The following is a 113,902-nucleotide window of genomic DNA, read 5'->3' as shown; positions in this document are numbered from 1 at the left end:
CAGCCGGAGCGCGGCTCGAACACGGTCCACGCGCCGTACTTGGGCTCCCGCCCGTCGCCGGACGACGTGCCGGTCAGCCGCCTCCGCACCCACGGACCGACGTGCTCGCGGTAGTACGCCGCTCCGCGTGCCGCTGCGGGCGGCAGCGGCGGGAGCGACCACCACGCGGGCGGCGGCTCGAGGCCGAGGGCCGTCAGCACGCGCGCCGCCACGCGGTGGTGGCCGCGGGAATTCATGTGGAGCCGGTCCTCCGACCAGTAGGGCGGGCTCGACAGCTCACGGTCCGGCCAGTTGAAGGCACGGACGATGTCGGTCCGCTCCGCGAAGCGCGAGGAGACCGCTGCCGAGAGCAGGTCGCCACGCCGCTGGATCACCCGGCTCAGCGGGAGCTGTCCGGACGGGTTGGCACCCGACAGCAGGATGAGCCTCACCCCTTCCTCGTCGCAGCGCTCGAGCACATGCTCGAAGGCCCCGACGACCCGCGACACGCTCGTGCGAGGACGCAGCATGTCGTTGCCTCCGCCGTTGAACGACAGGTGCGTCGGCTTCAGGGCGAGAGCCGGTTCGAGCTGCTCCTCGACGATCGGCGCGACGAGCCTGCCGCGGATCGCGAAGTTGGCGTACTCGACGGGCTGGCCGGAGGCATCGGCCCAGCCCTGCGCCACGAGATCGGCCCACCCGCGCACATGGCCGTCGGGCAGTTCGTCTCCGACGCCCTCGGTGAACGAGTCGCCGATCGCGACGTAACGCACGGATGACATCGTCCCAGCCTAGGACCGCTCAGCGCTCGTCGAGTGCCATCCCCCGTCGGTCCACCAGACCCCAGGCGGCCAACGCGGCGACGACGAAGAAGGCCGCGAACACCGTGAACAGGGCGGGGGCTCCGCCGGCCACGAGCAGCACCGGCACCATCAGCGGAGCGATGATCGACGCGATGCGCCCCGCACCCGCCGCCCAGCCCGACCCCGTGGCGCGCAGCGAGGTCGGATACATCTCCGGGGTCACGGCATACAGCGCGCCCCACGCCCCGAGGTTGAAGAAGGACAGCGCCATCCCCGCCGCGATGACCGCGCCGGGACTGCCCGCCGTGCCGAAGACGACGGCGGATGCCGCGGACCCGACGAGGAACACCGAGAGCGTGGCGCGCCGGCCCCAGACCTCGATGAGCCAGGCGGCCATCGCGTACCCCGGAAGCTGCGCGAGCGTGATGATGAGCGTGAAGCCGAACGAGCGCACGAGGTCGTACCCCTGTGCCACGAGGATCGAGGGGATCCAGATGAAGGCCCCGTAATACGAGAAGTTCACGCAGAACCACACGAGCCAGAGGCACGCGGTGCGGACGCGGAACTCCGACGACCACAGCGCTCCGAGGCGCGCGCCGACGGTGGCGGCAGCGGCCGGTGCCGGTGCAGTCCCGTCGGTCGGCGCTGTCGAGGTGACACTCGCCCCTGCGGAAGCCTCGAATGACTGGACGACCGCCTCGGCCTCGGCGTGCCGTCCGCGTCGGTCGAGCCAGCGCGGTGATTCCGGGAGCCCCCAGCGCACGATGAGGGCGTACGCGGCGGGGATCATCCCGAGCGCGAAGGCCCAGCGCCAGCCGTTCTCCGAGCTGGGGATCACGAGGAACCCGATGAGGGCGGCGGCCGTCCACCCGATCGCCCAGAAGGCCTCGAGGATGACGATGAGGCGACCGCGGATGCGGGCCGGAGCGAACTCGCTCACGTACGTCGAGGCGACCGGCAGCTCGGCGCCGAGTCCGAGACCCACGACGAACCGCAGCACCAGGAGGGCGACGAGGCCGCCGACCAAGGCGCTCGCACCCGTGGCCAGGCCGTAGACCAGCAGCGTCAGCGCGAACACCGAGCGCCGCCCGAACCGGTCGGCCAGCAGGCCGCCGACGCTCGCACCGATGGCCATGCCGATGAACCCGACGGAGGCGATCCACGCGGTCTCGGACGGCTGAAGGCCCCACTGCGCCGCGAGCGCCGCGATCACGAACGAGATCAGCCCGACGTCCATCGCGTCCAGCGCCCATCCGAGCCCCGAGCCGGTCAGGACCCTCAGATGCCTTCGGGTGAACGGCAGCCGGTCGAGGCGCTCCGAGAGCGTGCCGGCCGTGCGGGTTTCGGCATCCGTCATAGCGTCATGCTACGGATGCCGCGACCCTGGCGTCACTCACGAGAGCATGTCCCGGACGAGCGGGGCCACCTTCGTGCCGTAGAGCTCGATGGACCGCATCATGTGCGCGTGCGACAGGGTGCCCGTCGAGAACTTCATGTCGAACCTCTCGATGCCGAGCGCCCGGACCGTCTCGGCGATCTTGCGCGCGACAGTCTCGGGTGAGCCGACGTACAGCGCACCCTCCGGTCCGACATCGCGCTGGAAGCGCATCCGGCTGTAGGGCGGCCACCCGCGCTCGCGGCCGATGGTGTTGTTCATCGCCTCGAACCCCGCGTAGGCCTCGTCCCAGGCCTGCTGGTCGGTGTCGGCGACGTGTCCGGGCGAGTGCACGCCGATGGGCAGCGGCTCGCGCTCGAACGTGACGAGCGAACGGCGATAGAGATCGGCGAAGGGCCGGAACCGGTCGGCCGGTCCGCCGATGATCGCGAGCATCAAGCCGAATCCGTAGCGCGCCGCGCGCACGACGGACTCGGGTGTGCCGCCGACGCCGACCCACGCCCGCAGGCCGTTCTCCGTCTTCGGGAAGACGTCGGCGTCCGTGAGAGGTGCGCGCAGCGATCCCTGCCACGTGACCGGCTTCTCCTCGAGCAGGCGCGAGAAGAGGTCGAGCTTCTCCTCGAACAGCGTCTCGTAGTCGCGGAGGTCGTAGCCGAAGAGCGGGAACGACTCGATGAACGACCCGCGACCGAGGATGACCTCGGCTCGACCGCTCGAGATGGCGTCGAGGGTCGCGAAGCGCTCGTACACGCGCACCGGATCGTCGCTGGAGAGTACGGTCACGGCGGTGCCGAGGTGGATACGCTCGGTGCGCGCGGCGGCCGCAGCGAGCACGATCTCGGGGCTCGACACGGCGAACTCCGGCCGGTGATGCTCCCCCACTCCGAAGAACGACAGGCCCACCTCGTCGGCGAGCACGGCCTGGTCGACGACATCCCGAATCGTCTGGGCCTCGCTGATCAGTTCGCCGGACTCATCGCGGGTGACATCTCCGAACGTGTCCAGTCCGAGTTCGATCGCGGCGAGGTCGGTCATGAGAGCCCTTTCCATTCGTGCGCATAAAACGCTCGCCCAGGAGAACCGTGCCGGCCGGCCGCGCATTCCCGAGACAAGCGGATGCCGCGGGCGTAGCGTGGCGGCATGGCCATCTTCGCCGACCGCGCCGATGCGGGGCGGGAGCTCGCCGCCCATCTGACGCAGTGGCGGAGCAGCGCGGCGATCGTCTTCGGCATTCCGCGGGGCGGCGTCGTGGTCGCCGCCGAGGTGGCGGAGGCGCTGGGCCTGCCGCTCGCCGCGGTGGTCGTTCGCAAACTCGGGGCACCCGCTCACGAGGAGTTCGCGGTCGGCGCCATCGCCGATGACGTCCGCGTGGTCCACGATGACGCGCTGCGGACGGGGTACGTCACGCCGGAGGAGCTCTCCTCCGTCGAGGACGTCGAACGCGAGGAGCTGCGCCGTCGCACCGCGCTGTTCGGGTCCTCGGTCGACGGCATCGCGGGCCGGACGGCGATCGTCGTCGACGACGGCGTCGCAACCGGAGCGACGGCGACCGCGGCGTGTCTGTCGCTGCGCGCCCACGGCGCTGCGCACATCGTGCTGGCGGCGCCGGTCGCTCCGTCGACATGGCGGCCCGACCCGGGGGCGATCGACGACTTCGTGTGCCCGCACCCGGCGCGGAGCTTCTGGGCCGTCGGGGAGTACTACGACGACTTCACGCAGACCGGCGACGCCGAGGTGATCGCACTGCTGCGCGCCGGTGCGACGGGCTCAGCCACCGATCCCGGCCGCTGAGCCCGCCGCGCTGGTCAGCGCGAGAGCGCCGTGCGCAGCGTGTCGAGGCCGACGCCGCCGATGTCGAGCGCGCGCTTGTGGAACTGCTTGATCGAGAAGTCGGCGCCTTCGCGCTCAGCCACCTCATCGCGCAGCTGCTCCCAGATGCGCTGGCCGACCTTGTAGGACGGCGCCTGGCCGGGCCAGCCGAGGTAGCGGTTCACCTCGAACTTCACGAACTCGTCGGACATGTTGACGTTGTGCCGCATGAAGTCGAGCGCGAAGTCGGCGTCCCAGGTGCCCTGGCCGTCGGGACGCTGCTTGCCGAGGTGCACGCCGATGTCGAGCACCACGCGAGCGGCGCGCATCCGCTGTCCGTCGAGCATGCCGAGTCGATCGGCCGGGTCGTCGAGGTAGCCGAGCTGCTCCATGAGCCGCTCGGCGTACAGCGCCCACCCCTCGGCGTGACCGGAGGTGCCGCCGAGCAGGCGGCGGTACGAGTTCAGCTGCGCCCGGTTGTACACCGCCTGGGCGATCTGAAGGTGATGGCCGGGGACGCCCTCGTGGTAGACCGTGGTGAGCTCACGCCAGGTGTCGAACTCGTTGACGCCCTCGGGCACCGACCACCACATGCGTCCGGGACGCGAGAAGTCGTCGGTCGGGCCGGTGTAGTAGATCCCGCCCTCCTTGGTGGGCGCGATCATGCACTCGAGCTTGCGGATCGGCTCGGGAATGTCGAAGTGGGTCCGGCCCAGCTCGGTGACGGCACGGTCGCTCGTCTCCTGCATCCAGGCCTGCAGCGCGGCCGTGCCGTACAGCTTGCGCGCCGGGTCCTGCTCGAGGAACGCGACGGCCTCTTCGACGGTGGCGCCGGCCTTGATCTCGTGGGCGATGGACTCCTGTTCGGCCACCATGCGGGCGAGCTCCTCGACGCCCCACTCGTAGGTCTCGTCGAGGTCGACGGTCGCCCCGAGGAAGCGACGGGAGTGCAGCGCGTAGAGCTCGCGCCCCACCGCATCCTCTTCCGAGGCGGCGGCGCCACCCTCCGTGTTGAGGAACTGCGCCAGCTCGTCGTACGCGACGCGTGCCGCGTTGGCGCTGTCGGCGAGGTCGCGGGCGAGGGAGGCCGGCAGCTGGCCCTCCTCGGGCGCCGCCTCGGCGGCGAAGGTGGCGAAGAAGCCGCCGTCCTCGGTGTAGCGCACGATCTGCGAGGCGACTTCGACCACCTGTCGGCGGGCGGGCACGACCCCCTGCGCGATTCCCTCGCGGAGCGTGGTGAGGTAGCCGTCGATCGCCGCCGGCACGGCCTTCAGGCGGGTGGCGATGACCGACCAGTCGTCGGTGGTGGCCGTCGGCATGAGGTCGAGCGCCGAGCGGATGTCCTGGGCCGGCGAGGCGATCACGTTCAGATCGCGTAGGTTCCACCGCGCTTCGTGCAGCTCGATCCCGAGGCCGATCTCGCGGGCGAGATCCTCCTGCGTGACGGCATCGATGTCGTCGACGGGAGTCGCGGCCGCGAGGGCGGCCAGGGTCTTGCGGCCCTCTTCGATGAGGCGCTCCTGTCCGGCCGGGCTGTAATCGCCGTAGCGGTCGTTGAACTCGGAGCGCCCGATGTACGTCGCGAGGGTCGGTTCCAACTCCGCGAGCGTGTCGACCCAGGCATCAGCGATCGTGTCGATCTGCGTGGGCGTGCGTGTTTCGTCAGTCATGGCATCGAGCCTAGGAGTGCACGCGCGACGCGCCAAACGACTCGATCAGTGCCCCGCCTCGTTCCAGTCGCCGCCGCGCCCGATCTGCACGTCGAGCGGCACCGTGAGGTCGGCAGCGTCGCCCATGCGCTCGCGGACGATGCGTTCCGCGGCGTCCCACTCCCCCGGCGCGATCTCGACGACCAGTTCGTCGTGGATCTGCATGAGCACACGGGAACGCAGCTCGTGCGCTGCGAAGTCGTCGTGGATGTGGAACAGCGCGATCTTCATGATGTCGGCGGCGCTCCCCTGGATGGGGGCGTTGAGCGCGGCGCGTTCGGCGTTCTCGCGGAGCACGCGGTTGGGGCTGGCCAGATCGGGGAAGGGCCGGCGGCGCCCGAAGATGGTCTCGGTGTAGCCGTCGATGCGCGCCTGCTCCACGGACGATCGCAGGTAGTCGCGCACCGCGCCGAACCGCGCGAAGTACTCCATCATGAGCTGCTTGGCCTCGGTCTGCTCGATGCGCAGCTGCTTGGAGAGCCCGAACGCCGACAGGCCGTAGACGAGCCCGTACGACATGGCCTTCACCTTGGTGCGCATGGCCGGCGTCACATCCGCCGGCTCCACCCCGAACACGCGGGCGCCGACGAAACGGTGGAGATCCTCGCCCGAGTTGAACGCCTCCACGAGGCCCGGGTCTTCGGAGAGGTGCGCCATGATGCGCATCTCGATCTGCGAGTAGTCGGCGGTGAGGAGCGTCTCGTATCCTGTTCCGACCTCGAACGCCGAGCGGATGCGGCGGCTCTCCTCCGTGCGCACGGGGATGTTCTGCAGATTCGGGTCGGTGCTGGAGAGGCGCCCGGTCTGGCTGCCGGTCTGCACGTACGTGGTGCGGATGCGCCCGTCGGCCGCGATCGCGGTGTCGAGCGACTCGATGATCTGCCGGAGCTTCGTCGCCTCGCGGTGCTGGAGCAGCAGGTCGAGGAACGGGTGCGGGTGGGACTCCTGCAGGTCGGCGAGGACCGCAGCATCCGTCGAGTAGCCGGTCTTGGTCTTGCGGGTCTTCGGGAGCTGCAGTTCGTCGAACAGCACCTCCTGCAGCTGCTTGGGCGAGCCGAGGTTGACCTCATGGCCGATCGCGAGGAACGCCTGCTGTGCGATCGCATCGGCGCGCTCCCCCAGCTCGGCCGAGAACGACGACAGCTTGTCGTGCGAGACCGCGACGCCCGCGAGCTCCATGTCGGCGAGTGTGAGCAGCGACGGCAGCTCGATGTCGGTGAGCACGGCCGCGACGCTCGCCGGGAGCTCGGCGCGCAGCGCCTCGGTCACCCGGAGCCCGAACCACGAGAGCTGGCCCGGAGTCGCACCTTCGGTCTCGGGCACCAGCTGGGTGGGATCGGCCACGGGCAGCTTCTCGTCGAGGTAGCGGTCGACCAGGTCTGCCAGCGACTTGTCGGGGAAGCTCGGGCGGAGGAGCCACCCGGCCACGACGGTGTCGAAGGCGAGGCCGCCCAGACGGACCCCGGCCCGGCGCAGGGCCTTCACCTGCGGCTTCGCGTCGCTCAGGACCTTGGGCGCATCGCCCGCGAGCCACTCGCCGACGGCGTCGACGACCTCGGGCGTCCACGACGCCTCGGCGGCGGCATCCGCCGTGGCGAAGCCGATGCGGGACGGCAGACCGGCCTCGACGACGACCGTCACGCCCACCTCGGTGTCGGCGGCGTCGAGCCACGCGCGCAGATCGGCGGCGGAGGGCTCGAGCGGCGCGGGCATGGGCACGGCCGCCGCGGAGGTCACCGCCGCCATCTGCTGCTCGATGCCGGCGAGCTCCGCGACCCGCGGGATGAGCGACTTGAACTCGAGGCGGGCGAAGATGTCGCGCACCGCCTGAGCGTCCATCGGGCGCACCTCGAGATCTGCGATCGTCGCGGGCAGCTCGATGTCGGTCAGCAGGCGGTTCAGCGCGCGATTGCGGCGCACGGCGTCGAGGTTCTCGCGCAGGTTGCCGCCGACCACTCCGGTCACCTTGTCGGCGTTGGCGAGGAGCTCGTCGAGCGAGCCGAACTGGGTGAGCCACTTGACGGCGGTCTTCTCCCCGACCTTCGGGACACCCGGAAGGTTGTCGCTCGTCTCGCCGACGAGCGCCGCGATGTCGGGGTACTGCTCGGGGGGCACGCCGTAGCGGTCGATCACGGCCTGGCGGTCGTAGCGCTTGAGCTGGGAGACGCCCTGCACGTTGGGATAGAGGAGCGTGACGTCCTCGGTCACGAGCTGGATGGTGTCGCGATCGCCGGAGCAGACGAGCACGTCGAAACCCTGCTCGGCGCCCTGAGTGGCCAGCGTGGCCAGGATGTCGTCGGCCTCGATGTCTTCCTTCTGAAGGACCTGGATGCTCATCGCGGCGAGGCAGTCCTGGAGGATCGGGATCTGCCCCTTGAACTCGGAGGGGGTCTCGGAGCGGTTCGCCTTGTACTCGGGGTACTCGCGAGTGCGGAAAGACTGTCGCGAGGTGTCGAAGGCGACCGCCAGGTGGGTGGGCTTCTCTGCCTTGATCAGGTTGATCAGCATCGCCAGGAACCCGTAGATCCCGTTGGTGTGCTGGCCGTCCTTCGTCGAGAAGTTGTCGACGGGAAGGGCGTAGAACGCCCGATATGCCAGCGAATGGCCGTCCACGACGAGAAGGGTAGGCTTTGCGGAGTCCATCACCCTGCAAGCCTAGTCAGGGCGGAGGACACCCCCTGGCGCACGAATCCGAAGGCGAGCGATGACCGAGCACTCCCCCGCGGACGTCGACGGACTCGAGTGGGCGGCGACCCGCGGCATGGGCGCACTGGCCGAGAAGATGGGACTCCGGTTCACCGAGTTCACCGTCGAGCGCTGCGTCGCGACCATGCCTGTGGAGGGCAACACGCAGCCGGTCGGGCTCCTCCACGGCGGGGCGTACGTCGTGCTCGGCGAGTCGCTCGGGTCGATGGCCGCGAACCTCCACGCCGGGCCGGACCGCCTGGCCGTCGGCGTCGACATCAACGCGACCCACACCAGGTCCGCGACGTCCGGGGTCGTCACCGGTGTCTGCACCCCCGTGCACCTCGGCCGCAGCATCACGGTGCACGAGATCGTCGTCACGGACGATCAGGGCCGGCGCTGCTCGACCATCCGCATCACGAACCACATCACGGCCGCGCGGGCTTAGCCCGCGCAGCGGGACCGGCCGACGCCGCTCGGAAACGAGAAAACGGCCGGGAAACGGGGCGGCGCCCCGTGTTCCGGCCGATTCGTCGTTTCTCAGGCCTTCTTGGGCGCGAGCTGCTCGATGATCGCCTTGGCGACGTCCTGCATGGTGAGACGCCGATCCATCGACGCCTTCTGGATCCAGCGGAACGCCTCGGGCTCGGACAGGCCCATCTTCTCGTTGAGGAGGCCCTTGGCACGGTCGACGAGCTTGCGGGTCTCGAAGCGCTCGACCATGTCGGCGACCTCGGCCTCGAGCGTGATGATCTGCTCGTAGCGCGCGAGGGCGATCTCGATCGCCGGCAGCAGGTCGTTCGGCGTGAACGGCTTCACGACGTAGGCCAGGGCGCCGGCCTCGCTCGCCCTCTCGACGAGCTCCTTCTGGCTGAACGCCGTCAGGAGCACCACCGGGGCGATGTGGTTCTTGCTGAGCTTCTCAGCGGCGGAGATGCCGTCGAGCTGAGGCATCTTTACATCCATGATCACCAGGTCAGGACGGAGATCGGTGGCCAGCTGCACCGCAGTCTCGCCGTCGCCCGCCTCTCCGACGACGTCGAAGCCGTTGTCGCGGAGGATCTCGACGATGTCGAGTCGGATCAACGACTCGTCCTCCGCCACCACGACACGACGGGGGGTGGAGGTCTGCGCTCCGGGGGTCAGCTCCTGCTCAGTCACCATTGAATCCTACGGTATGGTCAATCGCGGACGCGGCGGACCGCGGGCCGGTGTGGCGGAATGGCAGACGCGACCGACTCAAAATCGGTTGCCCGAGAGGGCGTGTGGGTTCGAGTCCCACCACCGGTACATGGCCGGCAATGACATCCCTGCAGTGCGGAAGCCCGAATACGAGGCGCGCCCGCAGGCCGTGCCGCCGTCGGGCTCACCCGGAGCTTCGACGACGGAGCGGCCGCTGTGGAGCTGGCTGAGCCTGGGCCTCGTCGCAGCGGGACTCCTGCCGATCATCGTGACCGACATCGTGAGCGGCGCACTCACCGGCCCCGGCACGCTGCAGCTGCTCGCCGTGCCCGCAGGCTTCGTGCTCGCCATCGTGGCACTGGTGAAGCGCTCGAGGCCCCGCTGGCCCGCGATCGTCGCGCTCAGCTCCGCAACTGTCTCATTCCTCGTCTTCGGGGTGATGGCTGCCTGGGTCTTCATCGGGTTCCTGTACGTGGGCCTCACTCTGTGAGAGCGCGCAGGGCCGACAGCTGAGCGGATGCCCCGGCCCGGGGCATCCGCTCAGCTCCGCTCTTCCGGCTACGCGCCGAAGTACTGGTTCCCGAGCGCCTTGCTCTTGAGGGCGTCGAACTCGCCCTGTGAGATCGTGCCGGCGTCGAGGAGGGCCTTGGCCTTGGCGATGTCGTCGGCGGGGCTCGTGGAGGCGGACGGCTTGTAATCGTCGGACTCCGATACGCCGGCGTAGCGCGCGCCGGCGCGAGCCGCCATGCCGTTGCCGCGGGCGATCACGTACACCAGGGCGGTGAGGAACGGCACGAACACGAGGGCGATGATCCACAGCGCCTTGAGCCAGCCGTTGAGCGTTTCATCACGGAAGAGATCGGTGATGACGAGGATGACGACGTAGATGTAGGCCGTGAAGTAGAAGATCCACAGCAGCCACCAGAAGAAGTCCATGCGAGGTACCTCCGGGTCGGAGAAAGAGAACGGTCGCGCTCAGCATAGTGAGCGCGACCGTTCCGTAGACCCTCTTGGGCTTACAACTCGCCGGACTTGTAGATGGGCGCCTTGCCGTGGACGGCGTCGCCGATCTTGTGGATCCGGATGTCGTTGGTCGAGCCGATGATTCCGGGAGGGGAACCCGAGATCACCACGACCTTGTCGCCGACCTTCGCGAGGTCGTTGGCCAGGAAGTAGTCGTCGACCTGGATGAACATGCGGTCGGTGTGGGCGACGTGCTCGACGAGCGCCGACTTCACGCCCCACGTGAGCGCCATGCGGCGACGGATCGCCGGCTCGGGGGTGAATCCGATCATGGGGATGCGCGGGCGCAGGCGCGACATGCGACGGGCGGTGTCGCCCGACTCGGTGAAGATGCAGAGGAACTTCGCGTCCACGAACTCCGCGACCTCGAGCGCCGCGAGCGTGATCGCGCCACCCTGCGTGCGGGGCTTGGTCGTGAGCGGCTGGATGCGCTCCAGGCCGTGCTCCTCGGTCGAGTCCACGATGCGCGCCATGGTCTCGACGACGACGACCGGGTACTTGCCCACGCTGGTCTCGCCCGAGAGCATGACCGCGTCCGCGCCGTCGAGGACGGCGTTGGCGACGTCGCTCGTCTCGGCGCGCGTCGGGACCGGGTTCTCGATCATCGACTCGAGCATCTGCGTCGCGACGATGACCGGCTTGGCCATGCGACGGCACAGCTCGACCGCGCGCTTCTGCACGATCGGCACCGCCTCGAGGGGAAGCTCGACGCCGAGGTCGCCGCGGGCGACCATGATGCCGTCGAAGGCGTCGATGATCTCCTCGAGGTTGTCGACGGCCTGCGGCTTCTCGATCTTGGCGATGACCGGGATGTGGCGTCCCTCTTCGGCCATGATCACGTGGACCCGCTGGACGTCCTTCGCGCTGCGGACGAACGACAGCGCGATGATGTCGGCGCCGGCGCGCAGGCCCCAGCGGAGGTCGGCCTCGTCCTTGTCGGACAGTGCCGGCACGTTGACGGCGACACCCGGCAGGTTGATGCCCTTGTTGTTGGACACCGGCCCGCCGACGATGACCTTCGTCGTGACGACGGTGCCGTCGGTATCGACGACCTCGACGCGCACCTTTCCGTCGTCGATCAGCAGGAAGTCGCCCGCCTTGACGTCCTGCGGCAGTCCCTTGAAGGTCGTCGAGACGATCTCCTTGGTGCCGAGGATGTCGTCGACGGTGATCTTGAAGATGTCGCCCTCGGCGAGCTCGTGAGGGCCGTTCTCGAACTTGCCGAGACGGATCTTCGGACCCTGAAGGTCGACCAGGACGGCGACGGGGCGGCCCGAGTCGTCGGCTGCTTTGCGCACATTGGCGAAGTTGTTGTCGTGAACCGCGTAGTCGCCGTGGCTCAGGTTGAAGCGGGCGACATCCACGCCGGCGTCGATGATCGCGCGAACGCTCTCATAGGTCGACGTGGCGGGGCCGAGGGTTGCGACGATCTTGGCGCGTCTCATCCGTGTGTGTTCTCCGGGTTTTTTCGAGGGCGAATGCCGTGGGCCAGCCTACGCGGGCTGCAGGCCGATCGCGACATCGGTGGGGCGGACGGGGGCGGGCAGTTCGGTCTCCCCCATGAGGTAGCGGTCGACGCTCGCAGCGGCCGCACGGCCCTCTGCGATCGCCCACACGATGAGGGACTGACCGCGGCCGGCGTCGCCGGCTGCGAACACTCCGGGGGCGGTGGTCTGGTAGTCGTCCTCGCGGCGGACGTTGCCGCGGTCGGTGAACTGGGCGCCGAGCTGCTCCTCGAGGAGGGCGCGCTCGGGACCGGTGAAGCCCATCGCGATGAGGACGAGGTCGGCGGGGATCTCGCGCTCGGTGCCGCTCTTGGGCACCCGGCGGCCGTCGACGAACTCGGTCTCGGCGACGCGGAGCGCGCGCACCTCCCCCGCGCCGTTCCCCAGGAACTCGACCGTCGAGGCGAGGTAGGACCGCTCACCGCCCTCTTCGTGCGCCGAGGAGACCTCGAACACGAGCGGGGCCATCGGCCACGGCTGGTGGTCGGGACGCTCGCCCGGAGGACGCCGTCCGATCGCGAGATTCGTCACGCTCAGCGCGCCGTGCCGGTGGGCCGTGCCGATGCAGTCGGCTCCCGTGTCGCCGCCGCCGATGACGACGACGTGCTTGCCCTCCGCGGAGATCTGGTTGGGCACCGAGTCGCCGGCCGTGGCCTTGTTCGACTCGATCAGGTACTCCATGGCGAAGTGCACACCGGCCAGATCCCGGCCGGGGATCGCGAGCTCGCGAGGGAGGGTCGCCCCGGTGGCGACCACGACGGCGTCGTAGCGCGCGCGGAGGTCGTTCCAGGAGATGTCCTTGCCGATCTCGACGCCGGCGCGGAAGCGGGTGCCCTCGTCCTGCATCTGGCGGATGCGCGACTCGAGGTGCTTCTTCTCCATCTTGAAGTCCGGGATGCCGTAGCGCATGAGCCCGCCGATGCGGTCGTCGCGCTCGAACACGGCGACGGTGTGGCCGGCGCGGGTGAGCTGCTGAGCGGCGGCGAGGCCTGCGGGCCCGGAGCCGACGACGGCGACGGTCTTGCCGGTCAGGCGTCCGGGCGGCTCGGCCTCGACCCAGCCGTTCGCGAAGGCCTCGTCGATGATCGAGACTTCGATCTGCTTGATCGTCACCGGGGGCTGATTGATGCCGAGCACGCACGAGCTCTCGCACGGAGCCGGGCACAGGCGCCCCGTGAACTCCGGGAAGTTGTTCGTGGCGTGGAGGCGCTCGATCGCGGAGCGGCCCTCGCCGCGCCAGGTGAGGTCGTTCCACTCGGGGATGAGGTTGCCGAGCGGGCAGCCCTGGTGACAGAACGGCACGCCGCAGTCCATGCAGCGGCCGGCCTGACGGCGCAGGACCGCGGAGTCACCCGGCTCGTAGACCTCTTTCCAGTCCATGATGCGCACCGGCACCGGCCGCCGCGGGGGCAGCTCGCGCTCGGTGACCTTCAGAAAGCCTTTCGGGTCAGCCACCCGTCACCTCCAGGATGCGGTTCCAGACGACGTCGCCATCGGGGTCGAGCCCCTCCGCGACGGCGCTCTGGCGCGTCTCGAGCACCGCGGCGTAGTCGCGGGGCAGGACGCGGACGAAGTTGTCGAGCTCGGAGTCGAAGTCGGCCAGCAGTGCCGCCCCGAGCGTCGAGTCGGTTTCGGCGACGTGCTGCTCCAGCAGGTCGCGCAGGATCTCGGCGTCGCCGGATCCGAGCTCGCCGAGTTCGAGCTCGCCGGTCGCGAGAGCCTCGCGGTTCACGAGCTTGCGGTCGAGCTTGTAGATGTAGGCGGTGCCGCCGGACATCCCCGCGCCGAGATTGCGGCCGGTCGCGCCGAGGATCACCGCGAGCCCGCCGGTCATGTACTCGAGCGCGTGGTCTCCCACGCCTTCGACGACGGCGGTCGCGCCGGAGTTGCGGACGAAGAACCGCTCCCCCACGACTCCGCGGAGGAACAGCGTGCCCTGGGTGGCGCCGTAGCCGATGACGTTGCCGGCGATCACGTTCTTGGACGCGTCGAAGGTCGCCTGGCGCGGAGGTCGCACGACGATCTGTCCGCCCGACAGTCCCTTGCCCACGTAGTCGTTGGAGTCGCCCTCGAGCCGGAGCGTGATGCCGGCCGGCATGAACGCGCCGAACGACTGCCCGGCCGATCCGGTCAGGTTCACCACGATGCTCCCCGAAGGCAGCCCGTTCTCGCCGTGCGCCCGCGTGACGTGGTGGCCGAGCAGCGTGCCGACGGCGCGCTCCGTGTTGCGGATCGGCAGGTCGATCGTGATCTGCCCGCCGTTCGCGATGACGTCCTGGGCGCGCTCGATGAGTCCGACGTCGAAATGCTCGTCGAGCTCGTGCAGCTGGCTCGTGAGGTTGCGGCGCGGCTCGTCGTCGGCGAACGCCGGGCCCTCGAGCACCGGCGCCAGGTTCAGACCGCTCGCCTTCCAGTGCTCCACCGCGCCGTCGACGTCGAGCAGCTCGCTGCGGCCGATGGCCTCGTCGAGCGTGCGGAAGCCGAGCGCGGCAAGGTACTCGCGCACCTCCTGGGCGATGAACTCCATGAAGTTGACGACGAACTCCGGCTTGCCGTTGAAGCGCGCACGCAGCACGGGGTTCTGGGTCGCGACACCGACCGGGCAGGTGTCGAGGTGGCAGACCCGCATCATGATGCAGCCCGACACCACGAGCGGCGCGGTCGCGAACCCGAACTCCTCGGCGCCGAGCAGCGCGCCGATGACGACGTCGCGGCCGGTCTTGAGCTGCCCGTCCACCTGCACGACGACGCGGTCGCGCATGCCGTTGAGCATGAGCGTCTGCTGCGTCTCGGCGAGGCCGAGCTCCCACGGGGTGCCCGCGTGCTTGAGCGAATTGAGCGGGCTCGCGCCGGTACCGCCGTCGTGCCCCGAGACCAGGATGACGTCGGCCAGTGCCTTCGCCGTTCCCGCCGCGACGGCGCCGATCCCGGACTGGCTGACGAGCTTCACGTGCACTCGAGCGGTCGGGTTGGCCCGCTTGAGGTCGAAGATCAGCTGCTTGAGGTCTTCGATCGAGTAGATGTCGTGGTGCGGCGGCGGCGAGATGAGGCCGACGCCCGCGGTCGCGTGACGCGTGCGGGCGACCCAGGGATACACCTTGGTCGGCGGCAGCTGCCCGCCCTCGCCCGGTTTGGCGCCTTGCGCGAGCTTGATCTGGATGTCCTCGGCCTCGGTGAGGTAGAGGCTCGTCACGCCGAAGCGCCCGGAGGCCACCTGCTTGATCGCGCTGCGACGCTCGGGGTCGAGCAGACGGTCGACGTCCTCGCCGCCCTCGCCGGTGTTGGACTTTCCGCCCAGCCGGTTCATCGCGATCGCGAGCGTCTCGTGCGCCTCTTGGGAGATGGAGCCGTAGCTCATCGCCCCGGTCGAGAAGCGCTTCACGATCGACGACACCGGCTCGACCTCGTCGATGGGCAGCGGTGTGCGGCCCGCGGTCTTGAACGAGAAGAGCCCGCGGAGGGTCTTCAGCTCGCTCGCCTGGTCGTCGACGAGCTTGGTGTACTCGCGGAAGATGTCGTAGCGGCGCGTGCGGGTCGCATGCTGCAGCCGGAACACCGTGTCGGGGTTGAAGAGGTGGGGCGATCCGTCGCGGCGCCACTGGTACTCGCCGCCGGTCCAGAGGCGCTCGTGGGCGCGGACCGCGGCATCCTGCGGGTAGGCGTACGAGTGCCGCGCCGCGTTCTCCTCGGCGATGACGTCGAGTCCCACGCCGCCGAGCTTGGATTCGGTGCCGGTGAAGTACGACGAGATGAACTCGTCCGACAGGCCGATGGCCTCGAAGACCTGAGCGCCGGCGTAGGAGGACACCGTGGAGATGCCCATCTTGGACATGATCTTCAGCACGCCCTTGCCGAGCGCGTAGATCAGGTTCTTGACGGCCTTCTCCGGCGTGATGCCGGTGATGTACCCGGCGCGGACGAGGTACTCGACCGTCTCCATGGCGAGGTACGGATTGACGGCGGATGCCCCGTACCCGATGAGCGTGGCGACATGGTGCACCTCGCGCACATCGCCGGCCTCGACCACGAGACCGCACTTCATGCGCGTCTCCTTGCGGATGAGGTGGTGGTGCACGGCGGCGAGCATCAGCAGCGACGGGATCGGCGCGAGGTCCTTGTTGGAGTCGCGGTCGGACAGCACGATGAACTCGGCGCCGTCCTCGATGGCCTGGTCGACCTCGGCGCACATCTGCGCCAGTCGCTTCTGCATGCCCTTGTGGCCTGCCTCGACGCGGTACAGCCCGCGGATCGTGACGGAGGTGCGGCCGGGAAGGGCGGTGTCGATGTGCTGGATCTTCGCCAGCTCGTCGTTGTCGATGACGGGGAAGTCGAGCGTCACGACGCGCGTGTGCTCGGCGCCCCACTCGAGGAGGTTGCGCTCCGGGCCGAGCCCGAGCGACAGCGACGTGACGACCTCTTCGCGGATCGAGTCCAGCGGCGGGTTGGTGACCTGGGCGAACTGCTGCGTGAAGTAATCGAACAGCAGGCGCGGGCGCTCGCTGAGCACGGCGACGGGCGTGTCGCTGCCCATCGCACCGAGGGGCTCGGCGCCGTTCTGGCCCATCGGGGTGAGCAGGATCCGCACCTCCTCCTCGGTGTAGCCGAAGGTGCGCTGGCGGCGGGTGATCGACGCGATCGGGTGAACGATGTGCTCGCGCTCGGGCAGGTCGGCCAGGCGTACGCGGCCGTTGTCGAGCCACTCCTGCCATGGGGCGAGCTCGGCGAGCTGGGTCTTGATCTCGTCGTCCTCGACGATGCGCCGCTGCGCGGTGTCGACGAGGAACATGCGGCCGGGCCGAAGGCGCCCGCGGCGCTTGATGCGCTCGGGGGCGAAGTCCAGCACGCCCGTCTCGCTGCCGATGACGATGAGGCCGTCGGTGGTCTCGGTCCAGCGACCCGGGCGAAGGCCGTTGCGGTCGAGCGTGGCGCCGACCAGCGTGCCGTCCGTGAAGATGAGCGCGGCCGGGCCGTCCCAGGGCTCCATCTGCATGGAGTGGAACTCGTAGAACGAGCGCAGCTTGGGGTCGAGGTCGGCCTGCTTCTCGTACGCCTCGGGGACCATCATCATGATGGCGTGCGGCAGGCTGCGGCCCGTCAGCGTGAGCAGCTCCAGCACCTCGTCGAACGACGCCGAGTCGCTCGCACCCTTGGTGCAGATCGGCAGGAGCGGGCGGATGTCGCCGAGCAGCTCGGACTCGAGCTGGGACTGGCGCGCGCGCATCCAGTTGCGGTTGCCGTTGACGGTGTTGATCTCGCCGTTGTGGGCGAGCATCCGCAGCGGCTGCGCGAGCGGCCACGACGGGAAGGTGTTGGTGGAGTACCGCGAGTGCACGACCGCGAGCTCGGAGGCGAAGCGCTCGTCCTGCAGGTCGGGATAGAACGGCTCGAGCTGGAGCGTCGTGACCATGCCCTTGTAGCCGAGCGTGCGCGCCGACAGCGACACGAAGTACGCGTCGAACTCGGTGCGCGCGCGCTTGCGCAGGCGGAAGGTGCGACGGTCCAGCGCGATGCCGGACAGAGCGGGGGTGCCGCCGACGGCGGGGTGCGAGACGAACAGCTGCTCGAAGACCGGGCGCGCCGCGAACGCGAGCTTGCCGAGGTTCTCGTCGACGGTCGGAACCTCGCGCCAGCCGAGGACGGTCAGATTCTCGGACGCCGCGATCCGCTCGATCCCGTCCTTCTGGGCAGCACGCGCCTCGTCGTCGCGGGGCAGGAAGACCATTCCCGCCGCGTACTCCCCCACCGGGGGCAGGTCGAAGTCGACCACGGCCCGCAGGAACGCGTCGGGCATCTGCGTCAGGATGCCTGCGCCGTCGCCCGTGCCGGCGTCCGACCCGATCGCACCGCGGTGCTCGAGATTGCGCAGCGCCGTCAGCGCCAGATCGATGATGTCGTGCCCGGCCTCGCCACGCAGGGTGGCGACCATCGCCAGTCCGCAGGCGTCCTTCTCGAAGGCAGGGTTGTACATCCCCTGCTTCTCGGGGAAGCCCGACAGGCCGCGCTGTCCAGGGGTGTTCGCCTCGGGGGAGGCGACGTGACGGGGGCTCGAAGCCATACCGACCGTCCTCACGTTGATGCTCAAAATGGGACGACGTCGGCCCGTGCTCCTCGGAGCGTGCGTTACTTCGTGGCAGGAGTGCTTGTGGCGCTGGCCTCCTCGACTGCGGACGTCGGGGGTTCGGTGACGTCGACGAAGTCGTCGGTGTTCTGAGATTGTACCGTGCCTTCGGGGTGCCACTCGCGGCCGGGCACGTACGGCGACGGCTCGTACCCGGGATGACGCCGCTTCTGCACGAAGAAGATCACGAGACCGAGGATCACGCCGAGGATGGCGGCCCAGACGTTGGTGCGCAGGCCGAGGATGATCTCGCTCGGGTCGATGCGGATCGACTCCCAGACGATGCGCCCGCTGCTGTACCAGACGAGGTACAGGGCGAAGAGGCGGCCCCACTGCAGGCGGAACTTGTGACCGACCCACAGCAGCACGATCACGCCGAGGCCGTTCCAGAGCACTTCGTAGAGGAAGGTCGGGTGGAACAGCGTGCCCTCGGGCAGGCCGACGGGCCACGCGGCGTTCGGATAGTCGATCTCGAGGCCCCACGGCGCATCCGTGGGAAGGCCGTAGAGCTCCTGGTTGAACCAGTTCCCGAACCGGCCGATCGCCTGGGCGAGCAGAAGTCCCGGGGCGAGGGCGTCCGCGAACGTCCAGAACCGGATGCCGGTCCACCGGCAGCCGAGCCACGCACCGAACGCGCCCGCGATGAGCGCGCCGTAGATCGCGATGCCGCCCTCCCAGATGAACAGCGCCGAGAGCGGGTTGGCACCCTCGCCGAAGTAGAAGTCCCAGTGGGTGAGGACGTGGTAGAACCGCGCGCCGATGATGGCGATCGGCACCGCGAGCAGCGCGATGTCGATGACGACCCACGGCTCGGCGCCTCGCTTGGTGAGACGGTGGTTCGTCAGCAGCACCGCGAGGACGATGCCCGCGATGATGCACAGCGCGTAGAAGTGGATCGTGAGCGGGCCGAGCTGGAACGAGCTGACCGACGGGCTCGGGATGCTGGCGACCACACTCTGCGTGAGGGTCTGTGCAGCGTTGATCATGGGCGATCGATTCCTTGCTGATGGGGGCGCCGGCGGCGGGCCGACCTGAGAAGTCTAATTCGCGACGCGCACGGTGCCATCGGCGAGGGCGCGGGTCGCCGCGGCGAGCCCGTCGAGCCCGCCGTCGCGCAGGGCGCGGACGAGGGCGGTGCCGACGATGGCGCCGTCGGCGTAGTCGAGCACGCTCGAGACCTGGTCGGCGTTCGAGATCCCGATCCCGACGCAGGCGTGTTCGGCGCCGCGCTCGCGCAGGCGGCCGACGAGGGTGCGGGCGGCGGCATCCAGCTGCGCCCTCTCGCCCGTGATGCCCATCGTCGAGACCGTGTAGATGAAGCCCGTCGAGTTGGCGACGATCAGGTCCAGGCGCTCGTCGGTGGAGGTCGGGGCGGCGAGGAAGACGCGGTCGAGACCCGTGCGCTCGCTCGCCGCGAGCCACTCGGCCGCGGACTCGGGCGTGATGTCGGGGGTGATGAGTCCGGCGCCGCCGGCCGCGGCGAGATCGTCGGCATATCGGTCGACCCCGTACTGCAGCACCGGATTCCAGTACGTCATCACGAGCACCGGCACGTCGACACGACGGGTGATCTCGGCGACGGCCGTGAAGGTGTCGCGCAGCCGGAACCCGCCCGCGAGGGCGGCCTGAGTCGCCTCCTGGATGACGGTGCCGTCCATGACGGGATCCGAGTACGGCGGGCCGAGCTCGAGGACGTCGGCGCCGTTCTCGGCGAGGGTCACCGCCGCGTCGATGCTCGTCTGCAGGTCGGGGAAGCCGAGCGGGAGGTAGCCGATGAGCGCACCGCGCCCGGCGGCGTGCGCGGACTCGATCGCCGCGGCGACGCGAGAGGTCACAGCTTCGTCCCCTCGCCCTTGGCCTCCGCCGCCGGAGGGGCGGGCGCCACGGGCGCCGCTGCGGCAGCGGCGTCGTCGTAGAGCGCGAAATAGCGGGCCGCGGTGTCCATGTCCTTGTCGCCGCGCCCCGACAGGCACACCGCGAGGATCGCGTCGGGTCCGAGCTCGCGGCCGATGCGCAGCGCGCCGGCCAGGGCGTGCGCCGACTCGATCGCGGGGATGATCCCCTCGGTCTCCGAGAGGAGTCGCAGCGCCTGCATCGCCTCGTCGTCGGTCGCGGGAATGTACTCCGCGCGGCCGATCGATGCGAGCCAGGCGTGCTCCGGCCCGACGCCGGGATAGTCCAGCCCGGCCGAGATCGAGTGCGACTCGATCGTCTGGCCGTCCTCGTCCTGCAGCACGAAGGTCTTCGCGCCGTGCAGTACGCCGGGGCGGCCGCGCTCGATCGACGCGGCGTGACGGGGCGTGTCGACGCCGTCGCCGGCCGCCTCGACCCCGTACAGCCTCACGCCCTCGTCGTCGAGGAAGGCGTCGAACATGCCGATCGCGTTCGAGCCTCCGCCGACGCACGCGATGACGGCATCCGGCAGCCGGCCCGCCTCATCGAGCAGCTGGGCGCGCGCCTCTTCGCTGATGACCTTCTGGAAGTCGCGCACCATGGCAGGGAACGGATGCGGGCCCGCCGCGGTGCCGAAGATGTAGTTCGTGGTCTCGACTGTCGCGACCCAGTCGCGGTACGCGTCGTTGATCGCGTCCTTCAGGGTGCGCGACCCGGTCGTGACGGGCACGACCTCGGCGCCGAGCAGGCGCATACGGGCGACGTTGAGCGCTTGTCGCTCGGTGTCGACCTCGCCCATGTAGATCGTGCAGTCGAGGCCGAACAGCGCCGCCGCGGTGGCGGTCGCGACGCCGTGCTGGCCGGCGCCGGTCTCGGCGATGACACGCGTCTTGCCGAGCCGCTGGGTGAGCAGCGCCTGGCCCAGGACGTTGTTGATCTTGTGCGAGCCCGTGTGGTTGAGGTCCTCGCGCTTGAGGAACACCCGCGCGCCGCCGGCGTGAGCGGCGAAGCGCTCGACCTCGGTGATCGGCGACGGACGGCCGGCGTAGGAGTGCAGCAGTCGCACGAACTCGGCTTGGAACGCCGGGTCGGCCTTGGCAGCCTCGTACTCGGCGGTGAGCTCATCGATGGCAGCGATGAGCGACTCGGGCATGTAGCGCCCGCCGAATTCTCCGAAGAAGGGGCCGGATGCCTCGCGAAGACTCATGCGCCGGCCTCCAGGAACGCGTGCAGGGTGGACACCGGGTCGTTCGTCACGAGGGCCTCGCCCACCAGCACCACGTCGGCGCCGGCAGCGCGGTAGTGCGCGACGTCGGCGGGGGCGAGGACAGCGGACTCCGCGATCTTGATCGCGTCGGCCGGGATGCGGTCCGCGAGCCGGCCGAACAGGTCGCGGTCGAGCTCGAAGGTGGAGAGGTTGCGGGCGTTGACCCCGATGAGGCGAGCCCCGAGCTGGGCGGCGCGCTCGACCTCGTCGGCGGAATGCGTCTCGACCAGCGGCGTCATCCCGAGTTCGAGGACCAGCGCGTGGAGCCGGGCGAGCACATCCTGCTCGAGGGCGGCGACGATGAGCAGCACGAGGTCGGCGCCCGACGCGCGGGCCTCGAGCACCTGGTACTCCATGGCGATGAAGTCCTTGCGCAGGACCGGAAGCCCGACGGCGCCCTTCACGGCCTCGAGGTCGGCGAGGCTGCCCTTGAACCTGCGGCCCTCGGTGAGGACGGAGATCGCCGAGGCGCCGCCCTCCTCGTACCGCCGCGCCTGGAGCGCGGGGTCGGGGATGTCGGCGAGGTCGCCGCGCGACGGGCTCGCGCGCTTCACCTCGGCGATGATCTTGACGCGATCGGCGGGGGCGAGGACGGTCAGGGCGTCGCGCGCGGGAGCCTGGGCCAGAGCGGCTGACTCGACGGCCGCGAGGGGCCGCTCCGAGGCGCGGGCCTCGGCATCCTGAACCGCGCCGGCCGTGAGGTCGGCGAGCACGTCAGTGCTCTTTCGAGGCGTACTTCGGACCGTTGGCGCCGTAGCCGGCCTTGGCCATCGCCCAGCCGACGATCGCGCCGACGAGGAGCAGTCCGGCCGACGCCCAGACGAGCACCGGCATGTCGAACCAGTAGAAGAACGTGCCGAGGGTGACCGCCACGAGCATGATCACGACCGCCGTCCAGGCGGCGGGCGAGTGTCCGTGGCCGGGGTCGCCGATGTGGTTGCTCATGGTTCTCCTCCAGTGTTGGCGCGGATGTCGTCAGTCTAGCGGGCGGTCAGTGGGATCATCGCCACGCGAGAGGTCGTCCCACGAGTCGATCGCGTCGGGCGGTCGTGACCCCGCAGCGTGGGCCGTGGTCGCCGTCTCGTCGGTGCGATAGCGGCGATCGCCGGCCTTCCATCGCGCGGCGGTCACGACCGCGAACACCCCGGCGGCCAGCAGCACGATCCAGGCGACGAGGGTCACCACGGGCCAGGCGGTCGCCGTGATGGACGCCACGAGGGCAGCGACCGCCGCCTCGCCGGTGATGCCCGTGGCCTCTGTCACCGTGGCCGCCACCGCCGTCGTGGGGTGGCTGAAGGCGACCTGGGCGGTGAGCCAGGCGAGCAGCGCCCCGATGACCGCGGTGAGCGCGCCGAAGACGTACCGCAGCACGAGGCCGACGATCGACAGCGCACCGCCGAGCGCGAGGACGGCGAGACTGAGGGGTGCCAGCACCGGGATGGCTGAGGCGCCGGGAACGGCGAGCCCTCGCTCCGCGCCGTCGTCCAGCACGACGGTGAGCCACGTCTGCGTCGACGAGATCACCCCGATCGCGCCGCAGGCCACGATCAGGACCACCGCGAGCAGCCGGGCGCGACGGATCACGCGGGGCGCTCCGGCCCGGCGACGGGGTCGAGGTCGTCCGCGTCGAAGCAGGTGCGCGTGCCGGTGTGGCAGGCGGGGCCCACCTGATCGACCTCGAGCAGGATGGCGTCGCCGTCGCAGTCGAGGCGTGCGCCGCGCACGAGCTGGATGTGCCCGGACGTGTCGCCCTTGCGCCAGTACTCCTGGCGCGAGCGCGACCAGAACGTGACCCGGCCGGTGGTGAGCGTGCGTCGGAGGGCTTCGGCATCCATCCACCCGAGCATCAGGACCTCGCGCGTGTCCCACTGCTGGACGATGGCCGCGACCAGGCCGTCCGGGTTGAACGCCACCCGATCGATGCGGTCCTGCACCGTCTCGCTCACGCGCGCACCTCCCGCACCGCGATGCCGTCCGCGGTCATCGCCCTCTTCACATCGCCGACGGTGAGCTGGCCGGAGTGGAAGACGGATGCCGCGAGCACGGCGTTGGCGCCCGCCTCGATGGCGGGACCGAAGTCCTCGGCCCGCCCGGCGCCGCCGGAGGCGATGACGGGGACGCTCGAGACCTCGCGCATCAGGGCCACCAGCTCCAGATCGAACCCCTCGCGCGTGCCGTCGGCGTCGATGGAGTTCACGAGGAGCTCGCCCGCGCCCCGTTCGATCGCCTCGCGCGCCCACTCGAGCGCGTCGAGCGTGGTCTCGGTGCGACCGCCGTGGGTCGTCACGACGAAACCCGACTCGGTCGTCGGCGCCCGCTTCACATCGAGCGATAGCACGAGCACCTGGGCCCCGAAGCGATCGGCGATCTCGTCGAGCAGGTCGGGTCGCGCGATCGCGGCGGAGTTGACGCCGATCTTGTCCGCGCCGACCGCCAGGAGCCGTGCCACATCGTCGGTGGAGCGCACTCCCCCGCCCACCGTCAGAGGGATGAAGACCTCCTCGGCGGTGCGGCGCACGACGTCGTAGGTCGTGGCGCGCTCGTCGACGGTCGCGGTGACATCGAGGAACGTCAGCTCGTCGGCGCCCTGACGGAAGTACTCCCGGGCGAGTTCGACGGGATCGCCCATGTCGCGGAGATTGTCGAAGTTGACCCCTTTGACGACGCGTCCGGCGGCGACGTCGAGACACGGGATGACGCGGCAGACGAGGCTCATCACAGCCTCGCGTTGTGGATCGCCGTCACGAGGATCGCGCGCGCGCCGAGCGCATAGAGCGCGTCCATCACCTGGTTGGCGTCCTTGCGCGGGCTCATGACCCGCACGGCCACCCACTCCGGGTCGCGCAGGGGCGAGATGGTGGGCGACTCGATGCCGGGAGCGAGCTTGGCCGCCTCGTCGACGAGCCTGGCCGGCAGGTCGTAATCGATGAGCACGTAGCGGCGGGCGACCATGACGCCGCGCAGGCGCCGCAGCAGCGTCTCGGTGCCCTCGGCCTCGGTGGGCCCGCTGATCAGCACGGCGTCCGACTCGAGGATCACCGGGCCGAAGATCTCCAGACCGGCCTGGCGCAGCGTCGTTCCGGTCGAGACGACGTCGGCGACGGCATCCGCCACTCCCAGGCGCACGGCCGACTCCACGGCGCCATCGAGAGGCACCAGGTCGACGGCGACGCCGTGGTCGTCGAGGAACCCGTCCACGAGCCCCGGATAGGCCGTGGCGACGCGCATCCCCTCGAGGTCCGTCACGTCGGCGAACCGGCCAGGGGGGCCCGCGAAGCGGAACGTGGAGCCGCCGAAGCCGAGGGCCTCGATCTCGCGGGCGCCCGGCATCCGCGCGTCGAGCAGCAGGTCGCGGCCGGTGATGCCGACGTCGAGGGCGCCGGACCCGACGTACGTCGCGATGTCCTTCGGGCGGAGGTAGAAGAACTCGACCTCGTTCTGAGGGTCGATGACGTGCAGGTCCTTCGGGTCGCGTCGACCGGTGTAGCCCGCCTCGTGGAGCATCTCGGAGGCGGTCTCGGCGAGCGAGCCCTTGTTCGGCACGGCGATTCGCAGCATGGCAGCGGGGCTTTCGGTTCGAGGGAGGAGGAAGGGGGCGCGCTCAGAGATGTCGGTAGACGTCTTCGAGGCTCAGCCCCTTCGCGAGCATCAGCACCTGCAGGTGGTACAGCAGCTGCGAGATCTCCTCGGCCGCGGCATCCGTCGACTCGTACTCGGCCGCCATCCAGACCTCGGCGGCCTCCTCCACGATCTTCTTGCCGATCGCGTGGACGCCCGCGTCCAGCTGCGCGACGGTGCCCGATCCCTCGGGGCGCTCAGCCGCTTTCGCGGCGAGCTCGGCGTACAGCGTGTCGAACGTCTTCACCATGCCAGGGTATCGAACCGGACGGATGCCGCGGCGCCGCGTGACGCGATCGACCCGTCAGTGCGCGTGGCGGGCCGCGGAGGCCCGGAGCCCGGCGATGGCGGCCTCGGGGTCGCTCGCCCCGAAGACGGCGGATCCTGCCACGAAGGTGTCGGCGCCCGCTTCGGCGGCCTCCGCGATCGTCGCCTCGCCGATCCCGCCGTCCACCTGCAGCCACACCGCTGACCCCCGGCGCCGCGCCTCGTCGGCGAGCCGGCGCAGCTTCGGCATCGTCTCGGGCATGAACGACTGGCCGCCGAAGCCCGGCTCGACGGTCATCACGAGGATCTGGTCGAAGTCGTTGAGCAGATCGAACAGGCTCTCGACGGCGGTGGCGGGTTTGATGGCGACGCCCGCGCGCGCACCCATTTCTCGCAGGCGCCGGGCGAGAGCCACGGGCTCGGTCGCGGCCTCGAGGTGGAACGTGACCGAGGCCGCACCCAGCTCGGCGTACTGCGGCGCCCAGCGGTCGGGGTCGGCGATCATCAGGTGCACGTCGAGCGGAATCGGGCTCGTCGCCTGGATGCGCTCGACCATCTGAGGCCCGAACGTGAGGTTGGGGACGAAGTGGTTGTCCATGACGTCGACGTGGACGTAATCCGCCGCGGCGATGCGGGCGAGCTCGGCCTGCATGTTGACGAAGTCGGCCGCCAGGATGCTCGGGTTGATGCGGATGCCGCCGTCGCGGCCGTTCTCGTCGCGGAGGGGCACGCGTCCATTATGGTCGAGCCGTGGACTCCATCACGGCGCTGCTCAGCGGTGCGATCGAAGAGGTCAGGCCTCTTTCCGGCGGGGCCCCGGCCTCGTACATCCCCGAGCTCGCGGATGTCGATCCGGAGCATCTGGCGCTTGCCGCCGTCGGACCGCGCGGCCGCGTGTGGTCTGCCGGCGACGACGACGTCGAGTTCACGATCCAGTCGATGTCGAAACCGTTCGTGCTGGCCCTCGCCCTCGTGGAGCACGGACTGGACGCCGTCATGGCGAAGGTGGGCGCCGAGCCCAGCGGCGAGCCGTTCAACGCCATCAGTCTCGAGGCCGGCACCGGCCGGCCGGCCAATCCGATGATCAACGCGGGGGCGATCGCCACGACCTCGCTGATCGGCGGCGACACGATCGAGGCGCGCACCGCCCGGATCATCGACCTGCTGTCGGGGTTCGCCGGACGTGAGCTGCGCGTGGACGAGGCGGTCTACGCGTCCGAGTCCGCCACCGGCGACCGCAACCGGGCGCTCGCGCACCTGCTGAAGTCCTACGACGTGATCGACGCGTCCGTCGACCTCGCCGTCGAGTCGTACTTCCGCCAGTGCTCGCTGCTCGTCACCGTCCGGGACCTCGCCGCGATGGCCGCCACTCTCGCCTTCGGCGGCTTCAACCCGACGACGAAGGTCCAAGTGGTCGAGGAGCGGGTCGCGCGCGACGTGCTGTCGATCATGGCCAGCTGCGGCATGTACGACTTCTCCGGCGAGTGGCTGCTGCGCGTCGGCCTGCCGGCGAAGAGCGGGGTGAGCGGTGGTCTCCTCGCGGTCGCGCCCTCGCAGTTCGGCGTCGCGGCGTTCAGCCCACGCCTGGACCGGCACGGCAACAGCGTGCGGGCCGTGGCCGTCGTCGAGGGACTCTCCGATCAGCTCGGGATGCACCTTCTGGAGCCGCACGAGAGCATCGCTGTTCCGGTGGTCGCCGTGCATCCCGGCGAGACGGGGCCCGTCGTGCGGCTGAGCGGAGAGCTCGGCTACGCGGGCGCCGAGCGCGTCTTCGCCGTGCTGCGAGAGCTCGCCACCGGTCTGCCTGCCGGGTCGACGGTGACGCTCGACGCGCGGGAGGTGGCGCGCGCACACCCCGGAGCGATGGCCGCCCTCCAGACCGAGTTCGACGGACTTCCCCTCGGCTTCGTGATCGAGCAGTGACCAGGGGCCGGAACGCCCGGGTGCGTCAGACCCGGCGCAGCAGCGAGATCGACATCGCGTCGGTGTTGTGGCGGTGCGGCCACAGCTGAGCGCGCCCGGAGCCGTCGTTCGGGACGGGAAGGTCGGGATCGGCATCCGAGATGGCGATCAGCACGTCGCGTGCGGACAGCTCCTCCAGGGCGGCGCCCCATTCGCGTCGCACCTCGGCGACGACCCCGGCGGTCTCGGCGAGGTGGGGCGAGCACGTGACGTAGGCGACCACTCCCCCGGGTCTGAGCGCACCCACGGCCGCATTCAGGAGGTCCCGCTGCAGCTCGGTGAGCTCGGGCACGTCGCCCGGAGACTTGCGCCAGCGGGCCTCGGGCCGCCTGCGGAGCGCGCCGAGCCCGGTGCACGGGGCGTCCACGAGGATGCGGTCGTAGGTGTCCGGCGCCTCCCCGGCACGTTCCCGTCCGTCCTCCTCCGACACCGGCACCTCGAGCGGCACGCCTTCCAGCGCCCGCCGCACGAGGCCGGCACGAGACGGCGAGATCTCGTTCGCCTCGAGCGTCGCTCCGTGCGCGAGCGCCTCGGCGGCCAGAAGGGCGGTCTTGCCTCCGGGTCCGGCGCACAGGTCGAGCCACCGCTCACCCGGTCGCACGGGCAGCGCCCGGCTGAGCGCGAGCGCCGCCAGCTGCGAGCCCTCGTCCTGGACGCGCGTGCGCCCTTCGGAGCCGCGGATGACGGCCTCGGGGTCACCGCCGGAGAGCCGGAAGCCGAACGGGGAGAACGGCGTGCGTCGCGCGTCCTCGGGAACTTCGGCGATGCCGGGGAGTGCCACCATCGTGACGCGCGGCGCGGCGTTGTCGGCCGTGAGCAGCGCCTCGAGCTCGTCCGCGCGCCCCTCGGCGGCCAGTGCACGGCGGAACGCCCGCACCACCCAGACCGGGTGGGAGAACAGCAGGCCGAGCTTCTCGTCGTCGGAGCGGGCGCCCGCGGCGATGCGCGTCATCCAGTCTCCGGGTGTGTCCCGCGAGACTCGCCGGAGCACGGCGTTCGTGAAGCCCGCCGCTCCGCGGCTGCCCGCGGAGCGCGCCAGCTCGACGGACTCGTTGACGGCCGCGTGAGAGGCGACGCGCGTCGACAGCAGCTGGTGCACCCCGAGGCGGAGCGCGTCGAGCACCGCCGGATCGATCTCGGCGACGTCGCGGTCCGCCGCGATCGCGATGACGGCGTCGTAGGTGCCCTGCCTCCGGAGCGTGCCGTAGGTCAGCTCCGTGGCGAGGGCGGCGTCGGCCGTCGCGAGGCCGGCACGGCCGATGAGCGTCGGCAGGAGGAGGTTGGCGTACGCGTCGGACTCGTGGACGGCGCGGATCGTGTCGTACGCGACCCGGCGGGAGTCGGCGACGGCGCTCACAGGCCGGCCACCGGGTCGGCCGCGCGCCGGCCGCGCCACCAGTCCGCGGCGCGCATGGCGCCCTTGCCGGCGGGCTGCACGGAGTCGAGCGCGATCGGCTCGCTGCCCGTGCCCACCAGGACGTGGCGCTCGTGGAGGGCCATCGCGCCGGGAGCCAGGGTCGGCGCGTCCGGCGAGGCGGGCCGGGCGGCCAGGATCTTCAGCCGCGCGCCGTCGACGGTGGTGTGGGCTCCGGGCTCGGGCGTGACGCCGCGGATGCGTCCGAGCACCGACGCCCGGGGCTCCGACCACCGCACGGCGCCGTCGGCGTCGCCGAGCTTGGAGGCGTACGTCGGCTCGCCGGTCTGCGGCGTGGCGACGGCGGTTCCCGCCGCGATCGCGTCGATGACCTCGAGCAGCAGGTCGGCGCCGCTGTGCGCCAGCGAGGCGAGCAGAGCGCCGGCGGTGGCGTCGGAGGGCACCTCGTCCGCACGCTCCGCGAACACGGCCCCGGCATCGAGCTCGGGGACGAGCTGGAAGACGCTTGCACCCGTCCGCTCGTCGCCGGCGATGAGGGCATGCTGCACGGGCGCCGCTCCGCGCCACCGCGGCAGGAGCGAGAAGTGCAGGTTGATCCACCCGTGGGCCGGCGTGGAAAGCAGCGGCTCTCGGACGAGCCCGCCGTAGGCCACGATCACCCCGAGATCCGGAGCGAGCGCCGCGATCCGCCCGCTGACGTCGGCATCGAGCCGGTCGGCGCGGATCACACCGAGGCCCAGATCCGCCGCAGCCGCCGCGACGGGCGACGGGGTCAGGACGCGCTTGCGGCCGAGGGGCGCATCGCGGCGTGTGATCACCGCGGCGATGTCGTGATCGGATGCCGCGAGCCGGCGCAGAGACGGGACCGCCGGTTCGGGCGTGCCGGCGAAGACGAGGCGCATGGGGGGTTCCTCACAGATCGAGATCGGGCACGTCGACCCGGACTCTGAGTGTATTGCGGGGACCGGGTGTGCGCCCCTTCACCGGACGGCGGGAGGCGATCGCCTGGCTGACGACGGAGGCACGGAGACTCTCGGCGACCCGCGCGCCGAGCGCGTAGTCGAACCGCACCAGCGCTCGCATGGAGTCATCGTGGGCCAGCGGTCCGAGCACGGCGTCGCCGTCGAGCTCGGGCACCGCGGCACGCAGCGCGGCGATCGCGGCGTCGATGACCGGCAGCGTGCCGTCGAGCGCCGCGACGCGGACCGTGGGCGGCATGCGCAGGGGTGCGCGATCGGCGAGCTCGGCGCGCGCGTAGGCCGCGTGCGTCCACGTCGCGAGGGCACGCGCCACCGCTCCGGTGACGCCCACCAGGTGCACGGGCGCACCCGGTGCCGCCAGGGCCGCGGCGTTGGACCACCAGCGCAGGCAGGACTCGCCGATCCGCAGGTCGTCGGCGAGCAGCATCCGGTCGCCGTCGAGGAGGATCACGGCGCGGTACCCCCCGGAGGCGAGCGGCTCAGCGCCCCGGGTCGACACCACGAGCGCCGGTCGGGCGTCGACGTGGGTCACCGGGTGATCGCCGTCGGCGACGATGACCCTCACTCCGGGAAACGCGCGACCGAGCTCGTCGGCCGTGCGCTCGCTGCCCGACGACGCCATGCGCACCCGGGTGGACGGGCAGTCCGGGCACGTCCAGCCGCCGGCCGCACGGCCGCACCACGTGCACGTCGGCACCGCCCCCTGTCGGGCGGCGTGCAGCGGGCCGCCGCAGTGGGTGCAGCGGGCCGGATGCCGGCACTCGGCGCACACCAGCACGGGCGCGTAGCCGGGCCTTGAGACCTGCACGAGCACGGGACCGTGCGCGAGCGCCTCCCTCGCGGCCGCGAACGCGGCCGAGGGCACGCGGGATCCGCGGGCCTCGCCCTCGCGCGTGGCGCTCAGCACGACCCGCGGGCTCGGACGCCGGGTGGCGGGGAGATCGCGCACCCAGCCCAGCGCGACGAGCCGCTCGACGTCGGTGGTGCGGGTGTGTCCGGCGAAGACCAGGGCGCCGCCGTCGAGCTCCTGGCGGAGCAGCGCGGCGTCGCGTGCGTGCACGCCGGGGCTCAGCTGCTCGGCGAGCAGCGGATCGCCGTCGTCCCACAGCGCGACGAGGCCGAGATCGTGGACCGGGGCATACACGGCCGAGCGATTGCCGATGACGATGCACGGCACCTCCGCGAGGGTGCGCAGGAACGCGGCATACCGCACCGGCGAGCTCTGCTGGGCATCGTGGCGCACGACGGCCTCCGGCGGGACGCGCCCCGCCAGCACCGCCTCGAGCTGCGCCCGGTCGCGATGGTCGGGCACCACCAGGATCGCGCTGCGCCCAGAGGCGAGGGCGCGCACCGCGGCGGCGACGAGCAGCACCGCCCACGAACCCACGGCCTCGCCCCCGGGGAGGTCGTCGGTGGTCGGCGGTGCGTCGACCGCGAGCCGTGCGGCGGCATCGATGGCGTCGCCGAAACCGGGGTAGGTCCCGAGCACGGACTCCGACCATGACCGGACGCGATCGTCGACCCGCGGGGGCTGCGGAGCGTCGGCGGCGAGCCAGGCCTTCTCGGCACGCACCATGCGCTTGGGGATTGCCAGGCGCAGGATGTCGCCCGCCGAGCCCGCGGCGCGGTCGGCGCAGCGCCGCGCCAGGGCGTAGAGCCGCGGCGTCAGGACGCGGACGGGCGAGACGACGGCGTCGAGCTCGGACAGCGGGCGGTCGGAGGCATCCGGCTCCCCCACCTCCACGAGGTACCCGTCGACCACGCGTCCCGCGGTGCGCAGCGGCACGCGCACGCGCACCCCCGGGACCGCGGCGCTCTCGAGCTCGGCGGGGATCGCGTAGTCGAACAGGCGGTCGAGCTGCGGCAGCGGCGAGTCGATGAGGACGCGCGCCACCCGCCGCGCGGTCATGCCAGACCTCCGGCGGCCCCCGGCCTCACGTCAGAGTCCGGCGGCGGCGCGGAGGTCGTCTGCGCGGTCGGTGCGCTCCCAGGTGAACTCGGGCAGCTCGCGCCCGAAGTGCCCGTAGGCCGCCGTCTTCGCGTAGATCGGGCGCAGCAGGTCGAGCTGGTCGATGATCGCCTTCGGCCGGAGGTCGAACACGTCGAGGATCGCCCGGGTGATCGCCTCGTCGGAGACCCGGCCGGTGCCGAACGTCTCGACGTAGAGCCCGACCGGCTTGGCCTTGCCGATCGCGTAGGCGACCTGCACCTCGAGTCGGTCGGCGAGTCCGGCGGCGACGGCGTTCTTCGCGACCCACCGCATCGCGTAGGCGGCCGAGCGGTCGACCTTCGACGGGTCCTTGCCGCTGAACGCCCCGCCGCCGTGCCGGGAGGCGCCGCCGTACGTGTCGATGATGATCTTGCGGCCGGTGAGGCCCGCGTCGCCCTTGGGGCCGCCGATGACGAAGGGACCGGCAGGGTTGATGTAGTACTTCACGCCGGAGGCGTCGAGCCCGGTCGCCTCGAGCACGGGGTCGATGACCTCGGCCCGCACGGCGGCGCGCAGCGCCTTCTGCGAGATGTCGGGCTGATGCTGGGTCGACAGCACGATCGAGTCGACCGTGCGCGGGGTGTCGCCGTCGTAGCCGAGGGTGACCTGGGTCTTGCCGTCGGGGCGCAGGAACGGCAGCTCGCCGGAGCGGCGGACGTCGGCAAGGCGCTCCGCCATCCGGTGCGCGGTCCATGCCGCCATGGGCATGAGCTGCGGCGTCTCGGTGGTCGCGTAGCCGAACATGATGCCCTGGTCGCCGGCGCCCTGCAGGTCGTGCGGGTCCTCCGACCCGTCCTCGCGGCGCTCGAAGGCCTTGTCGACGCCGGCGGCGATGTCGGAGGACTGTGCGCCGATCGAGACGCTCACGCCGCAGGAGTCGCCGTCGAAGCCGGTCTCGCTCGAGGTGTAGCCGATGCGGTTCACCACTCCGCGCACGATCGCCGGGATCTCGACGTAGGCCGAGGTGGAGACCTCGCCGGCGACGTGGACCAGACCCGTCGTGACGAGGGTCTCGACGGCGACGCGGCCGCGCGGATCGGCGGTGAGGATCGCGTCGAGGATGCTGTCCGAGATCTGGTCGCAGATCTTGTCGGGGTGCCCCTCGGTGACGGATTCGGACGTGAACAGACGCAGTTCGGTCATCGATGCTCCAGATCGGAAGAGTGCAGGCACCAGTATGCCCCCGGAGGCGGACAGCGCCGCCCCGGGGGCATCAGAAGGTCATACGCCTATTCGATGTGACGCAGGCGCAGCTTGTCTTCGTGGATCTCGTGCATCGCGATCGTCAGCGGCTTGTCCTCGACGGTGGAGTCCACCAGCGGGCCGACGTTGTCGAAGAGGTTGCCCTCGTGCAGGTCGGAGTAGTAGTCGTTGATCTGACGGGCGCGCTTGGACGCGAAGATCACCAGCTGGTACTTCGAGTCGACCTTCTCGAGAAGGCTGTCGATGGGGGGCTCGATGATGCCCTGGTTCGTTCCTGCCATGGGAATCCTCCTGGATCGGATGACGGGTGGAAAGGTCTGAGGCCTCGGACGCGCCGAGGCATCCTGCCATTCTACGCCAGCGGCTGCGAATCAGCGCGCAAGGCGTGCCACCTCGTCCGCCGCACGCGCCACGTCGTCGTTCACGACGCGGAAATCGAACTCGCCCTGGGAGGCCAGCTCGGTCTTGGCGGTGCGGAGGCGGCGGGCGCGCTCCTCGTCGTCTTCGGTGCCCCGCCCGACCAGGCGCTGGACGAGCTCGTCCCAGCTGGGTGGCAGCAGGAACACCAGCGTCGCGGACGGATCAGCGGCGCGTACCTGGCGTGCTCCCTGCAGGTCGATCTCGAGGAGTGCCGTTCGGCCGTCGGCGAGCACCTTCTCGATCGGCGCTCGTGGCGTGCCGTAGCGGTGGGCGTTGTGCACGGTCGCGTACTCCAGCAGCTCCCCCGCCGCGACCAGCCGATCGAACTCGGCGTCGTCGACGAAGAAGTAGTGCTCGCCGTCCACCTCGCCGGGGCGCGCGGCGCGCGTCGTGGCTGAGACGGACAGGTGGATCTCGGGGTGGTGGTCCTTGATGTGCGCCGCGACGGTGCCTTTGCCGACGGCGGTCGGGCCGGCGAGGACGACCAGCCGGCTGCGGCCGCCGCGGGGCGCGAGCTCGGGCCACCGCTCATCGAGGAAGCGCCGGAGCTGGTCGCGCTGCCGCGTGCCGAGGCCGCCCAGCCGCTTGACCGGCGAGATCGCGAGCTCCGCGAGAATACGGTCCCGCTTGCCTTCGCCGATGGCCGGGATCGCCGTCAGGAACTCCGTCACGCGCATGGCCCCGGCCGGCGACTCCGGCTCGGCCAGCGCACGACGCAGCAGCTCCTGCGGCGTGATGACGCGCATGGCGACGTCCTTCTTCAGTGCGGCGCGCTCTCGGCGCGCGGCGACGGCGCGACGGGATGCCGCGACCCGGTCGACGTCGGGAGGGGTGCGGGCGTCAGCCACGGGCACCTCCGGTGTACAGCGCCGCGCGTTCCTCGATCCTGCCGGCGAGGCCGTCGGGTCCCGCGCCGAGGATGCTGCGACTCTCGGACGCGATGACGTTGGGTGCGAGCGCCCCGAACAGCGTCGGCAGGTCGGCCGGAAGCGCACCCTGGGCGCCGAATCCGGGCACGAGCAGGGGTGCACCGAGCAGGGCCTCGTCGGGGAGCCCGATCACGGTGCGGTCGACCGTCGCTCCGACCACGAGCCCGATCGGCCCGAGACCGCCCGAGAACGCGCCGGAGCCGTTGATCCAGCCGACGTCGCGTGCGACCCGTTCCGCGACCGACTCGTCGTCGGTCGCGGCGACGTCGATCGTGCGGGCGCTCTGGATCGCGTAGGCCTCGGGGTTGCTCGTCGCCGCGAGCACGAATGCGCCCTTGTCGGCGCGCACCGCCGTGGTCAGGGTCGTGCGCAGCGACTCCGGGCCGAGGTAAGGGCTGAGGGTCAGGGCATCGGCTTCGAGCGGCGAGCCCGCGGTCAGCCACGCCGCGGCGTATCCGTCCATCGTCGAACCGATGTCGCCGCGCTTGGCGTCGGCGATCAGGATGAGCCCGGCGTCGCGGGCTGCGGCCATGACGTCCTCGAGTGCGGCGAAGCCCTTCGAGCCGAAGCGCTCGAAGAACGCCACCTGCGGCTTGACGATGCCGACACGCCCGGCGGCGGCTTCGACGACGCGCAGCCCGAACTCCCGCACGCCGGTGGCCGAGGCATCCAGACCCCACTCGGCGAGCAGATGCTCGTGCGGATCGATCCCCACGCACAAGGGGCCCCGCGCGTCGAGGGTGTCGCGCAGGCGCTCGCCGAACGACGTCACGCGCGCACCGCCCGATCGGCCGCGTACTCCTGGAGGCTTCTCACCGCGAAGCCCTCGCGCAGCACCGGGAGGGCGCTCACGGCGGCGCCGAGCACGGCCATCGTCGTGAACAGCGCCTTGTCGCCGGCCACGGCGGCTGCGCGGATCTCGTAGCCGTCGGCGCGCGCGCTGCCGCCGCTCGGGGTGTTGACCACCATGTCGATCTCGCCGGCGTTGATCAGATCGACGATGTTGGTCGCGCCCGACTCCTGGGTCTCGGAGTACTTGTTCACCACGCGCACCGCGATGCCGTTGCGCGCGAGGATCTCGGCGGTGCCCTCGGTGGCGAGGATCTCGAAGCCGAGCTCCTGCAGCCGGTGGGCGGGGAGGATGACGGCGCGCTTGTCGCTGTCGGCGACGGAGATGAAGACGGTGCCCTCGAGCGGCATGCCGCCGTACGCGGCCTCCTGCGACTTGGCGAACGCCGTCGGGAAATCGCGGTCGATGCCCATGACCTCGCCGGTCGAGCGCATCTCCGGACCGAGCACCGAATCCACCGTCTGGCCGTCGGCAGTGCGGAACCGCTTGAAGGGCAGCACGGCCTCCTTGACGGCGACCGGAGCGTCGAGCGGCACCCGCGATCCGTCCTGGGCGGGCAGCAGGCCCTCGGCCTTCAGCTCGGCGATGGTCGACCCGGCCATGATGCGGCTGGCGGCCTTCGCGAGCGGGATGCCGAGCGCCTTCGACACGAACGGCACCGTGCGGCTCGCCCGCGGGTTCGCCTCGATGACGTAGAGCACCCCGGCCGAGATCGCGAACTGCACGTTCAGCAGCCCCATCACCCCGACGCCCTCGGCGATGGCGTGCGTGGCGACCCGCACGCGGTCGATGTCGGTGCGGCCCAGACTCACCGGCGGCAGCGTGCAGCTCGAGTCGCCCGAGTGGATGCCGGCCTCTTCGAGGTGCTCCATGACGCCGCCGATGTACAGCTCGGTGCCGTCGAACAGGGCGTCCACGTCGATCTCGATCGCGTCGTCGAGGAAGCGGTCGACCAGCAGTGGCTTGCCCGGCTCGACGATGACCTCGCCGGCGGTGCGGACGAAGTAATCGCGCAGGCTCACGGTGTCGTAGACGATCTCCATGCCGCGGCCGCCGAGCACGAAGCTGGGGCGCACGAGCACGGGGTAGCCGATCTCCTCGGCGATCGTCACCGCGCCATCCACGTCCACGGCCGTGCCGTGCCGGGGCGCGACGAGGCCCGCGTCGTCGAGCAGCCGCGAGAACAGCTCGCGCTCTTCGGCGAGGTCGATCGCGGCGGGCTTCGTGCCGAGGATGTTGTAGCCGGCGTCCTCGATGCCCTTCGCGAGTCCGAGCGGCGTCTGGCCTCCGAGCTGGCAGATGACGCCGAGGATCGTCCCCGAGCGCGATTCGGCGTGGAGCACCTCGAGGACGTCCTCGAGCGTCAGCGGCTCGAAGTAGAGGCGGTCCGACGTGTCGTAGTCCGTCGACACCGTCTCGGGGTTGCAGTTGACCATGACGGTCTCGTACCCGGCGTCGGAGAGGGCGAACGAGGCATGCACGCACGAGTAGTCGAACTCGACGCCCTGCCCGATGCGGTTGGGGCCCGAGCCGATGATCACGATCTTGGTGCGGTCCGAGGGCGAGACCTCGGTCTCGAAGTCGTAGCTGGAGTAGTGGTACGGGGTGAGCGCGGGGAACTCCCCCGCGCAGGTGTCCACCGTCTTGTAGACGGGGCGCAGGCCGAGCCCGTGACGGATGCCGCGGACCTCGGCCTCGCCGATGCCGCGGAGCTGCGCGAGCTGGGCGTCGCTGAAGCCGTGCTCCTTGGCGATGCGGAGGGTCGCCGCATCCAGCTCGCCGGCCTGTCGCACGAACTCGGCGACCTCGTTGATCAGCACGATCTGGTCGAGGAACCACGGATCGATCTTGGTGGCCTCGAATGCCTGCTCGACGGTCGCGCCCTGGCGCAGCGCCTGCTGGAGCACGACGATGCGCCCGTCCGTGGGCTTCTTCGAGATCTCCAGCAGCTCTTCCGCCGAGCGCGGCTGGGGGCCCCAGTGGAAGCTCGAGCCGCGCTTCTCGAGGGAGCGCAGCGCCTTCTGCAGGGCCGTGGCGTAGTTGCGTCCGATCGCCATCGCCTCGCCCACCGACTTCATGGTGGTGGTCAGGGTCGTGTCCGCCGCGGGGAACTTCTCGAAGTTGAAGCGCGGGACCTTGACCACGACGTAGTCGAGCGTCGGCTCGAAGCTGGCGGGCGTCACCTTCGTGATGTCGTTCGGGATCTCGTCGAGGCGGTAGCCGATGGCGAGCTTGGCGGCGATCTTCGCGATCGGGAAGCCGGTGGCCTTGGAGGCCAGCGCCGAGGACCGTGACACCCGGGGATTCATCTCGATGACGATGATGCGGCCGTCCGCGGGATCGATCGCGAACTGGATGTTGCAGCCGCCCGTGTCGACGCCCACCGCGCGGATGATGTCGATGCCGATGTCGCGGAGCTTCTGGTACTCCCGGTCGGTGAGGGTCAGCGCCGGTGCGACGGTGATGGAGTCGCCGGTGTGCACGCCCACCGGGTCGACGTTCTCGATCGAGCAGACGACCACCGTGTTGTCGGCGGTGTCGCGCATGAGCTCGAGCTCGTACTCCTTCCACCCGAGGATCGACTCCTCGAGCAGGACCTCGGTGGTCGGCGAATCACGGAGGCCCGCGCCGGCGATGCGCCGCAGATCGTTCTCGTCGTAGGCGAAGCCCGAGCCGAGGCCGCCCATCGTGAAGCTGGGTCGCACCACGAGCGGGTAGCCGAGGTCGGCTGCCCCCGCGAGCACCTCGTCCATCGTGTGGGCGATGTGGCTGCGGGCGACGTCGGCGCCGGCGTCGAGCACCAGCTGCTTGAAGATCTGACGGTCTTCGCCCTTGTTGATCGCCTCGAAGTTCGCCCCGATCAGCTCGACGTCGTACTTCTCGAGTATCCCGTTGTTGTGCAGGTCGATCGCGGCGTTCAGTGCCGTCTGGCCGCCGAGGGTCGGCAGGATGGCATCGGGCTTCTCCTTGGCGATGATCGTCTCGATGACCTGCCACGTGATCGGCTCGATGTAGGTCGCATCGGCGAAGTCGGGGTCGGTCATGATCGTGGCCGGGTTCGAGTTGACCAGGATGACGCGCACGCCCTCCTCGCGCAGCACCCGGCAGGCCTGCGTGCCGGAGTAGTCGAACTCGCACGCCTGGCCGATGACGATGGGGCCGGATCCGATCACGAGGACCGAGTTGATGTCGTCGCGCTTAGGCATTCTTGTCCTTCTGGGTCGTGACCACGAGGTCACGGAAGCGATCGAAGAGGTAGTTGGCGTCATGCGGGCCGGCGGCCGCCTCGGGGTGGTACTGCACGGAGAACGCGGGGATGTCCAGGGCGCGGAGCCCTTCCACCACGTCGTCGTTGAGGCCCACATGGCTGACCTCGACGCGGCCGTAGCCGTTCGGGCTGTCGAACTCGCCCTCGATCGGCGCATCGACGGCGAACCCGTGGTTGTGCGCCGTGATCTCCACGCGGCCGGTCGTCTTGTCGAGCACCGGCTGGTTGATGCCGCGGTGTCCGAAAGGCAGTTTGAAGGTTCCGAGACCGAGCGCGCGGCCGAGCAGCTGGTTGCCGAAGCAGATGCCGAAGAACGGCAGTCCGTCATCGAGCACCGCACGGAGGAGCTCGACGTGGTCGTCCGAGGCCGCCGGGTCGCCGGGGCCGTTGGAGTAGAACACCGCGACCGGGTCGATGGCGCGGATGTCGTCGATCGTCGCGTCCTGCGGCAGGACGTGCACGTCGAAGCCGCGCGCCGCGAGGTTGTTGATGGTCGCCTGCTTGACGCCGAGATCGAGGACGGCGAGGTTGCCGACGCGTTCGACGGTCGCGCGGGTGATCTCCGCCACGGAGACCGAGACCGACGCCGACAGGTTCTGACCGGTCATCGCGGGCGCCTCGCGCACGAGGGCCAGCTGCTGATCCGCGTCGAGCGCGGCCGCGTCTCCCGAGAAGATGCCGCCGCGCATGCTGCCCGCTGAGCGGATGTGACGGGTGACCGCGCGGGTGTCGATGCCGCTGATGCCGATGACGCCGTCGCTGACGAGGGCGGCGTCGAGCGATTCGTCGGCGCGCCAGTTGGACACCACGCGGGACGGGTCGCGCACGATGTAGCCCGACACCCAGATGCGGCGCGACTCGTGGTCTTCGCCGTTCATGCCGGTGTTGCCGATGTGGGGCGCCGTCTGCAGGACGATCTGCCCGGCGTAGGAGGGGTCGGTGAGGGTCTCCTGGTAGCCGGTCATCCCGGTGGCGAAGACCACTTCGCCGAGCGTCGTGCCGAGGGCGCCGTAGGCGCGGCCGACATGGCGCGTGCCGTCCTCCAGGACGAGCAGGGCCGGGTCGGACTGGAACAGGGAGGTCATTCGTCGGTTCCCGTCTGGGTGGAGGTCAGGATGCCGGACACCGCGTCGGCGAGGGCGCGGGCCGGGGCATCCTGCGGGCGGAAGTAGGAGTCGACGACCGTGTGGGCGTCGGTGCGCCAGGCGATGCGTACGAGGCCGCCGGGTTCGACGACCCGGTCGATCGCGACGGTGGACTGGCCGGCGTCCACGATCCGGTCCGTCGTGAGGACGAAGCGGTCCTGGCCGGTCAGATCGATCGCCACACCGGCGTCGGCCACGGTGACGCCGGCCTTGCTGCGGAACCCGAGGCCGGGCGCGGCGATCCGCTCGAGAGGCGTGTCGTGCTTCGTCGTCGCGACGTAGAGCGCGTCGAAGGTGGCCACGATCGCGGCATCCGCCGGCAGCTCGCCGGGCTGGATCAGCGGAGCGGCATCGCGGCGGGTGCGGCGGCGCCAGGCCCAGACGCCGAGCCCGATGAGCACCACGACGACCGCCACGATGACGGTGAGGGCGCCTTCGCGGGTCATGCGCGGACCCCCGGCGCGTCGAGCAGCGCGCCGTCGGCGACCGTCACGGTGCCGGCGTGCAGCGTCCAGCGCACCTCGCCGGGCAGCTCGCGCCCGAGGTAGGGCGAGTTGATGCTCCGACCGCGGAGGTCGTCCTTCGTGAAGGTGCGCACCGGCGACGGGTCGTAGAAGGAGAGGGAGGCGGGCTGGCCCTCGGTCAGCGGCGTGCCGTGTCCTCGGAGACGTCCGATGCGAGCCGGCTCGCGCGACATCACGCGTGCCACGTCGCCCCAGGTCAGGAGGCCCGTGTCGACCATGGCCTGCTGAACGACCCTCAGCGCGCTCTCGAGGCCGACCATGCCGTTCGCGGCCGCGTGCCACTCGCACGCCTTGGACTCGGCGGGATGCGGCGCGTGATCGGTCGCGACGATGTCGATCGTGCCGTCGGCGAGGCCCTCGCGGACCGCGAGCACATCCTCTTCGCGCCGCAGCGGCGGATTCACCTTGAAGCGCGCGTCATAATCGCGGACGAGCTCGTCGGTGAGGAGGAGGTGGTGCGGCGTCACCTCGGCGGTGACGTCGACGCCGCGCTTCTTGGCCCAGCGGATGATGTCGACCGACCCTGCCGTCGACAGGTGGCAGACGTGCAGGCGCGAGCCGACATGCTCGGCGAGCAGCACGTCGCGCGCGATGATCGACTCCTCGGCGACCGCGGGCCAGCCGGCGAGACCGAGCTCGGCCGAGACGGCGCCCTCGTTCATCTGGGCGCCCTCGGTGAGTCGGGGATCCTGCGCGTGCTGGGCGATGACGCCGTCGAACGCCTTCACGTACTCGAGCGCGCGGCGCATGATCAGCGGGTCCCACACGCAGAAGCCGTCGTCGCTGAAGACGCGAACCCGGGCGCGGGAGTCGGCCATGGCGCCGAGTTCCGCGAGCCGTTCGCCCTTCTGCCCGACCGTGACGGCGCCGATCGGCTGCAGCGTGACGAAGCCCGCCGCCTCGCCGAGCGCGAGCTCCTGCTCGACGACCCCGGCGGTGTCGGCGACGGGCGAGGTGTTCGGCATCGCGAACACCGCGGTGTACCCGCCCGCTGCGGCCGCGCGCGATCCGGTCAGGATCGTCTCGGATGCCTCGTACCCGGGTTCGCGCAGGTGCGTGTGCAGGTCCACCAGGCCGGGCAGCAGCACAAGTCCTTCGGCGTCGACCACCGTCGCGCCGGCCCGGCTGAGGCCCGGGCCGATCTCCGCGATCCGGCCGTCCGCGACGATCACGTCGGCGGTGGCGGATCCCTCGACCCGGGCCCCGCGGAAGAGGAGGGTCTCGGTCGCCGAGCCGCCGCCGGCGTATCCCCGTCCGCTCATGGTGTCTGGCCCTTCTCGGAGTCCGTCGTGGTATCGGTGTCGCGCTCCGCGCCTGCCAGAAGCAGGTAGAGCGCGGCCATGCGCACCGAGACGCCGTTCGCGACCTGCTCGAGCACGGTCGAGCGGGGCGAGTCCGCGGCCTCTGCGGAGATCTCGAGGCCCCGGTTCATGGGGCCGGGGTGCATGACAATGCTATCGGCCCCGAGAGCGGCCAGCCGCCCGGCGTCGAGCCCCCAGCGTCGGGAATACTCCCGTTCAGTCGGGAAATACGCGGCGTTCATGCGCTCGAGCTGGATGCGGAGCATCATCAGCGCGTCCGGTCCTGCGGCGATCGTCTCGTCGAGGTCGTACGAGATGCGGGCGGGCCAGGCCGAGACATCCTGCGGCACGAGCGTCGGCGGCGCGACCAGCGTCACCTGCGCGCCCAGCGTGTCGAGGAGCCACACGTTCGAGCGGGCGACGCGCGAGTGCAGGATGTCACCGACGATCGTGACTTTGACCCCCGCCAGATCACGGCCTCGGCTGTCGGCGCCGAACCGGCGCTTGCGGATCGTGTAGGCGTCGAGCAGGGCCTGCGTCGGATGCTCGTGGGTGCCGTCTCCCGCGTTCACGACGCCGGCGGTGATCCAGCCGCTCGTGGCCAGGGTGCGGGGCGCCCCGGACGCTCCGTGGCGGATGACCACGGCATCCGCACCCATCGCCTGCAAGGTCTGCGCGGTGTCCTGGAGCGACTCGCCCTTGGAGACGCTCGAGCCCTTGGCGGAGAAGTTGATGACGTCGGCCGAGAGTCGCTTGGCCGCGGCCTCGAACGAGATGCGGGTGCGCGTGGAGTCCTCGAAGAAGAGGTTCACGACCGTCTTGCCGCGCAGCGTGGGCAGCTTCCTGACCTCGCGCTGCTGGGTGTCGGCCATGTCCTCGGCGACGTCGAGGATGCGCAGCGCATCGCTGCGCGAGAGGGTCTTGGTGTCGAGGAGGTGCCTCATGACTCGATCGTCACCTCCTCGCGGCCGTCGGTCTCCGACAGCCGCACGTTGACGCGCTCGTCCCGCGAGCTCGGAAGGTTCTTGCCCACGAAGTCGGGCCGGATCGGCAGCTCGCGATGGCCTCGATCGACGAGCGTCGCGAGCCGCACCGCCGCGGGGCGCCCGATGTCCTGCAGGGCGTCGAGCGCGGCCCGGATGCTGCGTCCCGAGAACAGGACATCGTCGACGAGGACGACGGTCTTGCCGTCGATGCCGCCCGGCGGGATGGCGGTCGGCTGCGGGGCGCGCGTCGGATTGCGGTGCAGGTCGTCGCGGTACATCGTGACGTCGAGCGCGCCGACCGGCACGCGTGCTCCGCCGAACTCGGCGACGAGCGCCGCGATGCGGTGCGCGAGGGTGACTCCTCGAGTGGGGATGCCGAGGAGGACGAGATTCTCTGGGCCTCTGTTGGACTCCAGGATCTCGTGGGAGATCCGAGTCAAAGCCCGGGCGATGTCGGCCTCGTGCAGCACGGTTCGCGTGCTCATCCGCCGCTCCCTTCTCCGCCTCACGGGACGGTGTTAAAGGTTGCTGTGGTTCCCCGACAGCCTAGCAGTCGCGCACGCCGGTATCAGGTGAGGGGGCTCCTCCCTCGATAGCGGCAAGGCCCGCATGGGCATCACACGGGGAAAGGTGCAGGACATGGACTATTCATCCGAGCGTGGATCGGCGCGGCTGATCGACGCATACAAGAACCGCGGAATGGAGTTCGGCGACGAGCTGGTGAGCCGCCTGTCCGACTCGCTCGAGCCGTTCGACATCCACGACGTGTTCATCAAGGGCATCGTGCATCCGGATTACCTTCGCGCAGGGTTCTCCGTCAGCGGCGAGGACGAGGCTGCGAAGGCCGTGGTGCGGGTGCTGGGCACGCTCAAGGAGGTCCCCCTCTCGCAGATCCGGCTCTTCCCGAAGGGGATTCCGTGGCCGGAGATCTTCAACGTCGAGATCGTCGTCGGGCAGCGCTGAGTATCCGAGGGCGGCGGTCATCATGCGATTGACAGCGGACCGGGGCATCGTTCAGGTGCACCCGACACGGCGATGCAACCTGACGTGCCTGCACTGCTACTCGTCGTCCGGCCCGCGCATCGACGCCACGACGCCCATCGAGCAGCTCGCAGGGGCGCTCGACGATGCCGCCGCCCTCGGCTACAGCGTGCTCAGCGTGTCGGGCGGAGAGCCTCTGCTCTACCGCCCGCTGCTCGAGCTCCTCGACCACGCGCGTTCCCTCGGGATGCGCACGACGGTCACCACCAACGGTCTCCTCCTCTCGGAGCGACGACTCGCCGAGCTCGCCGGTCGTGTCGACGTGATGGCGATCTCGGTGGACGGGCGGCCCGAGACGCACGACGTCATGCGCAACAGCGCGGGGGCCTTCGCGAAGCTCGAGGCCCGCCTCCCGCACGTGGCGCGCTCGGGCATCCCGTTCGGATTCATCACGACGCTCACGCAGACGAATGTGGACGAGGTGGAGTTCGTCGTCGGCCTCGCAGCCCGTTTCGGTGCCGCGCTCGTGCAGGTACATCCGCTCGAGCCGGTCGGCGCCGCACGGCACAATCTCGCAGGCTCGGTTCCCGACGAGCAGGAACTCGGATTCGCGATGTTCGAGGGGCTCATGCAGTCGGCCATGCAGGATGGCGTGAAGGTGCACGTCGACGTCGCGCGCGCCGGCGACATCGCTGCACTTGCGATGCCTGCGGCGGGTGCCGAGCGAGGGCGACTCGGGGACTGGCTCTCGCCGCTCGTCATCGAGACCGACGGCACGGTCGTGCCGATGACCTACGGCTTCGCGCGGCGATTCGCGCTCGGATCGCTCCCAGATGGTTCGCTCGCCGATCTCGCACGCGGGTGGGACGAGCGACCGTTCATCGAGCTGTGCGCCGCGGTGCGCGACCGGATCCTGGGCGAGCGGCGTCCGTTCTTCAACTGGTACGAAGAGGTCCGGCATGCCGCGGCGCGATCCGTGGGGGCGCGCAACCTGGGGCTCACCCCGGTGTGACCGGCGCCGTCAGGCCGCAGGCGCCTCGGCGCCGACCTGGCTGGCACGGATCGGGTGTCCCTGGCTGGTGAGGCACTTGCCGCTGGCGAGATCCCACTTCCAGTCGTGCAGTGAGCAGGTGAGCACGCCGTCCTCGATCTTGCCGGTCTTGGTGAGGTCTGCGCGCAGGTGCGGGCAGCGCCGCTGCACGACCCAGTCGCCCAGCTGCGCGTCCTCGGTCTGGTCCGTCTGCTCCGCGTACCAGTTCTCGACGTACTCGATGCGGTCGCGCGAGAGGCACTTCAGGAACGTGGTCAGGAACTCGTTGAACTTGCCGCTGCGCCCGACCGAGAATTGCATTGACAGGAAGATCGAGTTCGACCAGTCGATCTCGTGGTCGGCGATGTTCGTCGAGACGAGATCCGCGGGGATCGTGTACCAGTAGATGCAGTCCTCCCCCGCGTACTCACGCACCTTGGCTTTCGGGAAGTCCACGACCATGTCGAGGTCTCCGATGCGGAAGCGGACGTTGCCGCCGACTCCGTTGCGGATCGTGCGCGCGCGGCGCAGGAGCGGCTCCCACCACTCCTTGATGGCGGCGAGCATCTCGTCGGGCGGCAGCACGGGGGCGCGCGAGGCCTCCTCCGCCCGCACCTCGTCCTGGCGCGTATCGCGCTGCTCGGCGAGGTAGGCCCACTTGTCGTCGAAGATGCGGTCGATCTCGGCGTCGGTGTAGAGCGTCTGAGTCACCGACAGCTCGCCGCCGTTCAGCTCGACCACCGTGCCGGGCACGAACTCATAACCCTTCTGCGCAGGGCGCTGCACGGCCATGTGTGCCAGGAACTGGCGCTGATCGGTGAAGATCGAGTCGCCCTCGATGCCGTAGCCGTTGTACTTGAAGAGCTCTTCACGCAGGAACATCGGCGGACCGGCCATCGGGAAGACGTGCTCGGAGTCCACCTTCTCGATGTAGTACATCGCGCGCTTGTTCTGCGCGTCGCGCTTGAGCTTGGCGAAGTTCTGCTTGGCGTCCTGCGGCAGGTCGTAGACCATGGGCCACCAGATGGCGCCGGACACCTGCGTGAAGTAGGCCTCGGGCTTCGAGAACGACATCAGCTTGTCGAGGTCGAGCGGGTGGGAGTCGTTCTGGTTGAGGATGCTGGCCGTGCCGTCGTCGACGCTCAGCGACGAGTCGCCGATCGGGCCGTCGCTCGGCGCGCGCAACGGGGTCACCATGATCTTCAGGTCACCGAACTCGAGCGCTACGCCCGCCTGCGTGTAGATGATGTTCTCGTACCCGAGCCGCCGCAGATCCTGCTCGAGGTCGTCGGTCGGATAATCCGGCAGCAGCACCCTGATGGACTTCGGGATGTGACGCTGCATGAGCGCCGGATCGAAGTGGTCGCGGTGGCGGTGCGAGATGTAGAGGAAGTCGGCGTTGCCGTACTTCGCCCAGTCGAGCGCCCGGTTGTCGGGGAACGGGAACCAGGATCCGAAGAACGTCGGACCGATGACAGGGTCGCAGAGGATGCTCCCTCCCGCCGTCTCGATGAACATTCCGGCGTGGCCGAGGCCAGTGATGCGCATGCTCGCTCCTTCCTCGACAAGTCTACGAGAGGGGGCCGCCCCGCCTCGGACGCGCGCCAGGCGCGCTCAGTCGTCGAAGAGGCCACGGATGTCGTCTGCCGAGAGCTCCTGGCCGAACAGGGCGTCGTCGTCCATGACCGAGCGGAACAGGCGGGCCTTGCGCTGCTGCAGGGCCATCACCTTCTCCTCGATCGTTCCCTCGGCGATGAGGCGGTAGACCATGACGGTCCGCGTCTGTCCGATCCGGTGCGCGCGATCGACGGCCTGCGATTCGGCGGCGGGGTTCCACCACGGGTCGAGGAGGAACACGTAGTCGGCCTCGGTCAGCGTCAGTCCGAACCCGCCGGCCTTGAGGCTCACGAGGAACACCGGGGCCTCTCCCCCGCGGAACGCCGCGATGGCCGCGTCGCGGTCTCGGGTGGAGCCGTCCAGATACGCGAACGGGATGCCGCGTTCCTCGAGCTGTGCGGCGACGAGTCCGAGGAACGAGGTGAACTGGCTGAACACCAGCGCGCGGTGCCCCTCGGCGAGCACCTCATCGAGCTGTTCGAAGAGAGCGGTGAGCTTGCTCGGGGCGATGTCCGCATGGGAGGGGTCGATGAGCTCGGGCGCAAGACTCAGGATCCGCAGCAGGGTGAGCGACCGGAACACGATGAAGCGGTTGCGATCGAGGTCGTCGAGCAGGCCGAGCACCTTCTGCCGCTCCCGCTGCAGCACGACGTCGTAGAGCGCCCGGTGAGCAGCGCTCAGCTCGATCCGCACCTCCTGCTCCTGCTTCGGCGGCAGGTCCGCGGCCACGAGCTCCTTGGTGCGACGCAGCACCAGAGGGCGGATGCGACGGCGCAGTCTTGCCAGCCGCTGCGCCCGGTACTCGCCGCCCTCATGGTTCTCCGGAACCTTGCCCTGCTCGATGGGTCCGACGTACTGCTCGCGGAAGCGTCGCGCCGATGCGAACAGGCCGGGAGCGGTGAGCGACAGCAGCGCCCAGAGCTCGGTGAGGCTGTTCTCGAGCGGGGTTCCGGTGATCGCGAACGTGACATCGGCGCGCATCGCCAGGGCGGCCCGGTAGGCCTTCGTCTGCGCGTTCTTGACGAACTGAGCCTCGTCGAGGAGCAGCCCCGCCCACTCGACGGCGGCGAACTCCGTCTCGTTCAGCCGCAGCAGCGCGTACGACGTGACGACGAGATCGGCGGATGCCGCGGCATCCGTCACCGTTCGGCCGCGCTTCGCACTCGACGCGTCGACGAGCGCGACCCGGAGGCCGGGCGTGAAGGTCGCCGCCTCGGTGCGCCAGGTGGAGAGCACCGAGGTCGGGGCCACGACGAGGAAGGGACGCCGCTCGCCCTGCTCGCGCGTGTGGGCGATCAGGGCGAGCGCCTGCAACGTCTTGCCGAGCCCCATGTCGTCGGCGAGGATGCCGCCGAGCCGGTGCGCCCACAGGAACGCCAGCCAGTCGAATCCCGCCCGCTGGTAGGGCCGCAGCTCGGCGCGCAGTCCCGCCGGGAGGGGTGTCCTCGGGACGCTGTCGGCATCGCGCAGCCCCTGTGCGGTCTCGCGCCACGACACCGCGGGGGCGGATTCGTCGGCGAGATCCTCGAAGTCCGCCCACAGATCGGTCTGGTGACGGCTGATCCGTGGGCCGGTCTCCCATTCCTCCAGCTCGCCCGACTCGTCGATGAGGTCGCGCAGCCGCTGCAGCGACGGATGCGCCAATGAGAAGTACGCACCGTCGCTGAGCAGCAGCTTCCGCCGCCCCCGGACGAGCGCCGAGAACAGCGGGGCGAACGGCACCGTGCGGCCGTCGATCGTGACGATGACCCCCAGATCGAACCAGTCCGGATCCGTCGTCTCGACCGTCGACACGGTGACCCGCGGGTCGGCCGTGAGCTCGCGGTAGCGGGGCCGCGTTCCTCCGAGCTCGACGCGAACTCCATCGACGGCCTCCAGCGCCGGCAGCAGCCGCGTCGCGAACTCGGCGGCCTCGATGCCGGTGATCGATCCCCGCGCCGCGAACTCGATCGGCGCCGTGTCGTGCCAGAGCTGCTCGACGTGCGCGCGCAGCGCACTCTGGACGTCGTCTTCGGGCTCGGCGGCATCGATCCCCACCGCCGGCCCGCCCGGGTGCTGCCACGCCCAGGAGAAGTCGATGCGGTGCGACGGCGCGAACACGATCGCGAGCACGAGGCTCGGAGGTGCGGGCGGCGGGAGCCGCATCCCGGGTGCTTCGACGCGCACGCGGCGCTGCAGCGCCGGGAGATGCTCGCGCAGGAACTCGTCCACCTCCGCCGGCGGGACGTGCACGGCGGCGGAGGAGTCCAGGAGGGCGCGCGCCGGCTCGGGCAGGGCGACCGAGGCCAGGGTGAGGGCGAGCCCTTCTCGCCGCACCTGGAATCGATAGACGCCGAGGCGGCCGATCGGGCGAACCGATGCCGCGTCGACCTCCTCGCCGTCGAGCGTGACCTGCGGCGCCAGCTCGAGCCCTCCACCCGACGCCACGGCTCGCACCGCGATCGTGGCCTCGCCGGCGATCGACACGGTCGTCCGCTTCTGCGTCGGGACGAGGTCGACGCGGTGGTCCGATGCCGAGGCCAGGTGTCCCCAGAACAGGCTGGACTGAATGTCGTCGAGCGTCAGCCACTCCGAGACGTCGGAGAAGGTGCCGAGCGTGCGCATGTCGCGCGCGATGCTGTGCAGCTCGACGAACCAGCGCGCCTGCGCCGCGTCGTAGCCGTGCCCGGGCCGCCGCAGCGCGTCCCACGACACATCCCCCTTGACCCAGGACCCGGTGCGCGCGCTTCGCTCGAGCGGGCGGAGGCCGACCAGCACGTCGGCTCCCGCATCGTGCAGACTCCGCGGGGTGGCCGTCTCGACGCGCACCGGCGACCACGACGACGGTGTGCGCCGCACCCGCTGGCGCAGCTCGACGCCGAGCGCCAGAGCCGGGCGGGACGGCTGCGCCGGAGCATGAGCCGCCAGGACGCGACGCCAGTCCGGCGCGGACGCGGGTGTCGCGAATTCGTGCTTCGCCTCACCGTGCGGGTCGTCGCCCGGTTGCCGCGGTGCTGCGGCGTCGTCGGCGGGCGGGGTCACGGCGTCCATCCTCGCTCCTGCCGGGGACAGCCGCCTCTCATGGCGGCGGTGTCACCTGGGCGCCGGAGCGGACCGCGGTCAGGACGAGCGCGCGATCCGCGCCAGAACGCCGTGGACGAACGATCCCGAGTCGTCGGTCGAGAACTCCTTGGCGAGCTCGACCGCCTCGTCGATCGCGACGGCGACGGGCACCTCGTCGTTGTAGAGGACCTCCCACACGCCGATGCGCAGGACGGCGCGGTCGACGGCCGGCATGCGGGCGAGCGACCAGTCTTTGGCGAACGTGGTGATCTGCTCGTCGATCGCGTCCCGATTGTCGATGACACCGTCCACGATCTCGCGCGCGTAGAGCCATGAGGTCTCGCGGGCCGGCTCGTTGGCCGCGCGCTTCGCCTCTGCCGCGAGCACGGCGGCGGGCTCCTCACCGCGGACGTCGGCCTGGAAGAGGATGTCGAGGGCGCGCTTGCGCGCCTTGCTCCGAGCGCTCAAGGTCAGCTCACGCGGCCGAGGTAGTCCCCGGTGCGCGTGTCGACCTTGACCTTGGTGCCGGTCTCGAGGAAGAGCGGCACCTGGATCTCGTAGCCCGTCTCCACGGTGGCCGACTTCGTTCCCGCCGACGAGCGGTCGCCCTGCAGGCCCGGCTCGGTGTACGTGATCTCCAGGATGACCGAGGCGGGGAGCTCGACGTACAGCGGGTTGCCGTTGTTGAGCGCGATCTGCACCTGCTGGTTCTCGAGCAGGAAGTTCGCGGAATCGCCGACGGTCGCGGCGGTCAAGGTGATCTGGTCGTAGTCCGCGACGTCCATGAACACGAAGCCCTCGCCGTCGTTGTACAGGTACGTGAAGTCGCGACGATCGACGTTCTCCGTCTCGATCTTCGCGCCGGCGTTGAACGTCCGGTCGACGACCTTGCCCGACATCACGTTCTTGAGCTTGGTCCGCACGAAGGCGCCGCCCTTGCCGGGCTTCACGTGCTGGAACTCCACGACGCTCCAGAGCTGCCCGTCGATGTTCAGGACGACGCCGTTCTTGATGTCTGCGGTGGATGCCATGGGTATGGAGTTTCCGTTCGTGAGGAGAAGTGGCCGATCACGGCCCGACAGTGCATTCTACGGGATGCCTCGGCCGAGGCTTTCAGCGAGGGCGGTCAGCCGAACGCCTGGCCGGTGATCACCGCGATGAGACGATCGATGGCCGTCGCGTAACCGGCGACCCCCTCGCCCACGACGTGGACCACGGCCACGTCTGCGACGTACGAGTGCTGGCGGAACGACTCGCGCTGCGCGATGTCGGAGATGTGCACCTCGGCCACGGGCAGCGCGACCCCCGACAGCGCGTCGCGGAGCACGATCGACGTGTGCGTCAGCCCGCCCGGATTGATCACGATGCCGGCGCAGTCCTCGCCCGCGGCGTGGATGGCGTCGAGGAGCACTCCTTCGTGGTTGCTCTGCACCGCGCGCACCTCGAACCCGTGTGCGGCCGCGGTCTCGACCGCCAGCGCTTCGACGTCGTGAAGCGTCGCCGTGCCGTAGACGGTCGGCTCGCGCGCGCCGAGCAGGTTGAGATTCGGACCGTTGACGAGAAGCAGGCGACGGGGAGCGGTCACTTGGCCACGCTATCAGCGGGTGCCGGCGCGGGCGTCGGGGGAATGATCCGGAACAGCGGCGCCCGAGAGACGATCAGCCACGCCGGCAGGACGATCACGCACAGCATCGGCAGGAGCGTGATGTCGGCGGGGATGGCGACGCCGAGGAAGATCGCCAGCCAGCCGTCGCGGGCGACGACGAGGATGACGCCCACGATCCCGCAGGCGACGGCCAGCCCGAGTGGGAGCCCGGGGATCAGCACGTGCCCGAGCATGCCCAGCGCGACGCCGATGAACGTCGCCGGGAAGATGCGGCCGCCGCGGAAGAGCGCGCTGGCGGCGATGACGAGGGCGAGGATCTTGATGCCCGCGATCACCGCGAGCTGGGTGCCGTCGTAGGCGCCCGGATCCGACAGCAGATCGCCGATCTGCGTCAGGCCCTTGAACATCGTGATGGGGCCGCCGATGAGTCCCAGGATGCCGAGGAGGAAGCCGCCGACGAGCGGGATGAGGATCGGGTGCCGCAGCGCGTGCAGCGCCCGCCAGCAGAGGGGGAAGAGCACGAGGGCGACCAGTGCGATCGCCACGGCGCCACAGGCGACGAGCGCGCCGGTGAGCAGGTCGATGGCCTGAGGGCTGCCATACGCGGGCAGATCGAACGACAGCGGCGGCGAGCCGAGGAGATGCATGGTGATCGCGCCGGCGCCCGCTGCCACGACGGGGAGGAACAGCTTGTCCCAGAGCGAGCCGCCGCCCTTGACGGCGGCCACGATGCCGGTGAACAGCAGCGCGGCCGCGACGGGGGTTCCGAACAGCGCGCCCACGGTCGCCGCCCCTGCGATCAGGACCGCGACCTGTGCCGGCACCTTCGGCAGGAATCGGGCGAACACGGCGACGATGATGCCGATGTTGATGGCGATGATCGGGTTCTCGGGACCCAGGCTCACTCCGCCCGCGAGGCTCAGCACGGTGACGATTGCGAGGCCCGGGAGCACTCGCAGCTTCAGCGGCGGCTCGATGAGCTCGGTGGTCGCGGAGTCCGGACCGCCGTGTCCGGGAAGGAACTGCAGCCCGAGCCCGACCGCGAGTCCGGTGAGCGTGAGGACGAGCACGATCCACCAGCCGCTCGGATCGACGCCCAGGGCGCCCGGGAGGGTCGTCCACAGCACACCGCTCAGGAGGTCCGCCAGCTGCTCGAGCGTCCACAGCAGCAGCGCGGCGAACGCCCCGAGGATGATCGCCGGGATCGCCAGCACCAGCATCTGGCGGGGCGAGGCGCCGCCCTCGTCCGGCGTTGAGGCAAGGCTCATCGGTTCGCGCTCCGTTTCCGTCGGCACCGGCGGAGTCGGCCGGTGTGCTCATCCTGCCGGAAGGTCCGTCGCACTCGGCGGGTGATTTCTCGCCGGCGTCAGCCGGCGACCTCCTGGTAGGCGGCGAACAGCAGCGATTCGTCCGGAGCCTGAAGCACGGTGGGCTTGGCGATGTCGTCGAGCACGATGAACCGCAGCAATCCGCCGCGGCTCTTCTTGTCGCGCTGCATCGACGCCTGGAGGGTGGGCCACGCTCCCGCCCGGTACGTCGTCGGCAGGCCGAGCGACGACAGGATGTCGCGGTGGCGCTGGGCCGCGGCATCCGGAAGCCGTCCCGCGAGGCGGGAGAGCTCGGCCGCGAAGACCATGCCCACCGAGATCGCCGCGCCGTGGCGCCACCGGTAGCGCTCGGCGTGCTCGATGGCGTGGCCGAGGGTGTGGCCGTAGTTGAGGATCTCGCGCAGGCCCGCCTCGCGGAGGTCCTGGCCCACGACGCGGGCCTTCATGTCGATGGCGAGCTCGATCGTGCGACGGAAGGCCTCGCTGCGCGGGTCGACCGCATTCTCGGGGTCCGCCTCGACGAGGTCGAGGATCTCGGGCGCCCAGATGAAGCCGGCCTTGATCACCTCGGCGTAGCCGGCGACCAGCTCGTTGCGCGACAGGGAGTCGAGCAGGTCGAGGTCGCACAGCACCGCGCGCGGCGCCCAGAACGCTCCGACGAGGTTCTTGCCCTCGGCCGTGTTGACGCCCGTCTTGCCTCCGACGGCGGCGTCGACCATGCCCAGCACGGTGGTCGGCACGTGCACGACCTCGACGCCGCGCAGCCACGTCGCCGCCACGAACCCGGCGAGGTCGGTCACCGCGCCTCCGCCGAAGCCGACCACGGCGTCGGTGCGGGTGAAGTCGGCCTTGCCCATGACCTGCCAGCAGAATGCGGCGACCTCGATCCGCTTCCCCTGCTCGGCGTCCGGAATCTCGGCGAGGAGCACCTCGCGGTCGCCGGTCAGCGCGGCGCGCAGCGCCTCGGCCTGCGCCGCCAGCGTGGGCGGGTGGATCACGAGCACCTTGCGGGCGGCGGGGGGCAGTGCCTCGCCCAGCCCCGACAGGATGCCGCGGCCCACCGTGATGCCGTAGCTCGCATCGCCGCTCACCGTGATGGTCGTCGCGTCGCTCATGCCTCTCCCTCGTTCTCGGTGCCGCGGATCCACGTCACTATCTGGTCGACGACGTTCTGCAGCGGACCGTTGGATGTGTCGAAACGGATGTCGGCGAGCTCCTCGTAGACGGGTCGCCGCTGCTCGAAGATCGCTGACCAGCGCTCGAGGGCGTCGTCGCCCTGGAGCAGCGGGCGACTCGATCCGCGCACGCGCGTCGCGACCACGCGCGGCGCGACGGTCAGGAGCACCACTCGGTGCGCCGCGAGGTCCGCTCGGGTGTCGGCCTGGAGCACCGCTCCCCCACCGAGCGAGACGATGCCGCCGTTCGCGAGCCCTTCGACGACGGCCGCACGCTCGAGCGCCCGGAAGTGCGGCTCGCCGTGTTCGACGAAGAGCTGCTCGATCGGGCCGTGCTCACGCGCGACGGCGGCGTCGGTGTCGAAGAACGGCCGTTCGAGCGCACGCGCGACCCGCTTGCCGACGCTCGTCTTGCCGGCGCCCATCGGCCCGATGAGGACGACGGCGCTAGCGGGCGAGGTCATGCTGGGCGAGCGCCGTGTCGCTGGCGGTCGCGGTGCGCAGTGTCTCGGGGATCGCGGCGAGATAGCCTTCGAGGTTGCGGCGCGTCTCACCGACGCTGTCGCCGCCGAACTTCTCCAGCACGACCTCGGCGAGCACGATCGCGACCATCGCCTCGGCGACGACGCCGGCGGCCGGCACGGCGCACACGTCGGAGCGCTGGTGGTGCGCCGCCGCGGTGTCACCGGTCGAGACATCCACGGTGCGCAGCGCCTTCGGCACCGTCGCGATCGGCTTCATCCCGGCGCGGACGCGCAGCACGGTGCCTGTCGACATGCCGCCCTCGGTGCCGCCGGCCTTGTCGCTCGAGCGGGTGATGCCGCCGTCGGTCGCGTGCAGCTCGTCGTGGGCCTGCGACCCGCGGCGCGTGGTGGTGAGGAAGCCGTCTCCGACCTCGACGCCCTTGATCGCCTGGATGCTCATGAGAGCCTGCGCGAGCTTGCCGTCGAGTCGGCGGTCCCAGTGCACGTGCGAGCCCAGCCCGGGGGGCAGCCCGTAGGCGAGCACTTCCACGACGCCGCCGAGGGTGTCGCCGTCCTTGCGGGCGTCGTCGACCTCGGCCACCATCCGCTCGCTGGTCGCGGGGTCGAAGCAGCGCAGGGGGTCGGCGTCCAGCGTCGCCACGTCATCCGGCGCCGGCAGTGGCGCGTCGTCGGGCACCCGCACGGGGCCGATCGACAACGTGTGGCTCACCAGACGGATGCCGAGCTCGGACAGGAACGAGCGCGCGAGGGTGCCGAGGGCCACACGGGCGGCGGTCTCGCGGGCGCTCGCACGCTCGAGGATCGGCCGCGCCTCGTCGAAGTCGTACTTCTGCATCCCGACGAGGTCTGCATGGCCGGGGCGGGGACGGGTGAGCGCGGCGCCGCGTCCGCGGGACTTGTCGGTGAGCTCGACCGGATCGGGGCTCATGACCTCGACCCACTTCGGCCACTCGGTGTTGCCGATGCGCAGCGCGATGGGGCTGCCGAGCGAGAAGCCGTGGACGACCCCCGAGGAGATGCTCAGCTCGTCCTCTTCGAACTTCATGCGCGAGCCGCGGCCGTAGCCCAGCTTGCGGCGGGCGAGGTCGGCTTGGATCTCGGCGCGGGAGATGGGGACACCCGAAGGCAGACCCTCCATGATGGCGACGAGTTCGGGGCCGTGCGATTCGCCGGCCGTGAGCACGCGGAGCATTGGTCCAGTCTCCCACGTGCGCGTGGCCGGTTACGTCAGTGGTCGGGCCAGCGCTTCCCGCATCGCCGCGAGCACGTCGTCTTCGGCCGCGAGCGGCGTGCCGGCATCGCCGGTCGCGAAGATGCGCACCTGGAGCAGGGCCTGGTGCAGCAGCATCCCGAGCCCCGAGACGGCGGGGCGGTCGGCGCGCTCCCACGCGGCGGCCAGGACGGTCGGCCAGTGCCCGTAGACGACGTCGAGCAGCAGCCCGCCCGACCGGGCGAGTGCGTGGGCCACGGCATCCGTGACGGGTGCATCGCCCGGAAGCGTCGCGATCGTGACGGGTACGTCGTGGAGAGCGGATGCCTCGAACGGCGTCGCGGTGACTTCGATGCCGAGTCGCGTGCCGAGCGCCGCCAACGGCCGAACGGCGGCGGGTCTGCGGGCGACCACATCGACGCTGCGCGCGCCCATCTCGGCCAGGGCGACGAGCGCCGAGGTGGCGGTCGCACCGGCGCCGACGAGCCGCGCGCCGCCGACCGCGGTCACTCCCTGCTCGGCGAGCGAGCGCACGATGCCGCCGACGTCGGTATTGAACCCGCGCGGGCCGTCGGATCCGCGCAGCAGCGTGTTCACGGCGCCGGTGAGCTCGGCAGGACGATCTCGCGTGCGGGTCGCCGCGAACGCCGCACCCTTGAGCGGCATCGTGAGCGAGAGGCCGCGCCAGCGATCGTCGAGGCCGGCGAGCTCGCCGGCGAATTCCGTCTCGTTCACCCGACGGCGCCCGTACGTCCAGTCGAGCCCGAGCGCCCCGTAGGCGGCCGCATGAAGCTGCGGCGACCTGCTGTGCGAGATGGGGTCGCCCCAGACTTCGAGGCGGGACGCGTCGGCGTTCAGCACCCGGAGTCCGGGTGCTCCGAGCACCAGGCCAGCATCTGGTCGACGTAGCGCAGATGCTCGGAGTAGGTGTCGGTGAACACCGTCTCTCCGGTGTCCATGTTCACCGTGACGAAGTACAGGTACGACCCGTCGGCCGGGTGCATCGCCGCGTCGATCGCGACGTCGCCGGGATTGGCGATCGGTCCGACCGGCAGGCCCGGGTGCACATACGTGTTCCACGGGTTCGGGTCCTTGAGCGCTTCCTCCGAGGAGCTCGCGGAGCCGTCGTGCAACTCGCCGAAGCCGAACTGCGCGGTCGAGTCCATCTGCAGTTTGCCGAACGTCTCCTGATTCGAAGGGTCGAGGCGATTCTGGATCACCCGCGACACTTTCTGCATGTCCGCCTCGTAGCGCGCCTCGCGCTGGATGATGGACGCGATCGTCAGGATCTCCTGACGCTGATCCACGGGAACCCCGGCCGTGTCCAGCGACTTCACCGTGCGGTCCACCAATGTCTGGATGATCCCCTCGGCGGTCACGTCCGGGTCGAACGTGTACGTGGCGGGGAACAGCCAACCTTCGAGCGAGTCCGCGCTCACGTCGTAGGCGGAAGGATCGGCGACGGCCGCCTCGAACTCCTCCAGCGGGATGCCGGTGCCTTCGGCGAGTAGCGGGAGCGATTGCTCGACGGTGAGGCCCTCGCGCAGCTGCGCGGTGTTCTCCATCTTGTTCGCCGGCTCGAGGAGAGCTGCCAGTGCGGCCTCCGACGTCATCTGCTTCTGCAGCTTGAAGACGCCCGGAACGAACGGCGGGTTCTGACCGCTTTCGATCAGGTAGTCGTAGAAGGCGTCGGGGGTCTTGGTGACTCCAGCGTCGTACAGGCTCTGGGAGATCGGCGAGCCGGTGTCGCCTGACGCGACGGTGACGTACGCCTCACCGTTCGCCATGCCCTCTTCGTAGTCCTGGGGCTCCTCCCAGCCCATGACCTCGCGGATCTGCTCCTCGTACGTCGTCCAGACGTACCAGGCGCCCCCGGCGATGCCGCCGAGGATCGCGAGGATCACACCGAGCGCGATCCAGCCGCCGATGCGTCGACGTCGCTTGTTCTTGGGCGGCGGCGTGGAGCCGAGGTCGTCGGTGGACCGCGAGCCCGTGAACAGGTCCTCGAGGGTCGCGGTCGGCGCGACCCGGTCCGGCGCGACGCGTTCGGGCTCCGCCGGAGCCGAGCTCGACGGCGCGGCCGCCCTGCGCTCGGACCGACCGGCGACGGCCTCCGACGGGGTCACTGCTACGGCCGCGGCCACCTGCGGGGTCGAGCCGGTGCGGCTGTACGGCAGCGCGGGCGCCGATCCGTCCGCAATCGGCCACGAATCATCCTCATCGGCATCCGCATCGGTCGGGGTCGGGGCTCCGGCGTAGGCCCGGGGCTGTGCCAGCATGCCCGACTCGTCGAGCGGCGGTCCGCTCTCGGGGACTGCGGGAGACGGATCGACCGGCGCAGCGGGCGACGGAAGAGATCCGACCGCCACTCCCCCGGTGGATTGACGGGCCGCCGCCTCGCGCGCTTCGCGCCGAGAGAGGGGTGCCCCGTCCGCGTTCTGCGAGGCGCCTGCGCCGCCCGGCGCGGGCGCGGCGCCGTAGCCCGAGTCCTCACGGTTCGATCGCAGATCGTGCCCGCGGGGATCGGGGAGATTGCCGAACAGATCCGCGAACGGATCGTCGGGCGTTGAGTGGGGCATGTCAGGCGGGCTCCTGGGAAACGGGGGTGCCGGGGGGGCGACCGGTGCTCTTCTCGACGTCGAGAGCTTGCTGAAGCAGCACGACCGCGGCTACCTGGTCGACAATGTTACGAGAAGAACGCTGAGATCTGCCCGACTGACGCAGGGCGGCATGTGCCGAGACCGTCGAGAGGCGCTCGTCGACCAGCCTGACCGGCAGAGCGGATGCCGACGCCAGCTCCCCCGCGAACTGGCGCGCGTCCGCCGTCGACGCGGTGTCCTCGCCTCGCATGTTGAGCGGGAGCCCGACGAGCAGCTCGACCGCCGAGTGCTCCGCCACGAGCGCGACGATGCGCGAAACAGCGTCCTCGTCGCGCTTGACCGTCTCCACGGGCGTCGCGAGCATGCCGTCGGGATCGCAGCGCGCGACCCCGACCCGGGCCCGACCCACGTCGATGCCGAGTCGCACCCCGCGACGGAAGCCGCTCACGCGCCGAGTGCGCCCTTCACCGCGGCCAGCGCGGCCGGCAGTGCCGAGGCATCCGTCCCGCCCCCCTGAGCCACGTCGTCGCGACCGCCGCCGCCGCCGCCGAGCGCCGCCGCGGCGGCCTTCGCCAGCACACCGGCCTTGGCGCCGGCGGCGCGCGCGGCGTCGTTGGTGGCCACGATCACGACGGGGCGACCGCCGACCTCGGCGCCGAGCGCGACCACCGCGGCCTGGGAGCCCAGTCGCTCGCGCACCTGCAGGGCGAGCGAGCGCACGTCGTCCGCGGACGCCGCACCGCCGAGGGTCTCGGCGACGACGAGCTGGCCGCCGACCTGCACGGCCGTTGCCGTCAGCGCGGGCAGGCGGTCGCCGAGCGCCTTGGACTCGAACGCGGCGATCTTCTTCTCCGCCGCCTTGAGGCTTGCGGTGAGCTCGGCGATGCGAGCGCCCAGCTGCTCGCGCGGCGTCTTCAGCGTCGAGGTGAGCTGGGAGACGATCGCACGCTCCGCCGCGAGCGACCGGAACGCGTCGAGTCCGACGAGGGCCTCGACGCGGCGGTTCGAGGCGCCCACCGACGACTCGCCGACGAGGTTGATGAGACCGACCTCCGAGCTCGTCGACACGTGGGTCCCCGCGCACAGCTCACGCGACCACGGGCCGCCGATGTCGACCATGCGGACGGTGTCGCCGTACTTCTCGCCGAACAGGGCCATCGCGCCGAGCGCCTTGGCGTCGTCGAGGGCGAGCACGCGCGTGGTCACCTCGAGGTTGTCGCGCACGGCGTTGTTGGCGATCTCCTCGATCTCGGTCCTCGTCGCGTCGGAGAGAGACTGGCCCCAGGTGAAGTCGAAGCGCATGTAGCCCGCGCGATTGAGCGACCCGGCCTGCGTGGCCGTGCGTCCGAGCGTGTCGCGCAGCGCGGCGTGCACGAGGTGCGTCGCCGAGTGCGCCTGGCGCGCGGCGCGGCGGTTCGCGGCGTCCACGATCGTCGTCGCGGGCTGGCCGACGCCGACCTCGCCGGTCGTCACTTCGACGGTGTGGCTGATCAGGCCGGCGACGGGCTTCTGGACGTCGATGACCTCGAGCTCGTAGCCGGGGCCGACGATCACGCCCTTGTCGGCGACCTGCCCCCCCGACTCGGCGTAGAGGGCGGTGTCGGCGAGGATGACCTCGGCGATCTGCCCCGTCCCGATGCGGTCGACCGAGAGGCCGTCCACGAGGATGCCCAGCACCCGCGACTCGGTCTCGAGGTCGGTGTAGCCCGTGAAGGTGGTCTCGCCGAGCGCGCGGAAGTCGCGGTAGACGCTGGTGTCGGCGAGCTGGCGCTTGCGCGACTTCGCATCGGCCTTGGCGCGGGCGCGCTGCTCCTGCATCAGCGTGTCGAACGCGGCGCGGTCGACCGAGAGCCCGGCCTCCTCGGCGATCTCGAGCGTGAGGTCGATCGGGAAGCCGTAGGTGTCGTGGAGCAGGAACGCCTCGGCGCCCGCGAGGGCGCTGCCGCCTCCGCGCTTCGTCTGGGCGACGGACTCGTCGAGGATCGTGGACCCCGCGGCGAGCGTGCGGAGGAAGGTCTCCTCCTCGGCCAGTGCGTACTGCGAGATGCGCGCGTAGTCGGCCTCGACGACCGGGTAGGCGTCCTTCATCGCGTCTCGCGAGGCCGCGAAGAGGTCGGCGAAGACGGGGCCGTCGACGCCGAGGAGGCGCATCGAGCGGATCGCGCGCCGCATGAGCCGACGCAGGATGTAGCCGCGGCCGTCGTTGGCGGGCGTGACGCCGTCGGAGAGGAGCATGAGCGAGGACCGCACGTGGTCGGCGATCACGCGGAAGCGCACGTCGTCCTGGTGGTCCGCGCCGTAGGTGCGGCCGCTCAGCTCGACGGCTTTGTCGAGCACGGGGCGCACCTGATCCGTCTCGTACATGTTGTCGACGCCCTGCTTGATGAACGCGATGCGCTCCAGGCCCATGCCGGTGTCGATGTTCTTGGCCGGCAGCTCGCCGACGATGTCGAAGTCGTACTTGGACTGCACGTTCGTGATCTCGTACTGCATGAACACGAGGTTCCAGATCTCGACGTAGCGGTCGTCGTCGGTGGCGGGGCCGCCGTCGATCCCGTACTCCGGCCCACGGTCGAAGAAGATCTCCGAGCAGGGACCCGCCGGGCCGGGCAGACCCGTGCTCCAGTAGTTCGTGTCCTTGCCGAGCCGCTGGATGCGCTCCTCGGGGAACCCGGCGATCTCCTGCCACAGGCCGAAGGCCTCGTCGTCCTCTTCGTAGACGGTGACCCACAGGTCCTTCGGGTCGAATCCGAGGCCGCCGTCGGACTCCGCCGACGTCAGCAGCTCCCACGCGAAGCGGATCGCGCCGTCCTTGAAGTAGTCGCCGAACGACCAGTTGCCCATCATCTGGAAGAACGTGCCGTGGCGGGGCGTCTTGCCCACCTCTTCGATGTCGTTCGTCCGCAGGCATTTCTGCACGTCCGCAGCCCGCTGGTACGGCGCGGGGACATCGCCGCTCAGATACGGGATGAACGGCACCATGCCCGCGACGGTGAACAGCAGGGCAGGGTCGTCGGTCACCAGCGATGCCGACGGCACGATGACGTGGTCGTTCTTCTCGAAGTAGTCCAGGAAGCGCTGCGCGATCTCGGCGGTCTTCATTCGTGGTCCTCGCAAGTGCGCGCGGTCCATCGCCCCGCGGACGGGGCTGGATGGCCGCTGGTCAGTCGGTGAGCTTCTTGGCGACGTCGGCCGCGGTGTCGAGGGCGTCGGATGCCACGGCACGCGCCGCCTCGGCGGCTTCGGCGGCGGCGTCCTTGACGTCGTCGACGAGGCCCGAGATGCGGGCCTCCTGCTCGCGGTACGCGTCGCCGATCCGGTCGGTGAACTCGGTGATGCGCGCGTCCACCTCGGCGAGGACCTCGTGGCCACGGGGATCCTTGTTCACGAGGTGCGCGATGACGAAACCTCCGGCGATGCCGACCAGGAACCACAGCAGGGTCTTCATTTCACCACTTCCTCGGTGGCCGCCGGGCGCGGCACCACCCCATCGTAGGCGGAAACGACGAAGGGCGCCGGGTCTCCCCGGCGCCCTTCGTGCGAAACCAGTTCGCGAGCTGAGATCAGCGAGCGGCGTAGTACTCGACGACGAGCTGGACTTCGCAGACCACGGGAACCTCGGCGCGCTTGGGGCGGCGGAGGAGGCGGGCCTGGAGCTTGTCGAGCTCGACCTCGACGTAGGCGGGCACGGGCGGCAGGACGTCGGCGTGACCACCGGCGGCTGCGACCTGGAAGGGCTCGGTGCCCTCGCTCTTGGCCTTGACGTGGATGAGCTGACCCGGCTTCACGCGGAACGACGGGCGGTCGACGAGCTGGCCGTCGACGAGGATGTGGCGGTGCACGACCATCTGGCGCGCCTGGGCAGTGGTGCGGGCGAAGCCGGCGCGCAGCACGAGGGCGTCGAGACGCATCTCGAGCAGCTCGACGAGGTTCTCACCGGTCAGACCCTGGGTGCGACGGGCCTCGTTGAAGGTGTTGCGCATCTGCTTCTCGCGGATGCCGTACTGCTCGCGGAGACGCTGCTTCTCGCGGAGGCGGACGGCGTAGTCGCTGTCCTGCTTGCGCTTGGTGCGGCCGTGCTCGCCGGGCGCGTAGGGGCGCTTCTCGAGGTACTTGGCTGCCTTGGGGGTCAGCGCGATACCGAGTGCGCGGGACAGGCGGACCTTGCGGCGGTCCTGGGACTTCGTAGGCACGAAGGATTCCTTCCGATGACGTGGCCGCGTCTTTCGCAGCTCACGGACGTATCCCGGAACCCGCCTGTCGGGACGCACGTCGGGGCGACCCGGAGGCTGTGAAGGGTGGTGGGGATGCCCGAAAACTGTGTTTCGAGCCGGTCAAGTCTAACAGACGGCGCGTTCCGTCCTCGCCGACGGCTGCCTTCGGCCGACGCTCGCGCGGGGCGTCCGGGTTCGACCGCTCAGTCGCCGGCCAGGATGCGCCGGATCTTCTCGAGCCGGGCCTGGACGTCTCGCTCCTGGCCGTGGTTGGTCGGCTCGTAATAGCGGCGCCCGCGAAGCTCGTCGGGGAGGTACTGCTGGGCGGCCACCCCGACGTCGGAGTCGTGAGGGTAGACGTAGCCCTTGCCGTGACCGAGGCGCTTGGCCCCGGGGTAGTGGGCGTCGCGCAGGTGCACCGGCACGCGCCCGAATCCGCCTGCGCGCACGTCGGCGATGGCCGCATTGACAGCGAGGTATGCCGCGTTCGACTTCGCGGTGGTCGCCAGATACGCGGTCGCCTCCGCGAGCGGGATGCGGCCCTCCGGCATGCCGATGAGCTGCACGGCGTCGGCGGCCGCGACGGCGAGCGGGAGGGCGTGGGGGTCGGCGAGGCCGATGTCCTCCGCCGCCGAGATGATCAGGCGCCGGGCGATGAACCGGGGATCCTCGCCCGCTTCGATCATGCGCGCCAGGTAGTGCATCGCGGCATCCACGTCGGACCCGCGGATGGACTTGATGAACGCGCTGATGACGTCGTAGTGCTCGTCGCCCTGCCGGTCGTAGCGCAGGAGCGCCCGGTCGACCGCCTGCGACACGTGCTCGGAGGTGATGGCGGGTGGGCTGTCGCCGTCGTCGCCCGGCTCCGCCAGGGAGGCCGCGGCCTCCAGGGCCGTGAGCGCGCGACGCGCGTCGCCCGACGAGAGCTGCACGAGGGCATCGCGCGCGTCGTCGCCGAGGACCACCTCTCCGGCGAGACCTCGGGCGTCTGAGACCGCACGGTCGATCAGCAGCCGGAGGTCGTCGTCGGTCAGCGGCTTCAGCGTAAGCAGGAGCGAGCGGGACAGGAGCGGCGAGATCACCGAGAAGGAAGGATTCTCGGTTGTCGCGGCGATGAGCACCACCCACCCGTTCTCCACGCCCGGCAGGAGCGCATCCTGCTGGGCCTTCGTGAACCGGTGGATCTCATCGAGGAAGAGGATCGTCGACTGACCGTAGAGGTCGCGCTGGGTGAGCGCCTCCTGCATGACCTCCCGGACGTCCTTGACGCCCGCCGTGACCGCGGAGAGCTCGACGAAGCGTCGCCCCGACGTGCGGGCGATCGCCTGCGCGAGCGTGGTCTTGCCCGTGCCCGGCGGCCCCCAGAGGATGACCGATGTGGCGGCGCGGGCCGCGGCATCCGGATTCGCGAGCGTGACGAGGGGCGAGCCGGGTCGCAGCAGGTGGCTCTGCCCCGCGATCTCTTCGAGCGTGACCGGCCGCATGCGCACCGCGAGGGGCGTCTGCCCCTGGAAGAGCGCGGTCGGGATCGTCACCGTTCCAGGCTAGCCCGCACCTGCGACGCGCGGCGCGAAGCGGTTTGGCCGCCGGTGAGAGCGCCCCGTAGGATCAACCCGGCCCGGGCGTCGACCCGGAGCGAGGGAGGTTCCGTGGCGACCGGAGGCAAGGATCGCGAAGCGCGCGAAGCACGCGAGCGCGCACGTCTGTATCAGGCGCGCCAGGAGTTCCACCGCGACAGGGCCCGCCGACGCACGCGCGACAACCTCATCGCCGGCATCGCGGGCGGGGTGCTGATCGTGGGCGTCCTCGCCGTTCAGACCGCGTACTTCGTCGCCGGACCCGGTGCGCCCGAGCCGACGCCGACGTCGACCTCGACACCGGGAGTGACGCCCGGCCCGACCGGTACCCCGACTCCGACGCCGAGCGTGACCAGTCCGATGCCGAGCGTGACGCCGACCCCCACCCCGTGACGCGCTGAGCAACTGAGCGATCGCGCTCGCCCGTACTAGGCTGGGGAGCCGTCCATCCCCCACAGGCGGCGAGAGCCGCGATGAGGTGCATCCCGTGACTGCTGCAGCAGAGTCCACTCCCGAATCCACCGAGCCCGACGCCGAGAACGTCGAGCCCGCCGAGCACGGGACGGAGTCCGTCGAGGCCGACGGCAACGACACCGGATCGGTCGATCCGTCGCCGGAGTCTGCCGAGGTGGAGTCGCCCGAGGCGGCCCCCGCGGACACGCCGGAGCCCGCGCCCGAGACCGCCGAGCCCGAGGCGGCTGAGCCCGAGGTCGCTGAGCCCGCGGCCGCTGAGCCCGCGCCCGACAGCGCCGAGCCCGCTGAGGCGGAGTTCGCTGAGCCCGAGGCGGCTGAGCCCGCGGCCGACACCGCCGAGCTCGCTGAGCCTGAGGCCGCTGAACCCGGGGCCGCTGAACCCGAGGCCGCTCCGGTCGAGGAGACCGCCGCCGCCGAAGCCGCCGCGCCCGCGGTGAACGCCGTTCCCGCGCCCGCGCCCATGCCGAGGCCGAAGCCCCGGTCCACGACCACGGCCGCCGCAGCGGCCGTCGCCGACGCAGGTTCCGGCGAGCCCTGGGGGCGCGTCGAGGATGACGGCACCGTGTCGGTTCGTGAGGCGGACGGCTGGCGGGTCGTCGGTCAGTTCCCCGACGGCACGCCCGACGAAGCTCTCGCCTACTTCGAGCGCAAGTACGCGGATCTCGCCAGCGAGGTCGGACTCCTCGAAGTGCGCCACCGTCGTGGCGGGGCATCCGCCTCCGACCTGCGCAGCGCGGCGCGCGCCGTCTCGGCCAAGCTCGAAGGCGCCGCCGCCGTCGGCGATCTCGCCGCCCTCGAGGCGCGGGTCGCCGCTCTCAACGCGACCCTCGCCGCGGCATCCGAGACCGAAGCGGCAGCCGCGCGCGAAGCCGTGGGCGAAGCGGTGCGTGAGCGCACGGCGCTGGTCGAGAAGGCCGAAGCCCTCGCCGCACGCGACCCCCGGTCGGTGCAGTGGAAGCAGGCGACGGCCGAGCTCACCGAGCTGTTCGACCAATGGCAGTCGCAGCAGCAGAACGGCCCTCGCCTGCCCAAGGCCGCCGCGCAGCAGCTCTGGAAGCGATTCCGCGATGCCCGTTCGACCGTCGACAAGCACCGCCGCGAGTTCTACGCCGAGCTCGACGAGACCCACAAGGGCGTCCGCGAGAGCAAGACGAAGCTCGTCGAGAAAGCGGAGGCGCTCGCACCCAAGGGCGAGGACGGCATCCCCGCCTACCGGGAGCTGCTCGACCAGTGGAAGACCGCCGGTCGCGCGGGCAAGAAGGTCGACGACGCGCTGTGGGCGCGGTTCAAGGCCGCGGGCGATGCCCTGTACAGTGCGCGCATCGAGCGGGAGTCGGCGGATGCGGAGGCCTCGCGCGAGAAGATCGAGGCCAAGCGCGCTCTCCTCGAAGAGGCCAAGGCGGTCGCCGACGAGCGCGACCTCGCCAAGGCGCGGTCGCTCCTCACCAGCGTGCAGCGTCGCTGGGACGACATCGGGCGCATCTTCCCCCGAGACGCCGAGCGCACGCTCGACGACGAGCTGCGCAAGCTCGAGCAGGGTGTGAAGTCGCGTGAAGAGACGGACTGGAAGCGCAACAACCCCGAGACCAAGGCGCGCGCCAACGACATGACGCGCCAGCTGACCGACGCCATCGAGAAGCTGGAGGACGAACTGGCTGCCGCCGAGAAGTCCGGCGACAAGAAGGCGATCGCGAACGCGACCGACGCCCTCGAGGCTCGTCGGGCGTGGCTCAAGGCGCTCGGCGGCTGACGCCCGTCTCCTCCTTCGTCCGGCGGGCGGCGACGTTGTCCACAGCGTGAGGGACGCGGCATCCGTCGCCTGCCGGTGTGGGGCACACTGCGGGTATGGCGTCACCGTTCCTGTACTTCGCCGATGACCGGCTGTCGCTCGCCGAGCTGACGGCCGCACGACTCGACGGCGATGTGGTCGAGCTCGGCGACGCCTACATCCCGGCCGACGCCGTCGAGACGCGTGCCCTGCGTGCCGGCTCCCTCACCGGCATCCTCGGTGAGACACTCGCGGCGACCCACCTGACGGCCGCCTGGATCCACGGGGCGCTTCCTGAACCCCCGGTGCGCCACACCGTTCAGCGGGCGGTCGACAGACGCCTCCACCGCGTGCCGGTCGGCCACCTCGTCTATCGCGATCTCGCCGTGCATCCGGCAGACCTCGAGCTGATCGGCGGCGTTCGGGTGACATCCGCCGTCCGCACTCTCGCGGACCTCGCCCGCGTCGGCGACGATGCCCATGCACGCGCGGCGCGCCTGCTGTCCGAAGATCGGGCGGGCCTGCGCGACGAGGCGATCGCCCGGCTGGAGCAGGCGTCACTCCCCCACAAGCGGGCCGCGATCGCGCTGCTGCGAGGGCTGGAGCGAGACGACGCTCAGGACGACGTGACGCGGTAGACGTCGTACACGGCATCGATGCGCCGGACCGCATTCAGCACGCGGTCGAGGTGCACGATGTCGCCCATCTCGAACACGAAGCGGCTGAGTGCCAGGCGGTCGCTGGATGTCGACACCGAGGCCGAAAGGATGTTCACGTGGTGCTCGCTCAGCACCCGTGTCACGTCGCTCAGCAGGCCCGAGCGGTCGAGTGCCTCCACCTGGATTTGCACGAGGAAGACGCTCTTGGTGGTCGGCGCCCACTCGACCTCGATCAGTCGCTCGGTGTCGTCCATCAGCGACTTGACATTGGTGCAGTCGGTGCGGTGGACCGAGACGCCGCTGCCGCGGGTCACGAAGCCCATGATCTGGTCGCCCGGCACGGGGGTGCAGCACTTGGCGAGCTTCACCAGGATGTCGGGTGCCCCGCGCACGAGGATTCCGGAGTCGCCGCCCCGCGGCTGACGGGGCTTTCCGAGACCGGGGAGCTCGATGGGGCCTGTGGTCGTGTCGTTCGCGCTGACGAGCGCCGTGACCTTCTCGATGACGGACTGCGTCGAGACGTGCCCCTCGCCCACCGCGGCGTATAGCGACGAGACGTCTTCATAGCGAAGCTGGTGTGCGACCTCGGTGAAGGAGTCCTGGCTCATCAGCCGCTGCAGCGGGAGGTTCTGTCGGCGCATCGCACGCGCGATGGCTTCCTTGCCCTGTTCGATGGCCTCCTCGCGGCGCTCCTTCGTGAACCAGCCGCGGATCTTGTTGCGGGCCCGCGTGCTCTTGACGAAGGTGAGCCAGTCCTGGCTGGGGCCGGCATCCGGATTCTTCGAGGTGAAGACCTCGACGACATCGCCGCTCTTCAACTCGGACTCCAGCGGAACGAGCCGGCCGTTGACCTTGGCACCCATGGTGCGGTGGCCCACCTCGGTGTGCACGGCGTAGCCGAAGTCGACGGGGGTCGCACCCGCCGGAAGCCCGATCACCCGGCCCTTGGGGGTGAAGACGTAGACCTCCTTGGCGCCGATCTCGAAGCGGAGCGAGTCGAGGAACTCGCCCGGGTCGGCGGTCTCGGCCTGCCAGTCGGAGATGTGCGCGAGCCACGCCATGTCAGTGTCGAGCGACTTGGCGTCGGGCTTGGCGCCGTTCATGCGCTCTTTGTACTTCCAGTGCGCCGCCACGCCGAATTCGGCCTGCTGGTGCATCTCGTTGGTGCGGATCTGGATCTCGACGGTCCGTCCGCCCGGTCCGATCACCGTCGTGTGCAGCGACTGGTACAGGTTGAACTTCGGCGTTGCGACGTAGTCCTTGAACCGGCCGGGCAGCGGCGTCCAGCGCGCATGGATCGCACCGAGCACGGCGTAGCAGTCACGGACGCTGCCGACCAGGATGCGGATGCCGATGAGGTCGTAGATGTCGTCGAACTCGCGGCCGCGCACCACCATCTTCTGGTAGACGGAGTAGAGCTGCTTGGGCCGGCCCATGACCCGCCCGCGGATGCGGAGCTCGCGCAGATCGGTGTCGACGGCGTCGATCACGTTCTGCACGTACTGCTCGCGCTGCGGTGTGCGCTGCTTCACGAGGCTTTCGATCTCGGCGTAGAGCTTGGGGTGCAGCACGGCGAACGAGAGGTCTTCGAGTTCGGACTTGATCGCCTGGATGCCGAGGCGATGGGCCAGCGGGGCGTAGATCTCGAGGGTCTCGGTCGCCTTCTTGCGCGCCTTCTCGGGCGGGACGAAGCCCCATGTGCGCGCGTTGTGCAGCCGGTCGGCGAGCTTGATCAGGAGCACCCGGATGTCGCGCGACATGGCGACGATCATCTTGCGGACCGTCTCGGCCTGGGCGCTTTCGCCGTACTTGACCTTGTCGAGCTTGGTGACGCCGTCGACGAGCATCGCCACTTCGTCGCCGAACTCCGCGGTCAGCGTGTCGAGCGCGTAGCCGGTGTCCTCGACGGTGTCGTGCAGCAGGGCCGCGGCGATGGCCTTCGGCCCGAGGCCGAGGTCGGCCAGGATCTGGGCGACGGCCAGCGGGTGGGTGATGTACGGCTCGCCGCTCTGCCGGGTCTGGCCCGAGTGAGCGGTGTCGGCGACGGCATAGGCGCGCTCGATGATCGAGAGGTCGCCTTTGGGGTGGTGCGTGCGCACCGTCCGCAGCAGCTGCTCGACGTCGTCACGACGGGCCGAGCGCGAGAAGATGCGCGGAACCAGGCGTCGGAGCGACGAAGTCTGCGCGGGGGGGACGGTCTCGGTCATCCGATCGCCTCCCCTCCGCTGGACCTCACAATCCTATGCCCGCGTGGGCGCGCCTCAGGCCGGGGTGCCCGCGAGCTCGCGGGCCGCAGTGACCCGCTCGTCGCGCGCCTTGATCGCCGGCTCATTCTCGCGCAGCAGCGAGTACAGCGGCGCCGCCACGAAGATCGTCGAGTACGCCGCCACGATCGTGCCCACGAAGATCGCGAGCGACAGGTCGGTGAGCGTCTGCGCGCCCTGCCAGAGCCAGCCGATGATCAGGATGGCGCCGGTCGGCAGGATCGCCACCACGGTGGTGTTGATCGACCGCACCAGCGTCTGGTTCACCGCGAGGTTCACCGACTCGCCGAACCTGCGGCCCGACACCTCGCCGTCCTCGCTCGTGTTCTCCCTGATCTTGTCGAACACGACCGTCGTGTCGTACAGCGCGTACGAGAGGATCGTGAGGAATCCGATGACGGCGGCGGGTGAGATCTCGAAGCCGAAGAGCGCGTAGACGCCCACGGTGATCACGAGCACGTCGACCAGGCCGATGATGGCGGAGACCGACATCTTCCAGGTGCGGAAGTAGAGCGCCAGGATCAGGAAGGTCAGGGCGAGGAAGATCGCGAGGCCCCACAGCGACTGGCGCGTGACGTCGGCTCCCCAGCTGGGCCCGATGAACGAGTAGCTCACCTCGGAGACCGGGACGTCGTACGCCTCGGCCAGTGCTTCGGAGACCTCGCGGCTCTCGGCATCCGTCATCTGCCCGGTCTGGACGCGGACGGCGTCGTCACCGAGGGTGACCACCTTCGTCGTCGCGTCAGGGACCACGGAGTGGACCGCGTCGGTGGCCAGCGTCTGGTCGGGGCTCTCGACGTTGTTCACGGTGAACTGCGACCCGCCGGTGAACTCGATCGAGAACTCGATGGGCCGGAACAGCGGCACCATGGCGGAGCCGATCACGAGGATCGCCGCGATGAGGAACCACAGGCGACGTCGTCCGATGAAGGGGAACGAGGTCTTGCCGGTGTAGAGGTCGTTGCCGAGTTGGCTCATGGAGCGCATCAGACGTCTCCCTCCTTGGCGTTCGTGCCGGGTTTCGAGGTGTCGGACGCGGCGCCGGTGAGCTCAGCCTGCTTGCGCTCTGCGATGGTCTGGCGTCGGACGGCCTCGCCGCGCGACTTGGTGGCGCGACGGCCCGCAGCCGTGGTCGAGGACACCGGAACCGGCTCGCGGAACTGCGCGCGCCCTCGGTAGACGGCGCCGAGCGCGGTGGGGTCGAGGCCCGAGAGCGGGTGACCGCTGCCGAAGAACCTGGTGCGCGCCAGCAGCTGCATCACCGGGTGGGTGAACAGGATGAAGATCAGCACGTCGATCGCGGTCGTGAGCCCGAGCGTGAATGCGAAGCCCTTCACCGTGGCGTCGGCCAGGATGTAGAGCACCACGGCGGCGAGGATGTTGATCGACTTCGAGATGTAGATCGTGCGCTTGGCGCGATCCCAGCCGTCCTCGACGGCGCTCGTGATCGACTTCCCGTCGCGCAGCTCGTCTCGGATGCGTTCGAAGTAGACGATGAACGAGTCGGCCGTGAAGCCGATCGTCACGATCAGACCCGCGACACCGGCCAGCGACAGGCGGAAGCCCATGCGCCAGGCGAGGATGCAGAGCGTCAGATAGGTGAGCACTCCCATGACGATGAGCGACGCGATGATCACGAAGCCCAGCGCCCGGTAGACGATCAGCGAGTACAGCGCGACGAGCAGCAGGCCGATGAGGCCGGCGATGAGGCCGATCTGCAGCTGCTGGGAGCCGAGCGTGGCGGAGATCGAGTTCGAGCTCTCGACGGTGAAGCTGAGCGGCAGTGCGCCGTACTTCAGCTGGTCGGCGAGGACCTTGGACGACTCCTGCGTGAAGCTGCCGGTGATGCTCGGGTCGCCGCCCAGGATGACCGCGTTCATCGACGGCGCCGAGAGCACGTACCCGTCGAGGACGAACGCGAACTGGTTCAGCGGCGGGTCGGCGCCGTACAGCCGCTGGCTGATCTCGCCGAAGGTCTTGGTGCCCTCTTCGTCGAAGCGCAGGTTGACCGCCCACTGGCTGTTCTGCTGCTGCAGACCGAAGGTCGCGTCATCGATGGACGAGCCGTCGAGCTCGACGGGGCCGAGGATGTACTTGGAGGTCCCGTCGGGGTCGCACGTGATGAGCGGCTGGTCGGCCGGCGCGCTGGCGGGGTCGTTCGTCGGGTTGGCGCAGTCGTACGCCAGGAACTCCGCCTGGAGCTTCGGCGTGATCCACGACTGGTCGCTGCCGTCCGTCGGCTCGGCCGTCGGAGTCGCCTGCAGCGTGGGGTCGGGCGTCGGGAACGGCGTCTCCTTGCCGTCATCGCCGACGAACGAGGTCACCGGCGAGCCCGTGTAGAGCACCGCGCGCAGCTGGAGCTGTGCGGAGGCCTCGATCCGGTTCCGGGTCTCCTCGTCGGCCTGACCCGGGATCTGGACGACGATCTGGTTGCCCGACTGGGTGGTGACGTCCGCCTCGCCGACACCGGAGGCGTCGACGCGCTGGCGGATGATCGTGACCGCCTGGTCCATCTGCTCCGTCGTCGGATCAGCGCCCTCGGAGGTCTGAGCCTCGAGCACGATCTGCGTGCCGCCCTGGAGGTCGAGCGCCAGCTCGGGCGTCCACGAGCTCTCTTTGAACACGTACACGCCGAGCGCGTTGATCCCGGCCAGGATGGCCGTGATCACGAGGAGACCGATCAGCGCGCGCCACGCATGCCGGACAGGGGTGGAAGTCGCCACGGATTCCGCTTTCTGGAGAAGCCCGAACGGGCAGGTCGGTCAGGCCTGGGGCTTGGTGCCGGGCTCGGTGCCCGGATCGACGGTGTCGCCCGTCGTGCGCGTGTCATCGACGACCGGGGAGATCTCCTCGACGACGACGACGTCGTCGGCCGGCGCGGTGGTCTCGGGGAGGTAGTCGTCCTCGGTCACCACGACGTCGTCGGTGGGGGCCACGACGCGCAGGATCGCCTGGCTGTGGACCTTGATCTCCACGCCGGGAGCCAGCTCCACGATCGCGGGCTGGTCGAGGTTGTCGGGGTCGTAAGAGACGATCGTGCCGTACAGGCCGCCCTGCAGCATCACCTCGGCACCGGGGACCGTCTGGCGCGCACGCTGCTCCTGCTCGAGCTTCTGCTTGGCCATCCGGCGGCGCGAGCTCCAGAACATGAAGACGAGGAGCACGACCAGCAGGATGATGAGGCCGTAGTTGGCAAAGAAGTCGCTCATGAAGAAGAGATGACCTTTCGGGTCAGGCGCGCACCAGGGCGGCGCTGCCTGTGAGAGGGGGGTGGGCGAAAGCCTTCAGTGATTATAGGTCATCGAATCGGAGCGCCGATTCTGCGGGGCGCGCGCCCAGGTGGGCGTACGCCTCCGGCGTCGCGATGCGCCCCCGCGGTGTGCGCCCCATGAAGCCGATGCGCACCAGGTACGGCTCCACCACCGACTCGATCGTCTCCGCCTCTTCGCCCACCGTCACTGCGAGCGTGCTCAGCCCGACGGGTCCGCCCCGGAACCGACGGACGACGGCGTCGAGCACCGCACGGTCGAGCCGGTCGAGGCCGATCGAGTCGACGTCGTAGAGGTCGAGTGCCGCGTCGACGATCGCGGTATCCGCCGCCTGTCCGTCGCCGTAGACGATGAGATAGTCCCGCACGCGGCGGAGCAGCCGGTTCGCGATGCGAGGCGTCCCCCGCGACCGGCGCGCGATCTCGGCTCGCGCGATCGGCGGCACCGATACTCCGAGCATGGCCGCGGACCGCTGGATGACCCGCTCCAGCTCCTCGGGCTCGTAGTACTCGAGGTGCGCCGTGAATCCGAAGCGATCACGGAGCGGGTTGGGAAGGAGTCCGGATCGCGTGGTGGCGCCGACAAGGGTGAAGGGGGCGAGATCGAGCGGGATGCTGGTGGCTCCGGCACCCTTGCCCACCATGATGTCGATGCGGAAGTCCTCCATCGCGAGATAGAGCATCTCTTCCGCCGACCGTGCCATGCGGTGGATCTCGTCGATGAAGAGCACCTCGCCCGGGGTGAGGCTCGACAGGAGTGCGGCGAGATCCCCCGCGTGCTGGATCGCGGGACCGCTCGAGAGCCGCAGCGGCCGGCCGCTCTCGTAGGCGACGATCATCGCAAGGGTGGTCTTGCCGAGGCCCGGAGGACCGGACAGCAGGATGTGGTCCGGCGGGCGCTGCTGGATGCGGGCGGCGTCGAGCAGCAGCTGCAGCTGCCCGCGCACCTTGTGCTGTCCGACGAACTCCGCCAGCGACGTCGGCCGCAGGGCGCCTTCGATCGCGAGCTCCGTCTCGTCGACGGGCTCGTCCGCGTCTCGGACCTCATCCACCGACGGTCTCCTTCCGCGCCGGGCCGAGCACCGACAGCGTCAGCCGCAGGAGCGCCGGCACAGAGGTCCGTTCGGACTCGGCGGCATCGCCTGCCACCGCCTCGACCGCCTCGGACGCGATCCGCTCGGACCACCCCAGACCGATGAGAGCCTGGACGACCTGCGCGGGCACGGCGGTCGCGGCATCCGTTCGCCCCGGCGCGGAGGCGCGGGTCGCCACGATCTTGCCCGCGAGCTGCAGGACGATCAGCTTGGCCGTCTTGGGACCGATGCCGGAGACGCGACGGAAGGGTGCGTCGTCGTCGGCGCCCACGGCGTCGGCGATCTGGGGAACGGTGAGGGTCGCGAGCACGCCCAGCGCGGATTTCGGCCCCACACCGGTCACTCCGAGGAGCTGGGTGAAGACGACGAGCTCGTCCCGCTCCTCGAACCCGAACAGCGAGAGGGCGTCCTCCCGGACGATCAGGGCGGTGTGGAGCATCAGGGCCTCGCCGAGGTGCGCCGAACGGGCGACCTGAGGGGTGACGGCGACATGGAGTCCGACTCCCCCGACCTCGACGACCACCGCATCCTGCTCGATGTGCACGACGGTGCCACGGACTGACGAGATCATGGTCCGAGCCTACGGCGGCGTTCGGACGTTTGTTCGAGCGACACGCTCAGCGCGCGGCCTATCAGCGCCGCGAGAGCCGCTCGGCGTCGGCCCACGCCCGCTGAGCGGGCGTGAGAGGACCGGATGGCGCGGACGCCGCCCCGCCGCGCCAGGCGTGGCAGAGGGCGAGGGCCAGCGCGTCGGCGGCGTCGGCCGGCTGCGGCAGCGCGTCCAGGCGCAGCACGCGTGCCACCATCGTCTGCACCTGGAGCTTGTCGGCGGAGCCGTAGCCCGTCACGGCCGCCTTCACCTCGGACGGCGTGTGGGTGGCAGCGGGAAGCCCGCGCTCCCCCGCGACCAGCAGCGCGATGCCGCTGGCCTGCGCGGTGCCCATGACCGTGTGGCGGTTGTGCTGCGCGAACACCCGCTCCACAGCGACGACCGCCGGGCCGTGCTCGTCGATCACCGCACGCAGTCCCGCGGCGATGACCGCGAGTCGCTCTTCGATGGGGGCACCTGGGTCGGACCGCACGACGCCCACGTGCACCAGCCGTGCCGAGCGGTCCGGTGCCACGTCGACCACGCCCACACCGCAGCGGGTGAGCCCGGGGTCGATGCCCAGGACTCGGAGCGCGCCGCGCGCAGGTGGGGGTGTCACGACTCCACGCTAGGCGAGCATCACGGCGACCCGACCCAGGCGCGCCACGTCGGACCCGGCGCTACTCGTCCTCTTCGAGCTGCGCCTGCACGTCGGCGCTGAGGTCGAAGTTGCTGAAGACGTTCTGCACATCGTCGCTGTCCTCGAGCGAATCGATGAGGCGGAAGATCTTGCGCGCCGTGTCGACGTCGATCTCGACCTTGAGGTTGGGCACGAACTCCACATCGGCCGACTCGTAGTCGATGCCGGCGTCCTGAAGCGCGGTGCGGACGGTCACGAGGTCGGACGCCTCGGTCACCACCTCGAACCCTTGCGGGTGCGGCTCGATCTCCTCGGCGCCCGCCTCGAGCACGGCAAGCATCACGTCGTCCTCGGTGGTGCCCTCGCCGGAGACGATGATGACGCCCTTGCGCGAGAAGTTGTAGGCGACGCTGCCGGGATCGGCCAGGGTGCCTCCGTTGCGGCTGAGGGCCGTGCGCACCTCGGCGGCCGCGCGGTTCTTGTTGTCGGTCAGGCACTCGATCATGAGCGCCACGCCGTTCGGGCCGTAGCCTTCGTACACGATCGAGGTGTACTCGACGGCTTCGCCGCCGATCCCGGCGCCGCGCTTGATGGCGCGGTCGATGTTGTCGTTGGGGACCGAGGTCTTCTTCGCCTTCTGCACGGCGTCGTACAGAGTGGGGTTGCCCGAGAGGTCGGCGCCGCCGAGCTTGGCGGCCACTTCGATGTTCTTGATGAGCTTGGCGAACGACTTGGCGCGGCGGCTGTCGATGACGGCCTTCTTATGCTTCGTCGTCGCCCACTTGGAATGCCCGGACATGGTCCTCCTGAATAGCTCGTCGGCGCTTCGTCCGCCGGCTGACCATTCTAAACCTGACCCGGACGTGTGCCGCGGCCCGAACCGGGTGGCGGCTCAGCCGAGGATCTTGCGCAGCGTGCGCAGATTGCGGTTCGTCGTGCGGGGCTTGTACGTCGTCTTGCCGAGGAGCTTTCCGAAGGGAGTATCGACGGTGGTGCCCTTCACCGGACTCCAGTAGACGACACCAGGGCCGGCCGCGACCGGGTCGGCGTCGGCATCCATCCCCTCTGCAGCCGTCGTGAGCTCGTCACGGGTGGCGGAGTCGACGCAGAAGACCACCCACGGCTGTCGCGCGGCATCCGTCTCGTCGAACGGGAACGCGTCCGCCGCGGCCGCGAGCTCGTCGGCGGTCACCAGCACGATCCACGCGTCGTAGCCGAACCGGTCCCTCAGTGCCTGCTCGATCCGCGCCTTGAGCTTCGCCCGAGCGGATGCCGCGGCTTCCGCTTCGAAGACGACATTGCCGCTCGCCAGCACCGTGCGCACCGCGGCGAAGCCGAGACCGGTGAAGAGCTCGGCGAGGTCGGCGCTGCGGATCGTGATCCCGCCCACGTTCACGCCGCGCAAGAGCGCCACCCAGGCCGTCATCGGCTCAGAGGGCGAACTCGAACCCGAAGCGCGACGAGAGCAGCGCCACCAGGTTGCGCGGAACCTTTGTCAGGTACGCCGGCGCGGGCGCCAGCGTGTCGGGCGAGCCGATGAACGGGAAGTACACCGGGCCGTCCGTCAGTGCCTCGACCTGGTCGCGCACCGCGACGATCTCGCCGCCGACCCGGCGCAGTCCTGTCAGGGTGATCGGGCTGGCGAGGCGCAGGGTGTCGCTCACGGGCATGCGCCAGTGCGGGAGGTCGTCGCCGCGGCGCGCCCGAGTCTCCTCGCCGAGCGGACCGAGGACGCGGCCCCATGCGGCGATGCCCGGAACCGGCAGCGTGCGGTCCCAGACGAAGAGCGTGTCACCGGGCTCGGTGAAGCCGACCAGCTCATGCGACCATTCGAATCGGCGATCGTCCGACGACTTGGGCGCGGACAGGGCGTCGCCCACGATCCCCTTCGACGGCGCGATCATCCAGTAACGCTCCTCGGGATGGTCGTTCCACCAGTCGTTGATCGTCATGGATGAGAATCTAACCGCTCGCGCGCCGGCCGTCAGCGTGAACGCACGGTGTCGAGGAACAGGCGGTGGAATCGGTGCTCACCCGTGACCTCCGGGTGGAAGGCGGTGGCGAGCAGGGCGCCCTGCCGCACGGCCACGATCCGGCCGTCGTCGAGCTGCGCCAGCCGCTCCACGCCGTCGCCGGCGGATTCGACGAGCGGGGCCCTGATGAACACGGCGTGGACGGGCTCGTCGCCGAGCACAGGGACATCCAGATCGACCTCGAACGAATCCGCCTGGCTGCCGAAGGCGTTCCGTCGGACCGTCACGTCGAGGCCGCCGAAGGTCTGCTGGCCCTCGATGCCGTCGGTGATGCGATCGGCGAGGAGGATCATCCCGGCGCAGGTCCCGTACACGGGCAGGCCCGCCGCGACGGCGTCGCGCACCGGCCCGCGCATGCCGAACGCGCGCGACAGCTTGTCGATCACGCTGGACTCGCCGCCCGGGATGACGAGACCGTCTACCTGCTCGAGCTCGCTCGGACGCCGCACGAGCGCCACGTCGGCGCCGAGCTCGGTCAGCACGCGGGCGTGCTCACGGACGTCGCCCTGCAGAGCGAGGACGCCGACGTGGGGACGGGGGTTCGACACGTGGCGGTCGGACTACCAGCCGCGCTCGGCGAGGCGGTGCGGGGCGGGAAGGTCGGAGACGTTGATGCCCACCATGGCCTCGCCGAGACCCCGCGAGGCCTCCGCGACGACCTTGGCGTCGTCGAAGAAGGTCGTCGCCTTGACGATCGCCGCGGCGCGCTCGGCCGGGTTGCCCGACTTGAAGATGCCCGAGCCGACGAACACTCCGTCGGCGCCGAGCTGCATCATCATCGCGGCGTCGGCAGGCGTGGCCACACCGCCGGCGACGAACAGCACCACGGGAAGCGCTCCGGTCTCGGCGATCTCGGCCACGAGGTCGTACGGCGCCTGCAGCTCCTTCGCGGCGACGTAGAGCTCGTCCTTGGTCATCGAGCGCAGGACGTTGATCTCGCTCTTGATCTTGCGGATGTGCTTGGTGGCCTCGGACACGTCGCCGGTGCCGGCCTCGCCCTTCGAGCGGATCATCGCGGCACCCTCGTTGATGCGGCGGAGCGCCTCACCGAGGTTCGTCGCGCCGCAGACGAAGGGAACCGTGAAGCCCCACTTGTCGATGTGGTTGACGTAGTCGGCCGGCGAGAGCACCTCGGACTCGTCGATGTAGTCGACGCCGAGCTCCTGCAGCACCTGGGCTTCGACGAAGTGGCCGATGCGGGCCTTCGCCATGACCGGGATGGAGACGGCCTCGATGATGCCGTCGATCATGTCGGGGTCGCTCATACGCGAGACGCCGCCCTGCGCGCGGATGTCCGCGGGCACGCGTTCGAGCGCCATGACGGCGACGGCGCCGGCGTCCTCGGCGATCTTGGCCTGCTCGACGGTGACGACGTCCATGATGACGCCGCCCTTCAGCATTTCGGCGAGACCGCGCTTGACGCGGCTGGACCCGGTGGCGACTGTGGTCACGGGGGGCTTCCTTCGGGGGAACGCGCGTGCTGCGCGGGGCGGATCGAGCCAATGCCAGCCATTGACCTATGCCAAAAGATAGCATGGACCGCGATCAGTGATCAGGCGAGCAGAGACGGTGACCATGAACCTCGAGATCAGCGGGCGATCGGCCTCGGAGATCGCCGACAGCCTGCGGGGGCTGCTGCAGCGAGGGGCACTCCGCCCCGGTGATGCGCTCCCCCCAGTACGCGTGCTCGCGGACAGCCTCGGCGTCAATCGCAACACCGTGGTCGCCGCCTACCGGCAGCTCGCGCAGGCCGGCGTGATCGTCACCAGCGGCCGCGGCGGGACGCACGTCGCCGACCTCTCCCGCGTCGCCCAGGAGGGCTTCGCGGCCGACAGCGTGCTGCGCGACGTGGGCACGGGCAACCCGGATCCCGATCTCATCCCCGACCCCTCGCGCGCGCTGGCCGGCATGGCCGGGCGCCCGGTGCTCTACGGCGAGCCGGTCATCGATCCCGATCTCGAGCGTTGGGCGCGTGCATGGATGAGCGACGGCCTGGCGCCCGCGGAATCCGCTCGCCTCACCATCACGAGCGGCGCGGCCGATGCGGTCGAGCGTCTGCTCGCCCAGGCGCTCACCCGCGACGATGCCGTCGCCCTCGAGGACCCCTGCTTCCTCACCAGCATCCACACGGTGCGTCTCGGCGGCTACCGCCCCGTCGCCGTGCCCGTCGACGACGAGGGCATGACGGTCGCCGGACTGCGGGACGCGCTCGAGCAGGGCGTGCGGGCGGTGATCTGCACCCCCCGCGCGCAGAACCCCACCGGCGCCAGCCTGTCAGAGCGCCGCGCGGGCGAGCTGCGCGCGCTGCTGAGCGAGCACCCCTACGTCCTCGTGATCGAGGACGACCACTTCTCGATGCTCTCGCGCCGGCCCTTCCACTCGCTCATCGGCGCCGAGCACCGGCGCTGGGCCCTGATCAGGTCCGTGTCGAAGTTCCTCGGGCCCGACATGTGCCTGGCCGTGACGGCCTCCGACCCCGAGACCGCCGAGCGCCTCGCCATGCGGCTGACCCCCGGCACGACGTGGGTGAGCCACCTGCTGCAGCGGCTCACGCACGCACTCGTGACCGACCCCGAGGTCGGCGCGGCGATCGAGACCGCCGGCGCGCACTACGCGGAGCGCAACGAAGCCTTCGCGCGTCGCCTGACCTCGCACGGCGTGGATACCGCCGTCGGCGACGGCCTCAACCTGTGGGTGCCGCTCCCGGTCCCGGCGCGCCCGGTGTCCGAGCAGCTGATGCGGCGCGGGTGGCTCGCCCGCAGCGGCGACGACTTCGCGCTCGCAGACGGCACCCCGCCGCACCGCCTGCGCCTCACGGTCCACCAGCTCGACGACGCCGACGCCGAGCAGCTGGCGGCCGACATCGGGGGCGCCGTCCGGGCGGTACGGGACCGGACGCCGTTCGCCGAGGTGGGATGATCGAGCGGTGAAGATCCTGTCGATCCAGTCGGCCGTCGCCTACGGGCACGTCGGCAACTCCGCAGCCGTGTTCCCCCTCCAGCGCATCGGCGTCGAGGTGCTTCCGGTCTACACCGTGAACTTCTCGAACCACACCGGGTACGGAGCGTGGCGCGGTCCGCTCATCAGCCCCGACGACGTGCGAGACGTGATCCTCGGGATCGAGGAGCGCGGGGCGTTCCCCGGGATCGATGTGGTGCTGTCGGGCTACCAGGGAGGCGAGGGCATCGCCGACGTGATCCTCGACGCGGTCGCCCGCATCAAGGCCGTCAACCCGGACGCCGTCTACTCGTGCGATCCGGTCATGGGCAATGCCGCGTCCGGCTGCTTCGTCGCTCCGGCGATCCCGATCCTGCTGCGCGATCGCGTGGTCCCGGCGGCCGACATCATCACGCCGAACCAGTTCGAGCTGGGATTCCTCACCGGCACCGAGCCCGACACCCTGGAGTCGACACTGGCCTCGGTCGAGCTGATCCGCGCGACGGGTCCGCGCACGGTGCTCGTCACGAGCGTCGAGCGGCCGGACCGGCCCGAGGAGACCATCGAGATGCTCGCGGTCGACGATCAGGGCGCCTGGATCGTGCGGACGCCGCGGATCCCGATGAAGGCGAACGGCTCGGGCGACGTGACCGCCGCCCTGTTCACCGCGCACTACCGCCGCACCGGCGATGCGGCCGATGCCCTCGCGCGCACCACCTCGAGCGTGTTCGACCTGCTCGAGCGCACCCACGCCTCGGGCGAACGCGAGCTTCAGCTCGTCGAGTCGCAGGAGGCCTACGCCCATCCGCGTCTGCAGTTCGAGGTCACCCGCGTCGTGTGAGAGGACGGATGCCCCGTCCCGCGCGGACCGCGGCGGTGTGTCGTCAGGTGGGCCAGGCGTCGGCGACGGCACGTCGCACGTCACCGAGCAGCTGCGGCAGCGCCTTGGTCTTGGCGATGATCGGGAAGAAGTTCGCGTCGGACGCCCACCGCGGAACGATGTGCTGGTGCAGGTGCTCGTCGACGCCTGCGCCCGCCACGGCCCCCTGATTCATCCCGATGTTGAAGCCGTCGCACCGCGAGACCGTCCGCAGCACGCGCATGCCCTGCTGCGTGAGGGCGCCGATCTCGGCGACCTCCTCCTCGGTCGCCTGGTCGTACGTCGCGATGTGCCGGTACGGGCAGACCAGCAGGTGCCCGGAGTTGTACGGGAACAGGTTCAGCAGTACATAGGCGGTGCGGCCCCGCGCGACGATCAGCCCGTCCTCGTCCGACTTGTCGGGCGCGGCGCAGAAGGGGCACACCGCGCGCAGCGGGTCCGGTCCCGCCTGGATGTACGCCATCCGGTGCGGCGTCCACAGCCGCTGGAACTCGTCCGGCACGCCGGCGAAGGCAGCGGCGTCCTCCAGTCCCGCGACGTCGGCGGGCGAAGTCTCGGCGTGCGCCGCACCGCCCGCCGACGTCGCGTCACTCACGCGAAGTCCTCCGCCGTGTTCACCAGGGCGTGGGAGGCGATCGACTCATGGATGCGGCGCACCGCGTCGGCGATCGGCACGCCGTTCTCCTGCGATCCGTCGCGGAAGCGGAACGACACCGTGCCGCCGGCACGGTCCTGCTCCCCCGCGATCAGCATGAGCGGCACCTTCTGGGTGGTGTGCGTGCGGATCTTCTTCTGCATGCGGTCGTCGCTGTGGTCGAGCTCGGCCCGCACGCCGTCGGCGGCGAGCTGCGCGACGACCTCGGAGAGATAGTCCGCGTACTCCTCGGCGACCGGGATGCCGACGACCTGGACGGGAGCCAGCCACACCGGGAATGCGCCCGCGTAGTGCTCGAGCAGGATGGCGAAGAACCGCTCGATCGAGCCGAAGAGCGCACGATGGATCATGATCGGCCGCTTCTTCTGGCCGTCGCGATCGGTGTACTCGAGCTCGAACCGCTCGGGCAGGTTCGGGTCGACCTGCACGGTGGAGAGCTGCCAGATCCGGCCGATCGCATCCTTCGTCTTGAGGTCGATCTTGGGGCCGTAGAACGCGGCCTCGCCCGGAACCTCGGTGAGCTTGAGTCCGCTGGCGAGGGCGACGTTGCGGAGGGCATTCGTCGAGTACTCCCAGAACTCGTCGGTGCCGATCCACTTCGACTTCTCGTCGTCGCGCATGGAGAGTTCGAGCTCGAACTCGCTCAGCCCGAAGTCGCGGAGCATCGAGATGACGAAGTCGAGGACCTTCGTGGTCTCGGCCTCCAGCTGCTCGGGGGTGACGAACAGGTGCGAGTCATCCTGGGTGAAGCCGCGCACACGGGTCAGGCCGTGCAGTGCCCCGGAGAGCTCGTTGCGGTAGACGGTGCCGTTCTCAGCCAGCCTCATGGGAAGGTCGCGGTAGCTCCGAGCACGCTCCTTGAAGATGAGGATGTGCATCGGACAGTTCATCGGCTTCAGGTAGTAGTCGATGCCGGCCTTGGTGATCTCGCCGTGCTCGTCGCGCTCCTCGTCGAGGTGGATCGGAGGGAACATGCCCTCCTTGTACGTCACGAGGTGGTTCGACTGCAGGAACAGGTCCTGCTTCGAGATGTGAGGCGTGTAGACGTAGGTGTATCCGGCGGCGCGGTGCCGGCGCAGCGCGTGCTGCTCCATCTCCTGGCGGATGATGCCGCCGCGGGGGTGCCACACCGAGAGGCCTGAGCCGATCTCGTCGGGGAACGAGAAGAGGTCGAGCTCCTTGCCCAGTTTGCGGTGGTCGCGCTTCGCCGCCTCCTCGAGACGCTGCTGGTACGCGCGCAGCTCGTCCTTGGTCGGCCACGCCGTCCCGTAGATGCGCTGCAGCTGCGGGTTCTTCTCGCTGCCCCGCCAGTACGCGCCGGCGATCCGCTGCAGTGCCCAGCCGTTGCCGATCATGCGGGTGCTGGGCAGGTGCGGTCCGCGGCAGAGGTCCTTCCAGACCGTCTGGCCATCGCGATCGACGTTGTCGTAGATCGTCAGCTCGCCGGCGCCGACCTCGACGGACGCACCCTCGGCCGCCTCTTTGGAGCCGCCCTTGAGTCCGATCAGCTCGAGCTTGAAGGGCTCGTCGACGAGCTCGACGCGTGCCTCTTCGTCGGTGACGACCCGACGGACGAACCGCTGGCCCTCGCGGACGATGCGCTGCATCTCCTTGTCGATCGCCTTGACGTCCTCGGGCGTGAACGGATGCTCGACCCCGAAGTCGTAGTAGAAGCCGTCCGTGATCGGCGGGCCGATGCCCAGGTTGGCCTGCGGGTTGATGCGCTGCACCGCCTGCGCCAGCACGTGCGCCGCAGAATGGCGCAGGATGCCGAGGCCGTCGGGGCTGTCGATCGTGACGGGCTCGACGGCATCCGTCTCCTCCACGCGCGTCGCGAGGTCTTTCAGCTCGCCGTTGACACGGAGGGCGACCACGGAGCGGTCGGGGAAGAGGGCGAACCCGTCAGCGGGATATGGCACGGCGTCAGTCACGGAAACTCTCCTGGAAGTGGCTCGGATCAAGGCTACTCAGCTTCGGACGAGCGACCCGTCCTGCCCGCTCAGGCGCCGAGCGTTCGCGTTCCGGGCCGCACGGCCGGAGCCGCGATCACCGACCCGACGAGTTCCATGCGTCCGAGTCTATCCAGACGCGCGCTCGGCGGCCGGGCGGGGCTCGACGGATTCGCGCCTCCCGCGTAGCGTCGGCACGGTGAAGCGCGTCCGTGTCGACTCCCGCGCAGTCTCCTCCGTGGGCTACGACTCGGACATGGCCGTGCTCGAGCTCGTGTTCACCTCGGGCGAGGTCTACCGGTACTACGCCGTGCCGCCGTCGGTGCATCGCGGTCTTCTCGAAGCCGAGAGCATCGGCCGCTACTTCGGCGAGCACATCCGGGGCATCTATCCCGAGCGCCACGAGAGGTGAGCAGCAAAAGAAAAACCCCCGCCGAAGCGGGGGTTTCAGGTGGTGCGCGATACTGGGATCGAACCAGTGACCTCTTCCGTGTCAGGGAAGCGCGCTACCGCTGCGCCAATCGCGCCCGTCAGGGCTCTTGAGTTGCTGAGTGGAGGTGGCGACGGGATTCGAACCCGTGTAAACGGCTTTGCAGGCCGGTGCCTAGCCGCTCGGCCACGCCACCGTGTGGTTTGACCCCACGTGCCGTGACTCTCCCCGGGAGGAAAGTCCCTGCACTCGAGCGGATGACGAGACTCGAACTCGCGACCCCAACCTTGGCAAGGTTGTGCGCTACCAACTGCGCTACATCCGCATTTCGTTCCCGGATTCGCACCCGGGCACTCGTAAGACTTTAGCCCACGAATCGCGTCCCGCAAAACCGGACGCGGCCCGCGCGTGTCTGTCCGGAGTGGTTCGAGACCGCGGCGCTCGTCGGGTAGTATCGAGTCTCGGCCCCTACGGGCCAAGGGCGATTGGCGCAGTTGGTAGCGCGCTTCCTTCACACGGAAGAGGTCATCAGTTCGAGTCTGGTATCGCCCACCATCTCACCCCGGAAGACCTGGTCCTCCGGGGTTCTTCATGCCCGCGAGTCGCGTGGTCCGGTCACGGCCCAGCCGTACCGGCGGTGCAGCACGTCGGCGACGCGCACGAATCGATCCAGGTCGAGAACGGATGCCTCGCGCCGCATGCCCGAGTGATGCACACGGTAGAGCTGCTCGACGTCGACCCACGACGGCCGGGCCTGCGCGTCCCAGCGACCCGTCCCGATGGCGAAGAAGTCGCGGTCGCCGTCGTGCGACTTGCTGGTCAGCCGCACGCCGTAGACCCACTCCTCGTCCTGACGTCCGACGATGAGGACCGGCCGGTCCTTGCCTCGCCCGTCGTTCTCGTCGTAGGGGACCCATGTCCAGATGATCTCGCCCGCGTCAGGATCGCCGTCCACCTCGGGCGCGTAGGAGAGCTGCAGCCCGTCGGGCGGTGGCGGGACGATCTCCACGGTCGCGTTCGGTCCGCCGCGTCCGGGCTCCAGGCCGGCGGAGAGGGGGACCGCTTCCGGGCTCCCCTGCGCCGCTGTCCGGCCCGCGGGCCGGAAGAGTCGCCGGAGGGTGCCGAGGAGGCCCGCACGGTTGGTCACGTCGACACCTTAGCGGCGCAGGCAGAAGGGGCGCCGCGGATGATCCGCGGCGCCCCCTCAGGCTGTGATGCGATAAGTCAGGCGCGTGAGCTCTCGAGCACGTAACCCTCTTCGCCGTGGACGACGGTGTCGATTCCGGCGACCTCGTCCTCGTTCTTGACGCGGAAGCCGATCGTCTTCTCGATCGCGAGGCCGATGATGAAGGCCAGGACGAACGAGTAGACGAGCACGGAGACCGCCGCGATCGCCTGGACGAGCAGCTGCGTGCCGTCGCCACCGGTGAACAGGCCGGTGTTGGTCGCGAAGAAGCCCAGGAACAGCGTTCCGATCAGACCGCCGACGAGGTGGATGCCCACCACGTCGAGGGAGTCGTCGAAGCCCCACTTGAACTTCAGCTCGATCGCGAGGGCGCAGACCGCACCGGCGATGAAGCCGAGCAGGATGGCCCAGCCGGGCGTCAGCGATGCGCACGCCGGGGTGATCGCGACGAGACCCGCCACGGCACCGGAGGCGGCGCCGACCGAGGTGGGCTTGCCGTCCTTGAGCTTCTCCACGACGAGCCAGGCCAGGAGTGCTGCAGCCGGGGCGGCGATCGTGTTGACGAAGGCCAGCGCGGCGGTGCCGTCGGCGGCGAGCTCCGAGCCGGCGTTGAAGCCGAACCAGCCGAACCACAGGAGGCCGGCGCCGAGCAGCACGAACGGCGGGTTGTGCGGGACGTGGACGCCCTTCTGGAATCCGACGCGCTTGCCGAGGACCAGGGCCAGGGCCAGCGCTGCGGCACCGGCGTTGATGTGGACGGCCGTCCCACCGGCGAAGTCGATCGCGCCGAGGCCGAACCACTCCTGCATGCCGTAGGTGATCCAGCCGCCGTAGGCGAAGCTGCCGTCCTCGGCGAGGCCGAAGTTGAACACCCAGCTGGCGACCGGGAAGTAGACGATCGTCGCCCAGATCGCGGCGAAGATCAGCCAGGAGCCGAACTTCGCGCGGTCGGCGATGGCGCCGGAGACGAGTGCGACGGTGAGGATCGCGAAGGTGGCCTGGAAGGCGACGAAGGCGAGCGGCGGGTACGCGGCGCCTTCGGGGACCTCGATCAGGCTCGTGAGGCCGATGGCGGACCAGTCGATCGACCAGGGGGCGACGAGGCCCTCAGAGCCGGGGAACGCGATCGCGTAGCCGTAGACGACCCACAGGACGCCGATCAGACCGAGGGCGCCGAAGCTGAGCATCATCATGCTGATGACGCTCTTCGCCTTGACGAGTCCGCCGTAGAAGAACGCGAGTCCGGGCGTCATCAACAGGACGAGCGCGGCGCATATCAGGATGAATGCGGTGTTGCCTTGATCCATCTCAGGGGGAACCTCTCTGCAGGGACGCAGGTATAGCGTCGGGTCCCCCCAGTGTCGCCACGGTCGGTTTCCGCCGCGGTTCACCCTGTGTTTCTCGCGCGTTACGCGATGCCCCTGTGCGTAAACATCGTGTTTCGCGGGGGTCGAAACGCGCCGTGAATCAGCTCAGCGTCGACGCCACGAGCCGCGAGATCGCCCGCAGATACTTCTTTCGATAGCCCCCGGCGAGCATCTCCTCGGGGAAGACGAGGTCCAGCGTGACGCCGGTCGCGCGGATCGGAAGCTCGGCGTCGTATACGCGGTCGATGAAGGCCACGAAGCGCAGTGCGGCCGACTGGTCGGTGAACACCTCGACGTCGCGCAGGCCGATGACCGACAGTCCCTCGATCAGACGGATGTAGCGCGACGGGTGCACGCGCGCCAGGTGGGCGATGAGGTCGCGGAACGCGTCGTCCGATGCGGGGCCGGAGGCCGCGGCATCCGCGATCGCGTTCTCGTACTCGGTGTCCGTGAGTGTGGTGGCGTGTCCGTCGAGCGTCCGATGGCGGTAGTCGGTGCCGTCGATTCGGATGGTCTGGAAGCTCGCCGACATCGCATGGATCTCGCGCAGAAAGTCCTGCGCGGCGAACCGGCCCTCGCCCAGGGCGTTGGGAGGAGTGTTGGATGTCGCAGCCAGCCGGGTGCCCGTCGAGACGAGCTCCGCGAGCAGTCGGGTCATCACCATGGTGTCGCCCGGATCGTCGAGCTCGAACTCGTCGATGCACAGCAGGTCCGACCCGCGGAAGAGCTCGACGGTGTTCTTGTAGCCCAGCGCACCGACCAGGGCGGTGTACTCGATGAACGAGCCGAAGTACTTCCGGCGGGCGGGCATCGCGTGGTAGACCGACGCCAGCAGGTGGGTCTTGCCCACGCCGAACCCGCCGTCGAGGTAGACGCCGGGCTTGACCTCGGGACGCTTGGCCTTGCGGAAGAAACCGCCCTTGACCGGCTCGCCGGCGCCGCAGAATGCCAGCAGGAGGTCCTTGCCCTCCTGCTGCGACGGGTACGCGGGGTCGGCGCGATAGGTGTCGAACGTCGCGTCGGCGAACTGCGGGGGCGGGACCAGGGCGGCGACCATCTCGGCTCCCGCGAGCTGCGGAGTGCGCTCCACGAGGTGGACGATGCCGGGGCGGGAGACGGAGGCGGTCATGCGGATCCTGTGTCGGAGTCTTACGGAAGCGAGCGGTCGGCCCGGCTGGGAATCTAGGGTCGGAAAGGGCGGTTCCCACCCTAGTCGCCACAATTTTCCGCCCTGACCCGAGGAGCACCCATGACCGTCGAGACCGACACGTCGTCCGCCAAGTTCGCCGAGTACGCCGAGCCCGGCCGCCTCGTCACGGGCGACTGGCTGCAGGAGCGACTCGGTGAGCCGGGACTCGTCGTGGTCGAGTCGGACGAGGACGTGCTGCTCTACGAGGTCGGGCATATCCCGGGCGCGGTGAAGGTCGACTGGCACACCGAGCTGAACGACCCCGTCGTGCGCGACTACGTCGACGGCGCCGGTTTCGCCGAGCTCCTCAGCCGCAAGGGCATCGGCCGCGACGACACCGTCGTCATCTACGGCGACAAGAACAACTGGTGGGCGGCCTACGCCCTCTGGGTGTTCTCGCTGTTCGGCCACGAGGACGTGCGCCTGCTCGACGGCGGCCGTGACAAGTGGATCGCGGAGGGTCGTCCGATCATCACGGACCCGACGAACCGCGCCCCCTCCGACTACCCGGTCGTCGAGCGCGACGACTCGCTGCTGCGCGCGTACAAGGAGGATGTGCTCGCCCACCTCGGCAATCCCCTCATCGACGTGCGCTCTCCCGAGGAGTACGACGGTTCGCGCACGTCGGCGCCGGCCTACCCCGAGGAGGGCGCGCTGCGTGCGGGCCACATCCCGACCGCTCAGAGCGTGCCGTGGGCACGGGCCGTGGCCGCGGACGGCGGCTTCAAGACGCGGGCCGAGCTCGATGCCATCTACCGCGGCGATGCCGGGCTGCAGGACGGCGACTCCATCGTGGCGTATTGCCGCATCGGCGAGCGGTCGAGCCACACCTGGTTCGTGCTCAAGAATCTGCTGGGCTTCGACGACGTGCGGAACTACGACGGCTCCTGGACCGAGTGGGGCAGCGCGGTGCGGGTTCCGATCGCGACGGGCGCCGAGCCGGGCCAGGCGCCGACGCGCTGAGCCGCGGCATCCCGTGAAATGATGGCGGGGATGTCCGAAGCCGCCCTGCCCGAGAGTCTCGCCGAGATCCGCGACGAGTTCCTCGAGCTGCCCGAGTCCGATCGGCTGCAGCTGCTGCTGGAGTTCTCGCAGGAGCTTCCGGCCGTTCCGGCGGAATACGAGAACCACCCCGAGCTCTACGAGCGCGTGGCGGAGTGCCAGTCCCCCGTGTTCATCGTGGTCGACGTGGATGCGCACGGGATCGTCGCGATGCACGCGACCGCGCCGCAGGAGGCGCCGACCACCAGAGGCTTCGCGAGCATCCTCGCGCAGGGCATCACCGGGCTGACGGCCGACGAGGTGCTCGCCATTCCAGCCGACTTCCCGCAGAGCATCGGGTTGACGCGGGTCGTCTCGCCGCTGCGCATCTCGGGGATGACCGGCATGCTCATGCGCGCCAAACGGCAGGTGCTGGTCAAGCGCAGCGTGTGAGGCCGCTCCCCAGGGTCAGTCGGGACTGCCGGCCGCTTCGCCCAGGAGGGCGCGGGCGGTGAGCCAGGAGCGGATGCTGTCGCTCCATCGCTCCTGGTCGTAGTTCCACAGCTTCGTATGGCGCGCGACCTCGAACACCCGCAGCTCGACGAGGTCGGGCCGCGCCATGAGGAGGTCGTGCGAGGCGTCCGAGGGCACGAAGCCGTCGTCGTCGCTGTGGAGGATGAGCATCGGATGCCGCAGCTCCGCCGCCCGCGCGACGACATCGAGTCGATCGAACGGGATGGCGCTGCCCGCGCGTGTGATGGGGGTCGCCCATTCGCTCTGAAGTGCGCCGATCGCCAGGCCGCTGACCGTGGGCGGCACGTGCAGGACCCGCGCCTGATACTCCAGGACGAGCCGCCAGTCGATGACCGGCGACTCCAGGATGAGGCCGGCGAGGGAATCGCCGTGCGCGGAGTTGAGCGAGACCTGGAGTGCGATCGCGCCGCCCATCGACCACCCCATCATGGTGATCCGGCGCGCGCCCCGGCGACGGGCGAAACCCACGGCGGCGTCGACGTCGCGCCACTCCGTCGCACCGAGCGAGTAGGTTCCCGCCCGGCTGCGCGGAGCCTCGCCGTCATTGCGGTACGAGACGACGAGGGACGTGATGCCGAGGGCATGGAAGACCGGCACCGCGCGCAGGCACTCGGCGCGGTTCGTGCCGCGGCCGTGGATCTGGATGACCCACACGTCGCCCTCCCCCGCGGGGAAGAGCCAGGCCGGGCAGGGGCCGACCGCGCTGCCGATGAGCTCGGGGGTGAACGGCAGATGGAGCTGCTCGGGGCGGTCGAAATACCACCCGCTGAACGCGGCATCGGGTGAGAGATGGGCGTCGCCTGCCACGTGCGTGAGGAGCTTGCGCTTCACGCTGGTCTCGTCCTCGGACAGCACCGAGCCGAGCTTGACGTAGGTCGACGACCCGCTCGTGAACAGTCCGTAGCGACCGGGAAGCTGCGTGTCGGGGGTGCGCGACAGCGTGATCGTCTGCGCCGCGGTGTCCAGGGCGAGGATGCGGGTGTCGGGCACCCGCACAGCGGGAGTGACGATGCGGCGCGCCATGTGAATGGACGCCACCGCCGTCGCGGAGAGCACGCCGGCGAGAGCCACGCTGACAACAGTGAGCGCGGCCCTCACTCCGACGAGGAGAGCGGGGGATGCGCCGCGCAACGCGGCGCGCCTGGAGGCGACCATCGAGGCCTCACTCTAGTCTGTCCGCGTGGCTGAGCATCGTCCCCCGGCGGCTGCGTCGCCCTTCGCGCACGCGGCCGATGAGGTGCGGGCGGTCGAATTCCGCGGCGATCTGTCGGTGCGCGAGATCACCGCCCCCGCCGGTCTCGCGACGAATGCGCTGGCGCTCGCAGGCGACGTGCGTCCGGAGGACGAAGGCGTCGACTCCCCCTACGGCACAGGACGCTTCATCCTCCTCCACGACCCCGACGAGCCGACCCAGTGGAACGGGCCGTGGCGGATCGTGTGCTTCGCCCAGGCGCCGCTCGAGCCCGACATCGGGGTCGACCCGCTTCTTGCCGATGTGGCCTGGGCGTGGCTGACCGACGCGCTCCGATCACGCAACGCCCCTTTCCACTCGGCATCCGGAACCGCGACCAAGACACTGTCGAAGGGCTTTGGGTCGCTGGCGTCCGAGGGCGACGGCGCGCAGATCGAGCTGCGGGCTTCGTGGTCGCCGGAAGGCGCGATCGGTCCGCACGTGGAAGCATGGGCAGAGCTTGTGTGCATGCTCGCGGGGCTTCCCCCGGGCTCGGAAGGGATTGCAATGCTGGGTTCTCGCAGGGCGACGCGTGGCTGAATACGTCGTCATCGATCGGCTCGATGGACTGATCGAGGCTTCTCGACGGCTGGCGGAGGGGCACGGCCCCGTCGCTGTCGACGTCGAGCGCGCCTCGGGCTTCCGCTATTCGCAGCGCGCCTACCTCATCCAGGTCTTCCGCCGGGGCGCGGGGGTGTTCCTCTTCGATCCGCCTCCGATCGGCGACTTCCGATCGCTGCAGGATGCCATCGGCGACACCGAGTGGGTGCTGCACGCGGCGAGCCAGGATCTGCCGTCGCTGCGCGAACTGGGCCTCGAACCGGCGTCGATGTTCGACACCGAGCTCGCAGCACGGCTGCTCGGGCACGAGCGTGTCGGCCTCGGCGCGGTGGTGGAGGACACGCTGGGCATCACGCTCGCCAAGGCCCACTCGGCCTCCGACTGGTCCACGCGTCCGCTCCCCCAGTCGTGGCTCGAGTACGCGGCATTGGATGTCGAGCACCTCGTCGACGTGCGCGACGTCCTGGTTGCCGAGCTCGTGGAGCAGGAGAAGACGGGGTTCGCCGCCGAGGAGTTCCAGGCGGTGCTCGAGCGCGAGCCGAAGCCGCCGCGGGACGAGCCGTGGCGCCGCCTGAGCGGACTGCACACGGTGCGCGGACGCAAGGCCCTCGCTGTCGCGCGCGCGCTGTGGACCTCGCGGGAGGAGTACGCCCGGGACGAGGACGTCGCACCCGGTCGCCTGGTCCCCGACCGCTCTCTCGTCGCCGCGCTGCTGGCCGATCCCCAGACCAAGCAGGATCTCGCGGCGGTGAAGGACTTCACCGGGCGGGCCAGCCGGTCCCAGCTCGATCGCTGGTGGGCCGCCTTCGAGGAGGGCCGGGCGTCGACCGACCTTCCGCTCGAGAGGGCGACCGGCGGAGACACCCTTCCGCCGCCGCGAGCCTGGAGCGACCGCAACCCCGAGGCGGACGCCCGGCTCAAGGCCGTGCGGCCGGTTGTCGAGCAGCGCGCAGAAGAGCTTCACATGCCCACCGAGAACCTGTTGACGCCCGAGCTGCTCCGCCGGGTCGCCTGGCAGCCGCCCGAGCCGCTGACCGCCGATGCCGTGGGCGACGCGCTCCTCGCCCTGGGGGCCCGCCACTGGCAGATTGCGCAGACTGCACAGTTGATCGTCGAAGCCTTTGTGGGATCCGTGCAAGAACCGACGGCGGCCCCGGAAACCGATTCGTAGGATTCCCCCACCCGTTTTCCCGCCCCTCACGGCCGATACCTAGGCTGGCGGCATCCCTATTATTGGAGGCAGAGTGGCCGAGATTTCGGACGTCTTCTTCGTCGACGGCATGCGCACGCCGTTCGGGCGCGCTGGCGAAAAAGGCATGTACTGGAACACCCGATCGGACGATCTCGCCGTCAAGGCGACGATCGGCCTGATGGAGCGGAACCCCGGCGTTCCCAAGGACCGCATCGACGATGTCGCCATCGCGGCCACGTCGCAGACGGGCGACCAGGGCCTCACCCTCGGCCGCAGCGTCGCGATCCTCGCCGGCCTGCCGCAGACCGTGCCCGGCTTCGCGATCGACCGCATGTGCGCCGGCGCGATGACGAGCGTGACGACGATGGCCGGATCGATCGGCATGGGCATGTACGACGTCGCCCTCGCCGGTGGCGTGGAGCACATGGGACACCACCCGATCGGCGGCAATGCCGATCCCAACCCGCGCTTCGTGGCAGAGCGGATGGTGGATCCGGGCGCACTCAACATGGGCGTCACCGCCGAGCGCATCTTCGACCGATTCCCACACCTCACCAAGGAGCGCTCCGACCGCTACGGCATGCTGAGCCAGCACAAGGCGCAGGCGGCGTACGAGGCGGGAAGGTTCCAGCCCGATCTGGTGCCCGTCGCGATCAAGGACGCCGAGGGCTCGTGGGGTCTGGCGACCGAGGACGAGGGCCGCCGGCCGCAGACCACGATGGAGGATCTCGCCGCTCTCAATACGCCGTTCCGCCCGCACGGACGCGTCTCGGCGGGAACGTCGTCGCCGCTCACCGACGGTGCGACGATGTCGCTGCTCGCCGGTGGCGGGGCGGTCAAGGAGCTCGGCCTGACCCCGAAGATGCGGCTCGTCTCGTTCGCCTTCGCGGGCGTGCAGCCCGAGATCATGGGCATCGGCCCCATCCCGTCGACCGAGAAGGCGCTCAAGAAGGCCGGCCTCACGATCGCCGACATCGGGCTCTTCGAGCTCAACGAGGCCTTCGCGATCCAGGTCATCTCGCTGCTCGACCACTTCGGCATCGCCGACGACGACCCGCGGGTCAACCAGTGGGGCGGCGCGATCGCGCTCGGACACCCGCTGGCCGCCTCGGGCGTTCGCCTGATGATCCAGCTCGCGGCGCAGTTCGCCGAGCGCCCCGATGTCCGCTACGGCCTCACCGCGATGTGCGTGGGTCTCGGGCAGGGCGGCTCGGTCATCTGGGAGAACCCGCACTACAACGGCAAGAAGAAGTAGGACCACTCGATGACGAACTACGAAGAGATCGACTTCTCGCCCCTGAACGCCCTGGCCGAGGGGGAGGTCGTCACCCAGTCGCGGGCGCGCGACATCCGTCTTCCCTCCGGCAAGGTGATCGCGCTCATCACCCTCGACAACGGGCGGGACCACACGCGTCCCAACACCCTCGGGCCGACCACGCTCACGCAGCTCGGGGCCACGCTCGACGCCCTCAAGGCCCGAGCCGCGGCCGGCGAGATCGATGCGGTCGCGGTGACCGGCAAGCAGTACATCCTGGCCGCCGGGGCCGATCTGTCCGACATCTCCAAGGTCGGGTCGAAGGACAACGCCCGGCTGATCGCCCAGCTCGGGCACCACGTCTTCGGCAAGCTCTCCGACCTCGGCGTGCCCTCGTTCGCATTCGTGAACGGGCTGGCGCTCGGCGGCGGACTCGAGATCGCGCTGAACTCGAGCTATCGGACGGTGGATGCCTCCGCCGCCGCGATCGCGCTGCCCGAGGTCTTCCTCGGCATCATCCCCGGCTGGGGCGGCGCCTACCTGCTGCCGAACCTCATCGGCATCGAGAACGCGCTCGAGGTCGTCATCTCGAACCCGCTCAAGCAGAACCGGATGCTCAAGCCCCAGCAGGCGTTCGATTACGGGGTGGTCGACGCCATCTTCCCGGCCGCGAACTACCTCGAGGACTCGCTGAAGTGGGCCGATGGCGTGCTCGGCGGGACGATCAAGGTCGTCCGCAAGAACGAGCCCGGCAAGATCGAGCGACTCACCAAGTGGCCCATCGCCGTCAAGATGGCGCGCGGCATGCTCGAGTCGAAGATCGGCACCGTTCCGAAGTCCCCGTACGCCGCGCTCGAGCTGCTCGACAAGGCGAAGGGCGGCACGCGCGCCGAAGGGTTCGCGCGTGAGGACGACGCCCTCGCCGAGCTCGTCACGGGCGACCAGTTCGCGGCATCCATGTACGCGTTCGATCTGGTGCAGAAGCGTGCCAAGCGGCCGGTCGGCGCGCCCGACAAGGCGCTGGCGAAGAAGGTCACCAAAGTCGGCATCATCGGCGCCGGCCTCATGGCGAGCCAGTTCGCGCTGCTCTTCGTCCGCAAGCTGCAGGTGCCCGTGCTGATCACCGACCTCGACCAGGCACGCGTCGACAAGGGCGTCGCCTACATCCACGAGGAGATCGGCAAGCTCGAGGCGAAGGGCCGTCTCGACGGCGACAGCGCCAACAGGCTGAGGGCACTGGTCACCGGTACGACCGACAAGAGCCTGTACGCCGACTGCGACTTCGTCATCGAGGCGGTGTTCGAGGAGGTGGGCGTCAAGCAGACGGTGTTCGGCGAGATCGAGCAGTACATCTCCGAGGACGCCATCCTGGCGACGAACACCTCGTCGCTCTCGGTCGAGGAGATCGGTGCGAAGCTCGCCCACCCCGAGCGTCTCGTCGGCTTCCACTTCTTCAACCCGGTGGCGGTCATGCCGCTGATCGAGATCGTGAAGACGCCGCACACCTCGGATGCCGCACTGTCGACGGCGTTCGTGGTGGCCAAGACCCTGGGCAAGAACGCGGTGCTGACCGCGGACGCGCCGGGATTCGTGGTGAACCGTCTCCTGGCCAAGGTCATGGGCGAGGCCGCGCGTGCGATCTACGAAGGCACTCCCCTGCTGACCGTCGAGAAGGCGTTCGCGCCGATCGGGCTGCCGATGACGCCGTTCCAGCTCATCGACCTGGTCGGCTGGAAGGTCGCCGCGCACGTGCAGGACACCATGGTGAAGGCCTTCCCCGACCGCTTCTACGCCTCGGAGAACTTCCACCGGCTCGCCGACCTCGCCGAGGTCGTGGAGAAGGACAAGAGCGGTCGCGTGACCGGGTGGACCAAGGCCGCGGAGAAGGTGCTCAAGGGCACCGTCGGATCGACGCCCTCGAGCGAGGCCGAGATCCTGCAGCGCGTTCAGGACGGTCTCGCGAAGGAGATCCGGATCATGCTCGACGAGGGCGTGGTGCCCGAGGTCGAGGACATCGACCTGTGCCTCATCCTCGGTGCCGGCTGGCCCTTCATCGACGGCGGAGCCTCGCCCTATCTCGACCGCGAAGGAGCCTCCGAGCGAGTGTTCGGCGACACCTTCCATCACCCGATCATCAAGGGCATCGGCGGCTGACGCCCGCCCGCAGACGAAGGGCCGCCGTTCTCTCGGGAACGGCGGCCCTTCGTCTTGGGCAACGGCTTCCGACGGCACCGTGAACACTCGCCCCGGGACGGCCGATCGTGCGCGGCCGGGGCTGCGCCCACGGCATCCTGAGAGCGTTCGACGGCGGAGTCTCAAGGGAGGCGATGGAGATGATCGATGCATTCGCGGGACTGTTCAGCGGCAGCGGGATGAACACGCTGCTGAGGACCAGCGGTGCGATCCTGACGACGCTGCTCGTCATCCCGGCGATCATGAAGCTGTTCGTGGTCACGATCGACGAAGGGTCGGCCGCGATCCGCACCCGCAACGGGAAGCCGATCATCCGCAGGGGATCTCGCTCGGGCGACGCGCGGGGAGAGGTGGTGGTGCTCCGACCCGGCACCCACGGGGCGATCCCGATCTTCTACTGGTACCGGCTCATCGACGTGCGCGCGCGGTCGAATGATCTGCCCGTTCGCCACCTCACCGGCGCAGAACGGCATCAGCACCTCGTGCACGCGTCGTTCGACTGGCGGCCGCTGACCACCGGACACGATCTGCGCGTGTTCGAACTCGACGTGGTCAACGTGACCGAACGCGCGGGGAACATCGTCGGCGCCGCGCTGCGGGACATCGTGCACCGCCTCGAAGGTCCGGTGCTCCCTCCGAACGCCGAGCTGTCGCCGATCGTCGTCGCCGCCTGTGCGGACGGTGTTCGATCCAGCTGCGGGATCGAGCTCGTCGCCGTCACCGTGACCGGAGACGCCCTCACCGACGGCTATCTCCTGTCGGAGGCGCTGGCCGCCGCATCCGCTCGCGCGGACTCCCCCGGCGCGGCTGCGGCGACCATCGTCGCCAGCCGGCTCAGCGCCGTCGGATGAGTGACGCTAGTCGCGCGCGTCGGAGCGCGCCCACTCCCCGATCACGGGAATCTCAGTCGTCGCACCGCGCGCAACCGGGATGCGGGTGCCGAGCACCTGGGCGACGACATCCTGAGCGATCTTCGCGGGCGTGAGTCCGGCATCCTCGAGGATCTGCTCTCGGCTGGCGTGATCGATGAACTCGTCGGGCAGGCCGAGCTCGTCGACAGCCGTGTCGACCCCCGCCTCGCGGAGCACCTGGCGCACGCGCGTGCCGATTCCTCCGACCCGGATGCCGTCCTCGATCGTGATGACGAGTCGATGGGTCGCCGCCAGCTCGACGATCGACGGCTGCACCGGGACGACCCACCGCGGGTCGACCACGGTAGAGCCGATTCCCTGCGCCCGGAGGCGCTCGGCGACCTCGACGGCGATGTGGGCCATCGGCCCGATGCCGACGATGAGGACGTCCTGGGCGTCGGATCGCACCAGCACGTCGACGCCGTCGTCAAGCCGCTCGAGCGCGGGGATCTCGGGGCTCACTCCGCCCTTCGGGAAGCGGATCACCGTGGGGGCGTCGTCGACGTCGACGGCTTCCCGCAGCTCCTCTCGCAGACGCACCGCGTCGCGCGGCACGGCGATACGGATGTGCGGCACCAGCTGCAGCATCGCCAGATCCCAGATCCCGTGGTGGCTGGGACCGTCGGGACCGGTGACGCCGGCGCGATCGAGCACGAACGTGACTCCGGCACGATGCAGGGCGACATCCATGAGCACCTGGTCGAAGGCGCGGTTCATGAACGTGGCATAGATGGCCACGACCGGGTGCAGCCCCCCGAAGGCGAGGCCGGCGGCGGATGCCACCGCATGCTGCTCCGCGATCCCCACGTCGTAGACGCGGTCGGGGAAGCGCTGCGCGAACGGCAGCAGCCCGGTGGGTCGGAGCATCGCGGCGGTCATGCCGATGATGTCGTCGCGCTGCTCCCCCACCGCGACGAGCTCTTCGGCGAAGACGTCTGTCCAGGCGGGACCGCCGCTCGCGACGCCGACGGTCTTGCCGGTCAGCGGGTCGATCTTGCCGACGGCGTGGAACTGGTCGGCTTCGTCGTCGAGTGCTGGCTGATAGCCCCGGCCCTTCTCCGTGATGGCGTGGACGATCACCGGCGCGCCGTACAGCTTCGCCAGCTCGAGCGTCTCGATCAGCGTCGGCAGGTCGTGCCCGTCGACGGGACCGAGGTACTTGATGTCGAGGTTGGAGTAGAGCGCGGCGTTGTTGGTGAAGCGCGACAGGAAGCCGTGGGTGCCGCCGCGGACGCCGCGATAGACCGCACGGGCGGCCGGGCCGAGCCGGCGGAAGAGCGAGTCCGACCCGCGGTGGAGGGTGCGGTAGGAGTCGGCGGTGCGCACGCGGTTGAGGTAGCGGGCCATGCCGCCGATGGTCGGCGCGTACGACCGGCCGTTGTCGTTGACGACGATCACGAGGTTGCGGTCGTTGTCGTCGGAGATGTTGTTCAGGGCCTCCCACGTCATGCCGCCGGTGAGCGACCCGTCGCCCACGACCGCGATCACGTGGCGGTCCTTGCGGCCCGTGCGGGTGAGGGCGCGAGAGACGCCGTCGGCCCAACTCAGCGAGCTCGACGCGTGCGACGACTCGACGACGTCGTGGGCGCTCTCGGAGCGCTGCGGGTAGCCGGCGAGACCCCCGCGGGAGCGCAGGCTGCTGAAGTCCTGCCGTCCGGTGAGGAGCTTGTGCACGTAGGACTGGTGCCCGGTGTCGAAGATGAACGGATCGGCCGGGGAATCGAACACCCGGTGAAGTGCGATGGTGAGCTCCACCACGCCGAGGTTGGGGCCCAGGTGGCCGCCGGTGCGGGAGACGTTCTCGATCAGGAACTCACGGACCTCGTCAGCCAGCTCCTGCAGCTGCTCGGTGCTCAGCGAGTCGAGATCACGGGGTCCGGCGATGGACGACAGCAGCGACATCTCGCTCCTTTCCGGGCCACGATGGGCCATGTCAGTCTACCCGGGACATGCCGGAGGGGCCGGGCGTTGCCACCCGGCCCCTCCTGTGGCATAGCTCAGACGAGCGAGCGCAGCACGTACTGCAGGATGCCGCCGTTGCGGTAGTAGTCGGCTTCACCGGGCGTGTCGATGCGCACCACGGCGTCGAACTCGACGGTCTCCTTGCCTGCGGCCGAGAACTCGCTCGGGGCAGCGGTCACGCGCACCGTCTTGGGGGTGACGCCCTCGTTCAGCTGCTCGAGGCCCGCGATCGAGACGATCTCGGTGCCGTCGAGTCCGAGCGACTCCCAGCTCTGGCCCGCCGGGAACTGCAGCGGGACGACGCCCATTCCGATGAGATTGGAGCGGTGGATGCGCTCGAAGCTCTCGGTGATGACCGCCTTGACGCCCAGCAGGCTGGTGCCCTTTGCCGCCCAGTCGCGCGACGAGCCGGAGCCGTACTCTTTGCCGCCGAAGATCACGAGCGGCGTGCCGTCGGCCTGGTAGTTCTGGCTCGCGTCATAGATGTAGGACTGCGGGCCGCCCTCCTGGGTGAAGTCGCGGGTGTAGCCGCCCTCCACGACCGCGCCGCCGTTCACGGCGCCGACGAGCAGGTTCTTCAGACGGATGTTGGCGAACGTGCCCCGGATCATGATCTCGTGGTTGCCGCGGCGCGAGCCGTAGGAGTTGAAGTCCTTGCGGTCGACACCGTGAGCGGCGAGGTACTGACCGGCCGGGCTGTCGGCCTTGATGTTGCCGGCCGGGCTGATGTGGTCGGTCGTGACGGAGTCGCCGAGCGTCGCGAGCACGCGGGCGCCGGAGATGTCGGTCACCGGGGTGAGCTCCATCGTCATGCCGTCGAAGTACGGGGGGCGGCGCACATAGGTCGACGCCTCGTCCCACTCGAAGACGTCGCCGGTCGGCGTGGGCAGGTTGCGCCAGCGCTCGTCGCCCTCGAACACCGTGGCGTACTGCGTGTTGAACATGTCCTGGTCGATCGACGAGTCGATCGTCGCCTGGACCTCCGCGGCATCCGGCCAGATGTCCTTGAGGAAGACGTCGTTGCCGGCCTGGTCCTTGCCGAGCGGGTCGGTCTCGAAGTCGAAGTTCATCGACCCGGCGAGCGAGTAGGCGATCACGAGCGGAGGGCTCGCGAGGTAGTTCATCTTCACGTCGGGGTTGATGCGCCCCTCGAAGTTGCGGTTTCCTGAGAGCACGGCCGTCACGGCCAGGTCGTTCTCCTGGATGGCCGCCGAGACCTCCTCGATGAGGGGTCCGGAGTTTCCGATGCACGTGGTGCAGCCGTAGCCGACGGTGAAGAAGCCGAGGTCCTCGAGATCCTTGGTGAGGCCGGCCTTCTCGTAGTAGTCCGTGACCACCTTCGAGCCGGGCGCCAGGGTCGTCTTGACCCAGGGCTTGGCCTTCAGGCCCTTCCGCACCGCGTTGCGGGCGAGCAGGCCCGCGGCGAGCATGACCGACGGGTTCGACGTGTTCGTGCACGAGGTGATCGCGGCGATCGTCACCGCGCCGTGGTCGAGGATGAACTTCTCGCCGCCCTCGAGCGCGACCGGCGTCGGCTTGGAGACCGTGGCCGGCGCGTGCGAGTGGTGGTGGTGCTCGTGGTGGTTCGACTCGTCCTCGGGAGAGAATCCCGGCGGGTCGGAGGCGGGGAACGACTCCGAGATCGTCAGATCGACCAGGTCGTGGTCGACATCGGCGTAGTTGTTGAGGTCGATCTCGAACTGCTGCTTCGAGCGGGAGAGCTCGATGCGGTCCTGGGGACGCTTCGGACCGGCGATCGAGGGGACGACCGTGGCGAGGTCCAGCTCCATGTACTCGCTGAACACGGGCTCGCGGCTCGGGTCGTGCCAGAGGTGCTGCTCCTTGGCGTACGCCTCGACGAGGGCGAGCGCCTGCTCGCTGCGACCGGTGAGGCGCAGGTAGTCGATCGTGACGGAGTCGATGGGGAACATCGCCGCCGTCGAGCCGAACTCGGGGCTCATGTTGCCGATCGTCGCGCGGTTGGCCAGCGGCACGGAGGCCACTCCCTCGCCGTAGAACTCGACGAACTTGCCGACCACGCCGTGCTTGCGCAGCAGGTCTGTGATGGTGAGCACGACATCGGTGGCCGTGACGCCGGTGGGGATGGCGCCGGTGAGCTTGAAACCCACCACGCGAGGGATGAGCATCGACACGGGCTGGCCGAGCATGGCCGCCTCTGCCTCGATGCCCCCGACGCCCCAGCCGAGCACGCCCAGGCCATTGACCATCGTGGTGTGCGAGTCGGTGCCGACGCACGTGTCGGGGTAGGCACGGAGAACACCGTCGACCGAGCGGTCGTAGATGACCTTGGCGAGGTGCTCGATGTTCACCTGGTGGACGATGCCGGTGCCCGGGGGCACGACCTTGAAGTCGTCGAAGGCCGTCTGGCCCCAGCGGAGGAACTGGTACCGCTCGCCGTTGCGCTCGTACTCGATCTCGACGTTGCGCTCGAGCGCGTTCTCGGTGCCGAAGAGGTCGGCGATGACGGAGTGGTCGATCACCATCTCGGCCGGCGAGAGGGGGTTGATCTTGGTGGGGTCTCCCCCGAGGGCCTCCATCGCCTCGCGCATGGTGGCGAGGTCGACGATGCAGGGCACGCCGGTGAAGTCCTGCATGACCACGCGAGCCGGCGTGAACTGGATCTCGGTGTCGGGCTCGGCCGCGGCATCCCACGACCCGAGCGCCTGGATCTGCTGCTTCGTCACGTTCGCACCGTCCTCGGTGCGAAGCAGATTCTCGAGCAGCACCTTCAGGCTGAACGGGAGCTTCTCGTAGCCCTCGACGGTGTCGATGCGGAAGATCTCGTAGTCGGTGCTGCCGACCGTCAGGGTGCTCTTGGCACCGAAGCTGTCAACCGTGGACACGTCTGTCTCCTTCGTCGGCGGCGGGAGCGGGCCGGGGCCCTGCTTTTCCCATCTTCCCCCGCTAGAAGGCCCTCGGCTAGTGAGGGTGACCTAAGCGTCAGCGGGATGAATTTATCTTGATATCAAGATAAATGTATCACTTCGGCGCACGAGGATAGAGCGCGCGCACCGCCAGCCACGTGACGGCCACCATGGGGGCGAAGAGCGGGATGCCCATCACGAGCTTGAGCGTGCCCAGTGCGGTGACGTTGTCGGCGAAGTAGAGCGGGAGCTGCACCAGCAGCCGCGCGGCGAACAGCGACGCCCAGGCGATCGCCAGCCAGAAGAACGCGCGGCGCTTGCGCTTGTCGCGGCGCCAGGCGGTGCCCTCCCCCATGAGGAATCCGACAGCGAGTCCGATGAGCGACCATCCGATCAGGGCAGACACGAGGAACGCCGAGCCGTACAGCGCGTTCGTGATGAAGCCGGGGATGAAGTTGTTGCTGGCTTCGCCGGTGAACGCAGCGAAGGCCGCCGCGACGCCGGCGGCGACGAGGCCGCCGATCGCCGCCGTCACCGGCTGCCGGGCGATGAGGCGCGCCGCGGTGAAGATCGCCGCGATCCCGACGGACAGGCCCAGAGAGAGCCACAGGTCGCCGTCGCCGGTCGCGGGGTCGATCGTGAGCGTGTAGACGACGATGAAGACGAGGCCGGGGAGAACCGATTCCAGGATGCCGCGCCAGCCCCCCATGGCGGCCCACACGACATGCCCGGTGGACTTGCCCTCGGAGGGATCGAGCCCTGCGCGGCGCGCGGCGTCTCCGAGTGCGGCGCCGAGCATGTCGGATGCCTTCGGCTGGGAGCCGTCGCCTGTCACGGCGTCGGGTGCCGGGTCGGCCCCGGGCGTCGGGTCGGGGATGCGCCGCTCGTCGCTCACGCGGTGCCCGGCGTCGCCGGCATCTTGAGAGGGATCAGGTCGCGCGGGGGCATCGGCGATCCGCCGCGCACCACCACGATCGAGCGGAAGAGGTCTTCCACGGCCGCGGCCGCCTCGACATCGGATGTCGCCGCCCCGCCGATCACGCCGCGCAGGAACCAGCGGGGCCCGTCGACGCCCACGAAACGGGCGAGCCGCTTGCCGGCAGTGCTGTCGGGGCCGGCCACGACCGGCACCTCCGCGAGGAGCTCGGGGCCGAGCGGGCCCTCGCGCTCTTCGACGCGTCCGCCCTGCTGGCGGATCTGAGCGCGGATCTGATCGCGCGTCTCGGCCCACAGCCCGTTGGAGCGGGGCGCGGCGAACGGCTGCACCTGCAGGGTCGATCCGGCGTAGTCGAGGCCGACGGCGACGATGCGCTTGGTCTGCTCCTCGACTTCGAGGCGGAGGTTGAGCCCTTCACGAGGCAGGATCTTGATTCCGCCGAGGTCGATGTAGGGCCGCACGGGGTTGGCCTCGGACTCGTCGAACGGGCCGGAGCTGGCGCGGTCGTCGGGCGCATCCTTGCGCGCGGGGTCTGCGGGTGTGGGGTCTGTCATGCGAGGACTCCGTCCTTCTGGTAGCCGGTGGAGCCGAAGCCGCCCTCACCTCGGGCGCTGTCGGGGAGGGACTCCACCGGGATGAATCGGGCGCGGGGCACCGGCATGACGATCAGCTGGGCGATCCGGTCGCCCACCGCGATCTCGTGCGGGGTCTCCGCGTCGGTGTTGAGCAGGATGACCTTGATCTCACCCCGGTAGCCGGAGTCGACCGTACCGGGCGAGTTGACGACGGTGATGCCGTGCTTCGCGGCCAGGCCGCTGCGTGGCACGACGAAGGCGACATGCCCCTCCGGGAGGGCGATGCGCACACCCGTTCCCACGATCGCGCGCTGACCGGGCTCGAGGCGCACCGCCTCCGCGGACACGAGGTCGGCTCCGGCGTCGCCCGGGTGCGAGTACGCCGGCACCTCGCGGGCGATAATGGGGACATCCACCGTTTCAGTCACCCAATGAGGGTAATGCAGAAGACAGCGCGCAATGTCGGGGCCGGCGAGTATCGAGAGAGGCTCGGCCCGTCCCTGTGGACCCTGGTGAGTGCGGCGGTCGCCGCCCCCATGGCGGCCCTGGTCTTCACGCCGATCGACACGACCGTGGCGCTCGTGATCGGCGCCGCGGTGGGGGTCGGGATCATCGCCCTGCTGATCGCAGGATCGCCCGTCGTGGAACTCCGTGACGGCGTGCTTCGCGCCGGGCGTGCGCACATAGACGTGAGCCTTCTCGGCGAGCCGACGGTCCACACCGCCGACGATGCCCGGCACGCACGTGGCGCCGGCCTCGACCCGCGGTCGTGGCACCTCATCAGAGGCGGCATCGACGGCGTCGTCGTGGTGCCGGTGACGGATCTGGACGATCCGGCACCGACGTGGGTCATCTCGTCGCGGACGCCGGACAGGCTGGCGGCCGCGATGCGACGAGCCGGCGCTACGCGGCGCACTCCGAGCAGATAGGTCCGCTCTTCGCCTCGTGGTCCAGCTGTGAGCGGTGCTTCACGAGGAAGCAGTTCACGCACGTGAACTCATCCTCCTGAGGGGGAAGGACGACGACGTCGAGCTCGAGGTCGGACAGGTCCGCCCCGGGCAGCTCGAATCCTGACGGGTTGTCGGCATCCTCTACATCGACAGCGCCCGAGAGCTTGTCGGGCACGCGCTCCTTCAGAGCCTCGATCGACTCGCTGTCGTCCTCGGTCTTGCGGGGGGCGTCGTAATCGGTTGCCATTCGTGAACGTCTCAACTTCCGGAATATCGCGGGTGCGCTCGCCCTTTCAGGCGGCGATAGTTTGCATGAACGAATCCTTTTTCGCAAATGCTGAAATCCGGATGCCGTGCCATGCGCTCCCGTGAAACTCGCGCCACGCGCCGGATATTCCCGGGACTGGACAACTGCTGTGTCAGCATGGGCGGGACACGCAGGATCGGAGGGGCGTTCGCATGGAACAGCTGAAGGTCATCGGAACCGAGGACGACAAGCTCATCCTGGCGACCGAGTCCGGCGAGAGATTCTCGCTCGATGTCGACGACGTACTGCGGATCGAGCTGCGCAAGGCGCGGCAGGGCCGCGAGAGCGAGCCGCAGGCGGCCCGCCCCAGCCCCCGCGAGATCCAGTCCCACATCCGCGCCGGGCTCTCCGCCGATGAGGTGGCCAGCCTCCTCGGCGCGCGCGTCGAGGACGTGGCACGGTTCGAGGGCCCCGTTCTGGCCGAGCGCGAGCACATCGTCGGCCAGGCGCTGGCGGTGCCGGTGCTCCTCGGCGGCGACTTCGAGGCCGACGGCCACCCGACCTTCGGCTCGGCTGTGCGGATCAAGCTCGCCGAGGCCGGCGCCTCGGGTGAACGGTGGACGAGCTGGAAAGAGCCCACCGGCTGGGTGGTCAAGCTCGAGTTCACTGCGAACGAGGTGAACCACGACGCGCGGTGGGGCTTCGACCCGCGCCGCAGCACGCTCTCACCGCTGAATGCGGACGCCATCCAGCTGTCGCGTCAGGGCTCCCTTCCCGACGGGCTGATCCCGCGGCTGCGTGCACTCGAGACCGTGCAGCCCAAGGACGACACCCGATTCGACAGCGGCGCGTTCGGTCCGCGGAAGCTCCCCGACGCCGACCTCGAATCGCCCGACCTCCCTGCTCCGGCCGCGCCGGCCGTGCAGCAGGCGGCGATCAAGCGCGCCGATGAGCCCGCCGTGACGTCCGCCGAGACGGCCGATCTCCTTGAGGCCCTGCGTCGCCGTCGCGGTCAGCGCGAGCCCCTTCCCGGAGCCGACGAGGTCGCGGTGTCGCGCTCGCACGCGCCCGTCGCCCTGTTCGACGCGCTGGAGCCCGGGTACGACGAGGCGCCGATCGACGACGAACCCGGTGAGCCCGCGTACGAGGCGCCCTCCGCGGTGGCCGAGGCCGGTCGCCGCAAGGGCCGGACCTCGATGCCGTCGTGGGACGAGATCGTCTTCGGCGCACGCACCGACGACTGACCTCGCGGCTCAGGCGAAAGCGCCGAGCCGCAGCAGCGGCACCACGCGCTCTTCGTCCGTGAGCGAGCCGTGCTGCCCGATCATCTTCTGCGACTGCTTGTCGTCGAGGCGATCGTCGTAGTAGACGACACCCCCGCGCGCAGCGACCACGACATCGCCGATGCGCTCCCGCACCTCGGCCGACACCGTGCCGACGAGCCCCGACTCGATGAGCTCGTCGCGAGAGCACACCCAGGACCGCGACGACTCTGCGGCGCGCCACCTCGCGAGCACGCCATCGGCGCCTCCGGGCTCGGCGTAGAGATGCAGCATCCGCGGCTCGCCGCCGATGAGCCGCACGTCCTGCAGCAGCTCATCGTCCTCCCCCAGGAGGATCTGGCGGTGTCGAGGCACGTCGACCATTCCATGGTCGGCCGTCACCACCGCCCCGGTGCCGCGCGAGAGGGCCCCGGCGAACGAGCGGGCCGCGGCATCCATCTTCTCGAGGGCGACCAGCCACTCGTCGGACTCCCACCCGCGTCGATGGCCGATGCCGTCGAGTTCGGGGGCGTACAGATAGACGAGTGAACCGGGATTGTCGGCGGCGAGCCGTGCGGCCGTCACGACCCGCTCGGTGAGATCGTCGGACCCGTGGAACTCGGCGCCCTCGAGCGTGGCGGCCGTGAACCCGGTGCCGGCGTACTCGCGCTTCGACACGGCGAAGAACGGACGGTCGAGCGACGTCGCGAGCGGCGTGGAGCGCTGCCACTCCCGCGGCAGACCGTCGGTGTCCCAGCCCCGGAGCTGGTTGACGACGTCATCCGTCCCGGGGATCCGGGCACGGTAGCCGACGATGCCGTGCGCGCCCGGCAGGGTGCCGGTCAGGAGACTCGTGAGCGCCGATGCGGTCGTCGACGGGAACACCGTGCGGGCAGCATCCCGCTTGGTGCCGGACTGCGCGAGAAAGCGGGCATGCCCGGAGCGCGCGGCGAGATTGTGCGCGCCCAGACCGTCTATCACGAAGACGACGGCACTCGTCGCCGGTGCGAACCAGTCGGATCTGCCCTCGAGCGCCGCCGACATCTGCGGGACGACACCGGTGAGGCTCCGGGCGCGCGGCGGGTCCGCGGGTAGGCTGAGGGACATCGGGGCCAGTCTCGCACACCCGCGGATGGCCCCCGCCGTTCCGCCGTCACCCGAGGCCTCATCGTCATGCCTGCATCCCCCAAAGACTCATCCCCTGTAGACCACGGCCGCATCGAAGACGTCGATGTCTCGGTCGAGATGCAGGGATCCTTCCTGGAGTACGCCTACTCGGTCATCTACTCCCGCGCGCTTCCCGACGCCCGCGACGGGCTCAAGCCCGTGCAGCGGCGCATCCTGTACCAGATGGCGGACATGGGTCTTCGGCCCGACCGCGGGCACGTCAAGAGCGCCCGCGTGGTCGGCGAAGTGATGGGAAAGCTCCACCCGCACGGCGACGCGCCGATCTACGACGCGCTCGTGCGCCTCGCTCAGCCCTTCTCGCTGCGGGTGCCGCTCGTGGACGGGCACGGCAACTTCGGGTCGCTCGACGACGGCCCCGCGGCGCCGCGCTACACCGAGGCGCGGCTGGCCCCGCCTGCCCTGGCGCTCACCGAGAACCTCGACGAGGACGTCGTCGACTTCATCCCGAACTACGACGGGCAGTTCCAGCAGCCCGAGGTGCTCCCGGCGGCCTATCCGAACCTCCTCGTCAACGGCGCCACCGGCATCGCGGTCGGCATGGCGACGAACATGGCCCCGCACAATCTCATCGAGGTCATCGGCGCGGCGATCCACCTCCTGGACAACCCCGAGGCCACGGTGGAGGAGCTCATGGAGTTCGTCCCCGGGCCGGATCTGCCCTCGGGCGGGATCATCGTCGGCCTCGACGGCATCAAGGACGCGTACGCGAAGGGTCGCGGCAGCTTCCGGACGCGGGCCAAGGTCTCGATCGAGTCGCTCGGCCCCCGCCGCACCGGCATCGTCGTCACGGAGCTTCCGTATCTCGTCGGTCCCGAGCGGATCATCGAGAAGATCAAGGATGCGGTCACTGCCAAGAAGCTCCAGGGCATCTCCGACGTCACCGACCTGACCGACCGCCACCACGGTTTGCGCCTGGTCATCGGCATCAAGACGGGCTTCGACCCTCAGGCGGTGCTCGAGCACCTGTACCGGCTCACCCCGCTCGAGGACTCCTTCAGCATCAACAACGTCGCCCTGGTCGAAGGCCAGCCGCAGACGCTCGGGCTGAAGGAGCTGCTGAGCGTCTACCTCGGCCACCGGATCAGCGTCGTCACCCGCCGCAGCCGCTTCCGCCTGGCGCGCCGCAAGGAGCGCCTGCACCTGGTCGAGGGTCTGCTCATCGCGATCCTCGACATCGACGAGGTCATCCAGGTCATCCGCACGTCCGACGACGGCGAGCAGGCGCGCGCCCGGCTGATGGACGTCTTCGACCTGTCCGAGGCGCAGGCCGAGTACATCCTCGAGCTCCGGCTCCGCCGGCTCACTCGCTTCTCGCGCATCGAGCTCGAGGCCGAGCGCGACCGCCTGAAGGCGGAGATCGCCGAGCTCGAAGAGCTGCTGGCCAGCGAGGTGCTCCTTCGCGCGCAGGTGGCGAGGGAACTCGACGCCGCGGCTGAGACGTACGGCACACCCCGGCGCACGCTGCTCCTCAACGGCGGACCGGTCGCCCCGCGCTCGCGCGCGGCGGCGGCGGCCGTCGATCTTCAGATCGCCGATGTCCCCTGCCGCGTCTTCCTCTCCGCCACCGGGCGCATGGTGCGCGCCGAGGTGACCGCGGATGCGCCGAACGGGGGCATCGTGCCCCCTGCCCGCCGCTCCAAGCACGACGCGATCAGGTCGTGGGTGGATGCCACCGCACGTGGCGACGTCGGAGCCGTCACGAGCGCCGGTCGACTGGTGCGGTTCACCCCCGTCGACCTTCCGTCGGTGCCGGGCAACTCGGTGCAGCTCGCCGCGGGGACCCGGGCAGACCAGTACCTCGGCTTGGGCTCGGGCGAGCACGTGGTCGCGATCGTCCCGCTCGACGACGGCCCGCCGATCGCCGTCGGCACCGCTCAGGGCATCGTCAAGCGTGTGGCGGCCGCCGAACTCGGAACCAAGCACGACATCGAGATCATCGCGTTGCGCGACGGCGATCGGGTCGTCGGTGCCGCGCCGGCATCCGACGGGGCCGAGCTGGTGTTCGTCGCCTCGGATGCGCAGCTGCTGCGCTTCGACGCGTCGTCCGTGCGCCCGCAGGGCCGCGCGGCCGGCGGCATGGCCGGCATCCGCCTCAGCGAGGGTGCGCTGGCCATCACGTTCACCGTGGTCGGTGCCTCGGCCTTCGACGCCGTGGTCGTGACGATCGCGGGGTCGACGACCGCCCTCGCCGGGACGGATGCCGGAAGCGCCAAGGTCTCGGTCTTCAGCGAGTTCCCGGCCAAGGGTCGCGCGACGGGCGGCGTCCGCGCGCAGCGACTCCTGAAGGGCGAGGATGCCCTGACGCTCGCCTGGGTGGGCTCCGATCCACGAGCCGTCGGGCCGGACGGCGCCACGCGCACGCTGCCCGAGCCCGGTGCGAAGCGGGATGCCTCGGGCACGCCGCTCGACGGTGTCATCGGAGCCATCGGCACCGGCGTCCGCTGAGTCGGCCGCGATCGTCCAGCACCGGAGCGTCTTCGCCGATCAGGCGTCGATGCGCTCGCGGCCGAGTCGATCGCTCGAGTCGATGATGAACTCCTTGCGCGGTGCCACGTCGTTGCCCATGAGCAGTTCGAACACGGATGCCGCGGCCTCGGCATCCGCCATGCGCACGCGACGGAGGGTGCGGCCGGCGCGGTCCATCGTCGTCGTGGCGAGCTGATCGGCGTCCATCTCACCGAGACCCTTGTATCGCTGCACGGGCTCCTGCCAGCGCTTGCCGGCCTTCGTGAGCTTCGCGAGCAGGGTGTGCAGCTCCTGCTCGGAGTAGGTGTAGATCGTCTCGTTCGGCTTCGTGCCGGGGTTCATCACGACGACGCGATGCAGCGGCGGCACCGCCGCGTAGACCCTGCCGTCGTCGATGAGGGGACGCATGTAGCGGAAGAAGAGCGTCAGCAGCAGCGTGCGGATGTGCGCGCCGTCGACGTCGGCGTCGCTCATCAGGATCACCTTGCCGTAGCGGGCGGTATCGAGGTCGAACGAGCGGCCGGAGCCCGCGCCGATGACCTGGATGATCGCCGCGCACTCGGCGTTGGACAGCATGTCGCTGATCGACGCCTTCTGCACATTGAGGATCTTGCCGCGGATCGGGAGGAGCGCCTGGTACTCGCTGTTGCGCGCGAGCTTCGCCGTCCCGAGCGCGGAGTCGCCCTCGACGATGAACAGCTCGGACGCCTCGACCTCGTTTGTTCGGCAGTCGGCGAGCTTCGCCGGGAGCGAGGAGGACTCGAGCGCGTTCTTGCGTCGCTGGGTCTCCTTGTGCGCTCGTGCGGAGACGCGGGCCTTCATCTCGGCGACGACCTTCTCGAGGAGGAGGGACGTCTGCGCCTTGTCGTCCCGCTTGGGCGAGGTGAAGCGGGCGGTGAGCTCTTTCGTGATGACGTTCGCGACGATCTGGCGCACCGCGGGTGTGCCGAGGACCTCCTTCGTCTGACCCTCGAACTGGGGCTCGGGCAGTCGCACCGTCAGCACCGCGGTGAGCCCGGCCAGGATGTCGTCCTTCTCGAGCTTGTCGCCGCTGGAGAACTTCAGCTTGCGCCCGTTCTGCTCGACCTGCGTCCGGAGGACTTTCATGAGGGCGAGTTCGAAGCCCTGCTGATGCGTCCCGCCCTTGGGCGTGGAGATGATGTTGACGAACGAGCGGGACGTGGTCTCGTAGCCGGTGCCCCAGCGCACGGCGACGTCGACCTGGCACTCGCGCTCGACCTCGGTGGGGACCATCGCGCCGGTGGGCTGCAGCACGGGCACCGTCTCGGTGAACGTGCCGGTTCCGGTCAGCCGCCAGGTGTCGGTGATCGGCGAGTCGGGCGCGAGGAAATCGGCGAACTCCGAGATCCCGCCGTCGAAGCGGTAGCTCGTCTCGACCGCCGCGTCCTGGCGCTCGTCCCGGATCACGATCTCGAGTCCCGGCACGAGGAACGCGGTCTGGCGAACGCGCTGCTCGAGCTCGGTCAGGTTGAACGCGGCATCCTTCGTGAAGATCTGCGGGTCGGCCCAGTAGCGGATGCGGGTGCCCGTGATGCCCTTCGGGGCGCGGCCGGCCACTCGCAGCTCGGAGCTCTTCTCGAACGGCGTGAACGCCGACGACGGGGAGCCGTTCGCGAACACCCCGGGCTCGCCGCGGTGGAAGGACATCGCCCAGGTCTTGCCCCCGCGATCCACCTCCACGTCGAGGCGCTCGGACAGCGCGTTCACCACCGAGGCGCCGACGCCGTGGAGGCCACCCGAGGCCGCGTACGATCCTCCGCCGAACTTGCCGCCGGCGTGAAGCTTGGTGAAGACGACCTCCACGCCGGACAGGCCGGTGCGAGGTTCGATGTCGACGGGAATGCCGCGTGCCCGGTCGCGGACCTCGACGCTTCCGTCTGCGTGCAGCACGACGTCGATGCGTGAGCCGTGCCCGCCGAGGGCCTCGTCGACCGAGTTGTCGATGATCTCCCACAGGCAGTGCATGAGCCCGCGGGAGTCCGTCGAGCCGATGTACATGCCGGGTCGCTTGCGGACCGCTTCGAGCCCTTCGAGCACCTGAAGATGATGGGCGGAGTACTCGGCTGTCACAATCCTCAAGCGTATCCGGGGCCGACGACGCCGCGGCCTCGACACGCTCCGGGCCTTCCGCCGTACGCGCTCAGCGAAATGTAGCCCGTTCGCGGCATTCTCGAAACAAAGGCGTGGTTGTATTTCATGACCCGCAAGAGAGTTCTATGCATACGAGGAGGCACCGCGATGAACACGCTATCGACACCCACTGAGCCGGGCGCACTTCTCGAATACCGTCTCACCGCGACCGACAGGTGCGACTCCTGCGGCGCTCAGGCCTACATCGCCGCCGAGGTCAACGGCAGCGAACTTCTGTTCTGCGCCCACCACGGCCGCAAGTACGAAGAGAAGCTCCGCGCGATCGCGACCTCGTGGCACGACGAGACGGCACGCCTGGCCGAGTCCGTCTGACCGGCTCCGTTCACTCCCCCGCGTACACCCGCGGGACGAGCGGCGACACCCGCACGGCGATCTCTTCGCCGATCGTCTCGATGGCCTCCGCGAGATCGGTGGCCGACCCCTCGCCGTGCCGCCCCGGTCCGTACACCGTCACAGTGTCGCCGGGCGCGGCATCCGGCCAATCCTCCACGGTCGACACCGCGCCGACCGTCAGCAGCCGCCGTGAGCCGGCGGGTGTGCCGACCGACACGAGGCCGCCGAGCCTCGACGGCACTCCGTCCAATGCGCCGACGTCGATCGTGACCCGGCCGGCAGCCACCGAGATCACGCGGCCCTCGAGCGTCGCAGCCGGCTGGATGCCGAGCGCATCGGACGCCGGCCCGCCGGCGGGACGGATGCCGAAGCAGAAGGCCCCCACCCGCACCAGGTCGTAGCGGAACTCGGGCCGGGCGAACGAGGCCGCACTCGCCGACAGGTGGCGCAGCTCGGGCGCGAGGCCGGCACCTCGGGCCGCGTCGACGGCCGCGTCGAACAGCGCGCGCGCCTCGTCGTCATCCTCGTCCGACGCCTCGGAGATGTGGCTCCACACGCCGACGACATCGACCAGGCCCTCGGCCGCGAGCTCGGCGGCGCGCCGGACGAACGCCGGCCAGTCCTCGGGACGCACGCCGTTGCGATGCAGCCCTGTGTCGACCTTCAGATGCACGCGCACGCGGGCTCCCACCGCGCGCGCCTCGGACGCGACGTCCTCGAGGAGGTCGGCGTCGCCGACACCCAGGTCCAGATCGAACGCGATGGCCTCGGCGACCTCTGCGCGGGACGCCGCGATCCAGGAGAAGATCCGGACATCCTCGCCGAGCACCTCGCGCACCCTGCGCCCGGTGGCGACGTCGAAGGCGCCGATCCAGCAGACGCCCTCGCGCCAGGCGCGCCGCACGACGGCGTCCAGTCCGTGGCCGTAGGCGTCGTCCTTCACGACGAGCATCAGCTCTGCCGCACCGACGACCGTGCGCACGCGGGCGATGTTCGCCGCGATCGTGTCGAGATCCACGTGGAGGACGCCGGTCATGCCGTGTGCTCCCGCGTCGCCCGGAGTCCGACCGCGGTCACGAGCTCACCGGCACCGAGCCCGGACGCATCCATCCACTCGGATACAGAGGGCTCACCGTGCCGTGGGTCGCCGAAGAACACGGCCTCGGCGCCGCGCTGCACCTCGTGGGCGTCGATGTCGACGACGCAGACGTCCATCGCGACGCGCCCGACGATCGGATGCCTCCTCCCCGCGATCGTGACATCCACGCGATTGCCGAGGGCGCGCACGACGCCCTGGGCGTAGCCGCCGGTGACGAGCGCCACGCGGGTGTCCGACGTCGCCCGGAACGTATAGCCGTACGACACGCCTTCGCCCCGTCGCAGGCGCTTGACGCTCAGCACCGTGCCGCTCAGCCGCATGGCGGGCGTCGCGTCCAGCGCGCCGCCGGGAAGTCCGTAGAGCGTCAGGGAGTCGAGATCGGGCAGCTCCGTGGTCGTCGCGCCGCGCGCGCCGGCGCCCGTCAGCAGGCGCGCCGCCGGAACATCGTCGACGAGCAGGCGGTCCACCCCGGCAGCCAGGAGCTCTGCGGCCACCACCGGCGCACCGTGGCCCCAGGCGTCGGCACGGAGATCCGCGACCGCGCGTGTCCCGACCGGGAGCGAGGCGATCGCGATGTAGGCGTTGCGTGCGATGGCGGATGCCGAGATCCTCGCGACCGGAGCACTGGAGGGCTCGTGGGCCTCATGCCCAGGGTTCGCCGCGCTCACGCCTCTAGACTATCGGGGTCCCCCGAACCCCCATCCCGGAGTATGCATGCCTTCTCAGGGCCTCGGCCTCGCGCCCCGCCTTCGCTACCTCGCCGGACGCGCGCGTCGCATCGACGTCGGCTCGGTCTTCGAGCGGGCGAAGGAGTCCGCCCAGCAGCACGGCAAATGGACGCCTGCGGTGCTCGTCGACATGCTGTGGTCCGCCGGCTTCCGTCAGGTCGGCTTTCAGGACTACGTCGACTACGACTTCGCGATCCTCCGGCGTGACGAGCGCGCGACGTACATGACGCACCCGGTCTCGAACCAGCTGTCGCAGAAGTACGATCACCCCGACTTCCGGCATGTCTTCCAGGACAAGGTGGAGTTCGATCGCGTGTTCAGCGAGCATCTCCACCGCGAGTGGCTCGTCGTCGAAGAGGGCAATGCCGAGGCCGTTCGCGCCTTCGCGCAGAAGCACGGCACCATCGTGACGAAAGAGCCGGTCGGTCAGGCGGGAACGGGCGTGCACCGGTACCACGCGGCGGAGATCGCAGACTGGGCCGAGTTCCACCGTGGTCTTCTGGAGCGCGGGGAGCTTCTCATCGAAGAGGTCATCCGGCAGCACGCGGACCTCGCCGCCGTCTGCCCGGGCACCGTCAACACCACACGCGTGACCGCGTTCTTCGACGGTGAGACGACCCATATCCTCGCGATGGCCCAGAAGTTCGGCCGCGGGGCGGTCAGCGACCAGATGACGTTCGGCGGGTTCTACACGATGCTCGACGAGAACGGCCACGCGGTCGGACCGGGCTACGACTCGCACGCGCACGTGCACGAGCGGCACCCCGACAGCGGGTTCGTGATCGCGGACTTCCAGCTCCCCCTGATCGACGAGGTGAAGGCGTTCGTCGATCGCGTGGCTCGCGTCGTTCCCCAGGTGCAGTACGTCGGGTGGGACATCGTGGTCACGCCCGAAGGTCCGGTCCTCGTCGAGGGCAACTGGGGCGCCGGTGTCTATGAGAACAAGCCCAGCGTGACCGGCATCCGCACCGGTCACAAGGCGCGCTACCGCGCGGCGATCGGCTTCTGAGCCTCGCGGCTCCCACTCCGCGCGGAAAGGGCGGGTTCTCGTCTCCGAGAACCCGCCCTTCCGTCTCTCTGAGGCGGATCAGACCGCGCGGACCACGCCGAGCGGCGTGGACTGGTGGCCCTGGCCGAGCGGGTTGTCCTTGAGGATCGCGACGAGACGCTTCTCGCCGGCCTTGTCGAGCGTCGACCCGAGGATGTTGCCGCCGAGGTCGTTGATGTCGACCACCGCGACCTCGGGCACCCCGCCGAGGAGGGCCTTCAGGTGAGCGGCGACCTCGCGAGGGCGCTCCGGCCCGAGCACGACGGCCTTGTTGTACGGCGGGATCGTGCCGCTCGTCGGGCCGTCGATCGCCCGCGCCTTGTCACCGGCGATGCGGTAGAAGTCGCCCTTCCGCCCGAACGCCTTCGTGACCGCCGCGACCGAGGCGGCGAACAGGATGCGGAGCGTGCCGCACTCGCGCAGCGCCATCTCCATCGTCTCGGGCATGCCGAGTCCGATGCCATACGGGGTCCGCGTCACGTACTTCGAGAGGAACAAGGCGAGCTTTCGCGGCTTGATCTCGTCGACCGGGTACGACCGGCCCTGCGTGATCGCCACGATCTTCTCGGTCACGAAGAGCAGGTCGCCGTGGCGCACGATCTCCTCGGCGTACTCGCGCACGAACGAGTCGAGATCGTCACCCGGCAGCACGACCCGCGTACGGATCGGGATGCGGGCGTAGGAGGAGCCCTCGATCGAGACGGTGAGCGCCTTTCCGGCGTTCGCCTCGCTCACTCGAGGTAGTCCCGCAGCGACTG

104 protein-coding genes and 5 tRNA genes (2 of these 109 only partly in view) are annotated in these 113,902 nt (G+C 70.0%); 26 read left to right on the top strand and 83 right to left on the bottom strand.

What is annotated here, in order from left to right:
- The 3 genes in view from SOM19_RS10050 to SOM19_RS10040 are tightly spaced (at most 36 nt apart) and all read right to left on the bottom strand, a layout consistent with a single transcriptional unit that may run on beyond the window.
- Positions 1-761 carry the 5' portion of an SGNH/GDSL hydrolase family protein gene (locus tag SOM19_RS10050; RefSeq protein ID WP_320486374.1) on the bottom strand. The gene continues 1 nt to the left of window position 1, outside the view, so the window shows 761 of its 762 coding nt (coding positions 1-761); the start codon lies at positions 759-761; the stop codon is cut by the window's left edge — 2 of its three bases fall inside, at positions 1-2.
- 19 nt (positions 762-780) lie between these two features.
- A complete protein-coding gene (locus SOM19_RS10045; protein WP_320486373.1) occupies positions 781-2,139 on the bottom strand; it encodes an MFS transporter in 1,359 nt (452 codons plus the stop codon).
- Between the two features lie 36 nt (positions 2,140-2,175).
- On the bottom strand, positions 2,176-3,213 hold the full coding sequence (locus SOM19_RS10040; RefSeq protein WP_320486372.1) for an LLM class flavin-dependent oxidoreductase: 1,038 nt from the start codon (positions 3,211-3,213) through the stop codon (positions 2,176-2,178).
- A 105-nt stretch (positions 3,214-3,318) separates the two neighbouring features.
- Here SOM19_RS10040 and SOM19_RS10035 point away from each other — a divergent pair, with 105 nt between their 5' ends.
- The gene (locus SOM19_RS10035) at positions 3,319-3,969 is read left to right on the top strand and encodes a phosphoribosyltransferase (protein ID WP_320486371.1); all 651 of its coding nucleotides are present in this window, start codon (positions 3,319-3,321) and stop codon (positions 3,967-3,969) included.
- Between the two features lie 14 nt (positions 3,970-3,983).
- Here the strand turns inward: SOM19_RS10035 and SOM19_RS10030 are convergent, their stop codons facing one another.
- Complete coding sequence (locus SOM19_RS10030) at positions 3,984-5,657, bottom strand: DUF885 domain-containing protein (RefSeq protein WP_320486370.1); 1,674 nt, start codon at positions 5,655-5,657, stop codon at positions 3,984-3,986.
- Positions 5,658-5,702: 45 nt separating this feature from the next.
- Positions 5,703-8,342, bottom strand: a complete 2,640-nt coding sequence (polA, locus tag SOM19_RS10025; protein WP_320486369.1) for a DNA polymerase I — start codon at positions 8,340-8,342, stop codon at positions 5,703-5,705.
- A 58-nt stretch (positions 8,343-8,400) separates the two neighbouring features.
- Here polA and SOM19_RS10020 point away from each other — a divergent pair, with 58 nt between their 5' ends.
- Positions 8,401-8,829, top strand: a complete 429-nt coding sequence (locus SOM19_RS10020) for a hotdog fold thioesterase (protein ID WP_320486368.1) — start codon at positions 8,401-8,403, stop codon at positions 8,827-8,829.
- Positions 8,830-8,921: 92 nt separating this feature from the next.
- Here the strand turns inward: SOM19_RS10020 and SOM19_RS10015 are convergent, their stop codons facing one another.
- On the bottom strand, positions 8,922-9,545 hold the full coding sequence (locus tag SOM19_RS10015) for an ANTAR domain-containing response regulator (RefSeq protein WP_414683640.1): 624 nt from the start codon (positions 9,543-9,545) through the stop codon (positions 8,922-8,924).
- Between the two features lie 43 nt (positions 9,546-9,588).
- Here SOM19_RS10015 and SOM19_RS10010 point away from each other — a divergent pair.
- Together SOM19_RS10010 and SOM19_RS10005 are read left to right on the top strand one after the other, a co-directional pair.
- A tRNA-Leu gene (locus SOM19_RS10010) sits at positions 9,589-9,671 on the top strand.
- 25 nt (positions 9,672-9,696) lie between these two features.
- Positions 9,697-10,053 carry a hypothetical protein gene (locus SOM19_RS10005; RefSeq protein ID WP_320486366.1) on the top strand — a complete coding sequence of 119 codons (357 nt, stop codon included), beginning with the start codon at positions 9,697-9,699 and terminating at the stop codon, positions 10,051-10,053.
- A gap of 68 nt (positions 10,054-10,121) precedes the next feature.
- Here the strand turns inward: SOM19_RS10005 and SOM19_RS10000 are convergent, their stop codons facing one another.
- The 15 genes from SOM19_RS10000 to rpe form a co-directional block, all read right to left on the bottom strand.
- Positions 10,122-10,499, bottom strand: a complete 378-nt coding sequence (locus SOM19_RS10000; protein ID WP_320486365.1) for an SHOCT domain-containing protein — start codon at positions 10,497-10,499, stop codon at positions 10,122-10,124.
- An 80-nt stretch (positions 10,500-10,579) separates the two neighbouring features.
- Positions 10,580-12,031 carry a pyruvate kinase gene (gene pyk / locus SOM19_RS09995; RefSeq protein WP_320486364.1) on the bottom strand — a complete coding sequence of 484 codons (1,452 nt, stop codon included), beginning with the start codon at positions 12,029-12,031 and terminating at the stop codon, positions 10,580-10,582.
- A gap of 48 nt (positions 12,032-12,079) precedes the next feature.
- A complete protein-coding gene (locus SOM19_RS09990; RefSeq protein ID WP_320486363.1) occupies positions 12,080-13,546 on the bottom strand; it encodes a glutamate synthase subunit beta in 1,467 nt (488 codons plus the stop codon).
- Positions 13,539-18,146: a glutamate synthase large subunit gene (gltB, locus tag SOM19_RS09985; RefSeq protein ID WP_414683639.1), complete on the bottom strand. Its 4,608-nt coding sequence runs from the start codon at positions 18,144-18,146 to the stop codon at positions 13,539-13,541. Before gltB ends, SOM19_RS09990 begins: the two co-directional genes overlap by 8 nt.
- A gap of 65 nt (positions 18,147-18,211) precedes the next feature.
- Positions 18,212-19,195 (bottom strand): prolipoprotein diacylglyceryl transferase, encoded by a 984-nt coding sequence (gene lgt / locus SOM19_RS09980; RefSeq protein ID WP_320486362.1) that lies wholly within the window; start codon positions 19,193-19,195, stop codon positions 18,212-18,214.
- Positions 19,196-19,249: 54 nt separating this feature from the next.
- Entirely contained in the window at positions 19,250-20,044 is a 795-nt protein-coding gene (trpA, locus tag SOM19_RS09975; RefSeq protein WP_320486361.1) for a tryptophan synthase subunit alpha, read from the bottom strand.
- Entirely contained in the window at positions 20,041-21,309 is a 1,269-nt protein-coding gene (gene trpB / locus SOM19_RS09970; protein ID WP_320486360.1) for a tryptophan synthase subunit beta, read from the bottom strand. Before trpB ends, trpA begins: the two co-directional genes overlap by 4 nt.
- On the bottom strand, positions 21,306-22,082 hold the full coding sequence (gene trpC, locus SOM19_RS09965; protein WP_320486359.1) for an indole-3-glycerol phosphate synthase TrpC: 777 nt from the start codon (positions 22,080-22,082) through the stop codon (positions 21,306-21,308). Before trpC ends, trpB begins: the two co-directional genes overlap by 4 nt.
- Before the next feature lies 1 nt (position 22,083).
- Complete coding sequence (locus tag SOM19_RS09960; protein WP_320486358.1) at positions 22,084-22,314, bottom strand: DUF6704 family protein; 231 nt, start codon at positions 22,312-22,314, stop codon at positions 22,084-22,086.
- A gap of 30 nt (positions 22,315-22,344) precedes the next feature.
- The gene (locus tag SOM19_RS09955; RefSeq protein WP_320486357.1) at positions 22,345-22,953 is read right to left on the bottom strand and encodes a Trp biosynthesis-associated membrane protein; all 609 of its coding nucleotides are present in this window, start codon (positions 22,951-22,953) and stop codon (positions 22,345-22,347) included.
- Positions 22,950-23,315 carry a phosphoribosyl-AMP cyclohydrolase gene (gene hisI, locus SOM19_RS09950; RefSeq protein ID WP_320486356.1) on the bottom strand — a complete coding sequence of 122 codons (366 nt, stop codon included), beginning with the start codon at positions 23,313-23,315 and terminating at the stop codon, positions 22,950-22,952. Before hisI ends, SOM19_RS09955 begins: the two co-directional genes overlap by 4 nt.
- Positions 23,312-24,085: an imidazole glycerol phosphate synthase subunit HisF gene (gene hisF, locus SOM19_RS09945; RefSeq protein WP_320486355.1), complete on the bottom strand. Its 774-nt coding sequence runs from the start codon at positions 24,083-24,085 to the stop codon at positions 23,312-23,314. Before hisF ends, hisI begins: the two co-directional genes overlap by 4 nt.
- Positions 24,085-24,927, bottom strand: a complete 843-nt coding sequence (hisG, locus tag SOM19_RS09940; RefSeq protein WP_320486354.1) for an ATP phosphoribosyltransferase — start codon at positions 24,925-24,927, stop codon at positions 24,085-24,087. The genes hisF and hisG overlap by 1 nt, the downstream gene beginning before the upstream one ends.
- A gap of 43 nt (positions 24,928-24,970) precedes the next feature.
- Positions 24,971-25,234 (bottom strand): phosphoribosyl-ATP diphosphatase, encoded by a 264-nt coding sequence (locus SOM19_RS09935; protein ID WP_045302883.1) that lies wholly within the window; start codon positions 25,232-25,234, stop codon positions 24,971-24,973.
- A gap of 57 nt (positions 25,235-25,291) precedes the next feature.
- The gene (gene rpe / locus SOM19_RS09930) at positions 25,292-25,984 is read right to left on the bottom strand and encodes a ribulose-phosphate 3-epimerase (protein WP_320486353.1); all 693 of its coding nucleotides are present in this window, start codon (positions 25,982-25,984) and stop codon (positions 25,292-25,294) included.
- A gap of 20 nt (positions 25,985-26,004) precedes the next feature.
- Between rpe and glsA the strand changes: the two genes are divergently transcribed.
- Positions 26,005-27,177, top strand: a complete 1,173-nt coding sequence (gene glsA / locus SOM19_RS09925) for a glutaminase A (protein WP_320486352.1) — start codon at positions 26,005-26,007, stop codon at positions 27,175-27,177.
- Between the two features lie 25 nt (positions 27,178-27,202).
- Here glsA and SOM19_RS09920 read toward each other — a convergent pair whose 3' ends face one another.
- From SOM19_RS09920 to pyrR, 13 genes are all read right to left on the bottom strand, one after another.
- A complete protein-coding gene (locus tag SOM19_RS09920) occupies positions 27,203-28,573 on the bottom strand; it encodes an RsmB/NOP family class I SAM-dependent RNA methyltransferase (RefSeq protein WP_320486351.1) in 1,371 nt (456 codons plus the stop codon).
- The gene (gene fmt, locus SOM19_RS09915; protein ID WP_320486350.1) at positions 28,570-29,493 is read right to left on the bottom strand and encodes a methionyl-tRNA formyltransferase; all 924 of its coding nucleotides are present in this window, start codon (positions 29,491-29,493) and stop codon (positions 28,570-28,572) included. The genes SOM19_RS09920 and fmt overlap by 4 nt, the downstream gene beginning before the upstream one ends.
- 10 nt (positions 29,494-29,503) lie before the next feature.
- The gene (locus SOM19_RS09910) at positions 29,504-31,480 is read right to left on the bottom strand and encodes a primosomal protein N' family DNA-binding protein (protein WP_320486349.1); all 1,977 of its coding nucleotides are present in this window, start codon (positions 31,478-31,480) and stop codon (positions 29,504-29,506) included.
- A gap of 30 nt (positions 31,481-31,510) precedes the next feature.
- Complete coding sequence (gene metK, locus SOM19_RS09905) at positions 31,511-32,704, bottom strand: methionine adenosyltransferase (protein WP_320486348.1); 1,194 nt, start codon at positions 32,702-32,704, stop codon at positions 31,511-31,513.
- An 86-nt stretch (positions 32,705-32,790) separates the two neighbouring features.
- On the bottom strand, positions 32,791-33,045 hold the full coding sequence (gene rpoZ, locus SOM19_RS09900; protein WP_320486347.1) for a DNA-directed RNA polymerase subunit omega: 255 nt from the start codon (positions 33,043-33,045) through the stop codon (positions 32,791-32,793).
- 90 nt (positions 33,046-33,135) lie between these two features.
- Positions 33,136-34,032 carry a guanylate kinase gene (gmk, locus tag SOM19_RS09895; RefSeq protein WP_320486346.1) on the bottom strand — a complete coding sequence of 299 codons (897 nt, stop codon included), beginning with the start codon at positions 34,030-34,032 and terminating at the stop codon, positions 33,136-33,138.
- Positions 34,025-34,885, bottom strand: a complete 861-nt coding sequence (pyrF, locus tag SOM19_RS09890; protein ID WP_320486345.1) for an orotidine-5'-phosphate decarboxylase — start codon at positions 34,883-34,885, stop codon at positions 34,025-34,027. The genes gmk and pyrF overlap by 8 nt, the downstream gene beginning before the upstream one ends.
- The gene (carB, locus tag SOM19_RS09885; protein WP_320486344.1) at positions 34,882-38,169 is read right to left on the bottom strand and encodes a carbamoyl-phosphate synthase large subunit; all 3,288 of its coding nucleotides are present in this window, start codon (positions 38,167-38,169) and stop codon (positions 34,882-34,884) included. Before carB ends, pyrF begins: the two co-directional genes overlap by 4 nt.
- Entirely contained in the window at positions 38,162-39,316 is a 1,155-nt protein-coding gene (carA, locus tag SOM19_RS09880; RefSeq protein ID WP_320486343.1) for a glutamine-hydrolyzing carbamoyl-phosphate synthase small subunit, read from the bottom strand. Before carA ends, carB begins: the two co-directional genes overlap by 8 nt.
- Positions 39,313-39,822, bottom strand: coding sequence for a PH-like domain-containing protein (locus SOM19_RS09875; protein WP_320486342.1), 510 nt, complete (start codon positions 39,820-39,822; stop codon positions 39,313-39,315). The genes carA and SOM19_RS09875 overlap by 4 nt, the downstream gene beginning before the upstream one ends.
- The gene (locus SOM19_RS09870; RefSeq protein ID WP_320486341.1) at positions 39,819-41,162 is read right to left on the bottom strand and encodes a dihydroorotase; all 1,344 of its coding nucleotides are present in this window, start codon (positions 41,160-41,162) and stop codon (positions 39,819-39,821) included. Before SOM19_RS09870 ends, SOM19_RS09875 begins: the two co-directional genes overlap by 4 nt.
- Positions 41,159-42,145, bottom strand: coding sequence for an aspartate carbamoyltransferase catalytic subunit (locus SOM19_RS09865; protein WP_320486340.1), 987 nt, complete (start codon positions 42,143-42,145; stop codon positions 41,159-41,161). Before SOM19_RS09865 ends, SOM19_RS09870 begins: the two co-directional genes overlap by 4 nt.
- Positions 42,142-42,672, bottom strand: coding sequence for a bifunctional pyr operon transcriptional regulator/uracil phosphoribosyltransferase PyrR (pyrR, locus tag SOM19_RS09860; RefSeq protein ID WP_320486339.1), 531 nt, complete (start codon positions 42,670-42,672; stop codon positions 42,142-42,144). The genes SOM19_RS09865 and pyrR overlap by 4 nt, the downstream gene beginning before the upstream one ends.
- Before the next feature lie 154 nt (positions 42,673-42,826).
- On the opposite strand from pyrR, the gene SOM19_RS09855 reads away from it, so the two are divergent.
- Positions 42,827-43,150 carry a hypothetical protein gene (locus tag SOM19_RS09855; RefSeq protein WP_320486338.1) on the top strand — a complete coding sequence of 108 codons (324 nt, stop codon included), beginning with the start codon at positions 42,827-42,829 and terminating at the stop codon, positions 43,148-43,150.
- Between the two features lie 22 nt (positions 43,151-43,172).
- Positions 43,173-44,180 (top strand): radical SAM protein, encoded by a 1,008-nt coding sequence (locus SOM19_RS09850; protein WP_320486337.1) that lies wholly within the window; start codon positions 43,173-43,175, stop codon positions 44,178-44,180.
- Positions 44,181-44,189: 9 nt separating this feature from the next.
- Here SOM19_RS09850 and SOM19_RS09845 read toward each other — a convergent pair whose 3' ends face one another.
- From SOM19_RS09845 to SOM19_RS09770, 16 genes are all read right to left on the bottom strand, one after another.
- A complete protein-coding gene (locus SOM19_RS09845; protein ID WP_320486336.1) occupies positions 44,190-45,746 on the bottom strand; it encodes a Rieske 2Fe-2S domain-containing protein in 1,557 nt (518 codons plus the stop codon).
- A 66-nt stretch (positions 45,747-45,812) separates the two neighbouring features.
- Complete coding sequence (locus SOM19_RS09840; protein WP_320486335.1) at positions 45,813-48,845, bottom strand: DEAD/DEAH box helicase; 3,033 nt, start codon at positions 48,843-48,845, stop codon at positions 45,813-45,815.
- 69 nt (positions 48,846-48,914) lie between these two features.
- Entirely contained in the window at positions 48,915-49,325 is a 411-nt protein-coding gene (gene nusB, locus SOM19_RS09835) for a transcription antitermination factor NusB (RefSeq protein WP_320486334.1), read from the bottom strand.
- 2 nt (positions 49,326-49,327) lie between these two features.
- Complete coding sequence (gene efp, locus SOM19_RS09830) at positions 49,328-49,888, bottom strand: elongation factor P (protein ID WP_320486333.1); 561 nt, start codon at positions 49,886-49,888, stop codon at positions 49,328-49,330.
- Between the two features lie 95 nt (positions 49,889-49,983).
- Positions 49,984-50,442, bottom strand: coding sequence for a type II 3-dehydroquinate dehydratase (locus tag SOM19_RS09825; RefSeq protein WP_320486332.1), 459 nt, complete (start codon positions 50,440-50,442; stop codon positions 49,984-49,986).
- Positions 50,439-51,731, bottom strand: coding sequence for an ion channel protein (locus SOM19_RS09820; RefSeq protein WP_320486331.1), 1,293 nt, complete (start codon positions 51,729-51,731; stop codon positions 50,439-50,441). Before SOM19_RS09820 ends, SOM19_RS09825 begins: the two co-directional genes overlap by 4 nt.
- Positions 51,732-51,829: 98 nt before the next feature.
- The gene (aroB, locus tag SOM19_RS09815) at positions 51,830-52,906 is read right to left on the bottom strand and encodes a 3-dehydroquinate synthase (protein WP_320486330.1); all 1,077 of its coding nucleotides are present in this window, start codon (positions 52,904-52,906) and stop codon (positions 51,830-51,832) included.
- The gene (locus SOM19_RS09810; protein ID WP_320486329.1) at positions 52,903-53,430 is read right to left on the bottom strand and encodes a shikimate kinase; all 528 of its coding nucleotides are present in this window, start codon (positions 53,428-53,430) and stop codon (positions 52,903-52,905) included. Before SOM19_RS09810 ends, aroB begins: the two co-directional genes overlap by 4 nt.
- Entirely contained in the window at positions 53,414-54,643 is a 1,230-nt protein-coding gene (gene aroC / locus SOM19_RS09805; RefSeq protein WP_320486328.1) for a chorismate synthase, read from the bottom strand. Before aroC ends, SOM19_RS09810 begins: the two co-directional genes overlap by 17 nt.
- Before the next feature lie 30 nt (positions 54,644-54,673).
- A complete protein-coding gene (locus tag SOM19_RS09800) occupies positions 54,674-55,549 on the bottom strand; it encodes a shikimate dehydrogenase (protein ID WP_320486707.1) in 876 nt (291 codons plus the stop codon).
- The gene (mltG, locus tag SOM19_RS09795; RefSeq protein ID WP_320486327.1) at positions 55,516-57,240 is read right to left on the bottom strand and encodes an endolytic transglycosylase MltG; all 1,725 of its coding nucleotides are present in this window, start codon (positions 57,238-57,240) and stop codon (positions 55,516-55,518) included. Before mltG ends, SOM19_RS09800 begins: the two co-directional genes overlap by 34 nt.
- A gap of 1 nt (position 57,241) precedes the next feature.
- Positions 57,242-57,709 (bottom strand): Holliday junction resolvase RuvX, encoded by a 468-nt coding sequence (gene ruvX, locus SOM19_RS09790; RefSeq protein ID WP_320486326.1) that lies wholly within the window; start codon positions 57,707-57,709, stop codon positions 57,242-57,244.
- Positions 57,706-60,363, bottom strand: coding sequence for an alanine--tRNA ligase (alaS, locus tag SOM19_RS09785; RefSeq protein ID WP_320486325.1), 2,658 nt, complete (start codon positions 60,361-60,363; stop codon positions 57,706-57,708). Before alaS ends, ruvX begins: the two co-directional genes overlap by 4 nt.
- A 61-nt stretch (positions 60,364-60,424) precedes the next feature.
- Positions 60,425-60,709: an ATPase gene (locus SOM19_RS09780; RefSeq protein WP_320486324.1), complete on the bottom strand. Its 285-nt coding sequence runs from the start codon at positions 60,707-60,709 to the stop codon at positions 60,425-60,427.
- 115 nt (positions 60,710-60,824) lie between these two features.
- Positions 60,825-61,454, bottom strand: a complete 630-nt coding sequence (gene rpsD, locus SOM19_RS09775) for a 30S ribosomal protein S4 (RefSeq protein ID WP_320486323.1) — start codon at positions 61,452-61,454, stop codon at positions 60,825-60,827.
- 224 nt (positions 61,455-61,678) lie between these two features.
- Positions 61,679-63,010 (bottom strand): replication-associated recombination protein A, encoded by a 1,332-nt coding sequence (locus tag SOM19_RS09770; protein ID WP_320486322.1) that lies wholly within the window; start codon positions 63,008-63,010, stop codon positions 61,679-61,681.
- Positions 63,011-63,124: 114 nt separating this feature from the next.
- Here SOM19_RS09770 and SOM19_RS09765 point away from each other — a divergent pair, with 114 nt between their 5' ends.
- The 3 genes from SOM19_RS09765 to SOM19_RS09755 all read left to right on the top strand — a co-directional run bounded on the left by SOM19_RS09765 (position 63,125) and on the right by SOM19_RS09755 (position 65,932).
- On the top strand, positions 63,125-63,445 hold the full coding sequence (locus tag SOM19_RS09765) for a dioxygenase (protein ID WP_320486321.1): 321 nt from the start codon (positions 63,125-63,127) through the stop codon (positions 63,443-63,445).
- Positions 63,446-63,539: 94 nt separating this feature from the next.
- Positions 63,540-65,276 carry a DUF349 domain-containing protein gene (locus tag SOM19_RS09760; protein ID WP_320486320.1) on the top strand — a complete coding sequence of 579 codons (1,737 nt, stop codon included), beginning with the start codon at positions 63,540-63,542 and terminating at the stop codon, positions 65,274-65,276.
- A 95-nt stretch (positions 65,277-65,371) separates the two neighbouring features.
- A complete protein-coding gene (locus tag SOM19_RS09755) occupies positions 65,372-65,932 on the top strand; it encodes a type IV toxin-antitoxin system AbiEi family antitoxin (protein WP_320486319.1) in 561 nt (186 codons plus the stop codon).
- Here SOM19_RS09755 and SOM19_RS09750 read toward each other — a convergent pair.
- From SOM19_RS09750 to pdxS, 12 genes are all read right to left on the bottom strand, one after another.
- Complete coding sequence (locus SOM19_RS09750) at positions 65,911-68,160, bottom strand: RelA/SpoT family protein (RefSeq protein ID WP_320486318.1); 2,250 nt, start codon at positions 68,158-68,160, stop codon at positions 65,911-65,913. The two genes, SOM19_RS09755 and SOM19_RS09750, sit on opposite strands and share 22 nt — an antisense overlap.
- A gap of 54 nt (positions 68,161-68,214) precedes the next feature.
- Positions 68,215-69,204 carry a protein translocase subunit SecF gene (secF, locus tag SOM19_RS09745; RefSeq protein ID WP_320486317.1) on the bottom strand — a complete coding sequence of 330 codons (990 nt, stop codon included), beginning with the start codon at positions 69,202-69,204 and terminating at the stop codon, positions 68,215-68,217.
- The gene (gene secD, locus SOM19_RS09740) at positions 69,204-70,940 is read right to left on the bottom strand and encodes a protein translocase subunit SecD (RefSeq protein ID WP_320486316.1); all 1,737 of its coding nucleotides are present in this window, start codon (positions 70,938-70,940) and stop codon (positions 69,204-69,206) included. Before secD ends, secF begins: the two co-directional genes overlap by 1 nt.
- Positions 70,941-70,979: 39 nt before the next feature.
- A complete protein-coding gene (locus SOM19_RS09735) occupies positions 70,980-71,426 on the bottom strand; it encodes a preprotein translocase subunit YajC (RefSeq protein ID WP_320486315.1) in 447 nt (148 codons plus the stop codon).
- 82 nt (positions 71,427-71,508) lie between these two features.
- Positions 71,509-72,537, bottom strand: a complete 1,029-nt coding sequence (gene ruvB / locus SOM19_RS09730) for a Holliday junction branch migration DNA helicase RuvB (protein ID WP_320486314.1) — start codon at positions 72,535-72,537, stop codon at positions 71,509-71,511.
- A complete protein-coding gene (gene ruvA / locus SOM19_RS09725; RefSeq protein WP_320486313.1) occupies positions 72,530-73,150 on the bottom strand; it encodes a Holliday junction branch migration protein RuvA in 621 nt (206 codons plus the stop codon). The genes ruvB and ruvA overlap by 8 nt, the downstream gene beginning before the upstream one ends.
- A gap of 61 nt (positions 73,151-73,211) precedes the next feature.
- A complete protein-coding gene (gene ruvC / locus SOM19_RS09720; protein WP_320486312.1) occupies positions 73,212-73,787 on the bottom strand; it encodes a crossover junction endodeoxyribonuclease RuvC in 576 nt (191 codons plus the stop codon).
- A gap of 61 nt (positions 73,788-73,848) precedes the next feature.
- Positions 73,849-74,607 (bottom strand): YebC/PmpR family DNA-binding transcriptional regulator, encoded by a 759-nt coding sequence (locus SOM19_RS09715; RefSeq protein ID WP_320486311.1) that lies wholly within the window; start codon positions 74,605-74,607, stop codon positions 73,849-73,851.
- Between the two features lie 93 nt (positions 74,608-74,700).
- Positions 74,701-75,234, bottom strand: coding sequence for a DUF1697 domain-containing protein (locus tag SOM19_RS09710; RefSeq protein ID WP_320486310.1), 534 nt, complete (start codon positions 75,232-75,234; stop codon positions 74,701-74,703).
- Positions 75,235-75,238: 4 nt separating this feature from the next.
- Complete coding sequence (locus SOM19_RS09705) at positions 75,239-75,760, bottom strand: hypothetical protein (RefSeq protein WP_320486309.1); 522 nt, start codon at positions 75,758-75,760, stop codon at positions 75,239-75,241.
- A gap of 32 nt (positions 75,761-75,792) precedes the next feature.
- Positions 75,793-76,389 carry a pyridoxal 5'-phosphate synthase glutaminase subunit PdxT gene (gene pdxT, locus SOM19_RS09700; protein WP_320486308.1) on the bottom strand — a complete coding sequence of 199 codons (597 nt, stop codon included), beginning with the start codon at positions 76,387-76,389 and terminating at the stop codon, positions 75,793-75,795.
- 12 nt (positions 76,390-76,401) lie between these two features.
- A complete protein-coding gene (gene pdxS, locus SOM19_RS09695; RefSeq protein WP_320486307.1) occupies positions 76,402-77,292 on the bottom strand; it encodes a pyridoxal 5'-phosphate synthase lyase subunit PdxS in 891 nt (296 codons plus the stop codon).
- 124 nt (positions 77,293-77,416) lie between these two features.
- Between pdxS and SOM19_RS09690 the strand changes: the two genes are divergently transcribed.
- The gene (locus tag SOM19_RS09690) at positions 77,417-78,760 is read left to right on the top strand and encodes an aminotransferase class I/II-fold pyridoxal phosphate-dependent enzyme (RefSeq protein WP_320486306.1); all 1,344 of its coding nucleotides are present in this window, start codon (positions 77,417-77,419) and stop codon (positions 78,758-78,760) included.
- Positions 78,761-78,767: 7 nt separating this feature from the next.
- Positions 78,768-79,619 carry a pyridoxal kinase PdxY gene (gene pdxY, locus SOM19_RS09685; RefSeq protein WP_320486305.1) on the top strand — a complete coding sequence of 284 codons (852 nt, stop codon included), beginning with the start codon at positions 78,768-78,770 and terminating at the stop codon, positions 79,617-79,619.
- 43 nt (positions 79,620-79,662) lie between these two features.
- On the opposite strand, the gene SOM19_RS09680 is transcribed toward pdxY, so the two are convergent.
- On the bottom strand, positions 79,663-80,187 hold the full coding sequence (locus SOM19_RS09680) for an HIT family protein (RefSeq protein WP_320486706.1): 525 nt from the start codon (positions 80,185-80,187) through the stop codon (positions 79,663-79,665).
- A 62-nt stretch (positions 80,188-80,249) separates the two neighbouring features.
- Positions 80,250-82,244 (bottom strand): threonine--tRNA ligase, encoded by a 1,995-nt coding sequence (thrS, locus tag SOM19_RS09675; protein ID WP_320486304.1) that lies wholly within the window; start codon positions 82,242-82,244, stop codon positions 80,250-80,252.
- A 217-nt stretch (positions 82,245-82,461) separates the two neighbouring features.
- Here thrS and SOM19_RS09670 point away from each other — a divergent pair, with 217 nt between their 5' ends.
- Complete coding sequence (locus SOM19_RS09670) at positions 82,462-82,674, top strand: KTSC domain-containing protein (RefSeq protein ID WP_320486303.1); 213 nt, start codon at positions 82,462-82,464, stop codon at positions 82,672-82,674.
- A gap of 40 nt (positions 82,675-82,714) precedes the next feature.
- On the opposite strand, the gene SOM19_RS09665 is transcribed toward SOM19_RS09670, so the two are convergent.
- The 3 genes from SOM19_RS09665 to SOM19_RS09655 all read right to left on the bottom strand — a co-directional run bounded on the left by SOM19_RS09665 (position 82,715) and on the right by SOM19_RS09655 (position 83,017).
- A tRNA-Val gene (locus tag SOM19_RS09665) sits at positions 82,715-82,789 on the bottom strand.
- A gap of 25 nt (positions 82,790-82,814) precedes the next feature.
- Positions 82,815-82,888: transfer RNA gene (locus SOM19_RS09660), tRNA-Cys, on the bottom strand.
- 56 nt (positions 82,889-82,944) lie between these two features.
- A tRNA-Gly gene (locus tag SOM19_RS09655) sits at positions 82,945-83,017 on the bottom strand.
- Positions 83,018-83,171: 154 nt separating this feature from the next.
- Here SOM19_RS09655 and SOM19_RS09650 point away from each other — a divergent pair.
- Positions 83,172-83,247: transfer RNA gene (locus tag SOM19_RS09650), tRNA-Val, on the top strand.
- A 34-nt stretch (positions 83,248-83,281) separates the two neighbouring features.
- Here SOM19_RS09650 and SOM19_RS09645 read toward each other — a convergent pair.
- The 3 genes from SOM19_RS09645 to zapE all read right to left on the bottom strand — a co-directional run bounded on the left by SOM19_RS09645 (position 83,282) and on the right by zapE (position 86,374).
- The gene (locus tag SOM19_RS09645) at positions 83,282-83,839 is read right to left on the bottom strand and encodes a type II toxin-antitoxin system PemK/MazF family toxin (protein WP_320486302.1); all 558 of its coding nucleotides are present in this window, start codon (positions 83,837-83,839) and stop codon (positions 83,282-83,284) included.
- 77 nt (positions 83,840-83,916) lie between these two features.
- Positions 83,917-85,185: an ammonium transporter gene (locus SOM19_RS09640; protein WP_320486301.1), complete on the bottom strand. Its 1,269-nt coding sequence runs from the start codon at positions 85,183-85,185 to the stop codon at positions 83,917-83,919.
- A 160-nt stretch (positions 85,186-85,345) separates the two neighbouring features.
- Positions 85,346-86,374: a cell division protein ZapE gene (gene zapE / locus SOM19_RS09635; RefSeq protein WP_320486300.1), complete on the bottom strand. Its 1,029-nt coding sequence runs from the start codon at positions 86,372-86,374 to the stop codon at positions 85,346-85,348.
- A gap of 120 nt (positions 86,375-86,494) precedes the next feature.
- Between zapE and SOM19_RS09630 the strand changes: the two genes are divergently transcribed.
- Together SOM19_RS09630 and SOM19_RS09625 are read left to right on the top strand one after the other, a co-directional pair.
- Entirely contained in the window at positions 86,495-87,397 is a 903-nt protein-coding gene (locus SOM19_RS09630; RefSeq protein WP_320486299.1) for a sulfurtransferase, read from the top strand.
- Positions 87,398-87,427: 30 nt separating this feature from the next.
- Entirely contained in the window at positions 87,428-87,868 is a 441-nt protein-coding gene (locus SOM19_RS09625; protein ID WP_320486298.1) for a SufE family protein, read from the top strand.
- Positions 87,869-87,883: 15 nt separating this feature from the next.
- Here the strand turns inward: SOM19_RS09625 and SOM19_RS09620 are convergent, their stop codons facing one another.
- Complete coding sequence (locus SOM19_RS09620) at positions 87,884-89,104, bottom strand: alpha/beta hydrolase (protein ID WP_320486297.1); 1,221 nt, start codon at positions 89,102-89,104, stop codon at positions 87,884-87,886.
- A gap of 25 nt (positions 89,105-89,129) precedes the next feature.
- On the opposite strand from SOM19_RS09620, the gene SOM19_RS09615 reads away from it, so the two are divergent.
- From SOM19_RS09615 to SOM19_RS09595, 5 genes are all read left to right on the top strand, one after another.
- Positions 89,130-89,720, top strand: coding sequence for a DUF3000 domain-containing protein (locus SOM19_RS09615; protein ID WP_320486296.1), 591 nt, complete (start codon positions 89,130-89,132; stop codon positions 89,718-89,720).
- Positions 89,713-90,912, top strand: coding sequence for a ribonuclease D (locus tag SOM19_RS09610; protein WP_320486295.1), 1,200 nt, complete (start codon positions 89,713-89,715; stop codon positions 90,910-90,912). Before SOM19_RS09615 ends, SOM19_RS09610 begins: the two co-directional genes overlap by 8 nt.
- 73 nt (positions 90,913-90,985) lie before the next feature.
- Positions 90,986-92,188: a thiolase family protein gene (locus SOM19_RS09605; protein ID WP_320486294.1), complete on the top strand. Its 1,203-nt coding sequence runs from the start codon at positions 90,986-90,988 to the stop codon at positions 92,186-92,188.
- A gap of 9 nt (positions 92,189-92,197) precedes the next feature.
- A complete protein-coding gene (locus SOM19_RS09600; RefSeq protein ID WP_320486293.1) occupies positions 92,198-94,342 on the top strand; it encodes a 3-hydroxyacyl-CoA dehydrogenase NAD-binding domain-containing protein in 2,145 nt (714 codons plus the stop codon).
- Positions 94,343-94,521: 179 nt separating this feature from the next.
- Positions 94,522-95,232 (top strand): SPFH domain-containing protein, encoded by a 711-nt coding sequence (locus SOM19_RS09595; protein WP_320486292.1) that lies wholly within the window; start codon positions 94,522-94,524, stop codon positions 95,230-95,232.
- Between the two features lie 6 nt (positions 95,233-95,238).
- Here SOM19_RS09595 and dxs read toward each other — a convergent pair whose 3' ends face one another.
- The 5 genes from dxs to dut form a co-directional block, all read right to left on the bottom strand.
- A complete protein-coding gene (gene dxs, locus SOM19_RS09590) occupies positions 95,239-97,194 on the bottom strand; it encodes a 1-deoxy-D-xylulose-5-phosphate synthase (protein WP_320486291.1) in 1,956 nt (651 codons plus the stop codon).
- A 95-nt stretch (positions 97,195-97,289) separates the two neighbouring features.
- Entirely contained in the window at positions 97,290-100,118 is a 2,829-nt protein-coding gene (gene acnA / locus SOM19_RS09585) for an aconitate hydratase AcnA (RefSeq protein ID WP_320486290.1), read from the bottom strand.
- 136 nt (positions 100,119-100,254) lie between these two features.
- Entirely contained in the window at positions 100,255-101,034 is a 780-nt protein-coding gene (locus SOM19_RS09580; RefSeq protein WP_414683638.1) for a DUF3159 domain-containing protein, read from the bottom strand.
- A complete protein-coding gene (locus SOM19_RS09575) occupies positions 101,031-101,630 on the bottom strand; it encodes a DUF3710 domain-containing protein (RefSeq protein WP_320486289.1) in 600 nt (199 codons plus the stop codon). Before SOM19_RS09575 ends, SOM19_RS09580 begins: the two co-directional genes overlap by 4 nt.
- Positions 101,627-102,079 carry a dUTP diphosphatase gene (dut, locus tag SOM19_RS09570; protein WP_320486288.1) on the bottom strand — a complete coding sequence of 151 codons (453 nt, stop codon included), beginning with the start codon at positions 102,077-102,079 and terminating at the stop codon, positions 101,627-101,629. The genes SOM19_RS09575 and dut overlap by 4 nt, the downstream gene beginning before the upstream one ends.
- A 12-nt stretch (positions 102,080-102,091) precedes the next feature.
- Between dut and SOM19_RS09565 the strand changes: the two genes are divergently transcribed.
- A complete protein-coding gene (locus tag SOM19_RS09565; RefSeq protein ID WP_320486287.1) occupies positions 102,092-102,580 on the top strand; it encodes a DUF3093 domain-containing protein in 489 nt (162 codons plus the stop codon).
- Here SOM19_RS09565 and SOM19_RS09560 read toward each other — a convergent pair.
- Complete coding sequence (locus SOM19_RS09560) at positions 102,555-102,848, bottom strand: DUF4193 domain-containing protein (protein WP_320486286.1); 294 nt, start codon at positions 102,846-102,848, stop codon at positions 102,555-102,557. The two genes, SOM19_RS09565 and SOM19_RS09560, sit on opposite strands and share 26 nt — an antisense overlap.
- Before the next feature lie 212 nt (positions 102,849-103,060).
- Between SOM19_RS09560 and sepH the strand changes: the two genes are divergently transcribed.
- Complete coding sequence (gene sepH, locus SOM19_RS09555) at positions 103,061-104,092, top strand: septation protein SepH (RefSeq protein ID WP_320486285.1); 1,032 nt, start codon at positions 103,061-103,063, stop codon at positions 104,090-104,092.
- A 9-nt stretch (positions 104,093-104,101) separates the two neighbouring features.
- On the opposite strand, the gene SOM19_RS09550 is transcribed toward sepH, so the two are convergent.
- On the bottom strand, positions 104,102-105,217 hold the full coding sequence (locus SOM19_RS09550) for an alkaline phosphatase family protein (RefSeq protein WP_320486284.1): 1,116 nt from the start codon (positions 105,215-105,217) through the stop codon (positions 104,102-104,104).
- A 66-nt stretch (positions 105,218-105,283) separates the two neighbouring features.
- Here SOM19_RS09550 and SOM19_RS09545 point away from each other — a divergent pair, with 66 nt between their 5' ends.
- Positions 105,284-107,743 carry a DNA gyrase/topoisomerase IV subunit A gene (locus tag SOM19_RS09545; RefSeq protein WP_320486283.1) on the top strand — a complete coding sequence of 820 codons (2,460 nt, stop codon included), beginning with the start codon at positions 105,284-105,286 and terminating at the stop codon, positions 107,741-107,743.
- A 39-nt stretch (positions 107,744-107,782) separates the two neighbouring features.
- Here the strand turns inward: SOM19_RS09545 and SOM19_RS09540 are convergent, their stop codons facing one another.
- Entirely contained in the window at positions 107,783-109,855 is a 2,073-nt protein-coding gene (locus tag SOM19_RS09540; protein WP_414683637.1) for a DNA gyrase/topoisomerase IV subunit B, read from the bottom strand.
- Positions 109,856-110,023: 168 nt separating this feature from the next.
- Here SOM19_RS09540 and SOM19_RS09535 point away from each other — a divergent pair, with 168 nt between their 5' ends.
- Positions 110,024-110,248, top strand: a complete 225-nt coding sequence (locus SOM19_RS09535) for a DUF7455 domain-containing protein (RefSeq protein WP_320486282.1) — start codon at positions 110,024-110,026, stop codon at positions 110,246-110,248.
- A gap of 10 nt (positions 110,249-110,258) precedes the next feature.
- Here SOM19_RS09535 and SOM19_RS09530 read toward each other — a convergent pair whose 3' ends face one another.
- Entirely contained in the window at positions 110,259-111,305 is a 1,047-nt protein-coding gene (locus SOM19_RS09530; protein WP_320486281.1) for an alanine racemase, read from the bottom strand.
- A complete protein-coding gene (locus tag SOM19_RS09525) occupies positions 111,302-112,036 on the bottom strand; it encodes an alanine racemase C-terminal domain-containing protein (RefSeq protein ID WP_320486280.1) in 735 nt (244 codons plus the stop codon). The genes SOM19_RS09530 and SOM19_RS09525 overlap by 4 nt, the downstream gene beginning before the upstream one ends.
- Before the next feature lie 46 nt (positions 112,037-112,082).
- Between SOM19_RS09525 and SOM19_RS09520 the strand changes: the two genes are divergently transcribed.
- Complete coding sequence (locus SOM19_RS09520) at positions 112,083-113,105, top strand: sugar-transfer associated ATP-grasp domain-containing protein (RefSeq protein WP_320486279.1); 1,023 nt, start codon at positions 112,083-112,085, stop codon at positions 113,103-113,105.
- 78 nt (positions 113,106-113,183) lie between these two features.
- Here SOM19_RS09520 and SOM19_RS09515 read toward each other — a convergent pair whose 3' ends face one another.
- On the bottom strand, positions 113,184-113,879 hold the full coding sequence (locus tag SOM19_RS09515; protein WP_320486278.1) for a coenzyme F420-0:L-glutamate ligase: 696 nt from the start codon (positions 113,877-113,879) through the stop codon (positions 113,184-113,186).
- A protein-coding gene (locus SOM19_RS09510) for an RNA polymerase sigma factor (protein WP_320486277.1) crosses the window boundary here: on the bottom strand, positions 113,876-113,902 show its 3' portion. Its footprint extends 1,395 nt past the window's final position; 27 of the gene's 1,422 nt are visible here — the last part of the coding sequence; its start codon lies beyond the right edge, outside the window; it ends in the stop codon at positions 113,876-113,878. The genes SOM19_RS09515 and SOM19_RS09510 overlap by 4 nt, the downstream gene beginning before the upstream one ends.

Origin of the sequence: Microbacterium sp. CFBP9034, assembly GCF_034045255.1 — a bacterium.
GTDB lineage: Bacteria > Actinomycetota > Actinomycetes > Actinomycetales > Microbacteriaceae > Microbacterium.
Note: the sequence above shows the minus strand (reverse complement) of the source record. Positions and strands in the feature narration are given on the sequence as shown.

Coding starts and splice junctions, on each gene's coding strand:
- SOM19_RS09715 (WP_320486311.1), bottom strand. CDS start 74,607: ATGTCCGGGCATTCCAAGTGGGCGACGACGAAGCATAAGAAGGCCGTC.
- SOM19_RS10030 (WP_320486370.1), bottom strand. CDS start 5,657: ATGACTGACGAAACACGCACGCCCACGCAGATCGACACGATCGCTGAT.
- SOM19_RS09630 (WP_320486299.1), top strand. CDS start 86,495: ATGACCGTCGAGACCGACACGTCGTCCGCCAAGTTCGCCGAGTACGCC.
- secF (WP_320486317.1), bottom strand. CDS start 69,204: ATGCGCTCCATGAGCCAACTCGGCAACGACCTCTACACCGGCAAGACC.
- aroB (WP_320486330.1), bottom strand. CDS start 52,906: ATGAGCGACGCGACGACCATCACGGTGAGCGGCGATGCGAGCTACGGC.
- fmt (WP_320486350.1), bottom strand. CDS start 29,493: ATGCGCCTCGTCTTCGCCGGCACGCCCGAACCGGCGGTCCCGTCTCTG.
- SOM19_RS09780 (WP_320486324.1), bottom strand. CDS start 60,709: ATGAAGACCCTGCTGTGGTTCCTGGTCGGCATCGCCGGAGGTTTCGTC.
- hisF (WP_320486355.1), bottom strand. CDS start 24,085: ATGAGCCTCGTCTGCCGCGTCATCCCGTGTCTCGACGTCGCCGCCGGA.
- SOM19_RS09690 (WP_320486306.1), top strand. CDS start 77,417: ATGAACCTCGAGATCAGCGGGCGATCGGCCTCGGAGATCGCCGACAGC.
- SOM19_RS09750 (WP_320486318.1), bottom strand. CDS start 68,160: ATGACCGAGACCGTCCCCCCCGCGCAGACTTCGTCGCTCCGACGCCTG.
- SOM19_RS09735 (WP_320486315.1), bottom strand. CDS start 71,426: ATGAGCGACTTCTTTGCCAACTACGGCCTCATCATCCTGCTGGTCGTG.
- carA (WP_320486343.1), bottom strand. CDS start 39,316: ATGACCTCCCTGTTCCAGTCCGACCCGGCCCTGCTCGTCCTGGAGGAC.
- SOM19_RS09755 (WP_320486319.1), top strand. CDS start 65,372: ATGGCGTCACCGTTCCTGTACTTCGCCGATGACCGGCTGTCGCTCGCC.
- SOM19_RS09595 (WP_320486292.1), top strand. CDS start 94,522: ATGATCGATGCATTCGCGGGACTGTTCAGCGGCAGCGGGATGAACACG.
- SOM19_RS09855 (WP_320486338.1), top strand. CDS start 42,827: ATGGACTATTCATCCGAGCGTGGATCGGCGCGGCTGATCGACGCATAC.
- SOM19_RS09560 (WP_320486286.1), bottom strand. CDS start 102,848: ATGGCAACCGATTACGACGCCCCCCGCAAGACCGAGGACGACAGCGAG.
- pyk (WP_320486364.1), bottom strand. CDS start 12,031: ATGAGACGCGCCAAGATCGTCGCAACCCTCGGCCCCGCCACGTCGACC.
- SOM19_RS09535 (WP_320486282.1), top strand. CDS start 110,024: ATGAACACGCTATCGACACCCACTGAGCCGGGCGCACTTCTCGAATAC.
- dxs (WP_320486291.1), bottom strand. CDS start 97,194: ATGTCGCTGCTGTCGTCCATCGCCGGACCCCGTGATCTCGACTCGCTG.
- efp (WP_320486333.1), bottom strand. CDS start 49,888: ATGGCATCCACCGCAGACATCAAGAACGGCGTCGTCCTGAACATCGAC.
- SOM19_RS09820 (WP_320486331.1), bottom strand. CDS start 51,731: ATGAGCCTTGCCTCAACGCCGGACGAGGGCGGCGCCTCGCCCCGCCAG.
- alaS (WP_320486325.1), bottom strand. CDS start 60,363: ATGAAGACCGCCGAGATCGCGCAGCGCTTCCTGGACTACTTCGAGAAG.
- SOM19_RS09545 (WP_320486283.1), top strand. CDS start 105,284: ATGCCTGCATCCCCCAAAGACTCATCCCCTGTAGACCACGGCCGCATC.
- SOM19_RS09810 (WP_320486329.1), bottom strand. CDS start 53,430: ATGACCTCGCCCGCTAGCGCCGTCGTCCTCATCGGGCCGATGGGCGCC.
- SOM19_RS10045 (WP_320486373.1), bottom strand. CDS start 2,139: ATGACGGATGCCGAAACCCGCACGGCCGGCACGCTCTCGGAGCGCCTC.
- SOM19_RS09960 (WP_320486358.1), bottom strand. CDS start 22,314: ATGAGCAACCACATCGGCGACCCCGGCCACGGACACTCGCCCGCCGCC.
- SOM19_RS09565 (WP_320486287.1), top strand. CDS start 102,092: ATGCAGAAGACAGCGCGCAATGTCGGGGCCGGCGAGTATCGAGAGAGG.
- SOM19_RS09705 (WP_320486309.1), bottom strand. CDS start 75,760: ATGACGATCAACGACTGGTGGAACGACCATCCCGAGGAGCGTTACTGG.
- SOM19_RS10040 (WP_320486372.1), bottom strand. CDS start 3,213: ATGACCGACCTCGCCGCGATCGAACTCGGACTGGACACGTTCGGAGAT.
- zapE (WP_320486300.1), bottom strand. CDS start 86,374: ATGACCGCCTCCGTCTCCCGCCCCGGCATCGTCCACCTCGTGGAGCGC.
- metK (WP_320486348.1), bottom strand. CDS start 32,704: ATGACCGAACTGCGTCTGTTCACGTCCGAATCCGTCACCGAGGGGCAC.
- SOM19_RS09875 (WP_320486342.1), bottom strand. CDS start 39,822: ATGACCCGCGAAGGCGCCCTCACCGTCATCGTGGCGGTCGTCGTGGTG.
- SOM19_RS09520 (WP_320486279.1), top strand. CDS start 112,083: ATGCCTTCTCAGGGCCTCGGCCTCGCGCCCCGCCTTCGCTACCTCGCC.
- SOM19_RS09850 (WP_320486337.1), top strand. CDS start 43,173: ATGCGATTGACAGCGGACCGGGGCATCGTTCAGGTGCACCCGACACGG.
- SOM19_RS09620 (WP_320486297.1), bottom strand. CDS start 89,104: ATGGTCGCCTCCAGGCGCGCCGCGTTGCGCGGCGCATCCCCCGCTCTC.
- SOM19_RS09600 (WP_320486293.1), top strand. CDS start 92,198: ATGACGAACTACGAAGAGATCGACTTCTCGCCCCTGAACGCCCTGGCC.
- lgt (WP_320486362.1), bottom strand. CDS start 19,195: ATGATCAACGCTGCACAGACCCTCACGCAGAGTGTGGTCGCCAGCATC.
- rpoZ (WP_320486347.1), bottom strand. CDS start 33,045: ATGGCAGGAACGAACCAGGGCATCATCGAGCCCCCCATCGACAGCCTT.
- SOM19_RS09550 (WP_320486284.1), bottom strand. CDS start 105,217: ATGTCCCTCAGCCTACCCGCGGACCCGCCGCGCGCCCGGAGCCTCACC.
- SOM19_RS10020 (WP_320486368.1), top strand. CDS start 8,401: ATGACCGAGCACTCCCCCGCGGACGTCGACGGACTCGAGTGGGCGGCG.
- gltB (WP_414683639.1), bottom strand. CDS start 18,146: ATGGCTTCGAGCCCCCGTCACGTCGCCTCCCCCGAGGCGAACACCCCT.
- SOM19_RS09840 (WP_320486335.1), bottom strand. CDS start 48,845: ATGGACGCCGTGACCCCGCCCGCCGACGACGCCGCAGCACCGCGGCAA.
- SOM19_RS09865 (WP_320486340.1), bottom strand. CDS start 42,145: ATGAGGCACCTCCTCGACACCAAGACCCTCTCGCGCAGCGATGCGCTG.
- SOM19_RS09575 (WP_320486289.1), bottom strand. CDS start 101,630: ATGACAGACCCCACACCCGCAGACCCCGCGCGCAAGGATGCGCCCGAC.
- SOM19_RS09530 (WP_320486281.1), bottom strand. CDS start 111,305: ATGACCGGCGTCCTCCACGTGGATCTCGACACGATCGCGGCGAACATC.
- aroC (WP_320486328.1), bottom strand. CDS start 54,643: ATGCTCCGCGTGCTCACGGCCGGCGAATCGCACGGCCCCGAACTCGTC.
- ruvA (WP_320486313.1), bottom strand. CDS start 73,150: ATGATCTCGTCAGTCCGTGGCACCGTCGTGCACATCGAGCAGGATGCG.
- SOM19_RS10000 (WP_320486365.1), bottom strand. CDS start 10,499: ATGGACTTCTTCTGGTGGCTGCTGTGGATCTTCTACTTCACGGCCTAC.
- SOM19_RS09710 (WP_320486310.1), bottom strand. CDS start 75,234: ATGACGGCCTGGGTGGCGCTCTTGCGCGGCGTGAACGTGGGCGGGATC.
- carB (WP_320486344.1), bottom strand. CDS start 38,169: ATGCCTAAGCGCGACGACATCAACTCGGTCCTCGTGATCGGATCCGGC.
- SOM19_RS09870 (WP_320486341.1), bottom strand. CDS start 41,162: ATGAGCGGACGGGGATACGCCGGCGGCGGCTCGGCGACCGAGACCCTC.
- SOM19_RS09910 (WP_320486349.1), bottom strand. CDS start 31,480: ATGACCGCGCGGCGGGTGGCGCGCGTCCTCATCGACTCGCCGCTGCCG.
- SOM19_RS10035 (WP_320486371.1), top strand. CDS start 3,319: ATGGCCATCTTCGCCGACCGCGCCGATGCGGGGCGGGAGCTCGCCGCC.
- SOM19_RS10015 (WP_414683640.1), bottom strand. CDS start 9,545: ATGGTGACTGAGCAGGAGCTGACCCCCGGAGCGCAGACCTCCACCCCC.
- trpB (WP_320486360.1), bottom strand. CDS start 21,309: ATGAGTCTTCGCGAGGCATCCGGCCCCTTCTTCGGAGAATTCGGCGGG.
- pyrR (WP_320486339.1), bottom strand. CDS start 42,672: ATGAGCACGCGAACCGTGCTGCACGAGGCCGACATCGCCCGGGCTTTG.
- mltG (WP_320486327.1), bottom strand. CDS start 57,240: ATGCCCCACTCAACGCCCGACGATCCGTTCGCGGATCTGTTCGGCAAT.
- sepH (WP_320486285.1), top strand. CDS start 103,061: ATGGAACAGCTGAAGGTCATCGGAACCGAGGACGACAAGCTCATCCTG.
- SOM19_RS09625 (WP_320486298.1), top strand. CDS start 87,428: ATGTCCGAAGCCGCCCTGCCCGAGAGTCTCGCCGAGATCCGCGACGAG.
- SOM19_RS09845 (WP_320486336.1), bottom strand. CDS start 45,746: ATGCGCATCACTGGCCTCGGCCACGCCGGAATGTTCATCGAGACGGCG.
- SOM19_RS09640 (WP_320486301.1), bottom strand. CDS start 85,185: ATGGATCAAGGCAACACCGCATTCATCCTGATATGCGCCGCGCTCGTC.
- hisG (WP_320486354.1), bottom strand. CDS start 24,927: ATGCTGCGAATCGCCGTGCCGAACAAGGGCTCGCTCGCCGAGACCGCC.